The 115,343-nt window shown below is 39.5% G+C and carries 87 protein-coding genes and 1 pseudogene (1 of these 88 only partly in view); 44 read left to right on the forward strand and 44 right to left on the reverse strand.

Annotated features, from left to right (window positions below):
* On the forward strand, positions 1-962 hold the 3' portion of the coding sequence (locus H3299_RS10525) for an FAD-dependent oxidoreductase (RefSeq protein WP_182417619.1). The gene continues 313 nt to the left of window position 1, outside the view; only the last 962 of its 1,275 coding nucleotides appear in the window; the start codon falls outside the window, past its left edge; its stop codon occupies positions 960-962.
* A gap of 126 nt (positions 963-1,088) precedes the next feature.
* Here H3299_RS10525 and H3299_RS10530 read toward each other — a convergent pair whose 3' ends face one another.
* The 7 genes from H3299_RS10530 to H3299_RS10560 all read right to left on the reverse strand — a co-directional run bounded on the left by H3299_RS10530 (position 1,089) and on the right by H3299_RS10560 (position 10,772).
* On the reverse strand, positions 1,089-4,199 hold the full coding sequence (locus H3299_RS10530) for an autotransporter outer membrane beta-barrel domain-containing protein (RefSeq protein ID WP_182417620.1): 3,111 nt from the start codon (positions 4,197-4,199) through the stop codon (positions 1,089-1,091).
* Positions 4,200-4,822: 623 nt separating this feature from the next.
* On the reverse strand, positions 4,823-6,541 hold the full coding sequence (locus tag H3299_RS10535) for a cation acetate symporter (RefSeq protein ID WP_182417621.1): 1,719 nt from the start codon (positions 6,539-6,541) through the stop codon (positions 4,823-4,825).
* Positions 6,538-6,846 (reverse strand): DUF485 domain-containing protein, encoded by a 309-nt coding sequence (locus tag H3299_RS10540; protein WP_182417622.1) that lies wholly within the window; start codon positions 6,844-6,846, stop codon positions 6,538-6,540. Before H3299_RS10540 ends, H3299_RS10535 begins: the two co-directional genes overlap by 4 nt.
* 747 nt (positions 6,847-7,593) lie before the next feature.
* The gene (locus H3299_RS10545) at positions 7,594-8,208 is read right to left on the reverse strand and encodes a cysteine hydrolase family protein (RefSeq protein ID WP_182417623.1); all 615 of its coding nucleotides are present in this window, start codon (positions 8,206-8,208) and stop codon (positions 7,594-7,596) included.
* Positions 8,209-8,314: 106 nt separating this feature from the next.
* Positions 8,315-9,274, reverse strand: a complete 960-nt coding sequence (locus H3299_RS10550) for a GlxA family transcriptional regulator (protein WP_182417624.1) — start codon at positions 9,272-9,274, stop codon at positions 8,315-8,317.
* Positions 9,275-9,454: 180 nt separating this feature from the next.
* Complete coding sequence (locus H3299_RS10555) at positions 9,455-9,856, reverse strand: hypothetical protein (RefSeq protein WP_182417625.1); 402 nt, start codon at positions 9,854-9,856, stop codon at positions 9,455-9,457.
* A 160-nt stretch (positions 9,857-10,016) separates the two neighbouring features.
* Complete coding sequence (locus H3299_RS10560; RefSeq protein WP_182417626.1) at positions 10,017-10,772, reverse strand: 16S rRNA (uracil(1498)-N(3))-methyltransferase; 756 nt, start codon at positions 10,770-10,772, stop codon at positions 10,017-10,019.
* A 249-nt stretch (positions 10,773-11,021) separates the two neighbouring features.
* Here H3299_RS10560 and H3299_RS10565 point away from each other — a divergent pair, with 249 nt between their 5' ends.
* Positions 11,022-11,162, forward strand: a complete 141-nt coding sequence (locus tag H3299_RS10565; protein ID WP_182417627.1) for a hypothetical protein — start codon at positions 11,022-11,024, stop codon at positions 11,160-11,162.
* 176 nt (positions 11,163-11,338) lie between these two features.
* Here H3299_RS10565 and H3299_RS10570 read toward each other — a convergent pair whose 3' ends face one another.
* On the reverse strand, positions 11,339-12,166 hold the full coding sequence (locus tag H3299_RS10570) for an aldo/keto reductase (RefSeq protein ID WP_182417628.1): 828 nt from the start codon (positions 12,164-12,166) through the stop codon (positions 11,339-11,341).
* A 396-nt stretch (positions 12,167-12,562) separates the two neighbouring features.
* Positions 12,563-14,443, reverse strand: a complete 1,881-nt coding sequence (locus H3299_RS10575) for an AsmA family protein (RefSeq protein WP_182417629.1) — start codon at positions 14,441-14,443, stop codon at positions 12,563-12,565.
* Between the two features lie 401 nt (positions 14,444-14,844).
* On the opposite strand from H3299_RS10575, the gene clpB reads away from it, so the two are divergent.
* A complete protein-coding gene (gene clpB, locus H3299_RS10580; protein ID WP_182417630.1) occupies positions 14,845-17,445 on the forward strand; it encodes an ATP-dependent chaperone ClpB in 2,601 nt (866 codons plus the stop codon).
* 64 nt (positions 17,446-17,509) lie between these two features.
* Here clpB and H3299_RS10585 read toward each other — a convergent pair whose 3' ends face one another.
* Positions 17,510-18,343 (reverse strand): hypothetical protein, encoded by an 834-nt coding sequence (locus tag H3299_RS10585; RefSeq protein WP_182417631.1) that lies wholly within the window; start codon positions 18,341-18,343, stop codon positions 17,510-17,512.
* Between the two features lie 603 nt (positions 18,344-18,946).
* Here H3299_RS10585 and H3299_RS10590 point away from each other — a divergent pair.
* Positions 18,947-19,303, forward strand: coding sequence for a hypothetical protein (locus tag H3299_RS10590; RefSeq protein ID WP_182417632.1), 357 nt, complete (start codon positions 18,947-18,949; stop codon positions 19,301-19,303).
* Here H3299_RS10590 and H3299_RS15740 read toward each other — a convergent pair.
* Positions 19,300-19,422: a hypothetical protein gene (locus H3299_RS15740; RefSeq protein ID WP_256434227.1), complete on the reverse strand. Its 123-nt coding sequence runs from the start codon at positions 19,420-19,422 to the stop codon at positions 19,300-19,302. The genes H3299_RS10590 and H3299_RS15740 overlap by 4 nt on opposite strands.
* Positions 19,423-19,689: 267 nt before the next feature.
* Positions 19,690-20,292 carry a rhodanese-like domain-containing protein gene (locus tag H3299_RS10595; protein WP_182417633.1) on the reverse strand — a complete coding sequence of 201 codons (603 nt, stop codon included), beginning with the start codon at positions 20,290-20,292 and terminating at the stop codon, positions 19,690-19,692.
* A 280-nt stretch (positions 20,293-20,572) separates the two neighbouring features.
* Here H3299_RS10595 and H3299_RS10600 point away from each other — a divergent pair, with 280 nt between their 5' ends.
* A complete protein-coding gene (locus H3299_RS10600) occupies positions 20,573-21,181 on the forward strand; it encodes a hypothetical protein (protein WP_182417634.1) in 609 nt (202 codons plus the stop codon).
* Between the two features lie 191 nt (positions 21,182-21,372).
* Positions 21,373-22,593: an argininosuccinate synthase gene (locus H3299_RS10605; protein WP_182417635.1), complete on the forward strand. Its 1,221-nt coding sequence runs from the start codon at positions 21,373-21,375 to the stop codon at positions 22,591-22,593.
* A gap of 167 nt (positions 22,594-22,760) precedes the next feature.
* On the opposite strand, the gene H3299_RS10610 is transcribed toward H3299_RS10605, so the two are convergent.
* The 4 genes from H3299_RS10610 to H3299_RS10625 are packed head-to-tail and all read right to left on the reverse strand — an operon-like array spanning position 22,761 to position 27,869.
* Complete coding sequence (locus H3299_RS10610) at positions 22,761-23,702, reverse strand: phosphatidate cytidylyltransferase (RefSeq protein ID WP_182417636.1); 942 nt, start codon at positions 23,700-23,702, stop codon at positions 22,761-22,763.
* Positions 23,695-24,366 (reverse strand): lysophospholipid acyltransferase family protein, encoded by a 672-nt coding sequence (locus tag H3299_RS10615; RefSeq protein WP_182417637.1) that lies wholly within the window; start codon positions 24,364-24,366, stop codon positions 23,695-23,697. The genes H3299_RS10610 and H3299_RS10615 overlap by 8 nt, the downstream gene beginning before the upstream one ends.
* Entirely contained in the window at positions 24,354-26,069 is a 1,716-nt protein-coding gene (locus H3299_RS10620; protein WP_182417638.1) for a phosphatase PAP2/dual specificity phosphatase family protein, read from the reverse strand. The genes H3299_RS10615 and H3299_RS10620 overlap by 13 nt, the downstream gene beginning before the upstream one ends.
* A 21-nt stretch (positions 26,070-26,090) precedes the next feature.
* Positions 26,091-27,869 carry a bifunctional alpha/beta hydrolase/class I SAM-dependent methyltransferase gene (locus H3299_RS10625; protein WP_182417639.1) on the reverse strand — a complete coding sequence of 593 codons (1,779 nt, stop codon included), beginning with the start codon at positions 27,867-27,869 and terminating at the stop codon, positions 26,091-26,093.
* Between the two features lie 91 nt (positions 27,870-27,960).
* On the opposite strand from H3299_RS10625, the gene H3299_RS10630 reads away from it, so the two are divergent.
* Together H3299_RS10630 and H3299_RS10635 are read left to right on the forward strand one after the other, a co-directional pair.
* Positions 27,961-28,548, forward strand: coding sequence for a CDP-alcohol phosphatidyltransferase family protein (locus tag H3299_RS10630; protein ID WP_182417640.1), 588 nt, complete (start codon positions 27,961-27,963; stop codon positions 28,546-28,548).
* A 351-nt stretch (positions 28,549-28,899) separates the two neighbouring features.
* Complete coding sequence (locus tag H3299_RS10635) at positions 28,900-29,355, forward strand: SH3 domain-containing protein (protein ID WP_182417641.1); 456 nt, start codon at positions 28,900-28,902, stop codon at positions 29,353-29,355.
* 587 nt (positions 29,356-29,942) lie between these two features.
* On the opposite strand, the gene proP is transcribed toward H3299_RS10635, so the two are convergent.
* The 5 genes from proP to H3299_RS10660 all read right to left on the reverse strand — a co-directional run bounded on the left by proP (position 29,943) and on the right by H3299_RS10660 (position 36,306).
* Entirely contained in the window at positions 29,943-31,562 is a 1,620-nt protein-coding gene (proP, locus tag H3299_RS10640; RefSeq protein ID WP_182417642.1) for a glycine betaine/L-proline transporter ProP, read from the reverse strand.
* Between the two features lie 812 nt (positions 31,563-32,374).
* Positions 32,375-32,905, reverse strand: a complete 531-nt coding sequence (locus tag H3299_RS10645; RefSeq protein WP_182417643.1) for a DUF533 domain-containing protein — start codon at positions 32,903-32,905, stop codon at positions 32,375-32,377.
* Positions 32,906-33,194: 289 nt separating this feature from the next.
* Positions 33,195-34,178: an Hsp33 family molecular chaperone gene (locus tag H3299_RS10650; protein WP_182417644.1), complete on the reverse strand. Its 984-nt coding sequence runs from the start codon at positions 34,176-34,178 to the stop codon at positions 33,195-33,197.
* A gap of 1 nt (position 34,179) precedes the next feature.
* On the reverse strand, positions 34,180-35,097 hold the full coding sequence (argF, locus tag H3299_RS10655) for an ornithine carbamoyltransferase (RefSeq protein ID WP_182417645.1): 918 nt from the start codon (positions 35,095-35,097) through the stop codon (positions 34,180-34,182).
* 27 nt (positions 35,098-35,124) lie between these two features.
* Positions 35,125-36,306, reverse strand: coding sequence for an aspartate aminotransferase family protein (locus H3299_RS10660; protein WP_182417646.1), 1,182 nt, complete (start codon positions 36,304-36,306; stop codon positions 35,125-35,127).
* Between the two features lie 973 nt (positions 36,307-37,279).
* On the opposite strand from H3299_RS10660, the gene H3299_RS10665 reads away from it, so the two are divergent.
* The 6 genes from H3299_RS10665 to H3299_RS10690 all read left to right on the forward strand — a co-directional run bounded on the left by H3299_RS10665 (position 37,280) and on the right by H3299_RS10690 (position 42,621).
* A complete protein-coding gene (locus H3299_RS10665; RefSeq protein WP_182417647.1) occupies positions 37,280-37,939 on the forward strand; it encodes a GcrA family cell cycle regulator in 660 nt (219 codons plus the stop codon).
* A 236-nt stretch (positions 37,940-38,175) separates the two neighbouring features.
* Complete coding sequence (locus H3299_RS10670) at positions 38,176-38,904, forward strand: glycosyltransferase family 25 protein (protein WP_182417648.1); 729 nt, start codon at positions 38,176-38,178, stop codon at positions 38,902-38,904.
* On the forward strand, positions 38,905-39,603 hold the full coding sequence (locus H3299_RS10675) for a polysaccharide deacetylase family protein (protein WP_182417649.1): 699 nt from the start codon (positions 38,905-38,907) through the stop codon (positions 39,601-39,603).
* Positions 39,604-39,734: 131 nt separating this feature from the next.
* The gene (gene dapE, locus H3299_RS10680; protein ID WP_182417650.1) at positions 39,735-40,925 is read left to right on the forward strand and encodes a succinyl-diaminopimelate desuccinylase; all 1,191 of its coding nucleotides are present in this window, start codon (positions 39,735-39,737) and stop codon (positions 40,923-40,925) included.
* Positions 40,926-41,001: 76 nt separating this feature from the next.
* Entirely contained in the window at positions 41,002-41,580 is a 579-nt protein-coding gene (locus H3299_RS10685; protein WP_182417651.1) for a hypothetical protein, read from the forward strand.
* Positions 41,581-42,324: 744 nt separating this feature from the next.
* Positions 42,325-42,621 carry a hypothetical protein gene (locus tag H3299_RS10690; RefSeq protein WP_182417652.1) on the forward strand — a complete coding sequence of 99 codons (297 nt, stop codon included), beginning with the start codon at positions 42,325-42,327 and terminating at the stop codon, positions 42,619-42,621.
* A gap of 399 nt (positions 42,622-43,020) precedes the next feature.
* Here H3299_RS10690 and H3299_RS10695 read toward each other — a convergent pair whose 3' ends face one another.
* Positions 43,021-43,404 carry a hypothetical protein gene (locus tag H3299_RS10695; protein ID WP_182417653.1) on the reverse strand — a complete coding sequence of 128 codons (384 nt, stop codon included), beginning with the start codon at positions 43,402-43,404 and terminating at the stop codon, positions 43,021-43,023.
* A 326-nt stretch (positions 43,405-43,730) separates the two neighbouring features.
* On the opposite strand from H3299_RS10695, the gene H3299_RS10700 reads away from it, so the two are divergent.
* The 3 genes from H3299_RS10700 to H3299_RS10710 all read left to right on the forward strand — a co-directional run bounded on the left by H3299_RS10700 (position 43,731) and on the right by H3299_RS10710 (position 46,259).
* Positions 43,731-44,054 (forward strand): hypothetical protein, encoded by a 324-nt coding sequence (locus tag H3299_RS10700; RefSeq protein ID WP_182417654.1) that lies wholly within the window; start codon positions 43,731-43,733, stop codon positions 44,052-44,054.
* Positions 43,994-44,698, forward strand: a complete 705-nt coding sequence (locus H3299_RS10705) for a tetratricopeptide repeat protein (protein WP_182417655.1) — start codon at positions 43,994-43,996, stop codon at positions 44,696-44,698. Before H3299_RS10700 ends, H3299_RS10705 begins: the two co-directional genes overlap by 61 nt.
* Positions 44,699-45,839: 1,141 nt before the next feature.
* Positions 45,840-46,259, forward strand: coding sequence for an SMI1/KNR4 family protein (locus tag H3299_RS10710; RefSeq protein WP_182417656.1), 420 nt, complete (start codon positions 45,840-45,842; stop codon positions 46,257-46,259).
* A 206-nt stretch (positions 46,260-46,465) separates the two neighbouring features.
* On the opposite strand, the pseudogene H3299_RS10715 reads toward H3299_RS10710, so the two are convergent.
* Positions 46,466-48,638, reverse strand: a pseudogene (locus H3299_RS10715) (esterase-like activity of phytase family protein).
* Between the two features lie 473 nt (positions 48,639-49,111).
* On the opposite strand from H3299_RS10715, the gene hemA reads away from it, so the two are divergent.
* Positions 49,112-50,401, forward strand: a complete 1,290-nt coding sequence (hemA, locus tag H3299_RS10720) for a 5-aminolevulinate synthase (RefSeq protein WP_182417657.1) — start codon at positions 49,112-49,114, stop codon at positions 50,399-50,401.
* A 254-nt stretch (positions 50,402-50,655) separates the two neighbouring features.
* On the opposite strand, the gene H3299_RS10725 is transcribed toward hemA, so the two are convergent.
* Complete coding sequence (locus H3299_RS10725) at positions 50,656-51,225, reverse strand: DUF1465 family protein (protein ID WP_182417658.1); 570 nt, start codon at positions 51,223-51,225, stop codon at positions 50,656-50,658.
* A gap of 444 nt (positions 51,226-51,669) precedes the next feature.
* Positions 51,670-52,884: an OpgC family protein gene (locus H3299_RS10730; RefSeq protein WP_182417659.1), complete on the reverse strand. Its 1,215-nt coding sequence runs from the start codon at positions 52,882-52,884 to the stop codon at positions 51,670-51,672.
* A 467-nt stretch (positions 52,885-53,351) separates the two neighbouring features.
* Between H3299_RS10730 and H3299_RS10735 the strand changes: the two genes are divergently transcribed.
* Both H3299_RS10735 and H3299_RS10740 read left to right on the forward strand, forming a co-directional pair.
* Complete coding sequence (locus H3299_RS10735) at positions 53,352-54,011, forward strand: thiamine phosphate synthase (RefSeq protein WP_182417660.1); 660 nt, start codon at positions 53,352-53,354, stop codon at positions 54,009-54,011.
* Positions 54,011-55,117 carry a tetratricopeptide repeat protein gene (locus H3299_RS10740; RefSeq protein ID WP_182417661.1) on the forward strand — a complete coding sequence of 369 codons (1,107 nt, stop codon included), beginning with the start codon at positions 54,011-54,013 and terminating at the stop codon, positions 55,115-55,117. Before H3299_RS10735 ends, H3299_RS10740 begins: the two co-directional genes overlap by 1 nt.
* 129 nt (positions 55,118-55,246) lie before the next feature.
* On the opposite strand, the gene H3299_RS10745 is transcribed toward H3299_RS10740, so the two are convergent.
* On the reverse strand, positions 55,247-55,660 hold the full coding sequence (locus H3299_RS10745) for a cytochrome c oxidase assembly factor Coa1 family protein (RefSeq protein WP_371739486.1): 414 nt from the start codon (positions 55,658-55,660) through the stop codon (positions 55,247-55,249).
* A gap of 868 nt (positions 55,661-56,528) precedes the next feature.
* Here H3299_RS10745 and H3299_RS10750 point away from each other — a divergent pair.
* The 4 genes from H3299_RS10750 to H3299_RS10765 all read left to right on the forward strand — a co-directional run bounded on the left by H3299_RS10750 (position 56,529) and on the right by H3299_RS10765 (position 61,506).
* Complete coding sequence (locus H3299_RS10750) at positions 56,529-56,894, forward strand: hypothetical protein (RefSeq protein WP_182417663.1); 366 nt, start codon at positions 56,529-56,531, stop codon at positions 56,892-56,894.
* Between the two features lie 712 nt (positions 56,895-57,606).
* Positions 57,607-58,170, forward strand: a complete 564-nt coding sequence (efp, locus tag H3299_RS10755; RefSeq protein WP_182417664.1) for an elongation factor P — start codon at positions 57,607-57,609, stop codon at positions 58,168-58,170.
* 373 nt (positions 58,171-58,543) lie between these two features.
* Positions 58,544-59,335 (forward strand): inositol monophosphatase family protein, encoded by a 792-nt coding sequence (locus H3299_RS10760; RefSeq protein ID WP_182417665.1) that lies wholly within the window; start codon positions 58,544-58,546, stop codon positions 59,333-59,335.
* A gap of 200 nt (positions 59,336-59,535) precedes the next feature.
* Positions 59,536-61,506 (forward strand): tetratricopeptide repeat protein, encoded by a 1,971-nt coding sequence (locus tag H3299_RS10765; RefSeq protein ID WP_182417666.1) that lies wholly within the window; start codon positions 59,536-59,538, stop codon positions 61,504-61,506.
* A 122-nt stretch (positions 61,507-61,628) separates the two neighbouring features.
* Here the strand turns inward: H3299_RS10765 and H3299_RS10770 are convergent, their stop codons facing one another.
* Positions 61,629-64,814 (reverse strand): efflux RND transporter permease subunit, encoded by a 3,186-nt coding sequence (locus tag H3299_RS10770; RefSeq protein ID WP_182417667.1) that lies wholly within the window; start codon positions 64,812-64,814, stop codon positions 61,629-61,631.
* Positions 64,811-66,238 (reverse strand): efflux RND transporter periplasmic adaptor subunit, encoded by a 1,428-nt coding sequence (locus H3299_RS10775; RefSeq protein WP_246708064.1) that lies wholly within the window; start codon positions 66,236-66,238, stop codon positions 64,811-64,813. Before H3299_RS10775 ends, H3299_RS10770 begins: the two co-directional genes overlap by 4 nt.
* Positions 66,239-66,664: 426 nt before the next feature.
* Between H3299_RS10775 and H3299_RS10780 the strand changes: the two genes are divergently transcribed.
* From H3299_RS10780 to H3299_RS10795, 4 genes are all read left to right on the forward strand, one after another.
* Positions 66,665-67,279, forward strand: coding sequence for a TetR family transcriptional regulator (locus H3299_RS10780; RefSeq protein WP_182417668.1), 615 nt, complete (start codon positions 66,665-66,667; stop codon positions 67,277-67,279).
* Between the two features lie 532 nt (positions 67,280-67,811).
* Positions 67,812-71,024: an autotransporter outer membrane beta-barrel domain-containing protein gene (locus tag H3299_RS10785; protein WP_182417669.1), complete on the forward strand. Its 3,213-nt coding sequence runs from the start codon at positions 67,812-67,814 to the stop codon at positions 71,022-71,024.
* Between the two features lie 286 nt (positions 71,025-71,310).
* Entirely contained in the window at positions 71,311-73,602 is a 2,292-nt protein-coding gene (locus H3299_RS10790; RefSeq protein ID WP_182417670.1) for an AGE family epimerase/isomerase, read from the forward strand.
* Between the two features lie 61 nt (positions 73,603-73,663).
* Positions 73,664-75,130 carry a nucleobase:cation symporter-2 family protein gene (locus H3299_RS10795; RefSeq protein ID WP_182417671.1) on the forward strand — a complete coding sequence of 489 codons (1,467 nt, stop codon included), beginning with the start codon at positions 73,664-73,666 and terminating at the stop codon, positions 75,128-75,130.
* A 48-nt stretch (positions 75,131-75,178) separates the two neighbouring features.
* Here H3299_RS10795 and H3299_RS10800 read toward each other — a convergent pair whose 3' ends face one another.
* Complete coding sequence (locus H3299_RS10800; protein WP_182417672.1) at positions 75,179-75,451, reverse strand: hypothetical protein; 273 nt, start codon at positions 75,449-75,451, stop codon at positions 75,179-75,181.
* Positions 75,452-75,953: 502 nt separating this feature from the next.
* Here H3299_RS10800 and H3299_RS10805 point away from each other — a divergent pair.
* A complete protein-coding gene (locus H3299_RS10805) occupies positions 75,954-76,415 on the forward strand; it encodes a hypothetical protein (RefSeq protein WP_182417673.1) in 462 nt (153 codons plus the stop codon).
* A 340-nt stretch (positions 76,416-76,755) separates the two neighbouring features.
* The gene (locus H3299_RS10810; RefSeq protein ID WP_182417674.1) at positions 76,756-77,205 is read left to right on the forward strand and encodes a DUF4279 domain-containing protein; all 450 of its coding nucleotides are present in this window, start codon (positions 76,756-76,758) and stop codon (positions 77,203-77,205) included.
* Positions 77,206-77,380: 175 nt separating this feature from the next.
* Here the strand turns inward: H3299_RS10810 and H3299_RS10815 are convergent, their stop codons facing one another.
* Genes H3299_RS10815 through argJ form a run of 3 tightly spaced genes read right to left on the reverse strand, consistent with a single transcriptional unit; the run spans position 77,381 to position 79,862 of the window.
* Complete coding sequence (locus H3299_RS10815) at positions 77,381-77,785, reverse strand: (deoxy)nucleoside triphosphate pyrophosphohydrolase (protein WP_182417675.1); 405 nt, start codon at positions 77,783-77,785, stop codon at positions 77,381-77,383.
* 45 nt (positions 77,786-77,830) lie between these two features.
* The gene (locus H3299_RS10820; RefSeq protein WP_182417676.1) at positions 77,831-78,640 is read right to left on the reverse strand and encodes an N-acetyltransferase; all 810 of its coding nucleotides are present in this window, start codon (positions 78,638-78,640) and stop codon (positions 77,831-77,833) included.
* Positions 78,621-79,862, reverse strand: a complete 1,242-nt coding sequence (gene argJ / locus H3299_RS10825; protein ID WP_182419742.1) for a bifunctional glutamate N-acetyltransferase/amino-acid acetyltransferase ArgJ — start codon at positions 79,860-79,862, stop codon at positions 78,621-78,623. Before argJ ends, H3299_RS10820 begins: the two co-directional genes overlap by 20 nt.
* Positions 79,863-80,460: 598 nt before the next feature.
* Here argJ and H3299_RS10830 point away from each other — a divergent pair.
* Positions 80,461-81,060, forward strand: a complete 600-nt coding sequence (locus H3299_RS10830; RefSeq protein ID WP_182417677.1) for a transglutaminase-like cysteine peptidase — start codon at positions 80,461-80,463, stop codon at positions 81,058-81,060.
* Positions 81,061-81,133: 73 nt separating this feature from the next.
* Positions 81,134-81,523 (forward strand): hypothetical protein, encoded by a 390-nt coding sequence (locus H3299_RS10835; protein ID WP_182417678.1) that lies wholly within the window; start codon positions 81,134-81,136, stop codon positions 81,521-81,523.
* A gap of 102 nt (positions 81,524-81,625) precedes the next feature.
* Here the strand turns inward: H3299_RS10835 and H3299_RS10840 are convergent, their stop codons facing one another.
* Genes H3299_RS10840 through fdnG form a run of 3 tightly spaced genes read right to left on the reverse strand, consistent with a single transcriptional unit; the run spans position 81,626 to position 86,365 of the window.
* Positions 81,626-82,336, reverse strand: coding sequence for a formate dehydrogenase subunit gamma (locus H3299_RS10840; RefSeq protein ID WP_182417679.1), 711 nt, complete (start codon positions 82,334-82,336; stop codon positions 81,626-81,628).
* Positions 82,326-83,270 carry a formate dehydrogenase subunit beta gene (fdxH, locus tag H3299_RS10845; RefSeq protein ID WP_182417680.1) on the reverse strand — a complete coding sequence of 315 codons (945 nt, stop codon included), beginning with the start codon at positions 83,268-83,270 and terminating at the stop codon, positions 82,326-82,328. Before fdxH ends, H3299_RS10840 begins: the two co-directional genes overlap by 11 nt.
* Before the next feature lie 11 nt (positions 83,271-83,281).
* Positions 83,282-86,365 (reverse strand): formate dehydrogenase-N subunit alpha, encoded by a 3,084-nt coding sequence (gene fdnG, locus H3299_RS10850; RefSeq protein ID WP_182417681.1) that lies wholly within the window; start codon positions 86,363-86,365, stop codon positions 83,282-83,284.
* Positions 86,366-86,862: 497 nt separating this feature from the next.
* On the opposite strand from fdnG, the gene H3299_RS10855 reads away from it, so the two are divergent.
* On the forward strand, positions 86,863-87,093 hold the full coding sequence (locus H3299_RS10855) for a DUF2093 domain-containing protein (protein WP_371739845.1): 231 nt from the start codon (positions 86,863-86,865) through the stop codon (positions 87,091-87,093).
* Positions 87,094-87,370: 277 nt separating this feature from the next.
* Here H3299_RS10855 and H3299_RS10860 read toward each other — a convergent pair whose 3' ends face one another.
* Entirely contained in the window at positions 87,371-87,964 is a 594-nt protein-coding gene (locus tag H3299_RS10860) for a Spy/CpxP family protein refolding chaperone (RefSeq protein WP_182417683.1), read from the reverse strand.
* Between the two features lie 512 nt (positions 87,965-88,476).
* On the opposite strand from H3299_RS10860, the gene H3299_RS10865 reads away from it, so the two are divergent.
* The 3 genes from H3299_RS10865 to recR all read left to right on the forward strand — a co-directional run bounded on the left by H3299_RS10865 (position 88,477) and on the right by recR (position 90,874).
* On the forward strand, positions 88,477-88,917 hold the full coding sequence (locus tag H3299_RS10865) for a hypothetical protein (RefSeq protein ID WP_182417684.1): 441 nt from the start codon (positions 88,477-88,479) through the stop codon (positions 88,915-88,917).
* A gap of 348 nt (positions 88,918-89,265) precedes the next feature.
* Positions 89,266-89,886 (forward strand): L,D-transpeptidase, encoded by a 621-nt coding sequence (locus H3299_RS10870; RefSeq protein WP_182417685.1) that lies wholly within the window; start codon positions 89,266-89,268, stop codon positions 89,884-89,886.
* A 382-nt stretch (positions 89,887-90,268) separates the two neighbouring features.
* The gene (recR, locus tag H3299_RS10875) at positions 90,269-90,874 is read left to right on the forward strand and encodes a recombination mediator RecR (RefSeq protein ID WP_182417686.1); all 606 of its coding nucleotides are present in this window, start codon (positions 90,269-90,271) and stop codon (positions 90,872-90,874) included.
* Between the two features lie 89 nt (positions 90,875-90,963).
* Here the strand turns inward: recR and H3299_RS10880 are convergent, their stop codons facing one another.
* Complete coding sequence (locus tag H3299_RS10880; RefSeq protein WP_182417687.1) at positions 90,964-93,033, reverse strand: TonB-dependent receptor domain-containing protein; 2,070 nt, start codon at positions 93,031-93,033, stop codon at positions 90,964-90,966.
* A 665-nt stretch (positions 93,034-93,698) separates the two neighbouring features.
* On the opposite strand from H3299_RS10880, the gene H3299_RS10885 reads away from it, so the two are divergent.
* The gene (locus tag H3299_RS10885; RefSeq protein WP_182417688.1) at positions 93,699-94,532 is read left to right on the forward strand and encodes an aldo/keto reductase; all 834 of its coding nucleotides are present in this window, start codon (positions 93,699-93,701) and stop codon (positions 94,530-94,532) included.
* A gap of 99 nt (positions 94,533-94,631) precedes the next feature.
* On the opposite strand, the gene H3299_RS10890 is transcribed toward H3299_RS10885, so the two are convergent.
* The 4 genes from H3299_RS10890 to ileS form a co-directional block, all read right to left on the reverse strand.
* Complete coding sequence (locus H3299_RS10890) at positions 94,632-96,092, reverse strand: sensor histidine kinase (protein WP_182417689.1); 1,461 nt, start codon at positions 96,090-96,092, stop codon at positions 94,632-94,634.
* A 686-nt stretch (positions 96,093-96,778) separates the two neighbouring features.
* The gene (locus tag H3299_RS10895; RefSeq protein ID WP_182417690.1) at positions 96,779-99,733 is read right to left on the reverse strand and encodes a hypothetical protein; all 2,955 of its coding nucleotides are present in this window, start codon (positions 99,731-99,733) and stop codon (positions 96,779-96,781) included.
* 499 nt (positions 99,734-100,232) lie between these two features.
* The gene (locus H3299_RS10900) at positions 100,233-100,889 is read right to left on the reverse strand and encodes a hypothetical protein (RefSeq protein ID WP_246708065.1); all 657 of its coding nucleotides are present in this window, start codon (positions 100,887-100,889) and stop codon (positions 100,233-100,235) included.
* A gap of 495 nt (positions 100,890-101,384) precedes the next feature.
* On the reverse strand, positions 101,385-104,306 hold the full coding sequence (gene ileS / locus H3299_RS10905; RefSeq protein WP_182417691.1) for an isoleucine--tRNA ligase: 2,922 nt from the start codon (positions 104,304-104,306) through the stop codon (positions 101,385-101,387).
* A gap of 521 nt (positions 104,307-104,827) precedes the next feature.
* Here ileS and H3299_RS10910 point away from each other — a divergent pair.
* Complete coding sequence (locus H3299_RS10910; RefSeq protein WP_182417692.1) at positions 104,828-105,451, forward strand: hypothetical protein; 624 nt, start codon at positions 104,828-104,830, stop codon at positions 105,449-105,451.
* 79 nt (positions 105,452-105,530) lie between these two features.
* Here the strand turns inward: H3299_RS10910 and H3299_RS10915 are convergent, their stop codons facing one another.
* Complete coding sequence (locus H3299_RS10915) at positions 105,531-106,139, reverse strand: YceI family protein (RefSeq protein WP_182417693.1); 609 nt, start codon at positions 106,137-106,139, stop codon at positions 105,531-105,533.
* A gap of 853 nt (positions 106,140-106,992) precedes the next feature.
* Between H3299_RS10915 and accD the strand changes: the two genes are divergently transcribed.
* On the forward strand, positions 106,993-107,898 hold the full coding sequence (accD, locus tag H3299_RS10920; RefSeq protein WP_182417694.1) for an acetyl-CoA carboxylase, carboxyltransferase subunit beta: 906 nt from the start codon (positions 106,993-106,995) through the stop codon (positions 107,896-107,898).
* 105 nt (positions 107,899-108,003) lie between these two features.
* Here the strand turns inward: accD and H3299_RS10925 are convergent, their stop codons facing one another.
* Positions 108,004-108,519 (reverse strand): SH3 domain-containing protein, encoded by a 516-nt coding sequence (locus H3299_RS10925; protein WP_182417695.1) that lies wholly within the window; start codon positions 108,517-108,519, stop codon positions 108,004-108,006.
* A 344-nt stretch (positions 108,520-108,863) separates the two neighbouring features.
* Between H3299_RS10925 and H3299_RS10930 the strand changes: the two genes are divergently transcribed.
* Positions 108,864-109,868 carry a D-glycerate dehydrogenase gene (locus tag H3299_RS10930; RefSeq protein ID WP_182417696.1) on the forward strand — a complete coding sequence of 335 codons (1,005 nt, stop codon included), beginning with the start codon at positions 108,864-108,866 and terminating at the stop codon, positions 109,866-109,868.
* 78 nt (positions 109,869-109,946) lie between these two features.
* Here the strand turns inward: H3299_RS10930 and H3299_RS10935 are convergent, their stop codons facing one another.
* Complete coding sequence (locus H3299_RS10935) at positions 109,947-110,843, reverse strand: LysR family transcriptional regulator (protein WP_182417697.1); 897 nt, start codon at positions 110,841-110,843, stop codon at positions 109,947-109,949.
* 92 nt (positions 110,844-110,935) lie between these two features.
* On the opposite strand from H3299_RS10935, the gene H3299_RS10940 reads away from it, so the two are divergent.
* The 4 genes from H3299_RS10940 to H3299_RS10955 all read left to right on the forward strand — a co-directional run bounded on the left by H3299_RS10940 (position 110,936) and on the right by H3299_RS10955 (position 115,259).
* Positions 110,936-112,003, forward strand: a complete 1,068-nt coding sequence (locus H3299_RS10940) for an NADH:flavin oxidoreductase/NADH oxidase (protein ID WP_182417698.1) — start codon at positions 110,936-110,938, stop codon at positions 112,001-112,003.
* Positions 112,004-112,276: 273 nt separating this feature from the next.
* Entirely contained in the window at positions 112,277-113,563 is a 1,287-nt protein-coding gene (locus H3299_RS10945; RefSeq protein WP_182417699.1) for an RsmB/NOP family class I SAM-dependent RNA methyltransferase, read from the forward strand.
* Positions 113,563-114,195: a 5'-methylthioadenosine/S-adenosylhomocysteine nucleosidase gene (locus tag H3299_RS10950; RefSeq protein WP_182417700.1), complete on the forward strand. Its 633-nt coding sequence runs from the start codon at positions 113,563-113,565 to the stop codon at positions 114,193-114,195. The genes H3299_RS10945 and H3299_RS10950 overlap by 1 nt, the downstream gene beginning before the upstream one ends.
* 50 nt (positions 114,196-114,245) lie before the next feature.
* Positions 114,246-115,259, forward strand: a complete 1,014-nt coding sequence (locus H3299_RS10955; RefSeq protein ID WP_182417701.1) for a small ribosomal subunit Rsm22 family protein — start codon at positions 114,246-114,248, stop codon at positions 115,257-115,259.
* Positions 115,260-115,343 lie beyond the last annotated feature (84 nt).

The following is a 115,343-nucleotide window of genomic DNA, read 5'->3' on the forward strand; positions in this document are numbered from 1 at the left end:
ATGGTAAAGATATCACCATTGCCGATTTTTCCAAACTATCCACCAAATGCAAATTTATAGCTTTCATGCCGCAATGGGAATTTTTAAATTTCCTATGCGACAAAGCCAAACAGTTTGATAATTTTTCGATTATCATGGATTGCCAAAGCCACAAACTTTTATACGAGCATGATAAGGTCGTTGGTGTTGAGGCAACAACCTCGCAAGGCGATATTCGTGTTGAAGCGCCCTTAACCATTGCCGCTGATGGACGCAATTCAATCTTAAGGCAACAATCTGGTCTTGATTTGGAAGAGTTTGGCGTGGCTAGCAATGTTTTATGGATGAAGCTATCGCACCAAAAGGAGGATCCACCCTATACAATGGGTCATGGCGGCCCAAGGCAGGGTTTTATCCTTATTGATCGGGGCGATTATTGGCAATGTGGCTTTGTTATCCCTAAGGGTAGCTTTGAAGAGCTAAAAGCCAAGGGCTTAGAAAACTTTCGCGAGGAAGTTGCACGCTTTTCCCCGCTGCCCGCAAGCCGCATGGATGAAATTACCTCATGGGATAATGTCCATCTTTTATCCATCCGCATTAACCGCCTTAAACAGTGGTGGCAGCCGGGGCTTCTTTTCATTGGTGACGCTGCCCATGCCATGTCACCGATTGGCGGCGTTGGTGTTAATCTTGCTATACAAGATGCCGTTGCCGCAACCAACATATTAAATGCGCCATTGCGGAATAAAAATGTTAGCACAAAGGATTTGGCAAAGGTACAAAAACGCCGTTCATTCCCCACCAAAGCCACGCAAAGATTGCAACTCATGATGCAAAAAAGTAGCCAAAAGCGCAATCTTGATCCAGAAAAGAAAAAAGCACCACCAAGCTTCATGCGCTATATTGCAAAATGGCCACCGCTTGCGCATTTTGCTGGCCGTATCGTTGGCATGGGATTTAGATCAGAGAAAATCAAATTTTAAGCGTGATATAAATAACAAAATCCTTATAAAAAAGGCCGATACAAATTTGTATCGGCCTTTTTTATTTCAGCTAAATATCTACCAACCTAAAAGCGCTCAATTAAGCAGTTTTAATGAGGCAATTTGCTACCATTTTTTTCTAAAACCAATACGGCCACTTACTCCATAACTATCGCCAAAACCGCTGAGGCTAGTCTTGACGAGGGCTTCGCCATAAATTGAATAATTATCATCATTCCAATTATATGAACCACCAGCTCCCACACTGCCCCATAAGCGTTGTTGTTGATTTGAGACATCAACTCCGGAAACATCGACACTGGTGCCGCTTTGTAAAGCATAATAAAGGTTGCCAATGCCGTAAATATGAGTGCGATTTAATGAGCCCTGATCATTTTTCCAACTGGTTTCGTAGTCAACAGCAAAGCCCAAACGCGCCTCTAAACTATCGCCACGCTTTAAACTTACATCTGCATTGAAGATATCGTGAAAACTATCAAAATCAATATTAGAATAAACAAGCTGTGTTTGCGGGGTAATAGACCATTTTTCATCAAGTTTAAAGCGCTTACCTGCCTCGGCTGATAAAGCATAACCAAAGCCATCATTGCTACTTACTAAGTTTCGATTGGCTAAATTGGATTTTAGATCACTGTTATATAGGGTGACCTGTGCTTGGCCATCGACATAGAAACCATCATTGCCATACCAAGTGAGAGTTCCGCCCAAACCATAACCATCAGTGGTGATTTCACCATCGCCATAAAATGATTTGGTCTTGGTTTTACCAGTAGTATAAAATCCATTGATACCACTAATTAGGCTGCCATGGTCATTTGAATACAGTTTTCCATCAATACCGATTTGCGCTTTAAAAATATTTTGATTAAAATCCACTCCTGAGGTTGATTTTTGGGATTCAAAATGGCTGTGATTGCCAACCACACGAGACCAAAGCCCAGTATTTTCGACATTTATTTCAACAGCTGAGCCATCACTAACACCAATCCAAATGCGATTGCCAACACGCTGTTGTAACGTTGGTAAGCTGTTTAAATTAAGCAGTGCTTGCGGATAAGCCTCATAGGTGGGGACGCCAGCTTGAAAAACGGGCGGGGCCGGTAAAATTGGAGGTTCTACAGGTGGCTCTTCCGGTTTTACGGGAGGCTTTACAGGTGGTTGTACTGGTGGCTCTTCCGGTTTCACGGGAGGCTTAACTGGCGGCTCGACAGGAGGTTCAACTGGCTTTAATTGCGAACGCAAGTACCAGTCATTTTGAAGTTCTGTTTCACCATATTCATCTTCTGTTACCGTAGATGATTGAGCACCTTTGAATAAACCATAGGCATAGGCACCAGCACCAACCATGGTTTGTCCTTGCAATGTATAGGCATTGGATGCCGTTGCATCCAATGCAAAAGCATCATCGGTGGTTGTACCGCCATTTATGGCACGAACAATTTTAATGCCCTGTCCAGGCTCGGTATTGCCTCCTGCATTGGTTGCATCAACATTATTCACGCGAACCAGAGTATTGCCATCGACTTGGCCACCATCAATCACAAGGCGGTCAGATAAAGCGCCACTTTCACCAAGAAAAGTATCTATTGATAAAAGTGCATTATTGCGACCAGTATAATTGCCCTTAATTGTTAAACTATCACCAGCAACGCCACTATTTAGATTTAAAACACCAGCATCACTTAGCACATTTCCTTGCAAGGTGAAATTTGCACTACCATCAGATGCACCATATGCAACAATTTGAGCACCACTTGTAAGATTTAACTGGTCAAATGTTGCAGTTGTGGATGGTGAAGCACCATTTTTGGCGGCAAGAATCCATTGTACATTATTAGAAAGATTGAGATCTAGCGTTGCATTTTCACCCTTATTAACAAGGCCGGTCATTTTACCGTCAGCAAAATTAAAAACAGTGGTGCTTGGCTGGGTTACGCTACCACCAGTCATATTTAAAATATAACCTTCATCCGCAGCAGTAAGATTACTGTTTGCACCGCGAACACTTAGCAAATAATCAACATTAGCACCTACTACGTCAATCAAATTAGCTGTTGCAGAACTTGTCGTTGCAACCAAATTGTTGAAACTCGTTTGACTTTGTACACTTGCGATGCCTGTATTTGCGCTAACGGTAATTGCTTGCCCGCCAGCTTTAATTGTGGTTGATGCTGTATCAGCATCCGCATTCAAAGCGCCACCTTGCCAAACAACGGCAATGGCCGAAGAATTAGGTGCATTTAATGTATCAAGAACCATATTGCCGGTGGAAGTAATAAGTCCTTCGCCAGTACCTGCCACAGTTAACTCTTTACCAATGCGTAGCGCATTGGCGCGAGTGGATGTACTCGTAATAGTAATATTACTATTATGAATACGCACTTCAGGGCGGACACCATCCTTTTCCGTACCAGACACATAAATGCCAATAGCATCATTGCCTTGGGCTGTAAGATTAATATTCAAATCATTCTTAACTTCAACATAACCTGCAGCACCGTTACCCGAACTTTGGCCAGCACCTTGAATGACACGAATGCCTGCCAATAATGGATAACGAGTGAAAAGCCAACCACCTTGATCAGATTGCATGGTAATATTTAAATTGTCAAAAACCGCCTTTGATTGCATCCCATTAAAAGCTGCTGGCTCACCCGCATTAACTGTAGAGCCAGCCAATACACCATAATGCTCATAACGGTCACCTACTCCCCAAGTGCCACCACCAGAACCAGAGGGTAAATTAAGCATGGTAAGATTAAGCGTGCCTATGGTTGCCATTCCACCATGGGACACGCCAAGGCCAACCTTTGCAATTCGGTCCCCTGCACCAGTCTGCGGGTTTGCAGTCAGATTTTCAAGGGTTAAATTGATTGTTTTACCCGTTGCATCAAAAACCGATTGAGTTGCAGTAGTGCCACCACCACCATAAACTATGATGCCGGCGCTACCTTTAACAGTGGTAGAAAAATCATTTTCAATAGTCATAGTGTTGCTTGTGCGACCACTATAAACACCAAAACCACCTGCCCAAATACTATCATTTCCAATAGTTGAATTAACCGAACTAATTGAACAGCTGTTTTGATTGGGAGCACCATTTGTGCCAATTGCGAAAGTACCATTGGAGGCTGTTAAACATTCTGCCGCTTGCACATTTGTAGCGAACAAAAAGGCTCCAGTTAATACCGTACTAGCTAATAAAAACTTTTTCATACAAACTCACAGATATTATAATAAATATATTTATTTAATATATAATATAAAATATAAGTGAAATATATATTTAATTACACCCCACGCCTTCAAAACCATTCACCAACAAGATATAATTCACACCATCAACGTAAATAATTGTTTTATTTATATATTTTTTATAATAAATATTTTTAGAAAAAATTAACTATAAAAAAATTACCAATTGTTGCAATTATATCATAATAACATCAAAACATTATATAATGAAATTCTAAAATACATTAATCTCAAGCTTTAAATATGCATCAAGTTATTTTACAGAGAAGCAATTAACGATGCTAATCGGCAAATATTAGAGTAAAATTATTTTTATACTGAAAAAATCATAATAACATGTTCTATATTGAATAAAACGACACTTATATAATATCTGATTTCGATTTTGATAAAATTTTAAGACTATTATACGAATTTAGGAATGACTTTCTGCAAGTTTAATACTTATATTATAACGATAATTTTTAACAATTAGCCCCAGACCAAAAGTGTTTCTTCACTTTTCATCAGGGGCTAAACTTAAAACGCGTTATACTTACAATATATTTAAAACGAGATCACAAAATCCCATTTTGGAAATTCTACTAGTGATCTGATGCTTTCGACGCACCAAAACCCGTTTCGGAGCGAATTTCTTGAGCTCTAAAACCTGCCTTATCAATTTTCGCACGGGCGCTTTTATCAATTATAGAGAAGAACCACACACTAAAGAATGCGATTGGAATAGAAATAATTGCTGGCGACGCAAAAGGAAACAACACAGATTCTTTTGAAAGATGCAGTGTATTGACCCAAACAGCCGGCGAAACAATCGTTAGACCAACAGAAAGAGCAAGACCAATGAAGCCACCAATTACCGCACCGCGCGTTGTACACCCCTTCCACAGGATGGAAAGTAGTAATACTGGAAAGTTAGCAGATGCCGCAATAGCAAAAGCAAGCCCCACCATGAAAGCAACATTTTGCTGCTCAAAAGCAATACCAAGAAGCACTGCAACAATGCCAATGCAAATTGTAGCGATACGTGACACGCGCAATTCTTCATCATTTGTTGCCATACCTTTTCTCGATATCATGTTGAAAATATCATGAGAAATAGCGGTTGCACCAGACAATGTTAGACCTGCAACCACAGCCAAAATAGTAGCAAAAGCAACTGCTGAAATAAAGCCATAGAACATATTGCCGCCAACAGCCTTACCGACCATAACTGCCGCCATGTTGGATGCACCCGCTCCAGAGGTTAACGGCGCGGCAAGTTCGGGATTGGATAACACAAGAGCAATAGCACCAAAGCCAATAATGAAGATAACAATGTAGAAATAGCCACTCCAGACGGTTGCCCATAACACGGATTTACGTGCTTCACGTGCATTTGGCACGGTAAAAAAACGCATCAAAACATGTGGCAAACCGGCAGTACCAAACATAAGCGCCATGCCAAGCGAAATGGCTGAGATTGCATCATAGCCACCAGGCGCCATAATTCTTAAGCCTGCCGCCGCAGCTTCCTCTGGTGTTTTACCATCAGCAAGCGCCATTTGGGTTTTAACGTCAACGGCTGCTTGGAAGAAGCTATTAAAATTGAAATTAAAGTGCAGCAATACCATAAATGCCATAAAGGTGACACCAAACAGCAAAAGGCATGCTTTAATAATTTGCACCCATGTTGTTGCTTTCATACCACCAAATAACACATAGGTGATCATCAGCACACCAACGATAAGCACTGCCCAAATATAATTGATACCAAAAAGCAACTTAATAAGCTGCCCTGCCCCAACCATTTGCGCAATAAGATAAAATGCCACCACAATCAACGTACCACAGGCAGAAAAAATGCGGATAGGCTTGGTGTCAAAGCGAAATCCAGACACATCAGCGAAATTGAAACGACCAAGATTTCGCATGCGCTCGGCGAGAAGGAACATCACAATTGGCCAACCAACGAGAAAGCCAACCGCATAAATAAGCCCATCATAGCCCTGGTTCATCACCATAGCCGAAATACCAAGGAAAGAGGCTGCAGACATATAGTCACCAGCAATAGCAAGCCCGTTTTTAAAGCCTGAAATACCACCACCAGCGGTATAAAAATCGGCTCGCGACTTTGTGCGCATAGCGGCCCATGCGGTAATTCCTAACGTGAACAATACAAAAAGGGCAAACATGCCGATAGCTGTTAGATTTAATGGCTGTTTTGCCATTTCACCACTAATTGCATCTGCAAAAGCATTTGACTGAAAGATAAAAGCAAAAATGGCAGATAAAAACAATAAGTTATAATTTTTAATCGATTTCATTTGCCCACCTCTTTTTCAAGACGACTAATTAGATCATCATAAATCTTATTGGCACGCACGACATAAAATGCGGTTAGTGCAACCATCAATACAATCACACCAATACCTATTGGGATTGCAATGGTTGTTACACCGGCGCCAAGTTTTGTCGCGAGAAATTGGGGGTTAAATGCAATAACGAAAATCCAACCGTAATAAACAATCAGTACAACAAAAGTAAGCGACCAACCAAGAATGTTGCGCTTTTTTTTCAATTCGATGTAATCGGGATTTGCCTCAATGCGGGCTACCATCTGTTCATCCATAATGGGTTCCTCCTTCCCTGTGGACTTAAGATTAGATGTAAAATGACCAAAAAGGCCTTATACATATTGTCAAATGCTACTTAATTGAAATGATTAACAACTATCTAAGCCATCAATTATTTTAATAAGAAGCACCTATCATTTTATGAAAAGCTCAAATTCCTCCAAATTGGAGCTAAACTTTTTAGTTAGATAATAACTAGATGTAAATTAGTCCTCCACGACTACTTGTCTATACTAGCTCACAAATTCTTTTCAAATATATACAGCTCCTCAACTGTTTAACGTTTTTGAAAATAGAATCTTTATAAACTAAAAAAATAATATTCCTCCAAGTTCCATTGGGGGTAATAATCATAAAAATTACCAATCACGTTTTCGTGAACAAAAAATCCATCACTCTAAGACCAACAATAATATATTGTTTTTATGCGCTAAAATTATTTAAAACCTTTTGAAAAGTTCTAAATTATTTAAAATCAGCCTATGACTGACTTTTGTAAAAGCGCCAATAATATACCTCAATATCGTGATAGAAGTGATTTAACCTCTATCAGTTCGCTTACGTTTGTCTAGGATTACAGCGCAACAAATGGTGGCAAACTCACTTCTTTAATGAAATTCATGATCGAAGCGAACCATGGCCGACCAAAATTTTGGTATTACTCAATCAACCATGATTTGCTTTGCTAATGGAAAGGACCTTAAAAATAGGCAAAAGTCGCTAACGATATTGAATAGCTTGCGTCAAGATTTGCATTCCAAGTTTATTATCTGATTGACCGTCATAACATCGCCAAAAGCATCATTCAGTGTAACCAATGATGCTTTATGCAACGTGGTATAATCAATTGTATCCTCATTATTAAAATCAATAGAGCGCGTAGCGCATGCATCTTCAGCCACGACAATATTGTATCCCAAAGGGATAGCCTCGCGCGCAGCAGCACTTACACACATATGGGTCATTAAACCGCAAATGATCAATGTATTTATACCAGCTGCTTTAAGCTGCATATCAATATCGCTTGACGCAAAAACACTTGGCATGTTTTTTTGTACTATCTTATGATGCGGTTTAGGCAAAATATCGCTATGAAATGCAGACATTGCGCTATCTTGCGCAAATGTTGCACTTCCTTGTGGTGCTATATGTTGCACATGGAATACGGCGATTGCATTTTCATCGGCGTATTCGATCAAATTCTTTGCATTTTTTAAGGCCGCCATTCCATTAGGAATTGGCAATGAACCGATAAAATATTCATTTTGAAAATCAATAACAAGTAATGCAGTTTGTTCAAATTGCAGATTTTCAATAATAGCCGCACCAGCTATTGTACGAAGTGTCGGATGTTTCATAATTTTCTCCTGTTTTAAACAAGGACAATTAATGAATAAGAATATAGAACTTCGCTACTATCATAAAAGACAACATATGATGAAATTAAGCCAAGTTACAATCTCATTAAGGTAAATGCTTTTTAAATTGACTACGATAAACTCCCGGTGGAATAGAAAAAACGCGGGAAAAATGTTGGCGAAAAGTAACGGATGACGAAAAACCACATTGCTGTGCAATATCCTCAAGTGAGGTTTTACTTGTTTCTAAGAGGTTTTGCGCCCTATAAAGTCTCTGCATCAAAAGCCAACGATTAAAACTTATGCCGGTTTTTTTATTAAAATGTCGGGTAAAGCTTCTGACGCTCATAAAAGCATGCTCAGCAACGACTTTAAGATTAAGTGGTTGGTCAAGACAGCTAAGGGCCCACTCCAAAGCCTCACTCAATCTATCTCTTTGCGCAATGGTTGCTATGGGGCGGTCAATATATTGCGATTGGTCACCCGAGCGATGTGGCGAGACAACTAATTTTCGCGCTAATCGGTTCGCTATATCGGCACCATGGTCTTGACGAATAATATGCAAGCAACAATCTATGGCTGCCGCTGTTCCTGCTGAGGTTATAATATTATTATGGTCAATGTATAAAGCTTTGGTTTTTAATATAACGTTCGGGTAGCGATTGGTAAAATCATCGGCCCAAGCCCAATGGGTTGACACCTCACGTCCATCTAATAATCCTGCCTCTGCTAATACAAATGTACCAAGACAAAGCCCTATAAGACGTTTTCCATCTTTGAATGCTTTTTGTAAAGCAGTAATAAGACCAGGAGACGGAATTGTAGTTGCATCAATCCAAGCGGGAATGATCACCGTATCAGCCTCTTCAATCATTTCAAAATTATGCTCTACATAAATATCAAAATCAGAGAGTGTACTAAGCCTTCCAGCTTTTTCAGCACAAACCTTTACCTCATAGTTGGTATTTTCAGCCTTGAACAAGTCATCACCAAACACTGTACATGGCACAGAAAGATGAAATGCACTAATACCTTCATAGGCAATTACCGCTATTTTATGGGTCATAATAATTTTTCATGTCGTTATGGCGTAATTAGATTATTTTCTTAACCGAACATATCTAACCTTGGCACTAATATTATTTTCATGCTGTTTAAAAAAAATTGAACCCGATAATTATCAACAATCACACTTACATTGGCCTATGAGCGTTTTTTATTATCGAACTTTTCTAGAGCAAAATTTTCAATTTTTAGATTTAAAGATTAATGGCCACATTTTTTCATCATAAGGTGTAACTTGATATGTAAGATTACTAGCAATAAAATAAACTTCTGTATTCTTAAAGATATCAATTATCTCAATTTCATCGACCTCATCATTAACTGTAATCGTTAAACAATGAAGTCCACCCATTTCTTTATATTTAATTCCATTGGTTAGCCATGAGAAATTGTTGCCATTTACTTGCGACAGCTTGCACTCTTTTATATCGCTTAGAAAAATATCGAGGACGATCCTATTACCAATTTCATCTTTTACAAATGTGGTCAATTTTATATCGCGTAAATCATTGGTAAAATGAACCTCATATAGAACTCCATCATAGCCATAATTAATTTTATCTAAAAAAGCACTCAAACTCACAGCAATTCATGATAGTCTATTTTCATGTTTTTTATCAATCCGTTATAATTGCAATACAGCATCTATTGCCGCAAGATATCAAAATAACAATTTTATGCCTTTATAGTTGTTTATGACTATTCCATAAAAACTTGAGCTTACAAATACATAATTTATGTTATTATAGCCAATCACCAAGCGTAACACCAATTAACGCAAGGGCAACGACAGCTGCTGTATCAGCTCTTAAAATACGTGGTCCAAGGGGGATGGCGTGGGCAAAAGAGCAGCTACGGATTAATTTTCTCTCACTATCACTAAATCCACCTTCAGGACCAATAATAACCCCTAACGGCCCGCGCGATAATTTTTGTAATATTGGCAAGGGATTATCGCCTTCTGCAGCCTCATCACAAAAAATCAAATGTCGTTTTTCATCCCAATTGGCTAAAAGCCGATCTAAACTTATAGGTTCTAAACAAGAGGGTACAGCAAGAATGCCGCATTGCTCGGCAGCTTCGATAATATTGGCTTGCATACGCTCAATATTCAACCGATTGACCTGAGTATGCTGGGTTAAAACTGGCTGAAGGCTGCTTGCGCCCATTTCGACCGCCTTTTGCATCATATAATCAAGGCGCGCATGCTTTAACGGCGCAAAATAATAAGTAAGATCAATTGGCTTTGGCTGCTGTCTTTCAAGTGTTTGCAATTCAAGCACAAGCGCTTTTTTCGAAATATCAATAATTTTGGCTCGCCATTCACCATCACGGCCGTTAAAAACCAAAACCTCATCTCCCAAAACCATCCTTAAAACATGGACAAGATAATGGGTTTGCTCCTTGGCCAAAGCAAGTTTCACACCCGTAGCCGATAAGGAATCATTTAAAAAAGTTTGATCGACAAAAAGCCGTTGCATTTTATAATTTGCGCGCATTTTTTAGTAACTATACCTTGCCGTTTTCAAGGTCAAGCAAGCTTATATCATGTCAACAACAAGGGAAGCGTTGCAGTAAGGACACAGCCGTTTGAAAACCAATATTTCGTTAGCATTTAGGTAAGAATTTTAATGACTAATGATTGTCGCCAGCAAAACTTCACGCTAAAGAAACAACATGTAATGACCAACCGATTTTGACCATTCAAATCTTTAAATCATACCATTTTAAAACAAGGGAATTTCGCTATGACCGTTAGTAAGGCAGCTTTTGTTACAGTCGCAATGCTGTTCACAATGATTATTATTTCAACTGTCATTAGCGCAAATAGCTCAAGCTCAAATGATACAGCCTTTGATGGTTATGGCGTTTCAATTTCAGAACAATAAATGCTAATTTACTTTTTATTATAGCCGATAAAATATATTAAATTCTACATGCTCCATATAGATTAAAATTCAAAATTAAGGCATTGGATATATTGCCCAACACCTTAATTATTAGTAATTTTTCATCATCTTATTCTGCTATAGAATAGAATATATTCATTTTCTATGAGCAAATATTATCCAACAAATGTATCAGGATCTGGTCCAGTGCGACCATCAGCTCCATCAAGACTAACAATTCTTTCATGATCGCCTTTGGTTAAACTAAAATCAAAAATATTGAAATTTTCCGCCATACGCTGCGGTGATATAGATTTTGGTATGATGACATTACCAATTTCAATATGCCAACGTAAAATAACTTGCGCAACAGTGCGGTTATGATTTTTGGCAATGTCAATAAGAATTGGATTATCTAAAAGGCTTCCACGCGCCAAAGGTGCCCAAGCTTCTGTAACAATATTGTTTTTTTCATGAAATATCCGCAAATCATTTTGCTGAAATTCAGGGTGCAATTCTATCTGATTAACCGATGGCACAACACCGGTATCTTGGATTAACCGCTCAAGATCACTAATTCTAAAATTACAAACACCAATGGATTTAACGCGTTTTTCCTTTTTCAATTGAATGAGCGCTTTCCACGTATCAACAAATAGATCTTTTGATGGCATTGGCCAATGGATAAGGTAAAGGTCGATATAATCCATGTTGAGGCGTTGTAAGCTTTCATCAAAGGCTCGCAGCGTAGCATCATAACCCTGTGCATCATTCCAAATTTTGGTCGCAATAAAAACATCGCCACGATTTACACCGCTATTGCCTATGCCGCGCCCAACACCTTCTTCATTATGGTATATTTTTGCTGTATCAATATGACGATAACCGGTATTTATTGCGTTTATTACAGCTTGATCTGTGTCCTTGTCATCAATCTTCCAGACACCGAAGCCTAGCTGCGGGATAGAATTTTTGTCATTTAAACGAATATTGGGTACTGGCATTTTAAATCCCTTTTACAATTTTAAAAATAGATTTTATTTGGATTGCCATAAGTTAATTATAATTTATTATATGGATTTCAACTAAACAGCCATTGTTAATGACTAGGGGCAAGACCTGTTAATTTAAAGCAATAAATTGGATAGGTAGATAAGCTTGAGCCTATATCATTTAAAACACAAACTTAGAGCCGTGTAGTTGGAGATTTTTATGATTTTATTTTAAAACCTGCAAACCAAATTACAAAAATATTAATATAAAAACCAAAAATCAAAATTGTCAAGCAAGTATAAACTTTTAAGATATTATGATGCTTATAGCTTTATTTATTAATTATAATGGACATTTGTATCATGAATTTGTCATTTAATATGAATGTACTATTCGATTACATTAGTCTATTCACTATCCATTACCAGTTTTTTAACTTGCAGTAAGTTCCATGCACCATTAACTTCAAACCGTTGCAAAGGTTTTAAGCTCAACTGAACACATTCAACGTCAATGCAATGTCCATTAACCCGCCTCGGACGATCAACAACGCCAGTAAAATCAACATCACCATTTTGCAATGAAGCATGCCCCGAAAATTCAATCAAATGATTATCAAAAGCCAAACCGGCAATATCCGTGTTGATAGCGCCATTTTCAATGCTTCCCTTGGCAATAAGCCGGAGAAAGCTTAACATCTCCTCATTGCCGTTCCAAAAGGGAAGGCTCGTTTCGCTCATTACCCCATCTAAAAACCGCGAAAAACTAAACCCAACAATTGAACCATTATTGCAATTCATATCAAATACGCCTTTCGCATTTAAAAATGCCTTGGACCAATGGGTAAAATCAGAGGTCGCATTCATAGTTAAATTGATTGGGCATTTTAGTTTTGCTTCCGAGCCAATGGCTAATTGTAATTGTTCCAAACTAACATTAGTGGTTGAAAGACGCGTTTCCAATTGGGTGACGTTGCCAAGTAGACCAATGATAATATTGCTTTGTAGCGTCCCATCAAAAACATTAACATTGCCGATGTCGAAGCTTAACCTACCATTACGCAATTGGGTTGATGCTGCAAAATTGGTTAAGGCAATAGATCCAATTTGCCCCTGAGGTGCTGAAACCCGTAAATCAAGTGAAAAGCGATTAAGAAATGACAAATCCGGAATAATATCACCAACAGACATGAAGGCGGGTACAATCTGGGTAAAATCAAGTGATTGAAATGCCAACGATCCAGAAGTTGACGGCAAATCACCAATAAATACTGTTTCTAAAGCGCCGCGTGCCTTATCATTGCCAAGGGTTAGATTTATATCATTCAATTCAAGTTTTTCAGGCGTTGCATTAAGGTTTGATTCCCAAACAACCGGCGATTGAATAGCAGCACCAAAACTTTTTGCCTGCCCAAGCCAATCCATGGTAACATTTAAGGCAGGTAATCGCGCGGCAACTTTACCACTTAAAGCAAAACGTTGCGCAAATTGGGCATCCCCCGTATAAGTCACACCACCACGATTAGAATTAACCGATATTCGCACCGTGCTCTTACCACTGGCCATTAGCATTAATGCTTGATCAGCACGCAAAGTCACTTCTGTATAAGCGCCATTCCAGCGACCATTGGCTTTAACCGATGCCGCAGAGGTGGAGGTTGGCCATGTAACCGTTGCATTGATTTCTTTAATTTCGCCTCGCGCGTCTTCGCTTGGCTTTTTGTCGGCACTGTGATTATCAATGGGATAGGATAATGTGCCATCTTGGATAAAAATACGGCCAAAAGGCTGGGTAAGCAAACTAGACAAATCAGCATTATTTGGACTTTGCGCAACAATTTCACGCGCTTGGCGAATAGCATTACCAAGACTACCATCGGAGCGAGCCAATGAAGCAAAAAAACCAGCAACAGTTTTGACCGGTTCGTCAACCGCAAAATGCGGACGGATAATACGGGTTTCAGAAAAACTGACCTTGCCTTGCAAAGCATCAAATAATGACAAATCAACTTCTATACATTCTGCCTCCATAAGCGGCCGGCTATCATCACTGGCATCACTTAAGCTAACGCCTTGTAGGGCGGCTTGCAATTTGGGGAAAAATGAAATTTTCGGTGGCTCACGCAATTGAACATTATAGCCCGTCCAAGTACTTAAGTCCTGTGCTAGGCGTATGCGTATTGCGTCCGTTGATATGAGATAAGGGATTGCAATAATTGCCCCAATAACCAGCACCGCCAAAATAGCCACTGTAAAAAACAGATATTTGAATATCCGGCGAATGCTCATGTAAAATGGTCCTGTCACAGCATAAGCGGCATTCACTCAATTGTGCGAATCCGCTGTGCATTTCGTTATAATTTTATTCATCACAATAAAACACACAATAAAACATTTGTAATTAAAGAAGAATAAAAATCCTTAGCTGCGCAAGAATAAATTTAATTTTTAAAACATAAACCCACAATTTAAAAAAGCATTTATTTTACCAAGGAGCTTCCCAAATATTAAAAAAAATTATCTGTTATCTCTTGCTGTCATTTAAAATCATTCCCATATCAGATTAGGAAAACAAGCTTGCCATAATGGGAGCTTTCAATTTCCACCAACCGTAATGCTGCATTGTTAAACCAGAGCCTATTTGAAATCTTCTCAAATATGTTTTCAGGTTGCGGGAAAGGGAAAATAAAATGAATTTAGAAAAATATACAGAACGAGTTCGCGGTTTTATTCAAGCCGCTCAAAATGCTGCACTTTCAGCTGATAATCAGCAGTTTTTGCCAGAGCATCTTCTTAAAGTGTTGATTGATGATAATGAAGGTTTTTGCGCCTCGCTGATTGAAAAGGCTGGCGGCAATCTTTCTGCAATTAAAACAGCACTTGATGCGGCTCTTAGTGCCATACCCAAAATTACTGGCGGCAATGGTCAGCTTTATCTTGCCCAGCCATTGGCAAAAGTTTTCACCACAGCTGAAGAGTTAGCCAATAAGGCTGGTGATAGTTTTGTAACCGTGGAGCGGTTATTGCAAGCTTTGGCTATGGAAAAAACTGCCAAAACCCATGAAATTATTGCCAAAGGTGGCGTAACGCCTAATGCTCTTAATAAGGTAATTAATGATATGAGAAAAGGGCGCACTGCCGATTCTGCCTCTGCTGAAAACCAATATGATGCTTTAAAAAAATACGCTCGTGATCTTACTGAAGATGCGCGTAATGGCAAACTTGACCCTGTTATTGGCCGCGATGAGGAAATTCGCCGTACAATTCAGGTATTGTCACGCCGCACAAAAAATAACCCTGTATTGATTGGTGAGCCGGGCGTTGGTAAAACCGCAGTTGTTGAAGGTTTGGCATTGCGTATCGTCAATGAAGATGTGCCTGAATCTTTGCGTGATAAATCTTTGCTTGCCCTTGATCTTGGTGCGATGATTGCTGGTGCGAAATATCGCGGTGAGTTTGAAGAGCGTTTGAAAGGCGTGTTATCAGAAGTGCAAGCTGCTGCTGGGCAAGTCATTTTATTTATTGATGAAATGCACACCCTTGTTGGCGCAGGTAAGACTGATGGTGCAATGGATGCTTCCAACCTTTTAAAGCCAGCCCTTGCACGCGGTGAATTACACTGCGTTGGTGCAACAACTTTGGAAGAATATCGCAAATATGTGGAAAAGGATGCTGCGCTTGCTCGCCGCTTCCAGCCGATCTTTGTTGATGAGCCAACGGTTGAAGACACGATCTCAATTTTGCGCGGCATTAAGGAAAAATACGAACAACATCATAAGGTGCGTGTATCGGATTCGGCTCTTGTTGCTGCGGCAACCTTGTCAAACCGTTACATAACCGATCGCTTCTTGCCTGATAAAGCAATTGACCTTGTTGACGAGGCAGCATCGCGCTTAAGAATGCAGGTTGATTCCAAGCCAGAAGAACTTGATGAGATTGACCGCCGCGTTATGCAGCTCAAAATCGAACGAGAAGCACTTAAGGTTGAAAAAGACACCGCATCGCGTGATCGTTTAGAGCGGCTTGAAAATGATCTTGTTGAGCTTGAGGAATTATCCAATGAGATCACAGCAAAATGGCAGGCAGAAAAGCAAAAGCTTGGCCATGCAGCCGACCTCAAGCGTCAGCTTGATGAAGCACGCAATGCTTTGGCTATTGCCCAACGCAATGGCGAATTTCAAAAAGCTGGTGAACTCGCTTATGGCAAGATACCAGAACTTGAAAAGCAATTGCATGATGCTGAAAGCCAAGAGGGGCGCACCTCAATGGTTGAAGAAACTGTGACATCAGAACATGTGGCACAGGTGGTTTCGCGTTGGACAGGTATTCCGGTTGATTCTATGTTAGAAGGCGAGCGCGAACGCTTGCTTCGTATGGAAGATGAAATTGGTAAACGTGTTGTTGGTCAAGGTGAGGCCGTGCAAGCTGTATCGCGTGCGGTTCGCCGCGCTCGTGCTGGCTTGCAAGATCCTAATCGACCAATTGGTTCGTTTATTTTCTTGGGGCCAACAGGCGTTGGTAAAACTGAGCTTACCAAAGCGCTTGCTTCATTCCTCTTTCAAGATGAAACAGCAATGGTGCGTCTTGATATGTCGGAATATATGGAAAAGCATTCCGTATCGCGCTTAATTGGTGCGCCTCCCGGCTATGTCGGCTATGAAGAAGGTGGTGCATTGACTGAGGCCGTGCGGCGGCGTCCCTATCAAGTTGTTCTTTTCGATGAAATTGAAAAGGCTCACCCTGACGTATTTAATGTGTTGTTGCAAGTATTGGATGATGGACGGTTAACTGATGGACAAGGGCGTACAGTTGATTTTCGCAATACCTTAATCATCATGACGTCCAATCTTGGGGCAGAATATTTGACCCAGCTTGGCGATGATGAAGAAGCAGAAAAAGCTCGTGAACAGGTAATGAGTGTGGTTCGTGCAGCATTCCGCCCAGAATTTTTGAACCGTGTCGATGAAGTTATTCTTTTCCATCGCTTGCATCGTTCAGAAATGGGGGCAATTGTAAATATTCAGTTGCAACGATTACAGTCCTTGCTTGATGACCGCAAGATCACTTTGGATATTGATGAGGATGCTCGTGAATGGCTTGCTGAAAAAGGTTATGACCCAGTTTATGGTGCGCGCCCACTTAAGCGCGTCATCCAGCGCGAAGTGCAAGATCCATTGTCTGAGCGCATTTTAATGGGCGATGTCTTGGACGGCTCTAATGTTCATATATTGCGCGGCTCAGATAGGCTTAATTTTAAGCCAAGCCCTGTTTTTGCTGAAAAAGCCGAATAAAACAAAAAAACCGCCTCGAAAGAGGCGGTTTTTATTTATTCTTTAAAAATAATCATTCGTTTAATTAATGGGAAATCCATTCAGGAATAAAATATACTGTCCCATTAAAAGGTACTGTGGTTTGCCCTGTGCTAGTAGTAATGGGTACTTCTACGCAATTTTCATTTTCTAGCTTAGCAACTTTATCATTAATATCAGTATTTATTTCAAGGGCACGAAAACCATTGGAATAGCTACCAAGGCTAATTTTACGCTTTAACACCATTTGATAGCTATAGCATTGTTCATTTTGTTTAACATGGGTAACGGTTCTATCCATTACCAATTTGGTCAATTCTGAATCATCAGGGCTTGCAACATTGCCAAGGCCAGCCTTAAATTCATTGTCACGCTCTATCAACAAATAAAGATCGCGTCTTGCTTCTTTAAGGTCTGGCGTTGTTCTTTCAAAATTCATCTGTACGGCGGTTGCACGCTGATCAGGACTTAGCTGATAAAGCGTATCATCGATTGAAATGCTGGATAATTTGGCATCACCTTCAATAATTGCATTTTTTTGAATAAGCTGCTTGGTTACTTTACCGGTTTTAGTGCCAGCTAAGATAAAGGCAATGTCATATTGACAATTTTTTTCGCATTTTTCCTGCCCTTGTGAGGGACGCAGCAAAGTAATATAAGTCATGTCAATATGGTTTGGCGAGGGACGACAAGAGGCAAAGGCCAAAGTGTCAAACTTTAACGCCTTGGCAATATCTTGCACAAATGGCAAATTGCCATCTTGACCATTATTTTGGCAAACCAAGCCATCCGCCTTGGCAAGCCCGATACCACTTAAACCCATAACACTTAGAGATAGCAATGCAGCAAAGGCTGCTTTTTTCATACCATTTTTAATCATTTAAAATGCCATTTATAAAAGAAAGACTCAATCCAACGCCAGTCCAAACCAAGAAATAATACCGATATTATAAAGGGTTGAAAGAAGATAAATGCGTGTATTGGTTTATCCCTACCGTAGACTTTGCACGCATTATAACCGCTAATGATTAACATTCCCATCTTTAATGAAAAATAAGCTGAAAAAGCACTTCACATTTAATTCATAGCATTAACAAGCTGTTTCCAGCATTTAATCGGGTATTTGACAGCTAAACGCTCAAAAGGCAGTTGATTAATACAATAAAACATCGCTAAATCACCATCTCATTGGTTTAAATATTTACAAGACATTCACCTCTAAACATAAGATGAAGTGCAAAACATGCTTTATATTTTTACATTAATTAATATTCTTATATTTGCGCGCCAAGCCTTAACCTGCAGACGAGGTGACGCGATTTATAGCGTTATCGGTTTTATATTAAGCGGCATAATCATTCTTCTTTTTGCATATTTTGCAAAAATGCCTATATGGAATGAGTTTAACCAAAAGATTATCAACTTTAAACTTTATTTTGCTCTTTTTTGTTTTGTATTCGGCTTCATTTGCATTGTCGGCAAAATGGCATCGCTCAACCGAATTAATGACCAACCAATGTGGGCAATAAAACCATTGAATTTTATTCTTGGTATTATACTTGGTTTCAATGTTAGCTTTCTGTTTGCGTTGCATGATAGCGAAATACTACTTATTGAAAATTTGAATAGCATTCCAAATGGTCTTATTATCCATAATATGGTTGTGTTGTTTATCTGTGCGATAATTGCGCTAAGTCTTATTTTAGTTTTAACGTCAAAACCTGTTTATCGTAGCCTAAGGCGTTACCAAGATGTGATTGATCCGGTATTTGGTACTTTATTTGCAGGATTTGGCATCTGGATTGTCTTGGCTGTCGCGCCCTTACGCTTGTATGGTTAGCGTAAAATAATATTATCCGCTTCTCTATCTGACTTGACAGCTTCGCCATATTCAATAGCTTCACCTTTGCAACCAGCATGTTCATAATTTTCCAACTTTCCATAAACTAGCTTAACCATTTGTGTTCTCATATGGTACACTGTTCGTACCGCAAATATTAAATGAATTACTTCAGCACGTAAGAAGTGATTGCGCAAAGAATGATTTTAAAGCCAATTTTATATTTCGGCACTTTGATGCAATCATCTGCATTCAGACCAAAAAAGTTCGCTATTGTTTAAGTTGTTGGAATATTAAGAAGCGGTTTTTGGCGCGCCGCTTCAAAGGTGATTATAGTACAATCAACCGTTAGCTTATTTCAACTTGAGCAAACTACGCTCAAGCCTTTACTCATTGGATGAATTAACTTCCCCTTCAAACACAATACGCGGATCAGTAACTGGCACAAGATCAGCTAATTCATAGACATTGGTATAACCATAGCCATATAGATTTATGTAGGTTTGCAAATTAAGGGCCAACATAATCGGCAAACTTGATCCTATCGCCTGCTGATTTATTGCAACCTTTGATGGGAAAGCGCTTGCCAACAAAAGATTATTTTCCTGCCCACTAAAATTATTGTTGCAGTAAATTAAAATAGTGGTGTTTTTATCCGGAATGATCCTTTGCAAAGCCGCTTGAGAAAAATCTGTAAAATCAAGGTTAGTTGCACCTTTTAAATGGGCAATACCAAATGCTCGCGCGGAACGGGCATCCAGCAAAATAACATTATCTTTACGCGAAAGCTCTAAAAACTCATCAAGATGTAAAAGCCGAGTGCTACGATGAGGTTGAACCTCTTTGGCAAGCACAAGAAAATTATCCAAATCAACTAAGGATGGGGGAAGTTGCTCTACACTTACTGAAAGCTTAGAGGTCGTTTCACCTGCAAAAGCTAGCGAAAAGCCAAACATAAATATAAATAAACTTGCAATTATATTTTTCACATTTACATCCTAATATAAATATTTCTCTTAATCATACGTTGCCGTATGATAATTTAAAAACCACTATGTAACACAGAGGACTATATTTATAAATCATTTTAAAAATGCAGATCTTTTTTCTAATTATAGAATTTTAATCAAAAATTACTTTATCTTACTAATTATAGCGTTTTTATGACCATCACCTAGGCAAAAGCATTGGCTTAAAATAAATATTGCCAAATTTATAATTAATTGGGATATAACAAGATCCACCAATTTTTAAAGACATGGATATTTCATGCATTTTTTCATATTACAATTTTTGGGTAGTTTCGCTATTTTTATGGCTCTTACCCAGCTTGTTATGTGCGTACAGCCGCTATTTTTTATCCGTCAAGCAGTGCTTGGCGGGCGTTATGCAAGCATTATTTCTGTTGCAGGCTTTTTCATAAGCGGCATGATTGCTAGCTGTCTTCTTGGCATGTTCCCTGATATCTATCTTGATTTCATTGAACCTTATCGAACTTATTTCATTCTTGCGCTTTTAGCCTTTTGTTTTTTTTATTGCTTTATCTGTCTAACTGGCCGTTTTACACGATTTGATCAAAATAGATTGCCACTATTTTTTGTTGGTGCATTTCTTGGTATAATTAATTTTGTTTTTTGTACTGCATTTCTTATCATGTTTTCAATTTCATTAGGTCGTATCGGCGTTACGTCTTATATTTTTGAGAATTTTGCCATAAGCATTGGTGGTGTTTTCTTAATTCTTACCTTGGCTTATTATTATCTGATTTTACTCTTAACCCTTGCACCAATCGAAAACAAATTAAGCCAAAAGACGCAATATTTAGACCCATTTTTTGCAGTTGGTTTTGCACTTATAGGGTTTTGGTTGCTTCCTTAGATGTTTACAGTGATATGATCCCATATAATTCTTTTTCAAATTTGATAATATGTAAAAAGACATTGTCTTTAAGTATTAAAATCGGTTAAGATTTAAACAATGATTTTTCGAGTTCTATTGCCTGCACATCAGCAATAGCTTGTTAAAACAAATATATGTTCAACCATTAACAATAAGCCAGGCCTTTTGAAATGAACAAATTCAAAGATGTAAAAAAAGTCGTTCTCGCCTATTCTGGCGGTCTTGATACTTCGATCATCCTAAAATGGTTACAAACCGAATTAGGTGCAGAAGTTGTCACCTTTACCGCTGATCTTGGCCAAGGTGAAGAGCTGGAGCCAGCACGCCGCAAAGCTGAAATGATGGGTATTAAAGAGATCTATATCGAAGATTTGCGCGAAGAATTTGTTCGTGATTTCGTTTTCCCCATGTTCCGTGCCAATGCCGTCTATGAAGGTGTTTATTTGCTTGGCACATCAATTGCCCGCCCGCTTATTTCACAACGTCTCATTGAGATTGCCCGCGATACAGGGGCTGACGCTATTGCCCATGGCGCAACAGGTAAAGGCAATGATCAGGTGCGGTTTGAACTATCGGCCTATGCGCTTAATCCAGACATTAAAATCATTGCTCCTTGGCGCGATTGGGCTTTCAAAAGCCGTACAGATTTGATTGAATTTGCTGAAGCTCATCAAATTCCAGTTACCAAAGACAAGCAAGGCGAAGCGCCATTTTCGGTTGATGCTAATCTTTTGCACTCTTCATCAGAGGGCAAAGTATTGGAAGATCCGGCACAACCAGCACCTGAATATGTGCATATGCGCACCGTTTCACCTGAAGCAGCCCCTGATAAAGCCACAACCATTACTATCGGTTTTGAAAAGGGCGATGCTGTTTCCATTAATGGTACACGTCTTTCCCCTGCTACACTTTTGGCAAAGCTTAATGACTATGGTCGTGAAAATGGCATTGGTAGACTTGATCTTGTCGAAAACCGTTTTGTTGGCATGAAATCACGCGGCATTTATGAAACGCCTGGCGGCACAATTCTTCTTACCGCCCACCGTGCAATTGAATCAATTACTCTTGATCGCGGTGCCGCCCATTTAAAAGATGAGTTAATGCCGCGCTATGCCGAACTTATCTATTATGGTTTCTGGTTCTCACCAGAGCGTAAAATGTTGCAAGCAGCGATTGATCTTAGCCAAGAACATGTTGAAGGTGAAGTAACCTTGAAGCTATATAAAGGCAATGTCATGGTTGAAGGCCGCAGCAGCAATAAGTCACTTTACTCAGACAAATTGGTAACCTTTGAAGACGATCAAGGTGCTTATGACCAAAAAGACGCTGCTGGTTTTATTAAGCTTAATGCTTTGCGTTTGCGCACCCTTGCGGCCCGCAACCAAAAATAAAGCTTAACCGCTTAAAGTTTTATAATAATTCTTAGAGCGCATTTCGATCTGATTGGATCAGATCGGCGCTCTAATCCATTGCTTATAGCGCGTTTTTTGTCCGAAAACCGCTTCACACTTTTCGAAAAACGCTCTAAAAGCAGCCTACAAAATAGGCTGCTTTTATTTTAAGAATAAAAATATCGCGTTAAATGAAAAAATATCGGTGCGGCAAAAACAAGACTATCGGCACGATCCATCATGCCACCATGACCATGAATGATATTGCCCCAATCCTTAACGCCCTTATCACGCTTTATAGCAGAAGCAACAAGCCCGCCTAAAAAGCCCATAAGTGCACATAAGCACGCCATAAGTGCTGCAATAAGCGGTGAAAAAGGCGTTAACCAGAATAATGCTGCACCAAGAATTGAGGTTGTGGCAACACCGCCAATAAAGCCCGCCCATGTCTTGGATGGCGAAACATGAGGTGCGATGGCTTTATTGCCAAATAATTTACCAAAAACATATTGTAACACATCACTGCCTTGGACAGTGATAAGCAAAAACGCAATTAATAATAGTGGACTTTTATCATAATCTATAATCAGTAGCGTCGCTAATGCCGGTACGTAACTAAGACAATAAGTTGAAAGCATCAAACCCCATTGCAGTTCAGAAACCCGTTCCAAATATCGTTTGGTATCGCCTTTTATCGCCATCCAAGCAGCGGCGGCCAAAAAGCAATAAACGGGAATAAAAATAGTAAAAACACCATACCACTCATACCAAAGTAGAAAATATTGCAGCGGTATAACAATCAAAAATACGCCAACCAATAAACGATGATCGCTACGCGAAGTATAGACAATGGTTAAAAACTCGCGAAATGCAGCAAGCGATGCCAATAAAAACAAAATAATGACACCTTTTTTACCAAATGCAAAGGCGATGCCAATAACCAGCACCATAACCCACCAAGCATTGATCCGAGCATTAAGATTAATAAGACCAGAAGAAAGTATACCCTCATGACGTTGTTTATAACGCGCCATTAAAATAAGTGAGATCGTACTAGCAATTGCCAAAACGATGAATAGCAAGACAAACAACCATGTCATTTCAGTCATTAATTTTTACCTCTTGCAGCACATCGACATTATTTACATTTGCCAAAGCCAATAACTCATTTTGCGCGCGATTTAAAAAATCAAGCTTCATTTCACCGTCCTTGATATAAATAGGTGCGCCAAATTGTACACGACATAAGAGTGGAACTGGTATCAGCGCACCTTTTGGCAAAATGCGGGTCATATTGTCAATCCAACACGGCACTAATCGAATAGTGGGATGCGCTTTTGCTAATTGATAAAGACCCGAGCGGAAGGGCAATAGGCTATTGCCCGACATATTGCGGGTACCTTCGGGGAATATTAATAAGGAACACCCCTTATCTAGCGCACCATCCAAGGCATGCAAAGGATTATTATGGCGGTTAATTTTTTGCCGTTCTATCGTCACGACATTTAAAACATATTGCGCAATATAACGCTTAAAAAATCCGCTATTCCAATAATCTGCGGCGGCTACCGCCCGCAAATTAGGACGCAAATGGCGCGGTAATGCCGCCATAACAACAATAAGATCACCATGGCTTGCATGGTTGGCATAATAAATGGTTTGATCGCCATCAGGTTCAGTTACAAAAAAGCCCTTTACACCCGTAATCACTTTCGCAAGCCCAACAAAAACGACCGCTACCATAAGATCAAAGCTATGCTTCACATAAGCCATAGGAAAGCCTTTATTAAACTGCGATAAAACATCAAACCAGCAATGCCAATAAAACCAATGGAAACACTAACCCAAAGGCTTTTTGTCATGAGATAAATATTGTTCATTCGCTGTGTTACATCATTTGATGGCGGTGCAGCACGCAATGCTGCACGTAATAAAACGCGATCTATATTTTGGAGGCCTTCAGCAATTGTTGCAGCATGTCGTTGTTTAAAAAAGAACCAAGCATCAAACACAAGACGCAAAATTAGAAAAAAAGCATAGCCATAAATCATCAGTAAGAGAAAAAATTCCATGCCATACAACTGGTCAAAAACATAAGTATAATTAACCACATAATCATAGAGAGGCCAGATAAATAAAGCGACCAAAATGATATTGAAAAAGCAATAAAAAGCAGCAGCAGCAAAAGAAAAACCGCTATCACGCCGTTCATTTATTTCAAAAACAACCGGGCGATGTTTTTGCAATAATATTTTTGCGCTTGCCATGTCATCGGTGTATTTTTTTTCACATAAATATTTGCCAAGTACAACGGCACTGCGCTGCATACCCAAAGCACAACAAACAAGAACAGGTTCCTGCGGATTGTCGCCAATGGCGGCAACGGCTTTACTTGCTATTTTAATATCTGGCTCAACAAGGTCTAGCATCGGAAAACTATACCAATGTTTTGCCCCCATTGGTTTTTGAAACTCGCCTGTCAGATCAATAATTTTCGAAAATCGTTTCACTTGCTTGAAACTAGGAAAGCGCCCTAAATAAATATTGCCCGCAATTTCATTATATGGAGCAATATTGCGTGTCCATAACCTACTATTTATCAAAGCGCAGAGTCGAAAAGGTGCAAAGATCACTAAGGAAGCAAAACTAACATTGCCGTCTTGGCTCTTTTGAAAGACTTTTACGCCGGCCCCAACATAGCCATAACCTAAAAGCGCAAAACAAACCATTGGCCAAAGTGCCAACAAGCCCCAACCATCGGCAAACAACCAATAAGCAATATTACCACAGATGAGAGAAAGACCAAAATAAATTAACGCAATATTTTTTTGGCGAAGATTATCAATCCGCTTAAAATTGCTAAATGGCAATGCGCCCTTTTCAGGGAAAAGCCAAAGGCAAAAAACACCCAATAAAAATCCCGTTGGTATATCAATAAAATGATGTTGATAGGTTGTAAGCACGGAAATTGCGATAAGGGCGCAAAAAATATGCCATAAAACAAGCCAGATGCCGGTTAAGCGCTTACGCCACAAATCCCAAACAATGGTTAACAGTGCAATATGCAATGAGGGCGCTTGGTTATAAGGCTTATCAAAGGCCGCGAGATGATCAAAAAGCTGACCAAATAGGCCAACCGTTTCAGGCTTTATGAAACTTATTTTTAGCGGAAAGAGAATGAAGCAAGCAACAGCGATAAGCTGCGCGGTTAAATAACGCCCAGCAAGTCGGCTTACACCACCTTTATTTTTTTGAATAAACAGCGATAGACCATAAAAAATATTAAGACACCAATAAGGAATAATCGTCCAAGCTAAAAAGGGAATAGCTTTTTCCCACTGATAATAAATTTCACCGATGCCCAAATAATTATCTGCGATTAAATTGGCAAAGCCATAAGAAATATAAAAAAACGGTGCTAAAAATAACAACCACCAAAAGGCATATTTAAAAACACGTTTTTTAAAATGAATCATATAGCTTTCCCCATCAATGTTTTACCGCCGCTTTGCAATTGAAACGGTAAAGATTCCCCACTTATCGATAAGTTGCGCTTGTTTGTCAAATCCAGCATTTGCAACCAATTGGTCCATTTCCGCTTGGCTGCGCCGGCGCATGACCCAAGCTTGTCCCTCCCCATTTTTTTGGCGGTGCGAGGTTAATGCGCGTGCAATCATTTCAAGCTGCGGATGATAAGGTTGATTGGTATAGATAAGATAACCATCCTTATCCATTGCCTTTGCAAGCCCATGCAAGGATTTTGTAATAAGATCATTATCTGCAAATAATTCATAAAGACCTGATACCACCGCAATATTGGGGCGTGGTTCTATAGAGCTTAAACTTGCCTCGTCAAAAGCATCACCTTTTTCAAAACGGGCAAAGCTTTCAAAATTGCGGTCTTTGATGGCTTTACGCCCTGCTTCAATGTTAATGTCGGAATAATCGCGCAATAAAAGGGACGTCGGCTTAATCGCCAAAGTTTTAAGGCTATCCAACACATAACGTCCATGCCCCGCAGCAATATCAACCATATGGATCGGCTTATCTTCCTTGCTCAAATCACCCATTGCTTGTTGGATAAACTTCTCAATATGGATTTTGCGTTGGCGGATACCACGCCAACCAATAGCATTTAAAAAGGTTTTATCAACCATGCGACCTAATATACCTTTGCCGCGTGGCAAATCTTCATAAACATAATCAAGGGTCGATCCGGAGTCAAAACCAGTTTTTTGACCAATACCAATGCCTTTTGATAATATACCACCAAGAACAAGATTAGCGCGATAGGCAGCATAATAAAGCTCCTTTGGCTCAAATGAGCCAAGTGGCCGCGCTAATTGATCGGCTTCGCGGCGGGTGTGGCCTGTTAAATGACTTTTAGTTAAATCTGCTTTTTCATAGGGCGCGTTAAATCGTTCTTCAATAAAGCGGCGCATGTCAATTAAGGCAATATCCCTATTTTTTTCACCTAATGTATCATGATAAAAACCATCAAGAACATGGCGCTCTTTTATCGAACTGCCCAAATTTTCATAAAAAATATGTTGCGGCTTATGATGCACAACCCAATCAGCACCCGATATAAATAATTGCGTTGGTACGTATATAGCGCCAGCATCACTAACCACGCGATCTGCAACTTCATAAAGCTCTAACAAAATATTGGAAGCAATAGCCCGTGAAATGAGCGGATCTTCATCAAATGATTTGATACGTGTTGGATCATGAGAAAGAAATTTAGCTTTAACATAGGAATTAACAAAAAACTGTCCCTTTATTTTTTGCCATATTTTAATGCCCGTGCGAGCAAAAGGCACATAGAGCTTTACCTTAAAAGCTGGAGACGCCAAAATCATAGCGCGAATATTGGGTGCATAATCATGAACCCAAGCCGATGCAGTAACAGCGCCTACGCTTTGTGCAATAATTGCAACATCCTCAATTGCAATGTTGTCCTTTTTTATAGTGGAGCGAATAAAATCATCCATATCACGGATGATAGTTGCAAAATCAGGAGCAAAGCCGCGCTTACCTGTAGAATTTCCATGCCCACGCGCATCCCAAGCATAAAAATTATAATCAGGTAGTTCTAACTCATCAACCAAATGGGCCATACGCCCGCTATGCTCATGGCCACGATGAAAAAGAAAGATTGCACCTTTTGGTTTTTTATCTTTTACTGCCCAAGCAAGGTAATGTATTGTTTCACCATCAAAAGTTGTAAATTCACATTTTTCTACCGGTCTTTTTAACATATCATTTAAAGCCATGCTTGTTACCTTGCTTTTTATTGTAAATTGCATCATGAACTATCTATCTAAACTATTATCAAACCTTTATAAAAAAATAGGGCAATTTTTTGTGTCAATTTATGCTTTAAAGTCACGTTTTCAAAATTTATTGCGCCCGACCGTCATTTTTTTGGCAAAAAAGGGTATAACCGCAAATCAAGTAACGATAGCCGCATGCGTGCTTTCAGTTATACTTGGCCTTTTTTTAAGCTGGCGCGGCCCCTCACTTTGGTTTTGCTTTTTACCGCTCTGGTTGTTCATTCGTATGGCGTTGAATGCCATTGATGGTATGCTAGCACGCGAGCATAATCAACAAAGCAAACTTGGCGGCTTTTTAAATGAATTATGCGATGTTATTGCAGATAGCGCACTCTATTTGCCCTTTTGTTTTGTTGGCGCATTTGGTCAAATTGTAATGCCACTTATTATCTTTTTAGCCGTTCTATCGGAATATGCCGGAGTTATGGGGCCACTTATCGGTGGTATTCGCCGTTATGATGGACCAATGGGTAAAAGTGACCGCGCTTTTGTTTTTGGTGCATTAGGGCTGTGGGTTGGCTTAGCTGTCAACCTGCCAAGTTGGAGCATATTTATTGCTTGGCTAGTAATCGCACTACTCATTGTTACAATTATAAAGCGCGTCATCAATAATCTATAATGGCGCTATTTTAGTCCAGAAATTTATTTTCATAAAATCTAATATAATCAGTCAAAAAATATTTCTATATTTATAAAAAATCTTGAAACCTTTTTTAAGCTGCGCCGTTATCTAGGTACAAAGGCTGACAAATGGCAAATAAGCCAATCTTTACTAAAAGGCAGCTTCAACAATTAATCGAATAAACCTGAAGAATTTAACAACAGGAAGCCAATAACGCTTCCCGTTAACAGTCTAACCTTGTCAAAATTTGAAGCAAATAAGCGCGAAACGAGTTTTCGCCAATGGAGAAGCTTTGCTTAAAATTATGGGTTTGTGCGGTTCTTCCATAAAAATTAAAGGATTAAGATCATGAACCGTTTTGCAAAATCAATTATCGTTGCTTCAACTCTAGCAATTGCTGCAATCGGTAGCACTTTTACAGCACAAGCAACCACAATTTCAGCCCCTGCCTTATCATTGCATAATGCACCTGCAAATGGTGCCGCAATAACAAGCACAATTGCTAAGGGGACTGAAGTTAATGTTGGTGTTTGCAATTCAGCTTGGTGCTATGTGACTGTTGGAAATCAAAAAGGTTGGGTTGAAACCAATAAGCTTTCAACGCAATTAGCCGCTGCAAATAGCCGTGCGCGCTTAATGGCAGTTAGCGGTGGTGCAGGTGGTAGTGCTGGCGCAACAGGTGGCCGTACCGCATCTGCTGGCTTAAATATTTCAATTACTATTGTTCCTGAAAAGTCAGAAGCAAAGGCCGCGAACCTAAGCCGCATTAATGTTGCTAAAATTGCACCACAGCATTTGTGTTAAGAATTTCACAAATCCCCGTTAGCTAAAATCAAGCTAACCAATTGGCCTATCTGATTTCATGATCGATCAGATAGGTTTTTTTTGCTTCAAGATTGACTAGCCAATAGCTTTTTCGTGCAGCACTCAAAAATAATCAATCCATCAAAATTTGCTCGGAAGTAACCATAAATTCGTAAACGAAACTTAAATAACCAACTAGTCTTTTGCAATGTTCACTTAAAATAAAAGCCATATACCACTAAGAAACATATCTTTGAGGTAAATGGCTCTGTTTTAATCATATGGGTTTAGGGGCAAAACCTATTAATTTAAAGCAACAAGCCCAATAAACAGCAAAATATACAATTTTGATATAAAGAGACGGAAAGCAAAAAATGAGTGGTATACCCATTTGAGCTTTACGACAAAGTAGAGTACGGCTGTTTTTGTGTCCTTTTAAGATACAAGAAAATTTTCGCGATAACTTTGTCGAAGAGCCTTGAAAATACTTATATTTCTCAGCAGCTCTTCTCTTGTTCTCTCAAAAATTTCCTTATACCATTTCATTTAAATTAACGGGTCCTGCCCCTAATTTCATGTAAGAATTATCAGCTTAGTTTTGGATGTTGATCGATCAATTCCTGACGCTTTTCTTCCAATTCTGCGATTTTATCATCAATTGCACTGATGCTCTCTTCAACTTTGTCAAAGTGCTCCTGTTTTTTATCCTCAAGACCAGATATTTTGTCATCAATAGCATTGATATTTTCCTCGGCCTTTTCAAAATGTTCTTGCTTTTTATCTTCAAGACCAGAAATCTTATCCTCAATCGCGTTGACATTTTCTTCAATGCGATCAAAATGCTCGGCCAAAACTTGTTTAGCTTCAGAACGGGACGAGGCGACTGGTATCGCATCCATCAATGGTTGATTAGCTGTTTCATGCACTTTCATGCCAACCACTAAGCCGATTACGGCAACAACCATTAGATAGAATGCAGGCATATAAAGATTGCCTGTTTGCGCAACAAGATAAGCTGCTAAAGGCGGTGTAATGCCAGCAACCATAACGGAAATATTAAACGATATAGCTAGTGTCCTAAACCGTACTTCGGTTGGAAATAATGCTGGCAAAACAGATGCCATGACACCAATAAAACAACAAAGAATAAGCGCGAGAATAGTAAAACCCAATGCGATAAATAATACATTATGATGCTGGATTAGCCAAAAACTTGGCACAGCTAGCATAAGCAATGCTAAAGCACCACCAACGAGAAAAGGCTTACGTCCAATTTTATCGCTTAAGAACCCTACCAATGGCTGAATAAACAACATAAAAGCCATTACAATTATGATAATCAACATGCTATGATCGTAATTATAATGCAAACTTACCTCAAGATAATTGGGCATATAGGTAAGCAACATATAATAAGTAGTATTGGTAACAATCACAATGCCACAGCTCAAAACGATGTTGAGCCAATTATCCATAAAAATCTTTTTGACTGATGTTGCATTATCGCGGTCAGATTCTTCCAAATTTTGGAAAGTTGGGCTTTCATCAAGAGATTTACGTAAATAAAGGCCGATAAAACCCAAAGGTAGAGACAACAGAAACGGAATGCGCCAACCCCAGCTTTCCAAGTTTTCAGTGCCTAGCACTGCCGACAAGAGTGAAACGGTACCAGCTCCAGCCAAAAAGCCAACAATTGAACCAAAATCCAACCAACTTGCTAAAAAACCGCGTTTTTTATCGGGAGAATATTCAGAAACGAACACAACCGCACCTGAATATTCACCGCCAACTGAAAGCCCCTGAATAATCTTTGCAAGTAGCAATAAAAACGGCGCAAATAGACCAATTTTTTCGTAAGATGGTATGATGCCAATACAAAAAGTACTAGCCGACATCATAATAATAGTAAAAGAAAGAATGGATTTGCGGCCAATCTTATCGCCCAAAATACCGAAAATTGCGCCACCCAATGGTCGAAACAAGAAAGGCACAGAAAAGAGCATTAAAGTAAAAATTAGCTGCATGGTGGGCGATGCGTCGGCAAAGAACACCTTACCAATAATAACGGTTAAAAACCCATAAACACTAAAATCAAACCACTCAACTGCATTGCCAAGTCCTGTCGCCGAAATAACCTTTTTCAATTCACTATTACTAACAATAGGAATATCATCAACCTTTAACGGTTGTTGCTCTGCTTGAGACATATCTTACTCTCTAATTTTAATTACATTAAAGTGGAGTTAAAGGGAGACGCAAAAATGCAAAGTATAAGAATATAAATTCTTAAAAATGCCTACAAAATGACAAGTATTGTCAAATAGACAAATTCCCTAAGTTTCACAAATAAGCCATCTTTATAACACATTAATTTCAAAATTTCAAGTTTTTTAATTTTTTTATAAAATTATACGAAAACAGGGCTATAAGTCAGTTTCCAATATTAATTTTAATATAATTATTAAAACTCTAGCAAATTTTTAATCCGCCATATATTTATGCCGTTATAAAAAATAAAACGCCATATATTGCATTTTCAAAGATATTTATTTTCGATTAGTTTAATATTTTCAATTCGTTTGATATTTTCAATTAGTGTGAAAAATGCAAAAGTCTAGGGACATTGCAAATAAATCTAATAATAATGTCAGAATAACATATTTGATAAATATCAATGTTTTTCAATAATAAATTACAATATTATACTTATTCTAATATAATACTAAACTTATTTATATTTACTTTTGCTTCAATAATGCGTGCTTATTTTAACATCTCAATGAGAAAGTTAATTTTAAGTTTTAGCAACTTTACCATTAAATAGATTTTTTAATAACGGATATAAATACATTTATATATTCGCGCGTGCCTTTAATATAAATTCTAGCAAATTTTGTGACTATCAATGCTTCAAAACTAAGCATAAAAGCGCCAACCCAATTCCTTTTAAAAATTGCGAAAAAACACAAAAGTAATGAAAAATTCCACTTACTTTTGTGTTTTACTTGGGGCATGCAAATTAATCTTCGTTGGTTAGTTGTCCGCCGTGATTATTATGCATCAAGGTAATCATATCAAACGCAATTTTCTGTAATTCGGTGTCAGACAAGGAAATTTGCGACCGAAGCTCCAATAGATGGTCTTTTTCGTCTGATGACGATGTTAGCAAACTAGAAAAATAAGCTTTTGTGTAATAGGAGTTAGCTTTTGCTTCATCAATCACCGCATCAAGATTGATAGGGCTTTCTAAATGATCTATCAGCGATTTTTTGTAATAATCACCAAGATCCGAATTATAGATCAAATCTACAATTTCTTCTTTTTGTTCACTGCTTATGTGATGAGAGCTTTTAGCTTCATGAATTTTTGAACGCAACAAAGGAATTATAAAAAAAGCGGAGTCGAAGTTGTAAGTATCTATATCTTTGGCGTAATCGATAAGACCATTATTTGTCTCATTCACGCTAACACCATCTGACGAAGCAATATGTTGCTCCCAAAAATCCTTGCTTTGCTGCGAAGTTATATTTTTGAAAATCGATATACCCATGATCTGTATCCACCCTATTAGCTAAACAGCAATAAATAATTTGCAAAATGCTAAATTAGAACGATCGACACCGATTTGAGTTCCATAAAAAAATTATTTTATTTATTATATTTGTATTAAAAAATAAAAGTTCGATACCGCAATTTACTGTGTACCTTTTCGTAAAATATGAATAAGCAGCATAGAAACTAAAATGGGCGTTGCCTACAGGTAACGCCCATTTTAAAATTCTCAACAAAGTAGTTTTTCAAACCCGTAAATAAAATAAATCTGAAGATTAGCGAAAAAATTAACTCTTCAAAAAATCTGCAGGATCAAAATCATAATGAGTAGAGCAAAACTCACAGGTGACCGATATTTTACCATCTTCGGTGCTATCGGCGATTTCTTCCGCACTCAAAGTACTTAATACATCATAAATCTTCTCGCGTGAACATGAGCAATCATCAATAATAGTTGTTGCTTCAAATACGCGCACCCCTTGTTCATGGAACAAGCGATACAGCAAACGCTCTGAAGGAACATCAGGATCGGTCAATTCATCACTTTCAACCGTATTGACCAAAGCTTCCACTTCTTCCCAATGAGCTTCTTGATGCTTCTTTTGTTCTCCTGCATCTTCCCCCATCTGCAAAGTAGATTGTGGCAAGAACTGCACCAATAAACCACCAGCGCGCAATGACACACGTGCTTTACCATTGCTGTCACGGTCATGCAACTCGGCAACGGCAAGGCGCACTTGCGTTGGAATTTGCTCTGATTGCCTAAAATAATTCACTGCAATTTCTTGCAAATTAGAACCATCGAGCGCAACAATACCTTGATAAAGCTGCATATTTGCACCTTGATCAACAGTTAGAGCCATGGTGCCCTGCCCCAACAGCTCTTCAGGCGAGGTTTTATTTGCGGCAATTGCATCATTTAGCGCATCTTCATCAAAGCGGGCATAGGCTCGCAAATTAGCTGGCGTTGTATAATCGCAGACCAAAAGGTTAACAGGCCCGTTAGAGCTTGTCTGCACAATTAACTTACCTTGAAATTTTAGTGAGCTACCAAGTAAAATAGTAAGCACCATAACTTCGGCCAATAGTTTTGAAACTACTGAAGGGTAGTTATGACGATCAAGAATGGAATTAAGCGAGGCGCCCAGTTGCACAGCCCGACCGCGTGCATCAAGGCGTTCAACCTCAAAAGGCACGACTGCATCATCACCGGCAAAAACATAATCGCCTATTCTTACTTCTTCATCTCTAAATTCTGATTTTTGTGTCAACTTATGACTCCATACACCATTTTATAATGGCTTTTTGTGCGTGCAAACGGTTTTCTGCTTCATCAAAAACAACAGAATGAGGACCGTCAATCACACCATCAACGACTTCTTCACCACGATGGGCTGGCAAACAATGCATAAATAATGCATCAGGTTTGGCAAGCGCCATCAAAGCTTCATTGACTTGATAAGGCATGAAGATTTCATTTTCACGAGCACGAAACTCTTGCCCCATGGAAACCCAAGTATCGGTTACGATGCAATCTGCATCTGTTGCCGCTTTTTGTGCATCTCTTGTCAACTCAATATCGCAGCCGCGCTCCAAGGCCCAATCCACAAATTTTTGCTGTGGTTCGCTTCCCTCTGGCGTTGCTATGCGCAGCTTGAATTTAAGAAGTGTTGCCGCTTCAATCAAGGAGTGAAGAACATTATTACCATCGCCCATCCAAGCAAAGGTCTTCCCTTCAACTGGGCCACGATGTTCTTCAAAGGTCATGATATCAGCCAGAATTTGGCAAGGATGGGTATCATCAGTCAAGCCATTAATAACAGGAACGCCTGCATATTGAGCCATTTCCAGCATACGATCATGTGTCGTTGTGCGGATCATGATGATATCAACAAAACGTGAAATAACTTGCGCTGTATCTGCAATGGTTTCACTATGGCCTAACTGCATTTCAGAACCGGTTAACATCAAAGTCTCACCGCCCAATTGCCGCATGCCAACATCAAAAGAAATTCGGGTACGCGTTGACGGCTTTTCAAAAATCATTGCCAAAACTTTTTCTGCCAAAGGTTTTGTACGGCGGCCTGCCTTTAATTCAGCCTTCATAAATTTGGCATCATCTAAAATAGCGCGTAAACCCTCCCCGGAAAAAGCGGAAAGATCGGTAAAGCTACGAATATTATCAACCATTTTTTATTAATTTCCCTGAATTTTTGCTTATTTTAGATGATTAAGGGCTGCTTCAACCCGTTGTAACGCATCGCGTATTTCTTCAGCCGTAACATTTAGTGGTGGCAAGAAACGTACAATATTACCACCAGCACCAACGGTTAATAATTTTTCTTGGCGTAATGCAGCAATAAGATCCGTATTAGGGATCACGCAATGTAAACCAGTCAATAGGCCTTTACCACGCACATCATCAACAATATGAGGATAGGTATCAATTATGGCAACTAGGCCTTGCTTTAATTCATTAGCCATAAGATTAACATGATCAAGAAAGCCCGGACTCAATATAATATCAAGCACTGCATTGCCGGCCGCCATAGCGAGTGGATTACCACCAAAGGTCGAGCCGTGACTACCTGCTGTCATTCCCTTTGCCGCTTCGCTAGTTGCAAGACAAGCCCCAACCGGAAAACCACCACCAATACCTTTGGCAATTGCCATAATATCAGGTGTAACACCTGTCCACTCATAAGCAAATAATTTGCCCGTTCGACCAATGCCACATTGCACTTCATCAAAAATAAGCATTAAACCGTGTTCATCACATAATGCCCGCAACATCTGCATTGTTTCATTGGGCACAGGACGCACACCACCCTCACCCTGCACCGGCTCAATTAAAATGGCGGCGGTTTCATGATTGATAGCTGCTTTAAGTGCGTCATTATCACCAAATGGCACTTGATCAAAACCCTGCGCCTTTGGCCCAAAACCCTCAAGATATTTTTCTTGCCCACCAGCAGCTAGGGTTGCTAGGGTGCGACCATGAAAAGCCCCTTCAAAAGTAATAATGCGATAACGCTCAGGATTCCCGCTAACGTAATGATAGCGCCGTGCAGTTTTAATCGCACATTCAATCGCTTCAGCACCTGAATTGGCAAAAAATACCTTTTCAGCAAAGCTTGCATCGCAAAGACGCTGTGCTAATTTTTCCTGCAATGGATTTTCAAACAAATTGGAAAGATGCCAAACCTTTTCAATCTGCCGTTTCATAGTTTCAACCAAATGGGGATGATTATGACCAAGGACGTTAACCGCCACACCAGACGTAAAGTCTAAATATCGATCGCCTTCTTGCGTATAGAGCCATGGCCCTTCTCCTCGCTCAAAGCGCAAATTGATACGAGCAAATGTATCATAGAGCGGTGAGGCATCAGGCGTTTTCATATTTTTTAGTCTCCAACTGTTTAAAATTAATTATAATAGCGGTCTTGATCTTGACCTAAAAGAAAACTGACACATGTTAATAGATTGATAAATTGGGCAACCAATATCCATGTAATCAAGCGTTAAAATCACTATTGTGCCCGATAGATAAAATGTCAATCAGGCATTAAAAAAAGGAGGAAAGAAGTTAGAACTTTTTTGATTTTTCCATAAAATATGATCAAGATGCACCTTACAGAACACAAATTTTAGTAAACATCATAGGTTGCGTGCTAAAATATAATTGATAAATTTTCATCTAATCAGTTTTATTTTTGGGAACATATCAAAACTCAGTTAATTATAAAAAGTGCTACAGCCGCAATAATTTCTAATATCGCAATATAAATATGATAATTTTATTGATGCGATACGCCTATCTTTTTATAAATCAACTTCATAATTTTACAGAGATTTTATGCTGTAGCGCTAATTTAAATCCTGTAAATGCAAATTGACGATTGCAAAATAAGGGATGAACCCCTATTTAAAGTTCACTTAGTAAACAAAAAGCACTTTTTCAATTTCAAAAACTAAAAAGCTTTGATAGTGAGGGAGCAAATATTTGTTTTAAGATGTTTTTAAACAGCTAATTTTGGGTAAAGATGCAAATGTATAATCAATTTGTTATGTTTTGCGCATTTGATATGTATCAACATGACAATAATTTGTGGCAAAATTTATCAAACTTGACCAAAACCAAATGAAAGCTGTGAGATATAAACAAGACATCTTGCCTTGAAGTCCTACAATATGTAGCTTAAGATTAATATAACCACATATAGTGGTGCATTTGGATTACTTACATAACATATGGTTAGCACGATAAATCAAACTTGGAGCACTGCCCAATTTGGGGATTTTATTTTGTTTAACATTCAATATGCGGATAAGTTTAATTGAAAATGCACGAAAGAGATAATGGAGTCCTGGTATGAACTGGACAGATGAGCGTGTCGAGCTTTTAACTAAGCTTTGGGCCGAAGGTTTAAGCGCAAGCCAAATTGCTGCGCAACTTGGTGGCGTAAGCCGTAATGCTGTTATTGGTAAGGTACACCGCCTGAAATTGTCGGGCAGAGGTAAAACGACCAAGGCACAACCACGGGCACCTAAGGCTACAACACAAACCAGTGCACCAGCCGTTGAAGAAACAGTAAAGCAAACAGCTTCAAGTTCTGCACCGCGCGTTGCTCGTCCTGTGGCTGAAAAGTCAACGCCGCGAGTTGAACCAATCGCAAGCGATGCACGCCCTCGCAAAATGGAAGCTGCATCAACCATGCGTGCAGCGCCACAAGCTGAGCGCGAACCACGTCCGCAAACGACGTTTTCAACAAGTAGCGTCAAGGTCGATTTTGCTGCTAATGCTGCCGCCGATTTTGATGCGTCATTAACTGACAGCAAAGTTGTGCCCATGAAGCGCAATTTAACGCTTTTGCAATTGACTGAAAGCACATGTAAATGGCCAATTGGCGATCCGCTTAATGAAGACTTCCATTTTTGTGGTGCAGATTCTGGTGAATCTAGTCCTTATTGCAGCTTCCATTCTAAAATTGCTTTTCAACCAATTTCGGACCGCCGCCGCGTTCGCGCCTAGCGTCAGACCATAGTAATTTAGAATATAAAGAAATAATTTAAATGAAAGCGAAGGGTTGCAATGCACCTTTCGCTTTTTGCTTTTGTTCTTTTACCTAAGATTTAAAACAACACTTTATTGCCAATAAACTAAATTAAAAGCGGTTTGACAGTTTATCCTTGTAGCAATTATGATAAACGCCATATTTAAGGGAATAGAGTCAAATAGGATTGAAAAACAATGGTGGTGAATAAATCATGTCAAAAATAAAGGCTTTCATCATTCATTTAGAACGCGCCAAAGATCGTCAAGCCCAGGTTGAAGCATTAATCGCTTCTTTGCCTTTTACCGGTGAAATCACTGCTGCAATTGACGCCAATGCACTTAATCAAAGCGTGATTGATAGTCATTACAAGGCCAAAATCCATCAACCCTTTTATCCATTTACTTTATCACGCACTGAAATTGCATGTTTTTTATCGCATCGTAAAGCATGGCAAGAAATTGTTGACCAAGATATAAACGGCGCTTTTATTTTTGAAGATGACGTCACTTTAACCAAGGACTTTGAATTAAGCTTTGCAACCGCTTTACCTTTTATGAATGAGGATACTTATATCCGCTTTCCCTTTCGTGAACGCGAAACCGGCAAAATACTTGCACAAAATCAAAATCACCGTTTGATTGAACCCTGCCCTGTTGGGCTTGGTCAGGTTGCGCAATATATCGGCCGCAATTGCGCTCAAAAACTTTTAGACGCAACAATGCAATTTGATCGCCCCGTTGATACAACTGTCCAAATGTTTTGGCTAACAAATGTTAGGCCATTATCAATTTTGCCAGGCGGCGTTAGCGAAATTTCTGCCTCGCTTGGTGGGTCAACAGTGCAAAAGAAACCACGGTTTCTAGATAAATTACGCCGTGAAATCTTGCGCCCTCTTTACCGCAAGCGCATAGCACGCCTATCTCGGCAAAGGAGTTTATAGATGGCCGTTCCTATTTTATTATATCATCATATAGATGAGCCTCCACCATCAGGTACACCATCGCGCAGCAATTATGTTAGCCCAAAAAACTTTGCGAAACAAATGGCTTGGCTTAATCGTCTTGGCATCAAAGGGCTATCGCTTAAGGATGCAATGCCTTATATCCTTGAGCAGAAAAAAGGCCGCATCGCCGTAATTACTTTTGATGATGGTTTTCTTTCAGTTTTTGAAAACGCTATGCCTATTCTTAATCAACATGGCTTTACTGCTACCAACTATTTTGTTGCAGATGAGATCGCCGGCCAAAATAATTGGGATAATCCAAAAGCCAAACGCGCAGCATGCATGGATATTGGTCAGGTAAAGCAATGGTTAAGCCATGGTCATGAAGTTGGCAGCCACACCTTAACCCATCCTCATTTGAGCCAATTATCAAGTGACATGGCTTTTACTGAAATTAATCAATCAAAACAAAAGCTAGAAACAGCCTTGAATATTAATCTGTCAAGCTTCGCCTATCCTTATGGCGATGAAAATGACGAGATTCGCCACATTGTGGAGCAAGCCGGCTATAGCAATGCCGTTACCACACGGCGCGGACGCGCAAAAAGCCAAGATAATGCTTTTGAATTACCTCGCCACAGCGTGCGGCGTAATGATAGCGCTTTTCATTTCTTACTAAAATGCTTAATCCGTTAATTAAATTTTGCAAAAAAGTTAAGAATATCGCCAGTAGAATTATCTAGCCGCAAGGCTAAAAATAATATAGCCCTATTTAAAGTTTTTTAAGCCCCAAACTTACACGCTAACTATTTTACAGAAGGCACGTCATGAATCTTGAAAACCCAGTAGATATTTTGCAAAAGCTAATTCAATGCCCATCTATTACCCCAAATGAGGGCGGTGCTTTATCTCTTTTACAAAATATCGGTGAAGATCTTGGTTTTAAAGTAGAGCGACCAATTTTTAAGGCGGAAAATACACCTGATATTGAAAATCTTTATGCCCGCTTTGGAACAGGCGGACGACATTTAATGTTTGCAGGACACACCGATGTTGTGCCAACGGGTGATGAACAATCATGGAGCCACGCACCTTTTGCTGCCGACATTGCTAATGACCTTCTTTATGGCCGTGGCGCGGTAGATATGAAAGGTGGCATTGCTTGTTTTCTTGCGGCTTTCGCACGGTTTTTAAACAAACAACCACTGGACAAGCCTTTCGATAATAGTGTCTCCTTGGTGATTACGGGTGATGAAGAAGGGCCTGCAATTAATGGCACAGTAAAACTGTTAGAATGGGCCAAAATAAAAGGAGAAACTTGGGATAGCGCGCTTGTAGGTGAACCAACAAACCCAAATTTTCTTGGTGAAATGATTAAAAATGGCCGGCGCGGTTCACTGTCTGGGGTGGTTAGCATTAATGGTCAGCAAGGCCATGTTGCCTATCCCCACCTTGCCAATAATCCACTACCTTATCTGTTACAACTTGCCCATAGCCTAATTGCAACCCCACTAGATCAAGGCACTGCGCAATTTCAGCCAAGCAATTTAGAACTAACCACTATCGATACTGGTAATAATGCAACCAATATCATACCCGGTAAGGCAAGCTTCCGCTTTAATATACGTTACAATGATCGTTGGAATGTAGATAGCTTACAGGCAGAAATAATTAAGCGTCTAGAAAAAGCTGCAAGCCAATTTGAAAACGAAGAAAAACAAAACACTATAGCTTATAGTGTTAACTGGCTTGCTAATCCCGCCGATGTCTTTGTAACCCATGATGAAACACTAATCCATTCTTTGAACAAGGCCATTAAGGAAGTCACTGGAAGTGAAGCCAAACTTTCCACGTCTGGTGGCACATCAGATGCCCGCTTCATTAAAAATTATTGTCCAGTCGTTGAATTTGGTTTGGTTGGACAAACAATGCATAAAATTGATGAATGTGTAAGCATCCATGACCTTGAAAAGCTAACCCAAATTTATGAAAAATTTTTAGATGCATTTTTCGCATAGTGATGAGTAACGACGGCATGCTTTAGCATTCCTAAAAAATACATCATTGCTTAAAACCAAAGGATAGCCAATAAAAATGCTTGATATTGAAACTCTTAAAAAGCGCTTAATCAGCATTTTTAAAATTGGTATCGGCCAATATGAAAGACTTGACGAGCTTGACCTGACATCAGGCGGATTTTGGTTATCCTTCAAAGCTATTCTAGTTGCAATTCCTATTTTAATTATAGATGCAGCTATGAGCGCTCATTTTGACAAAAAGGGGCATGGTCTTGCTGAGTTTATTTTTGGTCAAAGTCTGATTTTGTTAACGTCTTGGTTTTTGCCACTGCTCGTTATTTTTGCTTTAGCTAACATGTTAAACTTTAAAAGCAAGCTTATTATATTCACTATTGCGTATAATTGGTTACAGGCATTTATTAATCTTTGTTCACTGCCTGTCTCAATTCTGCTTTTACTTATTCCTGAGGGGGCAGATATTCTGCTATTCCCTATCCTTTTCTTATTGATTTTTTTAATTTATATCAGCTTTCGTGTTTTCGATGCCGTATTACAAGAAAGCTTTGGCTTTACCATTGGCTTGTTTTTACTTTATTTTCTCACATCGGTTCTTGCTGAAATGATGATTATCCAATTATTCGGCTGGAATTCTTGAATTTTAATATCTGTCTCATCAATATAGTCTAAAATTAGGGTAGAACCACAATGGGATTTTTTTGAAATTTCGCAATGGTTTTTCAAGTTTGCAACATATTTCACCAGAATAAGGATAATATTTGCGACAATGCCAAATGGGGCCCTAAAACTAAAGAAAAAAGGTCGAATAATTTTAAAAAAAATTCTTATTTTAGGGCTTCCAATTATTTTTAGTGTATTATTGCTTTATATATTTTTTTGGCTTTTAAAAAATATTTGCCAGTGACAACAAAAAATATTTTAGGAAAAGATCTTATTTATTTTACCGATAAAGCAGGAACGTTTTCTTCACCAGGTTATATTGGTCCTAAAATATGGTGTACGAAAGACTTAAGAGATATATCAATGGACACCATATTGTTGTGAGAGGGATTACGATCTTTAAAACCGGATTGGAAGGCAGGAGGAAAGAATATTATACCCATTCATTTTGGCGTTATTGATAATAAAAATAATGTTTACGTGTGGAGTTTTAAAAAATTTTCTTATGATAAAATCAGCTTTTCCAATAGCGTTGATTCTCTTCATTACAATGAAGTAGTGAATGATGTAAAAAGCTGCAAAGGCGATAGCAACGCCTTGTCTATCATGAATTTAGATAGAGATATTTTATGCAAAACTAACCCTTGGCATGTAACCTTGACACAAATCTCATCTATGCGAATAATGCTCAATGGTTCCTTTATAAAGGATATATAATTACATGAGCGAAGAGATCGCAGAGTTAAAATCTTATATAGTTCACAAAAAGCTTGAACATATATTTTCATTAGAAAAGCCCATCATGTCTGACACTTACGGACTTTTCCCCAAAAAGGAATTTAAAAATTTTTGGACGGATCCAACTAAAATATGGGTAATAGAGTACATTGATACTCGAGGACCTAAAATTTTCGGGAAATATATGGATTTAAAAGAAGCTATTGCTGCATATAAAAACTTAATTGATAGCAACGAAACTTATATTAATAATGGACCCAAAATAAAATATAGTGATTAAGACCATATCGCAAATATTATTCATAATCTGTATTAACGTGAAAATATGAAAACATGAGACTATGTGATCGTATTTTGCGGAGCCATAGATATTGGCAAGATTAAAGCACAAATGATTTCACCACGTGAGAAGTGGTTAGGCAAAGAATGATTTTAAAGCCAATTTTTATATTTCGGCACTTTGATACAATCATCATTCGGGCTACAAACAAGTTTGCTATTGTTTAAGCTATAGGATTAAAAAGCTGTTATTGGAGCGTTGCATCAAGGTTGTCCATGGTACAATCAACCGTTGTTTTATAATGCCATGTTTTAGGTCTACACCATTTTTATAAATCATACGCGTTAAAACACGTAGAATAATAATAGCTCAAACTAGAGATAACATTTGCAAGCAAAATTAATTTTCATCTTCGAAATCTAAATAATCATCATGTTCATCATAATAATTAAGTGCATCAACACAATTTTGTATTGTAGGGTTTTTCAATTGCATAAAAACACTACTTAAAATATCGAGGAATAATTGGCCATAATATAGTAATTCTAATTGATTTTTAACGGCAAAATCAGGATAATGCTCTACATCATCATCAGCTTCTTCATCAAAATATGTTTCATCATCAATATAACATATGGTATCAGGTTTAAGTGGGTCATCTGTATTAGCACTATAAAGATTCATAGTTTGACCTATATCAAAAACATCGTCATCTGAAACGCCACGCTCAATAAAATACTCAATAATTTCAGATAAATGAAGTTTTATTCTTTTCTGTATCATTTTAAACAATCCCCTATTGCACCATTTAATTTCCCATTACGTCCAATTTGTCCACCGTTCAATAAGTCACGTCCCCACCTTTATTGTAATGGTAAAGTTTGTGATTTGCGACAACACCTAAATATATTTAGTTTTAAATTTGCAACAAAGTCAAAATAGCTAATGACAATACAGCTATATATATCATAATAGGCACAATGAATACTTCAAACAAAGTGTTAACGCTAGATTTAAACCGTTAAATTGTAAATGGTTTTTGCCGGTTTTAAACCTTGCTATGAGTTGACGCAAAATAGATCAAATACTCCATCATGAGGGGCAACATAATGGTGCTATCTTATAAAAAGTGGATTTCTAATACTGTTTTAATTATTTTTCCATTAATATTAACCATATTCGCGAGCCAGTCATTTGCCACACAAAGGACTGAATCCCAATTAGATCAAACGCCAAAAAATGAAAAAATAACAAGTAAAGAACGTGATTTAGCTCGTGGGGAAGTTCTTTATAAGCAAGCTAAAGAATTATTACATTACCCAATAAGTGGCAGAGAGCCATTAGCTGATAAAAAATTCAAGCACGCCATTTATTGGAGGAGTCTTATAGGCTTGGTTATAAAAAAGCAGCTGGGGCACTTGGTTTTTCGTTAATTTATGCCCCAGAATTAGTATATGATCGTACTTATCCAAATCCTGATTTTGATTATATTTTTAAATTATTTGAAGAGGGGCGCGCTCTTAAAGATGTGGAAACCATAAGAGGATTAGCCTTTATGTATCGCGAGGGGCGCAGTGTTCCTCGTGATGATAAAAAAATGATTGAGCTTTATGAAGAAGCTGCTGCCCTTGGCGATAATCAAGCACAATATTTACTTGGTGCTTTTTATTCCGGGCAAAGCATACTTTTTTATTATCTTATCCAACCTGATCGTGTTCCTTTTAAAGATGTTGATAAAGAAAAAGGACTAAATTGGCTTAAAAAAGCAGCTAATAATGGTAATTTATATGCTTGGGAAATGTTAGCTAAATATTACGATCGCGAAGAACACAACCCCAAATTACAAGAGTATTATTTACGTGAAGGTGCAAAACACGGAAACAAAAATTTATTAATTGAGTTATCATCAATGTATAGAAACTCAAAATTTTTTCCGATTGCAGATTTAAGCGATGCAGATAGAAAACGCCTAGATGCTTGCGTAATTAATCTATATCGTGATTTAAAGCCTTTAGATGACAAACCTATAACTGATTTTGACAAAATATGTCCGCGCAAGATTCAACCCATCGAATAAAATTGTATGAAATTTGATATGGCGAGCCAAATGAACATTTTTAATGCTTCCATTCCTACACCCGTTGATTTAAATATTTAATGAAGAAGCGGATGATAATGTAGAACATTATCTTGATTTTGTTGATAAAAATCATTTAGAATTTTGTTATGATGGTCAATAATTTCTTGATGTGTTAAGCAGTGTTTTTATGCAATTGCAAATACCGTTTCCAGTTAAAACCATTGTCATTATACTCGTCTTAACGCGTATAATGACAATGGTTTTAAACCTTAAACACAGCAATCTAAAACAACTGTTGATTGTACTCAGACCAACCGTTGGATATTGAAATATGCGCCAGTAATGGAAAAACGTTCGCGAAATTTTAAAAAGCCCGATTGCGGTTCTGCCCCATTTTCTAAATTCGCATTGATGAGACCTATATCGAGGTTAAAGGGCACGGGTTAGATTTGCGGAAATATCTCTATCTTAGCTCATGATAAACACGATGTTTCCAATGATTTTTTGACGAAAGCATCGAGGGATAAAGGTGCTGCCATTCGCTTTTTCCGAAAAGCTTTTAAAGATGATAGGCTCTTTGCAGGTTAACCCCTTGGCAAAATTTGAAACAGATAAAGCAAAAGCTTTTCCCCCAAGGATTTTTGTGCCTTGCAGTCATTAACTGAAGATAATTTGCTTTCTAAAAAGCACCCCCATTACGCTACCAAGGTACTATCATCTTGGCAGTGAAAGCGATCATTCTCGGCTTAAAAGAGCAATGTCACGGAATGGTGGATTTCAATCACTAAGGACGGCTAATCCGAACAATAAGTGGTTTCGAGCCAGCTTCAAGATTAAAAAGGATTTTGGTCAAAAGGTACATGGACTACACTAGAGCAAAACCAAATGCATCACGATATATTTGGAATTAGACAAGTTAAAAATACCTAAAAACTAGGCGTTCAAGCGCGAAAATGCGTCAAATTCAAACTTTGCGACAAGGCCTATTTTTGAAATAAGCCAGACTTTATATCAAAATAATACTAGAATAACACATGTAAATCCAAATACAATTCCATCGGGAATAAATCGTTCACGATTTGAATATTGGAAAAAAATAGACTAGAAGAATAGAGCAAAAGCTTTTTGAGGTAAAAATATGTCATATGATTTAGAAAAAGAATTAGATAAATTAAACAAAAAGAAAATTAAAACACCGATTGTACCGCCTATACCAGATGATGATTTAATTAAGCAGTATGAAATGGAAATAGATATAAAATTTCCATCCGACTATAAGAAATTTATTAAAAAAGTTGGCTATGCCATATACAATGGTCTTGATAATATACTTTTAAGTCCCGACCTTAATAATCCTCGTGCATTAATCTCAGTAATTAATGATGCACGTGAATCTGGACTTCCTCACGATTGGTTACCTATTGTTGATAGCAATGCAGATTACTATTGTATTCGTCCTGATGGAAAGGTGACATTTTGGTCAAATAATGGAACTACTGATGAAGTTTGGAACGACTTAGCCACATGGATTCATGAAGTATGGATTGAAGGTAATTAACGTTTTTGAGAAGAACTTATTTTGATAATCAATGACTGATTTTGTTGGGTTTGATTTCATCAAAAGCATTTTTAAAATAACTATGTTTTTTCATGAATTTTATAGGTTTTGAAATTAAAACAAAATTATAGAACAATAATTATTCATAATAGGGCTGCCGTTAGAAATTTCAAAGGCAGCCTCTATATTTTAATGCCTAATATTCTTTAATTTGGCTTAAAGCTAAAGAACAATGTTTCACCTGATGCGTCTTTTAATCCATCATTATCCGTTACAGCAAAAGCATTACCATCAACATCAAAAGCGACCCCCTCAATCTTATCAAGAATATAACCGTTATTTAACTGGGCTAGGTCATTTAAGAAATCATAGCTTAATTTTTTGCTTAAAACTGGCGGCGTTTCACCAAGCGGAACTGTTTTTAATGATGCAATATCAGTTTTATAAAGTCTTTTGATCTTAGCATTTTCACCTATTTGATTATCACGCTCCAATATATAAAGCTGCCCTGATTGAATGGCGAGTTCTGAAACTCCAACCCAACCTTTTTCCACCTTTTCAAGTGGATAATGAGCGACCTGCCATGTTTTTTGCGATGGCGAATAGGCTAAAATCTTACTCATATTTTCGGGGTCATCTTTCCATGGCCGCTGGATAGCAAGCCAAATCCTCCGCCTTTCCCCCTCGCCCTCTACAGCGATACCTTCAAAACCATAACGGGTTGCATGCTCGACTAATTCCTTTGGTAGAGTTACTTTTTCTAAAATTTCACCCTTTGCGTTAACATGTAATAACGCATTATCAATTTCTTTTTCAGGATTACCTTCAGAAGCAAGATAAAAGCCCCCCTCACCATCCAGCGCAATCGCTTCCAAATCGAGTTTTGCCGCAGGTTTGTTATTTTCGTTAACAATAACCGCGTCAATAATTGTTGCAGGCTTAGTGGTTGCGTCTATGGTATAAATTGTCGGAGCGGCATTATAAAAAGAGTCACTTACCGCATATAAAAGGCCGGGTTTTTCGCTTGAAGCCGCAAGCCCTGACAAAGCACCCCAACCGATAATATTTTTACCCTTGTCTTTGGAAACAAGCGTTGGATAATTAGCTTTTTCTTGTTGAAGTTCATAAATCATCACATGAGCGCGCGGCCCACCATCTTCACCAAGATCAGCCTCATTTGCAGTTACCAATAATTTACGAGACGGTATTGCAACTGCCGATTCTGGCGCAATGCCCGATGGCAAAACTTGTACAAACTCAGGTTCGGCACCTGTATCTTTATAGACACCAACTGCATTGCCACGCTCTGCCAAAACAAATATATAATTAACATCGCCAAAGCGGGCAACTTCTAAGCCTTCTGGCTCCACTCCTTTTTTATCAGCGCGACTTTCTGGAAAATGCCCTGCACGGGCTAAAATATGTTCATAGGACGAACCACTTTCAAACAAAAGCTTGCCACTTTTATCAAAAACAGTAAAACCGTGAACCGCCCTTATAGTCGCCCTCATTGGCGATAATGATACGTTCATCGTCCAGCCATTTTACCGCATCTGGTTCACGTAAAATTCCTGTCGCATTTTGAGAATAATCAAGACGACCATCTTTTTTCATATCAACATTCTCAAGATCTGCACTACCAGCCGAGAAATGCGAAAGAATTTTTCCACTTACGCCATCAACAATCACAATATGATTATTTTCCTGCAAGGTTACTGCCACTTCATTTTTGCTATTAAAGCTAACAAATTCAGGCTCCGGATCCTCTGGAGCAATGGTGGCAAGGCCGGTTAAGTCAATTCTTTTTAAACCAGAACAATCAACCACGCCATTTTTAATGCTACCAAGAATTAGAAAACCCGCAGGCAATTGCGGCAAAGCTCCATCATTTAAATCTTCGTCACGTTCATTTTCAATAGCAATAGCCAGTAGAGTTTTATCATGATTAATCGCGATTGAATCTGGTTGCCCACCAAGATCACATTTCGCCTCTATCGACTTTTTTTCGAAATCAATTGTCGATAATTCGCCTGACGGATCTTTAAAAGATTTTGAAGTATTGATTGCCGCAAGCACATTTTTACCGGCAAAAACAACAGATGTCGGCTCACCATCGGTTTTAACCAATCCTAAGGGCTGCGGCTTGTGGGGATCGGCTATATCGATAAACCCAATCGCACCTGATGGGCTATCCGAATAGACCAATACATTACCGTCTTCACTTGCCGATATAATCTCAGCTGAAGTCTTGGTGGCTTTATCAGCCTGATTATGATGAACCGGAAAACTTGCAATGCGATTAAACACTTCTTCACTTTGGGCATAGCTTGTAGCCAAAAGCAAGGCAATGGCAGTAAATGATAAACGAAAACAAAACATGACTAACCCTTGATAACGTGGCTTTAGGAAATAAAACAATTGAAAAATCATTATTATTTCTATCAACAATTTTACTTATTTTATGCATCAACCATTGATGTTACATGCGCATGACAATGTCGCGAAGTTTTATTCCATAGAACTCGTTGTTGATAAAAGCACTTATTGTAAGCGCCGACTGTAATTGCTTATCTAGCAACCCAACAGGATAGATTTTGCCAAAATATCGCTAAAATTTAATCATTTTAACGTCACGCTTTGTGTTTACCCTTGACTTTATTAGAATAACTCCAATAAAATTGGGTATAAGGACATATGCGACAAAAAAACACCTGTTTTATTGCTGCTATTGATGCCAAAGCACTAACACAATAAGCAATGTATGTTTGCTTTTATTAATCTATAATGACAACGCTATCATTGACGACCAAATTGTAGAAGATTTTCTCGCCGATTGCCGGGAGCTTTAAAAGATGGACTATAATAAGTTTTTCCAAGACTCAATTGACCAATTACATCAGGAAAAACGCTATCGTGTGTTTGCCGATATTGAAAGAATTGTTGGCGCATTTCCACGTGCACTTTGGCGCAATGGCGGCCAAAAGCGCGAAATTACAATTTGGTGTTCTAATGATTATCTAGGTATGGGGCAACACCCTAAAGTCATTGAAGCTATGTGTGCAACCGCCAGTAATACTGGCGCCGGCGCAGGTGGCACACGCAATATTTCTGGCAATAACCACCCTTTGGTAGAACTTGAAAACGAACTTGCCGACCTTCACAATAAAGAAGCGGGTCTTGTCTTTACCTCAGGCTTTGTATCCAATGAAGCCGCTATTTCTACTATAGGGCGCCTTCTTCCCGATTGCCTTATCCTTTCTGACGAGCTTAACCATGCCTCAATGATTGAAGGGGTGCGTCGCTCAGGTGCAGAGAAAAAGATTTTTCGCCATAATGATTTAGAACATTTGGAAAGCTTGTTAAAAGCTGCAGGCAATGAACGTGCGAAACTTATTGCCTTTGAGTCGGTTTACTCCATGGATGGAGACATTGCACCAATTGAAGCAATTGCTGATCTTGCAGACAAATATAATGCGATGACCTATATTGATGAAGTTCATGCTGTTGGCATGTATGGCAAGCGCGGCGGCGGTATTACTGACCGAGACAATCTGTGCGACCGCATAGATATTATTGAAGGCACCTTAGCAAAAGCCTTTGGTGCGCTAGGTGGTTACATTACTGGTAATAAAGCAATTATTGATGCCGTTCGTTCTTATGCTCCAGGCTTTATTTTCACGACAGCTCTACCACCAGCTATTGCGGCAGCAGCAACGGCGGCTATTCGTCATTTAAAAACATCACAGGTTGAGCGCGACATGCAACAACGCCAAGCGCAGCAAGCTAAGGATGTTTTGGGCGAAGCTGGCTTTCCTGTTATGCCATCAGAAACCCACATAGTGCCAATTTTGGTTGGCAATCCTGATCTTTGCAAAAAGGCAACTGACCGCTTGTTAGAAAAGCACAATATTTATATTCAGCCAATCAATTACCCAACAGTACCCCGCGGCACTGAGCGTTTACGCATTACGCCAACACCTTATCATAGCGATGCATTGATTGAGGACCTAAAGGAAGCTTTAATTGAGACTTGGACTGCGCTGGGCATTCCATTTAAGGCGGTAGATGCACCACAAAATAGTGACGAGCAAACAAAAAATGCCCGTATTATTCCGCTCGCTTTATCACAAGCTGGCGGTTAAAATATTTAAAATTCTTTTATCCATAAATGCCTAGATATAAAATCTAGGCATTTTAATAGATTGGAAAAAGCATATTTTAAATACCACAAGCATTAAAGTTAGCATTCAAAACACTGAGCTGTTGGTTTTACAACACCAAGCAATGCAGAATTCATTCAAAAATTGCTTGTCTATAAATCATTAAAAATCTTAAATAATTTGGATCAACTCATCCAAATTATTTAAGACAACAATTATCTACGGATAATTTTTATTTAGTTTTTAACACCAAAAGCCTGCTCAAGACGGATCAACTGCGATTTTATCACATCAGCGCTTTCATTTTTCTGCTCAAAAATATCATCTTCATTGTTGAGATGACGCACACGTTCAAGCAATTGTATGGACTCAGTTACTAAATCACGAAATTTTTCTGGTAATTCGTTCCATGCTTCATGATCAAAATTCGGATATTCTAAATTTAGTTTGATTTTTTTCTTTTCTTTGGCAACGTAATCTGGCTTCATATCGCGATCACGCAAAGCACGCTCTAGCAATAGCCATGAAGCAACCTGCATCAAACGTGAACCTAAATGGATAGCTTCCGTTGAATATAGAGCAGCAGCATCATCTGGCAAACAACACATAGCCGCGCGACCATCTTCATTAATATAATGACCGACTTCTTCAATTAATTGCATGCCACGCTGATAAAGTGCTTTGAATGTTGTATTAAAAGCCTCATGCTCCATTAATACAACCATGTTGCCTGATCTATCTGCGCGGTTTGACGGATGCGATCCCACCTGTTGACTATCCTTAGGCCATGCGGCTACCATATTCATATTAAAGACCTTTATTGAAGCAAAAAAGTCAAGCATATTTAAGGCAAATTGCTTTTAAAACAATTGCATCAACTATTCTTGGTTGAAAACAGGGTGATATCACTATCGGCATTTAAAAAAACACCACATGCAGAACTATCAATCAACTGAGTAATACAAAAGTATTTGCATTATTGATGATATTCAAAACAACCCAATTATTGCATATTCAACGCAAGCTGCCCGAAATTGGTTCCTTCATTTTTGAATTTTATTTATAAAATAACACGTAAATCAAATAGTAAATATAATTTAGCCACCAACAAAGCCCGAAACTCTGGATGGCAAAACAATCTTTCTAGCGATTCCATGCATCAATTATCGCCTTTTATAATAGCATTTCACCTTGAAAGGCATATTAGAAAACAATTGCACACAATTAAGCAAAATGAAGGTTAATAAAGATTAACTGGCTTTAAGGACATTGGCGATAGGTTGTGGTAGTGAAATTTCGCCATCGGTTGTTGTTGCACCAACTGGTACAACTTCCACCTGCTTTTGTTTTGCTGCAAGCTTAATCATTGCAAGCCATTCAAAATAATAAGCAATAGTAAATTGCACAACAATACCTGTTGCAATGAGCAAACTATCAAAAACCAAACCGCCTGGATTAACTTGCTTCAACACCTGTGCTGCCATAGCCAAAATAGTACCAGTAACAAATACGGCAAGACTATATTTACCCAAAATGGCTAATGGATTAGTTGGCAAACAGCGGAAAAAGTTAGAAATGCGTGGGAAAATTGCAATAACATAGGCAAGCGCTAAAACATGTAAAAGACGTGGTAAAGATTCATATGTCTTATCAAAACCAGTTAAACGGTGCGGTAATCCCATTGTTGGGTCAATCCACCAAAGGCTAGCCTTTACCCAAAAAAATGAAAGAAGCAAATAACCAATTGCAGATAAGACAAGCATAGGGTGAGCTGGTAATTTGCCGCCATTTTTGATATGCATAGTTACAACAACGCCAATAACAAACAAAAATTGCCAAGAGAGCGGATTTAAAAACCAAACACCGGCATTAGGATAATTAATTGGTGCAACACCATAAAGCGCAGAAAACAAGTAAAGGCTACCAGAAACCACTAAAAGTAAAGCAAGGCTTTTACGTGCTAAAAACAGCATCAAAGGTGCGGCGAGCATCAACAGCAGATAAAGCGACAAAATATTATTATATCCTAATTGATGACCAAGCGTTACAATGCCAAAAATTGCTTTTGCAGGCTCTTTCATCAAAGGTGCAATATTGATTTGGGTTAACAAATTGGGATGATGCATAAATAAGGCTGCACCACAAAAAATTGCAATAGTGACAAGCGTGGTTAAAATATGTGCCGAATAAAGTGTAAAACTACGTTTCCACATTTTCAAAGTCAGCAACAAGCGATTACCAGGTACAAATTTTTTACCATAAGCAAGACCAACCGCAATACCAGACATTAAAACAAAAGCCTCTGCCGAATCAGAAAAGCCAAAATTCTTATGGGTAAATATTTCGTAAATATTGCCAGGAACATGGTTGATAAAAATGGTCAAAAGCGCCAAAGCCCGCAATACATCAATACGAGTATCGCGTTTTACAGCTGTTTTTTGAGAAAAATTAGGCGCCTTATTCAAATCAATCACTCCATACAACACATGCAATTTGTGCTCGTGTTATAATTAGAACTATGGATTGACAAAATGTAGTCCTAAAATGTGCTTTACCCATCAATTTTCATTATCATTTGAAATCTTAGTTAAAATGCACCGTTTAAACTCGCCAAAAACTTGAAGACGGATTGTAGATCACTTGCCCTTATTAAACTTCGCGAAATGGAATAAACTTAGTAAAATGCAATTGTCTTATATATTTAAATGGCAATTCGTTCGGTTAAAACCACTACATCGGTTAAAACAACAATTTGCTTTATAATCTTGGAAAAGGAATGCTTTTAAGCGAGTTGGAACTCTAAATATGAAGCTAAATCACGCATTATCATTAAATTCTTATTATCAATAACTATCTCTTGCATATGTTTTATTTGCAAGATTAAAATAAACGACTATAAAGGCAATATTTAACATCGGCAGGAGAATAAAATATGTCCGTCAACAAGTCACATGAACGCTGCCGCATTGTTTTAGCCCTTTCAACGACACGCAATATATCACCACAACAAATGACTGATATTTTAAAGGCTGGCGATGTTGCCTCGCTTATTCTTTATAGCGAAGACGAAAATGAAACTGCGTTTCAAAAACATGCTGAAGCTTTGGTTCCAATCATACAAAATGCTGGCGTTGCGGCAATTATCGCCGGTGATAGCCGTATTGCTGGGCGTGTCAAAGCAGATGGTCTACATATTGAAACCAGTATAGAAGATCTAAAAGATGCAATTGATAAGCATCAATCATCAATGATGGTTGGCTTTGCTAATTTGCGTGACCGCCATAGCGCCATGCAAATTGGCGAATTAGAGCCCGATTATATGATGTTTGGCAAGCTTGGCGCTGATAAAAAGCCTGAAGCCCATTCACGTAACATCAATCTTGGTGAATGGTGGGCATCAATGATGGAAGTGCCTGCGCTTATTCAAGCGGGTAATAGCTTGGCAAGTATTGAAACAATTGCTAAAACAGGAACAGAATTTATTGTTTTAGAAGAGGCTATCTTTGGAACAAGTGATATGGTGGAAAATATTATTGCAGCCAATAAGCTGCTTGATGAACATGCACCAAAATTAGGGGATAATGACGAGTGATGCGGGTATTCGGCTTTCTGTTAGTATCAACAGCTTTCCTTTTAAGCGGAACAGCATTTGGTTTTGCACAAAATACGCCCAATGTAATGGTGATGGAAACAGTTCCAGCTAGCGCCAATGATATTCATGGCCCTATTCATAGTGGCACACCAACAGGGCAGTCACGCCAACCAGCATCCAATACCCTATCAAGCAATCCATCAACAAATGAAAATCAAAGATCCGAAAATCAGGTAATCACTGATGCCCCCTTGCACATTCTTAAAGCTGGTGACTATGATGCAGCCTATAGCGCCTATGATGTAGGGCAATATAAGAAAGCTTTAGAGGAAGCCAAAAAACGCGCTGAAATAGGCGACCCTGCTGCAATGACACTTATTGGCATGCTATATTTGGAAGGCAAAGTGGTTGAAAGGGATTCAGATATAGCTGCGGATTGGTTTAAACGCGCCGCTGACTTGGGCGACCCCCATGCCGCCCTATATTATGGCGTTAACTTATTTAACGACTCAAAAGATGAAGCTCAAAAAGAAATTGGCGCGCAATATATTGAAAAATCTGCAAAGGCTGGCGTGCCTCGTGCTAGCTACTATTATGCACAAATCTTGATGAGTTTAGCTCCCGAAAAAGATAAGCTTGATATTGGCCTTATCTGGTTTTTAAAAGGCGCAGTTGCCAAAGATGCGTATAGCCTTTACTCCGCAGCAGAGATTCTTGCCGTGGGAACTGAAACAGTTAAGCCCGATGAATATGCCGCCCGTGCATTGCTTGAAAGTGCCGCTAACTTAGGAAGTGTCTCAGCCCAATTGGAACTTGCAAAATGGAAGATTGACGGACGCGGTGGACCAGTTGACCAAAAGGGCGCATTTATATTGGTTAAGTTGGTTGCGGTTAATAATGTACCTGTAGCCCAAGTGCACCTTGCTCGTTTTTATTTTAACGGTGTTGGCACTGAAAAAAATCCGGTGATGGGTGCAAGTTGGTATCTCCTAGCTCAGCAAGGAAACCAAGGTGCTACCGACCTTGACGCAATCATGAAAAAGCTTTCACCGCAACAATTAAATGAGGCAAAAGCTCGTATTGATACGCTTTTATTCAACCCGTAAGGGTTTTTAAATAATTATTTCAAACTATCATCTGCGACAGTCTAGTTATTAGAGGACTATGATGGCTTAAAGCATTTCAGCAAATTGATAAATTTTCTAAATATCGACCCTTAGCATCGAAAGTCATCATTATTGCAGCTCAATGAGCGAATTATCGCTATCAGAGCGAAATACCATGGTTGAGTAACTCCAGATATCAAACTTTTTCTCACCCTTAACATATATCGTACCAGTCCCTTTAGAACCTTTAATCGAAATGGCAATATCAGCGCTGCCATTTGAATTGTGAACGGTAATAGAGCCCGTAAAATAGCCGGCAGGCTCCATTGGTTCACCAATTAAATTAATAACTGTAATATTTTTTTGGGCTGCTGCCACACCTGCTTGATACGCATCGGCAGATTGCATAAAGCTCATAATGGTGAAAAAGAACCCAATAACAATAAATAAGGTGCTACCGAAAATTATTATTGGTAACAACCATTTTAACTTGAACTGCAAAGAACTGTTCATTGTTTGTATATTAATATTTTCCGCCACCATCTTGCTCTTTCAAACTTCTATTTAAAATATATAAATAATGTCAAAGTAGCCTATTGTATATTATCTAGGGTCAGGACCTATACATTTATCGTGATATACATATTTCGTCGCTCAGCAATGCCACTATATACAATAATCAAGGAAGATTTTAGGGCAATCCATTTCCGCCTCATCAATTTTATGCAAAAGGAAATTGCTCGCCTACAGATGGTAATTGAATTTTTAAATTTGGCGATGGTAAATTATTCCCAATAAGGCTTTTGCTGCAGATAAACCGCAAGAGATCATTTCAATTAATATTTTTTTCATGGAAAAAATTATTATATTGTATCTATCAAAAATGATATTAAGTTACTAGAAGTAAACGGACTACCAGTTTTTAGACAATATGGAAATTATATTTACTTTCCACTTACAATCTTAAATAAAAGTATTAATAGCATTATAAGTTATACAATTGCAATATTTAATCTGAGCAATGCAGAGCAAGATCACGCTTTTTCAAATATTTATATATTAAATTTTAACAAATTAAAAAAAATCAATCTTAGAAATAAAGAGGAAATTTATAAAGAAGTACTACAATATGAAAATATAAATTTAGCTGTTGAAGAAAAATTTTCTCCTAAACACATATATGGAATGGATTTAAATAGCACATGTAATTTTTATTTTAGAAATACAATTTGCTATAATGGAAAAAATATTTATACAGAATTGGAATAAGTTATGAAAAAGCTTAGTTTTAACTTTATAATAGTTTTTCTAATATTTTTATTGCCCAATTTAGCACATTCATATTGTATTAATAGATTGGAAATGCAAAAAATTGATAAAACCATTTCCCTATTAACAATAATTGAAATTGATGAAAAAGAAAAAAAAAGTTTGTGAAAACTTAGAAATAAAAGATAAATATTTATTTTTCCAATATGGCTATATGGTATTAATACCAATATTAAATGAAAATAAAGATAAACTATATTTTTCTAAATTTAGCATAGAAAGCAATGATATTAATCAAAATATATTTTTATCAGTTATCGATTCGAAATATTCGACCTCTTTTAATGATAAAGAATTTAAAGATATTAGCGGTAAATATTTTTATCTTTTATCAAAAATATCAGATATATCGATAAGTTACTTTTATGATAGATTTGATTTCGATTTACAAATTTGTAGTTTCGATGTTGTAAACGGAATATGCGCTCATGCAAATATAGATGATTGAAAAGTAAATGATAGCAGCGCGTGTTCAAAAAGGCAGTATAGGTTCAAGTCATCGCTGCCATTACCCACCAACCAATGTTGAAGGCGGTATTCTATCCATATTAGTAAATGCCCGCCTAACAAAGACAATTGGACATTTGCCGCATTACAATTGCGAAAGCCTGACATATTGCAAATAGTCACTTCCTTTTTACATTGATGATTTATACCACAACAAACTCTATCCCCCCTGACCGAAGTACATCATCAATCCCCCAAATAACCAATATGCAATCGATATAACCACGCAAACCATAAAAACACTAAAAACATAAAAACAGTTTTAAAAAAGCATATAGCAAAAGGGTGTGTACTATTTTGACAAAGACAAAAAAAAACTGATTTTACAAAACTTAACCTTAAAAATGTGGCATTTTCCTTGCTTTCATTACAATTTTATGGTTTTGGAAGATGGAATATAAATGCTATGTCGATAGTGAAACGATATTTATAAAGTTCGCTCGCTGTCTTTGATATGGTTTTTAAAACACAGGATTTATTGGTGCTACCAAACAGTAATAATTCATGAAAATGAGACTGATAGGTAAGCTTGCATTAATCAGAAGCAAGCTTATGCCAATATGAGTGGAATTTTTTATAATATGTGTTATTTAGCCTCTTAACACATGAATATAGCAAAAATTATAAGACATTTGATATAAGTGGATAGATAAATGAAAATTAACGGCAATGAAATTCGCCCAGGCAATGTGATCGAGCATGATGGCAGCCTTTGGGTTGCAGTAAAATGCAATGCAGTAAAGCCTGGCAAGGGTGGCGCATTTAATCAGGTTGAACTTAAAAACCTTCTTAATGGCACTAAGCTTAATGAACGTTTTCGCTCGGCTGAGACTGTTGAAAAAGTGCGCCTTGAGCAAAAAGATTTCACATTTCTTTATGAACAAGGCGAAGCTTTGATTTTCATGGATTCTGAAAGCTATGAACAGCTTGAATTGCAAAAGGATTTTGTTGGCGATCGCGCTGCATTTTTGCAAGATGGCATGACTGTTACTGTTGAACTTTATGAAGACAGACCAATTGGTATCTCCTTGCCTGATCAAGTAACATTGACAATTTCTGAAGCTGACCCTGTTGTTAAGGGCCAAACCGCTGCTTCTTCCTATAAGCCGGCAATCCTTGAAAATGGTATTCGCGTATTGGTACCGCCTTTCATTGCATCAGGTGAGCGCATTATCGTTGATACCAACGAAATTACTTATCTTCGCCGCGCTGACTAATGTTTTACTTGGGTGGCATTTTAAAATGCCACCCATGCATTTACACGTTTTACACGAATAAAATTCACCATAGATAAAATGGTATGCGCCGAATAAATGGCAGCAAACGAAATGTTTTTTACTGTTTAGATTGTATCTGAGCAAATTAAACAGGATCTTTTTGGTTTTGGAATGACCAATATTATTGTTCATAGGCACCATCATTACACTTGCGTCAAAATACATATTTGATCGGTGAGCGCTTTAATGCTTGATAAAACGATAATAAAATCATTCCCATTGTTTTGTCTTGGCAAGCAGCCAAGATTTTCATAAAGTTGACGATATTATAGATCACCCTTAGGTGACACAGCTAAAGTGATAGGAAAAGATAATGGCCCTTTCGGCTATAATGCATGTGATGGTACAAGCGACAGTTAAAGCTGGCCGCTCACTGGTTCGTGATTTTGGTGAAGTGCAAAATTTGCAAGTCTCCCTTAAAGGCCCTGGTGATTATGTCAGCCAAGCCGATAAAAAAGCAGAAAGTATTCTTTACAATGAATTAAGTCGTGCCCGTCCCGACTATGGTTTTTTAATGGAAGAAAGCGGCGAAGTTATCGGCAATGATGCCCAGCATCGCTTTATTATTGATCCACTTGATGGCACTACCAATTTTCTACATGGTATTCCACTCTTTGCAATTTCAGTAGCATTAGAACGCCAAGGACAAATTGTTGCAGGTGTTATTTTCAACCCCGTATTAGATGAGCTGTACACCACGGAACGCGGTGGTGGTGCGTTTTTAAATGATCGTCGTTTGCGTGTTGCAGCACGCCGCAAACTTGAAGATGCAGTTATCGGCACAGGTATTCCACATTTAGGTCGCGGTCATCATGGTAATTATCTTGTTGAATTGCGCAACGTCATGGGTGAAGTTGCCGGTATTCGCCGCATGGGTGCAGCATCATTAGATCTTGCCGCAGTTGCTGCAGGTCGTCTTGACGCTTTTTGGGAAGATGGTTTGCAACCTTGGGATATGGCAGCTGGCATGCTTATGGTACGTGAAGCTGGTGGCTATGTTTCCGACAAAGATGGCGGTCAAAATATGTTTGACACAAAAAATATTGTCGTTGGTAATGAACTAATGCATGGCGCTTTGATGAAAGTGCTTAAACGCCCAATCTAATAGTCAGCGAAATATTTTGATGTTAATTTAAGGCTATTATTATTAATAGCCTTTTTTATTGATCTTTTTAGCGGTTAGGTAAAAAGAGTTTTCTCGTCTTTATTTTAAACTAAACGCGCTTTAACCATTGCTATTTTCTTCATATTTTTCATAAACTATGCAATATTTAGCTTAGATCTTAATGGTGGGAAAGCAATTTTATGAAACGATTTATCAAAGCAGTATCTGCCTATAATGCCAAGGATTTTAGCAAGGCAGAAGAATTGCTTGACCAATTCTTAAGTAAAAAACCAAACGACATTGAAGGACTTTATCTTAGAGCTTCCTGCTATCTTAAACGTCAAGCCCACGAACAAGCCGAAGCAGATCTTATAAAGCTTTTGCAAATAAAAAAAGATGTGCGCGCTTATGACTTATTGATACGTCTTTTTTGGGAAGTGAAAAGACAAGAAGAGGCTTTAACTTTTGCCAAAGATTTTGTTAAAGCTTTCAATCAAAATGCCAATGCCCATTATTATTTAGGCATGGTTGAGCAAGGGCTAGAACGCTATGAGAATGCGCGCATGCATTATGAAGATGCTTTGCAGCGTGATAATAATCATTTGGCAAGCCTCGTCAATTCTGCTTTTTTGGCGGTAAAAAAACAAGATTATGCAAATGCGGAAAGTCAATTATTAAAGGCAAAGACACTTGCCCCCAACTTACCGCAAATTTATGCAGGCCTTGCCGAAATAGCCGAAAAAACTGGCCGCTATAATGAAGCTGCACAAAATTTTAATGCTGCAAAAGATTGGGGCGGTTTGCAACGGGTCATGCGCCGTGGTGCAATTTGGAATGACTTAGGTAAGGTTGATGCAATTTACCGCCAATTAAGTGAAAATAATGAGCTTAATGGTGGCAATGTTGGTGATGCATTATCCATATTAAATATGCCAATCCTTACACCGCTAAACTTGCGTAAAGCTGCCCATGCCTATGCGCTTAGCCGTTATGGTTCTATTTTTAGCCGCCCTGCTCTCATTAGTCCAATAAGCCAAAATGCACCTTTAAAAAAGCGATTAAAAATTGGCTATCTCTCATCGGATTTTTATGACCATGCTACGATGCGGCTGATGATTGGCGTCATGGAAGCACATAATAAATCAGACTTTGATTTTCATATCCTTGCCTATAATGAACCAAAGCAAGATGATTATACAGCGCGCCTAGCCCAATTGGGCTGGCCGCAACATAATTTATATGACAAAAGCGATTGTGCCGCCGCGCAATGGATTGCTGACAATGGGTTTGATATTATTGTGGACCTTAAAGGTTATACGGGCGAACACCGCCTTGGTATCACCGCTTATCATCCTGCTCCAATCATTGTAAGTTGGCTTGGCTTTCCTGGCACTTTGGGACATGAGCGCCTTGCTGATTATATTATTGGTGATGCTATTGTTACCCCAATTGCCGATGCAAACGGCTTTAGCGAAAAATTGGCATTAATGCCTCATTGCTACCAACCCAATGACCGCACGCGTCCTTTTACGACCAATGTAACAAGAGCCGACATGGGATTGCCCGATAATGCACTTGTGCTTTGCAATTTTAATCAAATTATCAAATTCAACCCAGAAACGATTGATTTATGGCAAAAGATCCTTGCCAATATTGATAATGCTCATTTATGGCTGATTAAACCCAAAGAACAAGACGTTTACGATAATTTACTAAAAGAGTTTGTAAAACGCAATATTGATATTAGCCGTATCACCTTTGCTAGCCCCTTAAGCACTGATCTGCATCTTCAGCGTCTTGGTCTTGCTGATATCGCCATTGATACATTTCCCTATACGTCCCATACCACAGCAAGCGATGCCTTATGGGCTGGGGTTCCAATAATCACCAAACGTGGTGCAAGTTTTGCCTCACGTGTGGCAAGTAGCTTGCTAACCACCCATGGCTTTAGCGATCTTATTTGCGATTGTGATGATGACTATTTGACTAAAATTATCGCCTTGGCAAAAAGCCCTGAGCAACGGCAAAAATTACGCCAAACACTTGCGGAAAAACGGATGACTTCACCGCTGTTTGACACCCAGCTTTTTGCAGCCAACCTTGAAAAGCTTTATGGAAAAATGTGGGTAAACCATTCCCTAAACCAAAACTGCGCTATTACCTGCGATTAATTAAACCGCCATCAATCTCATAGTGCTTTATATTCAAGTTATTTAGCTAATTTTAAAAGTAAAACATCTGTAGGCATAAAAAAGCCCCGCAAAATGCGGGGCTTTTTATTTTTGTAGAGCTATTAATGACTTACTGGTTGTGGTGCATCACCACCATTATTGGTTCCATTGTCAGCATTACGAGAAGCTTTGCCCCTGCCACCAATCAAACGATAGAACATTGGGATAAAGAAGGTTGCAACACATGTTGCCGCCAACATACCACCAATAACACCAGTACCAATTGCATGGCGGCTTGCAGACCCTGCACCTGTCGAAGTTGCCAATGGCAACACGCCAAGAATGAAAGCAAGAGACGTCATAACAATTGGACGGAAGCGCATTTTTGCCGCCGATAATGCTGCATCCACCGCTGACTTACCATTTTCACGCTCAAGCACCGCAAACTCTACAATCAAAATAGCGTTCTTGGCGGCAAGGCCAATAAGCGTGACAAGCCCAATTTGGAAGTACACATCATTGGCAAGCCCACGTACCAAAGTAAGTAGCAGCGCTCCTGCAACGGCAAAAGGTACCGCCGTGATAACAGCAAGTGGCAAACTCCATTTTTCAAACTGGGCAGCAAGAATAAGAAATACCATTATGATACCGTAAATAAGCGCGGTACTTCCCTGCCCTGAATTTGTTACTTCCTGATAAGAAGTCCCTGTCCAGGCGAACTGATAACCTTGCGGTAATACTTCTGCAGCAACTTCTCTCATCGCATTAATTACATCACCTGTCGTATAGCCTGGAGCTGCTGAACCCATTACTTTAGTTGCATAATAGGCATTATACCGCTCTAACTGATCAGGACCAACAACGCGAGTTGCTGTAATTAAGGCATCAAGTGGTACCATTTTCCCAGTATTTGACCTGACGAAAACTTGCTTTAAGTCCTCAGGTGTACGTCGAAATTCAGCTTCAGATTGCAATTTAACCTGATAATTGCGACCATAAAGCGTAAAATCATTGATATAGACGTTACCAAAGGTTGATGAAAGCGCATCATAAATAGTGCTAATCGGCACATCCATTGTTAAAGCTTCATCACGTTTGACCTCTAAATCATATTGAGGCACATTTGGATCAAAAGTCGTACGAACTGTTTGAGGATCTAACTCCGGACGCATCCGTGCGGCTTGCACAACCTTTTGCGTCACGTCATTAAGTTTTTTCAACGTTTCTTCAATTGTTTGCGCTGTACCGGTACTACGATCTTGAATATAAAGCTCAAAACCACTGGAGATTGAAAGCCCCATAATTGGTGGTGGATTGACTGGGTAAACAGAACCACCTTGAATTCCAAATGTTGCCCCCATAATTGGACCTGGCATTTGACGAGGATCCTGCGTTGGATCACTACCACGAACACTCCAATCTTTCAGTGTTAGGAACATAGCCCCAGCACTGGTTTTAAGACCACTTGATGGCAAATCAAAACCGGCAATAGAAACAATTGAATCAACCGCCTTATTTTGACTTAATATCGCCTCGGCCTGCGTCATAACTTTCGAGGTGCGGTCAAGCGACGCGCCTGATGGAAGCGTCACGAATACCATTAAGACGCCCTGATCTTCAGCTGGAACAAGTGAGCTTGGAACTTTTTCAAATAGGTAGAAAACAGATCCGCAAACAAAAATGAAGATCGCAATACCAATTGCGACATAACGAATGAAAAATTTGACGCCATGCATATAAAGATCAGTAATTGCATCAAATAATTTATTAAACGCTCTGAAAGGTGCAATCGGCTCCTTATGGGTTGGCTTTAAAAGCAAGCTGCACAAAGCTGGTGTCAGTGTCAGAGCAACAAGCCCTGAAATTACCACTGAAATTGCAACCGTAATCGCAAATTGCTGATACATGATACCAGCAAGACCACCCATAAAGGACACTGGAATAAACACAGCACAAAGCACCAGAACAATAGCGATAATAGGCGAAGTCACCTCAGCCATAGATTTAACCGCTGCATCATGGGGCGATAGCTTTTCCTCACTCATCAAGCGTTCAACGTTTTCAAGCACAACAATAGCATCATCGACGACGATACCGATAGCCAGCACTAAACCAAAAAGCGTTAGCATATTGATCGAGAAGCCAAGAACATACATACCCGCAAATGTACCAATGATTGATATTGGCACCGCGATGAGCGGAATAAGAGTTGCTCGCCAATTTTGTAGGAAAATGAAAACAACAACAATAACCAACAAAATCGCTTCGATGAAAGTATGAATAACTTCTTCGACTGAAACAACAATGAATTTAGTAGTATCATAAGGAACGTCAAAAGTTATGCCGGCAGGAAAATTCTTTGAAAGTTCCTCCATCGTCGACTTAACGCTTTCCATGGTGGCTAACGCATTAGCACCTGGTTGCAAATAAATCATAATCGGCACCATCGGGGTACCATTAAGCTTGGTATCAACGACATATTGTTGTGTGCCAAGCTCAATGCGTGCAACATCCCTTAAACGTAAGGCCGAACCATTTTCATCAGAGTTTAAAATGATGTTGCCAAACTCTTCTACCGAAATCAAACGGCCTTGGGTCGTCGCAGAATAGGTGTAAGCCCCCGATTGACTATCTGGGCTATCACCGAAACGGCCAACAGCATATTGCGCATTTTGTTGTTGAACTGCTGTTATAACATCTGATGGAATAAGCTTATATTGCGCCAATTTATCAGGACGCAACCAAATACGCATGGAATAATCGATGCTACCGAGAACTTGCGCATCGCCAACACCTGAAATACGTTTAATATCATCCACTACATTAAGCAATGCATAATTGCCAACATAAGTACGATCATAGGATGCTGTATCTGACTGCATAGACACAATACCAAGAGTGGACGATGAACGTTTCACCACCGAAACACCCAAACGCTGAACTTCTTGTGGTAGTGTCGTCAACGCACGTTGCACGCGGTTATTCACATTAATCGTTGCTTGGTCTGCATCAGTTCCTTGCTTAAAAGTCACGGTGATTTGCAATGTACCTTGCGCATTAGACACCGTGTTCATGTAAATCATGTCTTCAACGCCATTGATTTGCTGTTCAAGAGGAACAGCAACAGTCTGCGCAAGCGTTTGCGCACTGGCTCCTGGATATTGCGCCGAAATTGTAACCTGAGGCGGCAACAAATCTGGATATTGTTCCACGGGCAAATTAGGAATAGATAAAATACCAGCAAGAACAATTACAATTGATAAAACGGCAGATAGAACTGGCCTATTGATGAAAAAACCATAATTCATTGTTTTTCACCCGTTTTAGGGGTTTTATCATCATTAGGAGCTTGGGTTTTTGCAGATGGGTCTTTTGTTGGTTGCCCTTGCTCTGTTTGCCCTTGCACTGGCTGAGGCAATGCCTTTCCATCAAGGGTTGTTAAATTGCCGATTGCATCACTACCCGGTTTTTTCCGAGCCATGGCGCTTTGAACCCCAACAATACCATCGCTAATAACACGTTCGCCACCAATAAGGCCAATAGTTTCCTCTATTTTTTGTGGTGTAACCGTTTGTGTTTCACCAGCCTTAACTTGCTTATCTGCTTTGGTTTGGCTTTCTTCCTTTTGCCCCGCTGCAGCAGCTGGAGCTGCTTGAGCTGCCGGTGCATCAACCATTACCTTGGTTGCAGGCTCTAACAACCAATTACGTCCCTCAACCTCGCGCGCAACTTTAACAACGCGTTTTTGCAATTTCATATTTTCGTCAATAATATAAACATACTGATTGGTTGCATCTTGCAATAGCGAGGCTTCAGGAATGACGATGGCATTATCCTGTTTAAGTCCAAGTACAGTAACGCGTACAAATTGTCCTGCAACCAACTGCCGATTATCATTGTTAAAGACCGCACGTACACCCAATGTACCTGTAGTCGCATCTAGAGTTGGCGAGGTAAAATCAATTGTTCCAAGCTCTGGATATTCACTGCCATCACCAAAGGTAATTCTTACCTGTAATTTATCAATTTTTTCGCCGCGGGCATTCATGTCAGCCATTAATTTTTGAATGGCCTTGGCTTCACTATCTGTATAGGAAAAATTAACATAAATTGGATTACTTTGAGTAATGCTCGTTAGCAAGCCATTGGCACTAATAAGACTACCTTCAGGGACTTGTTCCCTAGAGGTAACACCACTTATAGGCGCTGTAACCTTCGTATATTGCAGGTTTAGTTCTGCTGTTTTTAGCATCGCTTGCGCCTGCTGCAAACTTGCGGCATTGGCATCGCGCGTTGCAAAAGCTTGATCACGCTGCGCCGTACTATAAACACGTTGTTTTAATAATTCTTCCGCACGTTTTGCATCGCGCAGTGATTGATCATAAGTCGCCTGAGCCTGTGCGACCGCTGCCTTTTGACGAGCAACTTCGGCATCATATGTATCAGGGTCTATTTCAAATAAAACATCGCCCTCTTTTACCTCATTGCCTTCAATAAAGTTGCGGCGCAATAAAATGCCACCAACACGCGCTCTCACTTCAGTTTCGCGATAGGCAGCCACACGACCAGCATATTCATAGGTGATAGGAACTTCACGCTTATCAATGGTCACAGCGGAAACATTAGGAGGGGGCATTTGTTGTTGGGCTTTTTGTTCCTGACCGCATGCCACTAAACTCAAACCGGTAGCACTGATTGCAATGCCCATCGTTAATTTCTTTAAAAAATTCATGTCTGATCAGACCTCTATATCATGATATGCCTAAAATATACCGACACCAATGTTTGTAAATAGGTGAAATCGAAGGTAAATTGAATATTTTGTTAAATTTACCTTGTTACACCCTACAATCAAGCGTTAAAATACTAATAATATGGCCTATACATGCTTCAAGTAAATAATTGAACTTATATTGTAATTATCCCATTGCCTAGGTAAAAGTCGATAGTTATTATCTCCTACTAATGGTCACAAAAAAATGATCTTAGAAACACAAAAGCTGTAAAAACGCTGATTCTTGATGCTACTACAAAACCGCCCCTTTATTATCGTATAAAAACATCTGATGCTTAGCACAATAATGCTTCACCAACAAATCGTAATTGCCTAAACAATATAAGCAAGCATTTGATATTTATTGATTAACTTGGAACATATATGCGACGTACAAAAGCTGAGGCGGCAGCAACCCGCGATTCTATCATTACTGCAGCGCAATTTCTTTTCCTTGAACAAGGTGTTTCACAAACCACCCTTGCACACATAGCAAAACGTGCCAACGTTACACGCGGTGCTATTTATTTCCATTTTGCCGATAAAGCAGAAATATTTCGTGCCATGATTCAAAAAGTCCGCTTCCCGCAAGAAAGCCTCATTGAAGAAGCACAGCAAAGTGATTCTATTAATCCTCTTAACATTCTTGAAAAATCAGCAGAACGTGCATTCAAAATTTTTAGCGAGGATGAGCAACAGCAACGGATTGTCACTATTATTACCCAACGCTGCGAATATGTTGGCGCTTTTTCTGAAATGGTGGAGCGTCTGCGCCAAGCGCAAAATAGCATGCTAGACCTTTTTATTCGCTTGCTCCATGTCGCTAAAGACCGCAACATGCTCAACACAAATTGCACGCCTGAAGATGGGGCGCGTGTACTCGTAGCTGTTATCGGCGGTATTATTAATGAATGGCTACATTCTGGCAAAACTTTTGATTTGCAAAAAATTGGCAATCAAATTGTATGCATTCAAATAAAGGCATTACGCAGCACTTAGAAAAACAAAATGTTATTCGTCTTATTATTACTATTAAGAACAATACTTAATCGGAAATATGCAAATTCAAAATACATTTTTCATATACACTTTTCCAACAATTAATTTAAAAAATAAGAAACAAAATTTTATTTAAATATTACTTATCAAAACGATCAATTTGAAATTAGTCTAGCCAATCAATTATAAATAATTTATAATATTAACAATCATAAACAATATTTTATAAGATTATTATTAAATAAAATTTATACAAAAAGTTTTTTCTTTTATAGTAAAAATAAAACAATGTTTTAATCTGATGCAATTTTGCAACAAAATAAAATAAATATAAAATCGGTTTTTTGTTTAGACTTATTTAAAGCAAATAAACATGCCATTTTATGGCATAAAAATACGATTTAAATAAAAAATAAGATGTCATCTATTTAAAACTAGATGTAGTTAGCATTGCATTTTCTTTTCTAATCGAATAGAAACGCCGCATTTACCTTTTTAACTTAATCATTAAAAGTCTTTTGCGGGGGCGAAAATGAAAATACTCAAAAAATATCAAAAATTTAAATACTTGCTTTTACCAGTAACATTATTATCCATGATGCCAACAGCTGCTTGGGCATCATGTACTGACAATTCTTGGACACCTGGAAGCAATGCAGTTGGCGCTTCGGCTCGGGACGGCGATACATGCTATGCCAATCAAACTTCTTATATGGGGCGTTGGCCTGTATATGCGATTGGCGAAGGAAGTGTTTTGAATTTCACTCAAGAAACGGTCACCGTCCAAGGCTATCCCTATAATGCTCACCATATTATTGCTATGGGCGGCAGTCAGATAAATTTTAACAACTTGAATTTAAAACTTGATACATATGTTGGCACAGCTAATGGCGGCGTGCGTGGTATCTATGCAGGTAAATATACTGCTACGAATGATATACCAGCTAATGTTACAATTAATGGCGATTTCACCGCACGTTTAGAAACAACAGATAGTATTCACGCTGCGGTTGAAACCGATAATGCTTATAGCGTTATAATAAAGGGTAAAACTGATATTGTTTTAAATAAAAACGTCGAAAACGCCATTGTGGCCAGAAATAATTCAACGATTTATTTTGGCGGTGATACAAAAATTCATTCGTTAAACAATAATCTTACTGCAGAAACTAGCAGCAATATTACAATTGATGGTGCGGTTGATTTTCTAACAACCCAATTCCGTTCAAATGTTTATGCTCGTTCGGGCGGGCAAATTTTTTTAAATGGCGGCGGTAATATTATATCTCAAGTAAATGGTGGTAATGCACTAAATGCAAATGGCGCAAATTCGCTTATTTCAGCTCAAAACGTCAGCATCACCACCAGTGGCGACAATAACGAAGGACTTTACACAATAAATAACGCAACCATTATTTTCAAAAATGGTACTATACAAACTGAAGGTGAATACGCTTACGCTGCTCATGCGGGTGCTGGCAGCCATATCATTTTTGAGGGTGGCTCAGTGACAACAAACGGCAAATATGCCGACGGCTTTAGAGCAACAGATGACAATTCACTTATTACTATTAACTCAGCTAACATTCGAACCAACGGTTTAAATGCCATCGGTGCATTTGCTGAATTAGGTTCTAAAATTACATTAACAAACAGCACTATTACAACAACGGGTGATGAAAGCCGTGGTTTGGCAGCTGAAGATGATGGGTCAATTCTCCAAGCTTCATCCGTCTCCATTCAAACTTCTGGATCAAAAGCATTCGGCATTGGTGCATCTCGCGGCGGAAGTTCAACCATAATTAATAGTACCATCACTGTTAATGGGGAAAATGCATACGGGCTAGCCGCATATGAAAATGGTACGCTTAATGTCGAAAACACTGCAATTACAACATCTGGCAAGGACAGTGCTGCTATATATGCAGGGCATTGGGACAATGGCACAGAAGAAAATATTGCAAAGGATAATAATATTTCTGTGTCAGGTAGCTCTATCATTGCTGAAAATGGCGATGTCATTCGCGCGGAAGGCGTAAGCTTAAATCTTAACTTTAAAGATATCACTACAGTTGAGGCAAAAGCGGGTAATTTGCTGCATGCGATGGATGATGATATAGCTCGCCATAGCCGCATCAACTTCAATGCACAAAATTCAGATATGATCGGTAACATCATTGTTGATGACCAAAATATTGCAAACATTGCTTTAGTTTCTAGTCGCTTAACCGGTCAGGCTATTAATGCAACCAATGTCTCTCTAGATGCCAATAGTCTTTGGAATGTAACCGCAAGCTCCACCATCACTCAAGAGCTTGCGAACAATGGTACTATAGCCTTCCAAGTACCGACAGCTAATAATTTTAAAAATCTTCAAACACAAAGCTATTCGACCAATAATGGAACAATTCACTTTAATACCGCTCTAGGTGATGATTCATCACAAACAGACCGACTAATTGTGGAAAATAATACGACGGGTACTGGCAATATTAGTGTAACCAACATTGGTGGTACTGGCGCACAAACGCTTGAAGGTATTAAGCTCATTGAGGTCAATGGCCAATCAAATGCAATGTTTACAATGATCAATGGTGATACAACATATAATGGTCAACAAGCGATGGTCGCTGGTGCTTATATCTACAGCCTCTATCAGGGAGGTGCAAGCACACCAGATGATGGAAACTGGTATTTACGTAGTGTAACTCAACAAACAAAACGCATATACCAACCTGGTGTTCCTATTTATGAAGCCTATCCGCAAACTTTATTAGCGTTAAATGCTCTGCCCACCTTACAACAACGTGTGGGAAATCGTTCATGGCTTCAATCTAATGCTACTGTTGACTTAGATTCAATAATTAATAGTTCTTTTGCGTCGGATACAACTGGATTTTGGATAAAAATGGAAGGAGGATATAATAAGGTGGATCCAAAGCACTCCACCACCGATACAAAATTCGATCAAAATACCTTCCGAATGCAAGCTGGCATCGATGCGCCAATGATTGAAACCCCTAACAACACATTGATTGCTGGTATCAATGTACAATATACACGTGGCAAGACCAATAGCGATTGGCATTGGAGCGATCTTAAAAACTATGGTGACGGAACAGTTACTACCGATGGCTATGGCTTTGGTGGTACTTTAACTTGGTATAATGACACTGGTTTTTATATTGACAGCCAAACACAATTGACCTGGTTTAATAGTGACCTGCAATCTAAACTCCACAATAAAAATCTTGTGAGTGGCAACCGAGGATTTGGTTATGCACTATCTGCCGAAGCTGGTAAAAAAATTGCCATTGGAAACAGCCTAAATCTGACACCTCAAGCACAATTGATGTATTCAAATATCGATTTTAAGAGCTTTAACGACCGCTATAATACCAGAGTAAATCTCAATTCAGCTGATAGCTTACAAACACGTATAGGCCTTGCTTTAGAACGCGAAAGATCTGTTAGAGGTAATAAAGGCCTTATGAACCGCAGCCTCATTTATGGAATTGCTAATATTTACTATGAATTTTTAGATGGATCAGAGGTTAATGTGAGTGATGCAAAATTTGTGTCGCAATTAGACAAATGGTCTGCTGGCATTGGCTTTGGGGGATCTTATAACTTTGCCGATGATAAATATTCGATATATGGCGAAGCCTCTGCCAATACATCTCTTGAAAATATTGGCAATAGTTATTCTTTAAAGGGCAATCTTGGTTTTAGAAGTAAATTTTAAAATAACAATGCCTCCGTTTCATAATACGAGCATATCGAAATCTTTTATAGGGAATTTAGATATGCTCGTAATTTTAATAAGTTTTCTCCTAGCAAAACCTGTTACAATTTCTTATAAAAATGATATAGATTCTCCCATAAATTATAATTTGGATAGCTTGGCGCTTTTCAATTTGTAAAAAACTGTATCAGCCTATAAAGACATCCAATAACCACTTAGTTATTTATTGGCTAAATATGCAAGGTAAATTCACCAAATTGACCTTGCGGTATTGCAGGAGAATGCCATGACGGGAAAAATTATCAGCTTTATTATGAGTGGCGGCATTGGCTCTCGTCTTTGGCCTCTGTCGCGTGAAGATTTCCCCAAGCAGTTTCATGATTTTTCCGGCCATGGCTCTATGCTATCGCAAACGGTAAGCCGTCTTAATCATCACGGCGATACACCGATTTATCTTATTGGATCTGAAGCCCATGCAAGCCGACTTGGTCAAGATATTGCAGGCCTCCCCTTAAATGGTGGCCGCCCAATATTTGAACCAATTGGTCGTAATACTGCCGCAGCCGTCGCGCTTGCTAGCCAAATTGCGCTTAATGAGCAAGGCGAAGATGCGCTTGTTCTTGTTGTGCCAAGTGATCATGAAATATCCACGAATGATGATTTTTGGACGACAATTAATGAAGGCAAACTTGCCGCGAAAAATGGCAAAATAGTTGTTTTTGGTATTGCGCCCGACAAGCCGGAAACTGGTTATGGTTACATTGAAACAGCCAAAGATAATAATAAAGCTCTGGGTAATCATGTATTTGATGTTGAGCGCTTTGTTGAAAAACCCGACCTTGAAACCGCACAAAACTATGTTGCATCGGGTAATTTCCTTTGGAATTCTGGTATTTTTCTATTTAGTGCCAAAACCATGCAAGAAAGTTTTTTAAAACTATCTGCTGATATATGGCATAAGACCGCAAAAGCCTTAAACGCCGCCAAAACCGACATTTCTGGTACTTGGCTTCCTTTTGATGATTATGCAGAAATCCCCTCAACCTCGGTGGATTATGCAATTATGGAACATGCGCAAAATATTGCCCTTGTTCGCGCCAAATTTCACTGGAATGATTTAGGTTCATGGCAATCCTTGCTCGACGCGCAAGGCGAAAATAATAATCGTGATGAATTTGGTAATGTCATCATTGGCGATGTTGTAGCGATTGATTGTGAGCGCTCATATTTACGTTCGCAAGGGGGGCTTTTATCAGCGGTTGGTTTGCGCAACATGGCAGTAGTTGCCACCAGTGATGCAACCTTTGTTGCGCCCGTTAGCCAAAGCCAAAATGTACGCGAAGTTGTGGCTGCTTTAGAAAAATCCGGCCGTTTAGAAGCCAAATTTACTCCCGCGCCGGATCGCATGCCGATTGCTGGTAGTTATAATGCAAGGGTAGAGCATTGGCTATTTGACGAAACCTTGCCACTTTGGTCAACGCGCGGCGTTGATGATAAGGGCGGGTTTTATGAAGCATTGGGGCTTGATGGCCTGCCGATTATTGGCGAGCGGCGGATGCGTACCATGGCACGGCAAATTTATGCCTTTGCTATAGCCGGTGAAATGGGTTGGGATGGGCCAGCGCAGCAGCTTATCGACCATGGGCTTGATTTTATTTTTAAGCATGGACAAACGGCAAATGGCGGTTGGGCTTCCAGTTTTAATGCCAGTGGCAACATCTTAAATCCCGTGGAAGATCTTTATGACCAAGCTTTTGTTTTGTTGGCGCTTGCCCATGCCCACAAGGCCGGCCATAAAAAAGCTTTGCCTGCTGCCATTAATAGTTTTGCATTTTTAGATGACCATTTAAGCGATAAAGGCGGCAAAGGCTTTTTTGAAACACCCAATGGCGAGCGACAATGGCGGCGCTCTAACCCCCATATGCATTTATTAGAGACATTTCTCGCATGGTATGATGTGACTGGAAACATCGACTATTTACAAAGAGCATCGCGTATTGTGGATTTATTTAAAAGCCATTTCTTTGATCGAGATAGCTGGACATTAGGCGAATTTTTTGATGATGAATGGCGTATAGCAACCGGCGAACCTGGCGACATTTGTGAGCCCGGCCACCATTTTGAATGGGCTTCATTGCTTATTAGCTACCAAAATCTTTGCGCCAAGGCCAAAAAATCTTGCGAGAACCTAGTGCCTTTCGCACGCAAACTTTACGCTTTTGGCATTGCCAATGGTTTAAATCGTGCAACTGGCCTTGCCTATAATTCTGTTTCACGCTCTGGCTTACCGATTGATCGCAATTCGCGCAGTTGGCCACAAACCGAAGTAATTAAAGCTGCTATTGCCCTTGATGGCAATCAGGGACCCGACTTAAAGCCAGAAATTGAAGCGCGGGTCGGGCGGTTATTCCGTTGGCATATAGATGCTGCGCCCAAAGGTCTTTGGATTGACATGATTGACGAAGATGGCCGCGGCCGCTCCAATCAGGTGCCTGCCTCCATATTTTATCACCTGGTTTGCGCCCTCACCCAATATCGCTCGTTTGCCCAGCAAATTAATCCAAAACACAATAATTAAATCAACACTGCCTTTAAATGAGTTTACCCTCTAAATTTCGCGTCAATTAAATAGGCCCATCATGACATCGCCCCAAGAAGCACCAATAACGCAACCCAACAATAGTGAACTTATTTATGGCATGGATGCTCGTCCAAAGCCGCATATTGCGTTTTTTGCGGCTTTTCAACATTTACTGGCGATTATTGTGCCGATTATTACACCGGGTTTTTTAATCTGTAACGCTGTTGGGCTTAATGATCGTGATACATCAATGATCCTGTCGATGTCACTGGTGATTTCTGGGATTGCTACCTTTGTGCAATGTCGCAAATTTGGCCCACTTGGCGCCGGCCTTTTAATTGTACAAGGAACAAGCTTCAACTTTGTTGGCCCACTTATTGCCGGCGGCGTTTTTATGGTAGAAAAAGGCGTTCCAGCTGAGCAAGTTATGGCAACCATTTTTGGTGTGGTTATAGCAGGTTCTTTCATTGAAATGGGCGTTTCGCGCATTTTACCCTTTGTGCGGCGCATGGTAACACCATTGGTGACGGGCATTGTTGTTTTAATTATCGGCCTTTCCCTCATTAAGGAAGGTTTGATAAGCATGGGTGGCGGTTATGCAGCCATGAAAAACGGTACTTTTGCCAGCCCTGATAATCTCATACTTTCATTAACCGTGTTTATTCTTATTATCATTTTTAATCGTATGAATTACATCTGGCTTCGCTCTAGTGCGATTATGCTCGCTTTGGTGGTTGGTTATATTCTAGCAGCACTCATGCGTGATTTAAATCTTGTCCCCTTAGCACAAGCCCCAATTTTTGAAATACCGCGCCCTATGCATTTTGGTATTTCATTTTCTTGGTCGCTATTTATTCCAATGATTGTTATCTATCTTGTTACATCGCTTGAAGCGGTTGGCGACATTACTGCAACCAGTAAAATCTCCAAAGAACCAGTTGAGGGTCCTAAATGGATGGAACGCATTAAGGGCGGCGTTTTAGTCAATGGCGCCAATTCGTTGCTTGCTGGCTTTTTCAACACTTTCCCAAGCTCCGTCTTTGCGCAAAATAACGGCATCATTCAATTAACTGGTGTTGCTAGCCGCTATGTTGGCCTTTGGATTGCTGCAATTTTGGTGATTCTTGGTCTATTCCCAATCTTTTCGGCTGTTATCCAGTCCTTGCCAGAAGCAGCCCTTGGCGGTGCAACTTTAATCATGTTTGGCTCGGTTGCCGCCTCAGGCATCAATATCCTATCAAGCATTAATCTTGATCGCCGTGCTTTACTGATTATTGCTGTATCTTTGGCATTAGGCCTTGGCATTGCACAAGTACCACAATTTATAGAAGCTTTCCCAATATCAGTAAATTTAATGATTTCCCATTTATTTTCATGGGTTGGCATTGAAACTGTACCAAGCTTTATTAGCGCTGTACCTGTTGTTATTGCCGATCTTATGCGCTCACCACTTGCCATGGGCGGCGTTACAGCAATTTTGCTTAATCTATTTATTCCAGAGAGCGAAGAAACAAAAGCGGCTTAAAAGCCGCTTTTAAACAGTTTTTCTTTTGATGCCTTTAAGCAATAAAGTTTATTGATTTGGCAAAATTGCTTTTACTGTAGATGAATCATTATTGGGTTTGATTGATCCAGTAATAGTTCGATCTGGTAAATTTGGGTAAAGATTACCAGACCACTGGTGATCTGCACGCTGCATTAAAAGAGGCACCAAAATAAGCCCTAACATTACAGCAGCCATGCCAAATAACAGAACAACGCGTAAAAAACCAACACCAGCTTTCATGGAATATTCGCCAGCCATGGAGCCAATATTTTCAAATTCTACGTTCTTTGCATGACGCATGATTAACTCCAAACTCGCTATTTAAGAAGTCTTACTTTTCTTAAAAGCTCTGCAGCTACGGAACAATTAAGGCGGAAACGCCAAATTTGCTCTAATATGACACCCAAATTATTTTGTATGACATTTACAACAAAATAATCGCATATTGGCATTATGCATCGATTCACCGCAAAAAGCCTGTCAAAAGCGAAAACATTCTTTATTAAAACGTGAGCGCCATGCATACAAAAAGAGCCAGTTTAAAATAAAATCGTTTAAAAACAGTATTATAACAATAAAAATACTGAATATTCATCATTTTTCAAGCAAAATAAAATATATTTATTGGTTAAAAAAGTGTTATAAAAAACTAATCCTGCTAATATCAACATCACTCTCCCAATAACCGCTCCAGAACAAGCGCTGGCTTAATTTTTTCATATTTTTCCTTTAATTTAAATTAGTTACCATATAGCAGAAAGCAAAAAATATAGTCTTTGTTCAAACTTCTAGAAGGATAAATATGTCTGATAATATACCCTATGTAGAAAAAATGATTAACGTCGGTGATATTGAAATTGGTGTTAAAGCAGAGCCGTTTAAGGTTTTAGATATCAATCAATATGATGATGGCAACCTTGAAATTGTATCAAGAATGTTTCTGTCTTTAAAATCAAAAAATAAGCCAGTTGTAGGTAGATTTTCAGAGGTTTTCTATCGAACATACGTAAAAATTTATGATGAAAATGGAAATGATATATCGAACATGCCTAGAAGAGCTTATTTTCCTTCTGATCATTTTAAAGAAGAAATTTTACAACCCAATGGGAAAAGAGAACTCGTTTTTTTAGCATATGCTAAGTACTTGAATACTAATAGCTCGAAATTTATTAATGTTGAAGTTATATTTTCCAATCAATTTAATACTTGGACACACCCATTTAATTTAAAAGTTCGCGTACCAGTAAATAAAAACTTCAATTAACATCAAGGCTTTTATAGATAATGATTTCTCCTTCTAGTATAAATCGTTCAATATCTCTATATATTAAAAAAGCATAGATACGAATTCAAAACCTGAATGGAAAATATTACATCAGCATTGCCCAATATTTAGATTATTTTTGAAAATATTTTTTTGCGTAAGAAAATGACTACTGGTTAAACTTTACTAGCCCGAACTTAATATTACTAAATAAAAGATATTAATATGTTTCTTTCACGAAGAAAAAATATGATATTTATATTTCTTAAGTTACCGCTAATGATATTAATAAATAAAATAAGAATGGGTATTATAGTTGTTGAATATACGAAATAGTTATATGTCAAACCAATTTGATGATGATTATGCGACATGTAAAAAATGTTATGTTTCTTTGTTAATATATCCTAATGATTATTCAATATTAGACATAACCCAAGGAATGAATATTCAACCAAAACAATCATTCCAAAAGGGCGATATTCGGATAACATCGAGGGGCATAAAAAAAACACATCAAAACTCTTTATGGCTATTGAGCAGTGAAGATTTTGTGAATTCTCTAGACATAAGAAGGCATTTAGGTTGGTTATTGAATGAGCTGAAACCATCAAAAAATTATTTACTACATTTGCAAAAAGATGAAAAAATTCAGATGTATGTTAAAGGCATCTGGTGGTCGAAATTTGGAGATGGCGGTCCAATGATTTGGCCGGAACATATGGCGCTTTTGGCGGAAATGAATTTAGAGTTAGGCTTTGAAATATCTTTTTTTGGTGAAGACAAATGATGACACAGCCCATCACTCTAATAGGTCACATATCTATTTTGCGCTAAGGTTAATCTTGATCCGCACCTTTATATTGGTAAATCCGTGACTGACACGGAATAGTGTCTTGTAAAGGCAAATGGTCTACCCATCGCAACGAACCAAATTCATGCGTCGCCCAGCTCTCTCCAAATAGTTATCCCAAAAGGTCACGTAAAACTGGAATAAGGGGCAGATCTGCAGGAGGCATAGGATAATCTTGTAACTTATCCGCCCGCACCCATTTTAACGCTTGCCCCTCGCGTCCGCTCGCAATCCCCTCAAAACGCCGACAAATATAGAGTGGCATCAATAAATGAAAATCATCATAAGTGTGGCTCGCAAAACTTAATGGCGCTAAGCAATCAATCTTAGTGGTAATGCCAAGTTCTTCATGAAGCTCGCGGATGAGAGCTGCTTCTGGCTCCTCGCCCTGTTCAACCTTTCCGCCTGGAAATTCCCAAAGCCCTGCAAGGTTTTTACCTTCTGGTCGCTGTGCCAATAAAATACGATTATCGGCATCAATAAGTGCGCAAGCAACAACCAATAATAATTTTTTCATATAATTTCCAATATCACGGTGATGTGGGATTTCACGTTTAAATTTTTAATCGACTATATAGTAATCATAAGCATAGATTTTTTTAAAACCAAAGCTTTTATAAAGATGCAAAGCTGTTGCATTTGTGCTTTCAATTTGTAGCCAAACAAAGCGAATAGCGTCAAAAAGCCGTAAATATTCCAAAACAGCATTAAAACTTTGCCTTCCCAAACCTTGCCCACGCATATTTGGTGCAAGTGCAAAATCAAACATTCCGATCATGCCATTGTCTTCCACCAAAAATATATTGGCAAAAATTTGGCCATTTATTTTAAAAATCAGCGGATATGACTTTGCTTCACAGCGCTGCACCAATTGATTTAGCGGCTTAACTTCGCTTGGCTTTGCTTGATGATGGGCAATCGAAATCTCAGCATAAAGCTGTGGGTCAACAATTTCTATCGACATATCGCCAATTGTAACACTTTCAGCAAATAGGTTAAGATCAGCAATTGGGCAATTGTCAAAGGTTGCAAGCACATCCCTGCCCTTTAAATCCAACACATAAACCCCAACACTCGCCAAAGCTTTCCACTGGTGGCGCTCGACATAATTTAAAATCTTTGGCGCACTTAATGGAATAAGCCGCATGGCCAAAGGCTTTTCTAAATGGCTTCCACAATGGGCAAGCACTCGCTGCTCAATATCATGATCATCAGCCATATTAAGCGGCGTCACATTATTTAAGCGTTTAAATGGGCTGTCTGGTGTTTTGCGCACCAGCCAACCACCGTCATAATAAGACGTTTCAGCAACCCAACTACGATAATAACTATCTTCAAGCTGTTGGATAAGATTAGCTACGGTAGTCGCCATTGATTGCCACATATTCCTTAGTTAAATCACAAGTCCAAACCGTTGCCTCACCATTGCCAAGGCCGATATCAACGCCAATCAATACTTCACTATTTTTCATATAATTTGATGTCGCCTCTTCACTATAATCGGGGTCACGTTCACCATCAACCGCAACGCGAATGTCACCGAACCAAATTGCTAACCGGTCACGATCTGCTTCTTCCCCTGCCTTACCAACGGCCATAACCACCCGCCCCCAATTGGCGTCTTCACCAGCAACAGCAGTTTTGACCAATGGCGAATTTGCAATCGACATAGCAATTTTTTTGGCAGCTTTATTATCGGTGGCTCCACGCACACTAATTTTTATAAGCTTTCTTGCCCCTTCTCCATCGCTTGCGACTTGCACAGCAAGGTCTTGCAACACATCATTAAGAGCTGCTTTAAACACCGCAAAACGCGGATCAGCTTCATCGCTTATTGGCTTGACGCCTTGTTCCAAAGCCGTACCGGTTGCAAATAGCAGCAAAGTATCAGATGTTGATGTATCGCTATCAACGGTAATTGAATTAAAGCTGATTTCAGTACCAGTGCTCAACGCCTTTTGTAATAATGTGCTTTCAATTGGCGCATTAGTCACGACGAAAGACAACATGGTTGCCATATCAGGCGCAATCATGCCTGCGCCTTTTGCCATACCATTAATGGTGAGCTTAACGCCATCAATCTCAAAGCTACGCGTTGCCACTTTGGGAAATGTGTCAGTCGTCATAATCGCACGCGCCGCATCAAGCCAATAATCTTCGCGCATTGTTTCAACCATGCCATCCAAAACATTGGTAATGCGGCTTGCATCCAATGGTTCGCCAATAACACCCGTAGAAGCAAGATAAATTTCATCCTCACGGCATGATAAAATAGATGCTGCTGCTTCTGCCGTTTTTGTAGTGGTGACCTTGCCCTTTTTACCCGTAAATGCATTAGCATTACCGGAGTTAACCACAACAGCTTTTGCTTTACCATGGGCAAGCGACGCGCGGCAATGATCGACAGTTGCCGAAGGGCAGCGCGAACGCGTAAACACACCTGCAACATCAGCAGGTTGATCAAAAACGAGAAATAATAAATCAGTACGGTTTTTATATTTAATGCCAGCCTGTGCTGTTGCCATGCGCACGCCTTTTAGGCTTGGCATATCAGGATAGGATTGTGGCGCAAGAGGCGAAATAGCTGTCATAATATAGCTTTCCTTTTAAAGACTTAAAACCGTAAAACAAAAATGATAGGCGAAATAGCAAAGCAAGTGTAGAGCATTTTATACGAAAGTGAAGAAATTTTTAAACCAAAAATCACTGCACAAACACTTTTATCTAAGGCCTTTTTCTATAAATTCATCAGTGAGAATCACCTTGAAAGCTAATCTATACCACTCTCTTACTACTTTATATGAACCGTCGTTTTGCGTTAACTAATAGACCGTTGAAAAATACGAAATATGCATATCTACTAATGTTTATACCAAACCCAACCAACTTGTTAAAATTTAAGGTGTGGATGATGCTTATACTCTGTTCAACAACTCTTGATTAAAGCTGTAACAATTATTGCAAAACTCATCAAGTAATTGATTTACAATAATTTTATTTATTAACCATTTTTTAATAATTATGCAATTGTGGCTTTTGTGCCATTGACAGCCCCCCCTTAAGCAGTGTTAACCTTTTGTTAATAATTCGCCAAAGACATGCCATAAAGACTAAAATCCATTGTTACAAAGTGGTTTTACCCCCAAATGGTTTTGTTAAAGTGATTTAAATTTTAAAACAGGTTAAGTTGTAATGCGTAAAATCTGCCAAATTGCTCTGCTTGCCACTAGCTTTTGCCTAACATCAGGTAGCCTTGCGCTTGCCAGTAGTCCATTCATGAAAACTGGTTTCATTACATCTCAACCAATTGGCCATTATGAATTTTGCCAAAGATTGCCGAAAGAGTGCAATCAAAAAGACCGCAATCCTGTTGCCATCAAACTAACCCAAGAAATTTGGGATAATATTTTGTTTGTGAATTATGATGTCAATACGCGTATCCGTCCAGCGACAGACATGGAACTTTACGGCAAGGAAGAATATTGGGCTTATCCTGTTGATGCAGGTGATTGTGAAGATTATGTGCTGTTAAAGCGCCGCGAGCTAAACCAACGCGGTATTCCCCTATCAAGCCTACTTATCACCGTTGTACGTAAACCTGATGGCGAAGGCCATTCAGTTCTCACTATTCGGACTGACCGTGGTGATTTTATTTTAGACAATTTGCGCGATAAGGTCTTGAATTGGAAAGATACTGAATATCTTTATCTTAAACGCCAATCAACCCAAAATACCGGTCAGTGGGTATCAATCGAACAACCAGAAGATTTGCTTGTTGGTGCGGTTAAATAGGGATAATTTGCAATCATTGCCGCATTAAATTTTGCCCAAAACATCTTATAAATGGCAGATAAAGAGCTTGCTGATGAATGATAATATTATTATTCAAAAATTGCGTAAACCTGTTGATGATCTAACGCAAGAATTATCACAGTTTGATGGCGATTTATGGAAAAAATCATCCCTTTCCTTGCATTATGATTTTAGTGAAATCGTCATTCATATTTTGATGCAAAAGGATGAAGATTTAGAGCAATGCTACCAAAAGGTTCGTGAACTATATCTTAACAAAGACCCAATTCTCTATTCCTTTGAAATAGATGCTTATTTCTTGGCCAAAGCGAATGATAATTGCTACCATCAATTTTCATTCATGTCATTTACCAATTTTTTAGCCGGTGAAACATTAGATGGGCCCTTAGACCCTGATATTTATGATGTTAGAGTGATCGACTATATTTCTAGCATGTTTTAATACAGCTATTCTATCAAAACATATAGCTTAATTTTGGAAAACCCGCGCTATAAAGGATTAAAGCACTTTAGCTTTAAGAGAGCCAAAGTGCTTTAAATTATCTTATTTCTTTGTCGTGTTATTTTGCTCTTCAGGTTCTTTAATAAGATCCTTATTGGCAATAATAGCACGGTACCATTTACGGTGGTGTTGCCAAGCAAAACCGCCAGTTACTTTGCCCTTTATCATCGCGCCCAATGACCCGCGAATCCAGTAAACCGCATACATGTGGAAAATCCAGATTGCGATAATAATAACCGCCATGAGCGAGTGAGCAAGCAAGGCATAGCGTTGCAACTCAATGCTGAAATATTGCGCAAAATAAGCTTGCCATACCATAAAGCCCGAAACGATAAGAATAATCAACCCCATCGACATTGCCCAGAAAATACATTTCTGGCCAAAATTATATTTGCCAATTTCAGGTAAGTTTTCTTCATGATTGCCAAGCACATCATGGACCTGCATAGCCCATTTTAAATCGGAATTTTCCCAAATGTTTAAACGCCAAAAACGGAAAAATAGGCCAGCGAAACTCAAAACCATCACAACGCCAATAAAGGGGTGAATGGCGCGTATAACCTGACCACCGCCAAAAAGATGGGCAATAAAAAACAAAGGTGGCCAATACATAGCAAGGCCAGTTAAAGCAAGTAAAATCATTGAACCAGCAGCGATCCAATGATTAATCCGCGCGCCAACGGTATAGCGGTTGACAATAACCGGTTCGCCATCGGTGACGATATCGCCTTTTTCGTAATATTTAAGCTTCATCTTCGGCCTCCTTCAAGGCTTCTTTAGCCTCGATCTCTTCCTTTTTCTTAACGCGGCTTGCACCAAACATCATAGCATGGGCAGCAGTGGCAACAATAGCACCGGTAATCGCGCTAATACCGACATATTTGGAAATGCCTTTCCATGTTTTAACAATCGGCGAGATTTTTGGTTCATCGGGCAAGTTAGCATAAATATGGGGTTGATCATTGTGATGTAAAATATACATCACATGAGTACCACCAACGCCTTGCGGATCATAAAGACCAGCATTGTCATAGCCACGAGACTTTAAATCCTTAATTCGATCTTGCGCATGGGCTTTCATATCGTCCTTGCTACCAAACATAATAGCTTCAGTTGGACAAGATTTGGCACAAGCGGGCGCTTGACCAACTGCCAAACGATCAGAGCAAAGAGTGCATTTATAAGCCTTATGGTCAACTTTTGAAATGCGCGGAATATTAAATGGACAGCCTTTAACGCAATAGCCGCAGCCAATGCACTTATCATGGACAAAATCAACGACACCATTTGAATATTGTACAATTGCCCCGGGAGATGGGCAAGCCGCAAGACAACCAGGCTCTGAGCAATGCATGCAGCCGTCCTTGCGGATAAGCCACTCAAACTGATCAGTTTCTGGATTAATCCATTCGGAAAAACGCATCAAAGTGAAAGCATCAGGCGAAAGATCATGAGGATTTTGGTACGACCCGACATTTTCTTCAATTGGCGGCGTTAACTCATTCCATTCTGTACAGGCTGATTGGCAGGCTTTGCAGCCAATGCAGCGTGACACGTCAATGAGCTTTGCAATTTCTTCAAGCTTTCGGCTAGGCTCCGGCAAATTAGATGCCGAAGCCTTGATGTAATCATCAGGACCAAATTTAGGTTTTATCTGTCCCTCGCTGGGAGGATTAATATTGACCATTTTCTTCCTCCTTAACTTACATCAACTGGCGCGCGTGATGGCTCGATATTGACAAGGAATGCCTTAAACTCCGGTGTATTGGAATTGGCATCGCCAACAAATGGTGTCAGCGAATTTGGACCAAAGCCCTTTTTCGCCGCGCCAACAAAGCCCCAATGCAATGGAATACCAATGACATGCACTTTTTGACCATCACAATCGAGTGGACGGATACGCTTGGTTACCAAGGCTTTAGCAAAGACACTGCCGCGCTTATTCCAAACACGCACCCAACCGCCGCGCTCAATTTTCTTTTCTTCCGCCAATTCTTCCGAAATTTCGACAAAGAATTGCGGCTGCAAAGCAGCATTAACCGGATTATTCTTAGTCCAATAATGGAAATGCTCGGTCAAGCGATAAGATGTCGCCGCATAAGGGAATTCAGAACGATCTCCCAATTGAGCTAAATCTTTCTCAAAGATACGCGCCACCGGATTGCCGCGAATATGCGGAGCAATCAAATTGGTCATTGGTGATTCAAATGGCTCATAATGAACAGGGAATGGTCCATCACGCAAACCTGCCAATGAGAATAACCGCGCACTACCTTCGGCATTCATAATGAAGGGGCCGACACTGCGTGGATCAGAGGTTGGTGTAGTATCTGGAACGTCAAAACCGCCCCATTTTTCACCATCCCACTCAATAATCTTACGATCCTTATCCCAAGGCTTACCATCAAGATCGGCAGAAGCGCGATTATAGATAATACGCCGATTGGCTGGCCATGCAAAAGTCCATTTTTGATAAAGACCGGCATTGTCATAGTCGGTATTATCGCGCCGTGCCATGATATTGCCGTCCTCGGTATAAGAACCGGCATAAATCCAGCAACCACTTGCGGTTGTACCATCATTCCGCAATGCGGCGAAACCACCAATCTGCTTGCCTTTTTCAAGGATTTTCTTGGTTGGATCCTTGTCATCATAAACGTCTTCAAGGACATAACCATTCATTTCCTTGGCAAGTTCATGAGGCGATGGATCTTCTGGATCTTCATAAGGCCAATGAAGATTGACGATAGGATCTGGGAACACACCGCCTTCTTCTTGGTAAAGCTTTTTCAAGCGCAAGCCAATTTGTGCCATAATCCAAGTATCAAACTTTGCTTCACCAGGAGGATTTTGCCCTGCCCAATGCCATTGCAACCAACGACCAGAATTCACCACTGCGCCTTCATCTTCGGCAAAGCAGCTAGTTGGGAATTGGAATACTTCAGTTTGAATATCTTTGGGATCATAATTGTTAAAATCACCATGATTTTCCCAAAAACGTGCTGTTTCCGTTTCTAACGGATCCATCACCACCAAATATTTCAACTTAGACAACGCACGCTGTACCTTAGCGCGATTAGGGAAGGATAAAACCGCGTTAAAGCCTTGACAGAAATAGCCCGTCATCTGGCCGTTATCCATCATTTCAAAAGCTTTTAGAATGTCATAATTGGCAATATCTAGCTTTGGCAGATAGTCATAGGCCCAATCATTTTCTTTTGTTGCAGCTTTGCCCCACATTGACTTTTGGAAGGAAACAAAGAATTTGTCATAATTCTTCCAATAGCTTACCTGATTTGGTCGCAAAGGCTTAAATTGGCGGGTTGAAAGATAGGTCTTTAAATCAACCTCTTTTTCATTAGGTATATTCATATAGCCCGGCAATAGATTGGACATCAAGCCAACATCGGTAAGACCTTGAATATTTGAGTGACCACGCAAGGCATTCATGCCGCCGCCGCGTACACCAATATTACCAAGGATAAGCTGAAGCATCGCCATGGTACGAATATTTTGCGAGCCTTTAGAATGCTGTGTCCAACCAAGCGCATACATGGAGGTCATGTTTTTGGTTGGGCTTGAACATTCGGCAATCATTTCGCAAATTTTACGATATTTGTCTATAGGTGTACCACAAATGCGGTTTACCAATTCAGGCGTATATTGTGCGACATGTTTGCGCAAAAGCTGCCAGACACAGCGCGGATGCTGCAATGTCTCGTCAATTTTTGCAAAGCCATCATCGCCCATTTCATAGGCCCAACTAGATGTATCATAACTGCGGCTTTCTTCATCATAACCGCTAAACAGACCATCCTTGTACTCAAACGTATCCTTAATAATAAAGGCAGCATTGGTATAATGGCGCACATATTCCCACTGCACTTTATCGTTTTCCATGCAGTAGCGGATAACACCAAGCAAGAATGCAATGTCACTGCCCTGACGGATAGGCGCATAATAATCTGCCACCGATGCCGAACGGGTAAAACGCGGATCAACAACAATGAGTTTCGCACCCCGATGCTCTTTAGCATGAGTTACCCATTTGAAGCCGCAAGGATGCGCTTCAGCAGCGTTGCCGCCCATAATAATGGCAAGATCAGTTGCACGGATATCTGTCCATGCATTCGTCATTGCACCACGACCAAATGTTGGGCCCAGACTGGACACCGTTGGGCCGTGTCAAACGCGTGCCTGATTATCAAAAACCAGCATGCCTGACGAGCGCACTACCTTATAGGTAAGAAAAGCCGTTTCATTGGTTGTTGCAGAAGCTGCAAGAAAACCAGTTGAAATCCAACGATTAACCGTTTGACCTTTTTCATTTTTCTCGACAAAATTTTTATCGCGATCATCTTTCATATAGCGGGCAATTTTATCCAGAGCCTCGCCCCAGCTAATATCCTCAAAATGATCTGAACCGGGCTTACGAACTTTTGGTTTGGTTAAACGCGTTGGCGCATTAACCGTATTGAAAAGCGCCGCACCCTTTGGACATAAAGTACCACGATTGGTTGGATGATCAACATCGCCTTCAATATGAACGATTTTAGCATCACCCTTTTCCATAGTACCCTTAGCATAAAGGATAATACCACAGGCGACAGAACAATAGGTACAGGTATTGCGGGTTTGCTGAGTGGCGGCTAGGCGGTAAGGACGAATGGCACTATGCACAGCAGCTTCTGCCTCATCAAAACCTAGCGCGCCAAGCGCTGTTACAGCAACCCCCGCGCCTGCACCCTTTAAAAAGGCGCGCCGCGAGATCTCAAAATTCATGGCGGGTATCCTCCATCTCTATCAACATATTGGTGAATTATTGTTTTTTTAGCTTCACCAACCTGCTGTTAAAACATTGCTTTATTTTGCGGCGCTCAGCTTTGCATCCTTGAACCTTAGTTCTCTAACCATAGATTCCAGCAAGGCAAGTACCTATTTAAAGGCGCATGCATAGAATTATTCTAACACAATGTCAAAGAATTAGAACGGTTAAAAGTCAATTCTAGGTGAGAATATCAATTTACACTGATTTTCTTGTGTAACAGCCTCTAATGAGATGAAGAATGTTTCAATTTGAAGCAGTTATCGCTTTAATGAAAATCACAGCCTTTAGAACCAATAAGTGATTATTGAACATTTTTTACAGGCTTTTAAAAGCACTGGTTGCATTTAAAACATTGGTCACCAGAAAACTATTTGCAAAACGAACAAATTATTCTATTGATAATACAAAATGATGGCATAAAAACTGCGCCTAAAAGGATTTTAACATGGATATGAACAATTTACGCGGCAATGAAGCTAAGCTTCAATATAAGGGTGGCGATTACGTTATTGAAATTCCAGGAACCTATGTTTTATGCGCTGTCAGCCGCGAGAAAATTCCTCTTGACGACTTAAGCTATTGGAATGTTGAACGGCAAGAAGCCTATGCAAGCTGTCAGATTTCCTATGAGCGTGAATTGGAATGTAATCCGCATTTGCGTGATGTGCTCACCAATACTTAAGGCGACAATTTGGGCGGCGACTGCTAACCCCTTGGATTATCCATTTAAACTTGCGTATTAAAGCATGGCTTTTATTTCTTGGCATATTTTAAAGCAAGACGTTTTCATCTTTGGTTAAAATTGCTTTCAGCACAGCCAAGCAATCAAATTAAGATTTATGCCTGCCTACTATAAAAAGCCACGCAGCTGCTTTTTTAACAGATGCGTGGTAAAGTATTAGGAGTTTTCAGGGTAGTAATTTAGTCAATTTTAAACAGCACAATGCTGTTAATTTTCATTATGGGCGCGGTTTATGCTGACCTTCTGGATGGGAAGGCTTACCATGATCTGGCTTTGCATGTGCCTTATGCTCGCCATCAGGCTTAACATGAGAAGGCTTCTTGTCACCAACATGCTCTGCTCGCATTTCACGAGCTAAATTATTTAAGCGCGCTAATTGTTCAGGTGTAAGTTTTTCACGAAGCTCTTCGGCGGCTTTTTTAAATGCCTTAGCCTTTTCAGCTTGTTCAATCATGCGATCGGCCATACGCTCACCTAGAATAAGCTCTTTGGGTCCGTCAGCAGTTTCACCATCGCGAGGCGCCTTATCCGCGTGTGGCGGCTCCGGCATTAAACCAACAAGTGCGGCAGTATAAGCACGCCAGCTATCCAACTGGTCAGATTTAATACCAATTGCTGTTTCAATTGCGGAAAGACGTTCAGCCATACGCAAAGCATGACGTTCTTCTCCTGCATGTCCACGCGGGCCGCTACCTACTGGCGCTTGCTCTGCATGAGGAGCTGTAGGCTTTGGAGCATCTGGCGCTGCGAATGCCAAACCTGGCAAAGCAAGAGCACCAACCATCATCGTAGAAAATAACATTTTTTTCATTTTTTACTCCATCACAATAATATTAATAATAATATAAAACCTAGTGTCCCAACCGGTGGCCCACCAACATTTGTTGAAGCTATTCTTCAATTTAATCATGTCTAAAATTAGCTTTAATTAAGTCAAAAATGTGTTTTGCCGTAAAATTAAGATTAATTATTTGCAATAAATCCATTAAATAAGATTAAAATTTTGTAATATTTTAATATTTTTTGAAAAAAACAGCTATAAATTTATAAAAATCATTAATATAAACTTTTTTAATATTATAATTTATTAAAAATAATTAATTTATGCCTATTTATAAATTTTTTTTATATAAATAAATTACATATAGTATTTAATTATTATCAAAATAGACATAACCCTATAGATGTCACGTAAACAGCTCATAGAAAATACCAACTCTATGACACACAAGAACTCTACTTGATCTTGTTCTTTAGGGCTATTATTATTCCATTTTACTTAAAGTCCTGACCCTAATTTCTAACGGTGCCAATATGGGATTTATGAACTATTCAATAATACTGCAACTTGATGAATCACGCTCGAAGCTTTTAACTTATATTGGAGATCTTGAAAATTATGGGTGGTCTTTGCAAGATACCAATGGTTATGCATGTTATAAGGATGAAAATGAAGACTGGCAGCAAGAAAAATATGACGCATCATTAAAAACCAAAATTGCATCATTCATCACCGACAAGAACTGCAATGATATAGCGTTTGAACTCTATTATAAAGATGCCAATGTCTGCGTAAGTTGCTACAAAGAGGATCACATCGCGTTTTTCTGTTTTCGCGATCGTATAGAGCGGCAATCAGATCGACACAAATCTATGCCAATTTGGGATGCAGCTTGGTATTTTGACCATCTCATCATGCCTATTTATGCGGCTCATCAATTATCCTATATTGGATATCAAATCTTGCAAAACGCTGATTATTAATAAGCTTGAAATTGCTCGCAAGCGACATACAATATTAATGGGCAAGGCCAACCTTATGTCATCGCTTTGACAATTTTTTTAAAATTTAAATGCCATTTAATATGATCTCACCCTTAAATTATTTATAAATATATTTATTTGCTTAAAAATAAACAAAGTATATCAAGGTTAATTCTATATTAATCATTATATCACCAAATTAGCTTAAATATTTAATCATATCAAATCATTATTCTGCATGCTCTTACTAATACAGCCAACAGAGTTCAATCACGGATAGTCTTGGCATAAATTTTGGGAGGCTGCATAATACATAAAGCATGATTTAAGTTAACATGGGATAATATAATGAAACTGAAACGAGTATTCAGCGGCTTAGCATTATTAGGAGCAGTGGCTACATCAGCTTGTGTAACCAGTGAAGGCCCCACTAGCTTTACATCAACCTATCCACTTGTTCGCGATGCGGGCTATACGATTCCAGCCATTGATCAAAGCAAAATAAAGCCAGAATTTCGCCGCCAAGTGGTTAGTTACCCAACCACAGAAAAAACCGGCACTTTGATCGTTGATACTAAGAGTAAATTTTTATTCCGCGTTATGCCAAATGGCAAAGCCATGCGTTATGGTATCGGCGTTGGACGTGATGGTTTTCGCTGGTCTGGCACTGCTTATATTGGGCAAAAAAAGGAATGGCCAACCTGGACACCACCTGCATCAATGGTACGCCGACAGCCGCAACTAAGACAATATGCTGGCGGTATGAAGCCGGGGCTTAATAATCCACTTGGGGCGCGGGCACTTTATTTATATAAAAATGGGCGCGACACTATTTACCGCTTACATGGCACACCAGAATGGTGGACAATTGGTAGCAATATATCATCAGGTTGTATTCGCTTAAACAATCAGGATGTGATCGACCTTTACAGCCACACTCCAACTGGCACCAAGGTTATTGTACAATAGGCAAATTTTGGTCTTTTATGATAATTTTTTATGATAAAAGACCAAATATTATAACCTTACCAAAGGCTAGCCAATACAAATTATCAACCACTTAGCAAATTTCTGTCTTTGATGCGATGCTTAACAACACTTGATAAAATTAATGCTGCCAATAGCTATAACTGCTTTTCCACCCTCATTATGCTAAATTTATAGCGAACTTATTTTTAAAAAGCCTAAAAACAAGTCTTTATAGATCTTTACGATTTCATGAAAATTAAACACCCCGATTTATCTTTGCAAAACACGCGATGGATAATTTTAAGTTAATTTTAGCCAAGCGTTCTTGATATGCTTCGCTCCATCCTCTATTTGAGTTACACCTGATGGAGAATAAATATCTATGTCGAAAACAATAGCTGGCCCTGAAATTGAGCGCCTTATCCAATTATTGGCGCGGGTGCCTGGGCTTGGGCCTCGTTCTGCGCGGCGAGCTGCATTGCAATTGGTTAAAAAGAAAGAAGCATTGTTAGCACCGCTTGCAAAAGCTATGCAAGATGCTGCCGATAATGTTAAGGTTTGTTCAGTTTGCGGTAATATTGATACAATAGATCCCTGCTCTATTTGCTGTGACCCAAAACGCGATGACGCTATTTTAATTGTTGTTGAAGATGTATCAGACCTTTGGGCACTGGAGCGAGCTGGTACCATGGCAGTAAAATATCACGTCCTTGGCGGCAGATTATCGCCCCTTGATGGTATTGGTCCCGATCAACTCAATATAAAATCATTGGTGAGCCGCGTTGCACAAGGTAATATAAAGGAAGTTATTTTAGCAGTAAATGCCACAGTAGAAGGCCAAACCACGGCCCATTATATCACAGACCTAATTGAAGAGTTCAACGTCAAGGTAACACGCCTTGCCCACGGTGTCCCAGTGGGTGGTGAGCTAGACTATCTTGATGATGGCACTCTTGCTGCCGCTCTTAAAGCTCGCACTAGCCTATAATACGATTTTCATCACAAAGGCTTTATCATAAAATTTTTAAGCACTTTATGAGGCGAGCCGATAGCAAATACCGGCTCGCTTTAATATTTTTAAAATTTAGCGGTTAAAGATACAAAATAGCTTCTGCCATTTTCAGCATAATTTGATTCAGCTTTTGGCTGGTTATCAAAAATATTGTTAATGCCTGCTCTTACCGTAAAGTTCTTGGTTGGATCATATTTTACCGAGAAATTGGTAATATTGTAAGCGGAAACATTTTGCGCTGATAAAGTTTCTGCAATAGTATAATCAACCTGCTTGCCATAAAAATCCATCGATGCGGTCATAGCAAGATTTTCTAGGGCTTGCCATGTTAACTCCGTATGGATTGAATATTCTGGATCTGCTGAAAGCGGCTGACCCGTTTCAAGGTTTTTTGACTCAATAAGATAGGTTGCCGTATTATTCCATGTCCAGTTAGGATGGAAATAAAGAGTGAAATTACCTTCAAGACCTTGCGTTCTTGCTCTATCGACATTGACCTGTTGCACATATTTCGTGCCATTAGGCATGATAAGAGTTGCGACGCGAGCTGAGGTAATCTTATCATCAATCTCATTATAGAAATAGGTAAGCCCGGCATCAAACATGGAATGCATGTAATAGCCGCCGACTTCGAAACTATTGCTTGTTTCAGGCTTCAAATTTGGGTTACCAACCATTTCGCATGGGCCGCCCACAGCACCGCAGCCGCGACCGCGTGATGTTTGCACCCAATGAGGGTTGAGCTGACGTAGATTTGGCGCTTTAAACGCCTGCGCCCAACCTGCCTTCAATGTTAAAGCGTCATTAACATTATAGTTGAAATAGACGCGTGGGCTGGTATGGGTACCAAATTTTTCATGGCGATCAACACGTAAGCCAAGGGTCATTTTCAATACATCAGTTAAATGAACCTGATCTTCAGCAAAAATAGCAGCCGTCCACATTGTTGTTTCTGGTGAGCCTTTTGTACCAAGCCACGTATTTAACTTGCCGGTGTTTTCATCATCGACCATTTTTTCGTGACGATAATCGCCACCAATAGTCAAATCCTGCTTAAAGCCCATCAGAGTAAGCGGCATAGAAAGCTTACCGTCAAGAGTTGCGGTAGTCACGGAAATAGCGGTTGAACCAGTGACTGCACCGGCACGGTTTGTAGTATTATGAAGATTTTTGGCTTCTTCAATTTGTCCCGTAACTGTTGATGTTCCAAAGCCCCAATCACCAATGTGACGAATAGAACCGTGAACACGACGAATTTCAGTTTCGCTATTATCTACTTCGTTAGGTTCAAGCCAAGGCTTGTATTTCTGCCTTGCTCCGCCACCTTCAAATTCAAAACGATGATCCTTATTTGGTGTCCAAGTGAAGCGACCATTAAGATCATAATCATCAACACCGCGTGGCACTTGTAGGCCATCATGGTCGTTAGGATTTGCTGGCTTTTGACGACCAATGCTACCAAACCCCATGAAGTCCAACTGACCGGGAACGATTGCACCACCAATAAAGCCCTTTGCTTTACGAGTTGTACCTGTGCCGCTGCTTGCTGGCGCAATATATTCGGTTGTTAATGAGCCAGTCCATTTACCTTCTGGACGTTTGGTGATGATATTGACAACACCGCCCAAGGCATCCGAACCATAAAGGGTTGACATTGGTCCGCGAACAACTTCAATGCGATCAATTGCATCAATTGGCACCCAATCAAGATCACCATTATAGTGACGCATCGTGGTAAGACCAGCGTTAACACGCTTTCCATCAATTAAAATAAGCGTATAGCCAGACCCCATGCCGCGCATACTAATGCCGCGTGTACCATCGCTACCAAAACCGACATTAACGCCCGGTACAGTACGCAAAATCTCAGTAATATCAGGCACTGCACGTTGTTGTAACTGCTCTTGCCCAACAACGGAAACACTGGCAGGCGCATCAACCAAATTTGTAGCAACAGATGTACCAGTAACAACAACCGTATCTAATAGCACAGTATTGCCGTTGCGACTTTGCCCTTCTTCTTCAGTGCTATCTGTTTGCTCGGCTGAAGTTTGAGCAAAAGATTGCGGTACTAACGATAACAGGCTTACCCCTACAATAAGCGCTCCTATCGTTGCTGATAGTTTCGTTTTCATTCCACTCTCCAAATATGATAATCGATGTCATATTAAAAGACTGATGAAATTAATTTTTTTTAATGTCAACAACTGGCAAGGCATAAAATACAGTTATTTAAGCGTCTTTAGACATATTATAAAAACGACAATGAAATATGGTTAAAATTTTATAAATTGAGCTAATATATTTGCAGCTTCAGCCCCCAAATTGTCCTGCATTTTTTCCAATATATAGTCAATCGAATCACAAATTAGGCTGAAAATCGACTATATTTTATATATTGCTATCATTACAGCGCTCTAATTTTCAACCACTGCATATTATGTCATTTTAGTTTTTTCCCGCTTAATAATTAGTCAAAAAACAGTATTTTTAAGACATTTTAGCAATTTAACATGTAAAGACTACAATTTTTAAAAATAGCTTATCAAGTTAAATAAAACCGCCATTTTTAATGCAAAACCATCCCCCTTTGATTGACCAACGCCAACACATAAGCTTTTAGGGCAAAAGACCTAGCTTTTAAGTAAAACATAATTTTATGTCTGCTTATAAATAATATATTCATATTTTTAAATATATTTAACAAATAGCCCCCCTAGAAATAGTTGGGAGAGCGGCAATATAAGACGGCTAAAGGTCTTGTGCTAATTTATGCACTAGTTTGTAATTCGAGGTTTTAATGAAAACTGCAACACTACCTAACGGTATTTCTATACCGGCTCTTGGCCAAGGAACATGGGGCATGGGGCAAGGCCGTCTGCCAGCGGGCGAAGAAGCCGATGCTCTACGTCATGGTATTCAAAGGGGCATGACCCTTATCGATACTGCCGAAATGTATGGTGATGGCGGTGCAGAGCAAGTGGTAGGCGAAGCCATGCAAGGGTTTCGTGATGATGTATTTCTTGTCGACAAGGTATTACCATCGAATGCTTGCCGCCTACGCATACAGCATGCATGTGAGCGTAGTTTACGCAACCTCGATACGGATTATATAGACCTATATCTGTTACATTGGCGAGGGGCTTTTGCACTAGAAGAGGTCGTTGAGAGTTTTGAAGCCTTGAAAGAACAAGGTAAGATAAAACATTGGGGCGTGAGTAACTTTGATATTGCGGATATGGAAGAACTCCAAAAGATAGCGCCATCAAACTCCATTGTTACGGATCAAGTGCTTTACAATCTTTTACGACGTGGGATAGAGTTTGATCTTATGCCTTGGTGTAAAAGTCAAGCCATTCCAATCATGGCTTATTCCCCAATTGAGCAAGCGCGTATTTTAAAATATCCACAATTACATCAAATAGCCCAAAAATATCGGGCAACGCCTGCAGCGATTGCACTTGCCTTTGTGTTACGCATTGAAAATATCATTGCTATTCCCAAAGCGTCAGATCCAATCCACATAGATGAGAACCTCATGGCATTAACTATTCATTTGACTGAAGAGGATTTGTTACTATTAGATAAAGTTTTTTCAGCACCTACGTCCAAAACACGCTTAGAAATGCTGTAGAAACTTTTAGAATGCCAGCGTTAAATAAAATAGCTTCATTACTTTAAAATGTGCGGTCACAAAATTTTAAAGCCGCACATGCTAAAAAATTTAAATAGCCTATCTCAAGCGAAAATTTCCACGGGATACTAGTTTCAAGTTTTCAAGTTCAAGAATAATCCTTGCTCCGCCATCTGGTTTATTTTCAAATATTGGTTTTGCATCAAATTGCATGCTCAATTTGGAAATGATAAGGTGACCTAAGCCTTTACCACTAAGACTTTTATTTTTAGCCATGTCATCTGGGAAGCCTTTGCCATTATCCTCAACAATGAGCTTCAATGTGCCGTCGTCATGTCCTTTTAGTGTAACAGCAATAATTCCCGGTTCTTGAGGTATAAACGCATGCTTGACTGCATTGGTTACAAGCTCACCTGCAATAATTGCCAAAGTTGTCGCATCACGGGCGCTAATACGAAGACTTTCGATATTGGTCTTAATCGTAATCCTTGCTCGCTTCGGTTGCGGTAAAGACAGCTCAATATCATTTATAACAGTTTCAAAAAAATCTTTAGTATCAGCTGTATCCATGTCTTCCGACAGGCGCAACCGCCTATGAGCTGTAGCAATAGTCTGTATGTGATCGCGCGCGACTATAAGGGCTGATTTCACCTCATCATTATTTGATTGATTGATCTGAATGGATAATAAGGACGAAACCGTTGCTAAAGAATTGCCAATACGGTGACTTGCATCTTGCAATAAAAATTCAACACGCTGGCGCTCTTTTTCAGCATATTGTGTTGCAGTTTCCAACTCATTGGTGCGCTCCTTTACACGCTGCTCCAATAAAGCATTTTTTAATCCCAAACGATTTTGATAATTTTTTAGTTGCTCCACGTCACGATTTAACTGCTGATTTACAAAATAAGCTAAAACAAAGGTGGTTATAATTGCGGTTAAAGCGATATAGTTAAGAATTGAGCGTAAAAGCCTAAGTCGATCATAATTGGAAATTAGTAAATGTTCTTCTTGCTCAATGAAATTGACAATAAGCTTGGTAATAGGACCTGTTGTTAATCTTTCCTCTACACGTGGCTTTAAGGCAGCATCAACCTTATTAGGTAGCAGGCGAGTGATAGACATCAATTGTTTTAAATATTCCCGCCTTAACAGAACATTTATAGCAACGTCTTGGTACCATGCCTGCCACACTGCATTGCCTCGGGTAATGCTATTAAGTTGGCCAAGATTAAGGTCAATCTCCTCAGTACTATGCGTGAATTTTGTATCGTATTCAGGATTTCTTGTTAGGTAATAAGCACGCTCGGCTTCTGTTTGCGCAATAAGATTAAGTAAAAGATGATCGCATAAATGTCTAAGCTCTGTGGTCGATGATACGGCTAAAAGATGGCGATCAATCGCTTTAGACAATGGAAAAACGGCTGCAGCTGCCGCAATGACTAGAAATAATGTCAACGCAATGGCTTTTTGCCTTAGGCTATTCGTGGCCGTAGTACTTGGTGCAACCTTTATATCTGGATTGATTGGGGGTAAATTTGATAATGAACTATTGGACATACAATTTCCCCAAATGTAATTATAATAATAATGGTATTATATTTTATAATATTAGTATTTTATTATAAGTAATTCTTTCCTCACTTATATGTAGCGAATATAAAATATTAAAAGGGGTATCTTTTATTTTTTTCATACAATCTATATTGTAAAGTTGAATGATTTTTATCGAATTTTGTATTTTGAAAATATCAAGATCTTCTCGCAGTCACTAAGACGCCTATTAATTTTAGCAAATAATATAAGAATCTTTCGTAATAACGAGAAGAAGAGAAGCAGAGAATGTCAATTTTTAAAGACTCATCGACACATTTATCGGGAAACTTATTTCATGCAAAATACACAAATATAGCTGTAATCAACGCGTCCCGAACTCAACCGAGTATATACCAACTCTTCGTTTCCACTCTTGTATATTTTTGCAGTCCATTGGGCTTTGTTCTTAAATAAAATTCTGCAGCTAGCGTTTCACTTATTGCATTTTAATTGATAACTCTGCTTCGTATCGTGCCATAAAATTGCTGAGACTAATGATTTCGTTATATTTTCAAGGGCAAACAGCTCCTAGAAAAGCACCAATTATATAAAAACAAACAAATAGGCGCTTTATGCATTAAAGCATAAAGCGCCTATTTTGTAGTTTGAGGAATTCAATTAATATACTATCAAATTATTGTTCTGGCATTTTACTGTTCAGGTGGTGCAGATGGAACTGGAACAGAGCTCGGCGTAGGAACATTTGCTGGGGTACTTGGTACCGGCACATTATTTGGCATAGGTGTTGGAACAGGAACTTGATTAACCGCGGGCTGCTCAATTTGTGCTGGTTGCCGTACCGATGGAACGGAAATTGGAGCTGAACCATTTGCTATGTTTCCATTTTGAGCCCACTGACCTTTGGCAATCCAATCATCAATAACCTGTTTAAAGATATTGTCACCAAAATCACCTTTATCAATGACAAACTCACCTACACGACCATTTTCATAAATAACTGGCATGGCAATCCAGCGAAACTGACGCATCACGTCAAGATTAAGATTGCGGTTGCTACCGCTTGCATTTGAAGATACTGCAATAATAAAGAAATTTTGATCAACCTTGACTGGTAACATGCCAGATAATTCCTGCCCAGTTGAATTTTCTGCAGCTTTAAATAAAACTCTTCCAATATCTGCAACAGATCCACCATCAAAATTTTCAGGAACAATGAAAATCATATCGATCAAAAAATCTGCTCTAATTGAAGGATCATCATTGCGGCGAATTGTAATTCTTGCTGACAAGTCCTTTTCAGGAATGATAATATCGCCACGAATTGCAAGCTCATCAGGACCGTTGTCCTTACCCTTATTACGAATAAGCTTCCAATCAACCATACCGGGACTAGCAGTGGCAGGCAAAATTGAAGTTGAACGTTCATAAAACTTTGCCACTGAACTACGTTGAGCAATTGATGTTGCTTGGCTTAATGATGTACCTTCACTGCCTGTGTCAGCGCCTGATTGTGAAAGTCCGGCGGTAACTTCGCGTCCGTCAGGCAATAATCTTGTTGTAATTTTGTCCGGCTCAGAAGCAGTAGGATCGCTTTGTGTCGCCTGATCGGCGGGCTTTGGTGGATGGACAAGAGGGACTTCTCCATTTGAGTCACTCTCCCCTTCCACAGGCGCTATGGTATCAGGTGTTGTTATTCCTGCCTGTGCATTACCATCGACATTTTCGCTTACCGCAGGCTTTGGCTCTACGACTGCACTATTTTTTTGCCCTTCTAAATAAAAATAAACACCAGCTGCCAAAGCTGCAATTATAATGGCAAAAACAAATATAATGATGACAATATGGCTGCGTGTGCGATTTTGCTCACGTCTTGAAGATTGACTGAAGATATCAGAAACAAGGTCAAAATTATCATCCATCTTGCTTATTGATGCATCGCCCTTTTCCAGTGAACGATCATTTGAGGTTAGTAGATCATCATTTAATGATGATGCCACCTTTACCTCTTTAGCTTGGCTGCTAACATCAGCTTTTGTAGCTGAACCGCGCACCAAAGGTGGCATCGGCATGATATCATCAGTTTGACCGCGTGCCACATCTTTGCGAGCACCAGCAATATCACGCTCCGCAGCGATATCAAGATTACCATCGAAAGCTCGATAAGCAGATGGATCAAAATTACTGTTTTCAGTTTTGCGTGGCGAGATGGTTTTAGCACCTTCAATACTCAAACGAGCATCGACTTCAAGTACGGCCTTTTCTTTTGCATCAAGATGTTGTTCACTCGCTTGCCTTGCCAATTCCTCATCGCGCGCTTTTGACTTAGCTTCGATTATTGCAGCTTCTTGGGCTGCCGCATGATCCAATGCTGCCAAACGTGCGCCTTCATCTTCGCTAGCGCTTACCTCAGCTGCTATCTTTGCTTCTTCCTCAAACTTAGCTTTTTCTTCCGCTTCAAGTCGCGCTTTTTGTGCAATTTCTACCTCTTCTTGTGCAAGACGAAGTTGCTCAGCCTCATATTTTGCGCGTTCTTCTGCTTGTTTTAAAGCTTGCTCTTCAGCAATTCGGCGTTCTTCTTCGCGCTTACGCTCATTTTCTTCAAATTGTGCTCGTTCTTCTGCTTGTTTTAAAGCCTGCTCTTCAGCAATTCGGCGTTCTTCTTCGCGCTTACGCTCATTTTCTTCAAATTTTGCGCGTTCTTCCGCCTGCCTTAAAACTTGTTCTTCAGCAATTCGGCGCTCTTCTTCGCGTTTACGCTCATTTTCTTCAAATTTTGCACGTTCTTCCGCCTGCCTTAAAACTTGTTCTTCAGCAATTCGGCGTTCTTCTTCGCGCTTACGCTCATTTTCTTCAAATTTTGCGCGATCCTCAGCTTGCTTTAAGGCTTGCTCTGCAGCAATTCTGCGCTCTTCTTCACGTTGACGCTCATTTTCTTCAAAGCGTGCGCGATCCTCAGCTAGCTTTAAAGCTTGCTCTGCAGCAATACGACGTTCTTCTTCACGTTCACGCTCAATTAGCTCTAATCGTGCTTGCTCGGTTGCTACTGTTTCATCTTTGAAAGTTTCAGTAGCTTCTACGCTATTTTCATTGCTTAAGCGATGTTGATCGGCAATCGGCAATATGAATGTATCAGATAGTGGCTCCACATGAGCAGGTTCGTTAACGCCATCAAGACTATGCTCCTCGGACTTAAAGACCTCAGAACTTTGAGACACCATATCAACGTTTGCATTAACGCTATCATGTGCAGGCAATATGCTTGGCTCAGTCGTTAACTCCTGATCGTTTGTGTCTGTTTCATTAGCTGAATGATCAACGACAACTTCAGAACTATATTGTTGAGTTTTAAGCGTGCCAAGCGGTTGGCTTTCGACTACGGTTTCCTCTTGATATTTGTCTTCATCAAAAGAAAAATCCAAAAGCTCATCAAGCCCTTCTTGTGCAAGATAATAAGCCTCAACTTCATCAATTGCACGCTGCAATATTGCACGCTGCTCATCGACAACCTCTTGCGCAAGCGGACTTTCAGAAAGTTTACGCTCAACTGCGGCCTTTGCACGTTCATATATACGCTGCCGCAACTGCGGCGTCATATTACTTTGTGCGTCTATGGTTTTTTTTAAAAGTCCTACAAAGTCTGCCATAAAGCGATAAATCTCTTACATTTAGTACTTGTTTTCATATATATAAGCTTCTAATGCATTTATGGAAGAGTGTGAAGCCGTTTTGTATAAGAATCCGATTAAGGGTTAATAAAACCACATTTTAGCTTAAAAATAACCGCCTATTAGCCATGCATATCATTGGCGCAATATACTAAATTAGTTAAACAGCTTAATTAGGCGAAATTAAATATTATAAACTAGTGTAAATTAAGGTGAGTCGCACTCTACAGCGGCAGCTAATATTTTTTAGTTTTTAATAACACCGGCAATTGTTGATTGTATTTAAAACTTTTAACGTCAAACTCTAAGGCTTAACTGATTTTAAACAAGCTTCTACCCATTTTATTTAATATTTAAAAATATCAAACGCATTTGCTACGACCACAAGCATATTTTATTTTAATTAATTTGGTATATAACAAAAAAGCCAACTTGAACTAACAAGCTGGCTTTGAATTCAATCATTATATACTTTAGTTTAAAATGGCCAAATGCTGCTTTTCTTACCTGATTTAGCCTTACGTTCACGCTCTTTTTGCGCTTCGTCCGGACCTTGCTCATTAACTGGTGCGGTGGCAGCAGGTTGGCGATAAGCAATAGGCGGCTCACTCAAATATTTACGCTCTGTTGCGGTGCCGCCGCTAGCTTCCTTTTTACGACGCAAATATTCTTCGCGTTGCTTTTTCGCGACAGCCTGAGTAGGCATTCTATCAGCACGATCAGCAGCAGCATCAATACCAGATGATAAATAACGCTCGGCATTACCAGGAGAACTGGTGATTGGCGATACATAATCAGGATTATTTTGATTAGCTGTCGCCTCAGCACGCAAACGATTGCGTCTTTGTTCAGGTGATTCTGGCCAATCTGGCGAACCTGCACTTGCAACACTTTGCTGAGGGGTTGGCAAATTGTTTTTTGTTGCCTCATTAGGGCGCACAAGTTCAGGTCGTGGCTTTACTTCAATGCCGGAATTTTTATTTGTCCTAAATGAGAAAAGGTTTGAAAAATCATCAACCATTTGTTGGCCGGATGATTTATCCGTACCATAGGTTGGGCCGCTGACACAGCCAGACACACTAATGCTCAATACTAGAGTTCCAGTAATGATAATACCTGTTTTTAGTTTGCTCACCTTAGTCATCATCCTTTTTAGGATCAATCATCTTGGGCCAGTTTTACAACCAATAAAGACGACTATTCATTTTTCAACCAAATAGTTCGCTTCAAACGATCTATTTCTTCAATTATTATATGGCGATAATATAATACCACATAATGCCGATAACGTAACCTATCAAAATTACGGTAATTTTAGCTATGCTAGCAATTATTTACCGATTAAACTACCATTAAATTTTTCAGAAATCTGTAATCAATGGTATTTTAAATTGCTGACAAATAATGCCTACAATCAATAAATCACAAGCAGGTGTCGCAAATTTAGACAAAAAATGCAAGATTTTAATATGCTTGCATCCTTAGTCCACTTGAATCCCACTATATATCCTTGCATCATGACACATAATCATAAATCAAGAGCATATGATTAAATTTCGCTTAATGCATAATTCAGGCAGCAGCAAGGCAAAAATACGTTGAAAGCGGTTAAACTTTCAACGTACTTAATTTAGTTAGTCAAAAGACCTAATTCTTTTAACTCCCGCAATGCCAATGCATCGCGCCCTGAGACATCTGGATATTCTGGATCACTACCAACATCCTGCGTATAGCGCCATGAACGCGCGCATTTAACGCCCGTTGCTTTTTGTGGCAACACGGCAACATTGGCAACTTCATCCATACTAAATGCGTCGCTAGGTGCTGGTGCATTGGTGATCATAATATCACTAGTGATAGCAATTTCGGCCATATCAAGGCCCTCAACTGCTTTCAACAATTCAACATCATTGATATAAACAATTGGTGCAGCTTCAAGCGAAGAACCAATGCGCTTATCAGCACGTTCAAGTTCTAAGGCACCAGTAATCGCTTTACGCACATGGCGCACTTTACGCCAACGCTCAGAAACTTCATCATTGCGCCACTCTGCCGGTGTTTGTCTAAATTGCTCAATATGCACAGTTTTTGCATTTGGATAATGGGCAAGCCAAGCTTCTTCACAAGTAAATGGCAACATAGGAGCAAGCCAAGTAACAATACGTTCAAAAATATGGCGCACGGTTTGCAAGGCGGCCTTACGGCGAATGGATGATGGAGCATCGCAATAAAGCGAATCTTTGCGGATATCAAAATAAAATGCCGATAGATCAACAATACAAAAATCAAGCAAAGCACGACTGATGCGTTTAAAATCAAAAGCATTATATTCTGTGCGCACCACTTCGTCTAATTCATAAAGGCGATGAAGCATCAGTTTTTCAAGTTCTGGCAAATCCGCATAGGCAACATCTTCGCCGCTATCATGGGCAAGAGTACCAAGCATCCACCGCATAACATTGCGCAATTTACGATAAGAATCAACACTGGTTTGGAAAGTATTCTTCCCAAGGCGTTGATCTTCCCAATAATCGGTATTCATCACCCAAAGACGCAAAATATCAGCGCCAGATTGTTTGATGATTTCCTGCGGTGCAATAACATTGCCAACCGCTTTTGACATTTTTCGGCCCTTTTCATCCAAGGTAAAACCATGGGTTAGAACGGCATTATAAGGCGCGCGGCCGCGTGTTGCACAACTTTCTAACATTGATGAGTGGAACCAACCGCGATGCTGATCTGAACCTTCAAGATAAAGATCCGCAGGCCATTTAAGGTCAGGACGGTCTTCCAAGGTGAATGTATGAGTGGAACCAGAATCAAACCACACATCTAAAATGTCACTTACCATCTGCCAAGGTTCACCTGCACGGCTACCAAGGAAACGCTCACGCGCACCTTCTTTAAACCAAGCGTCTGCACCTTCCACTTCAAAGGCTTCTAGAATGCGTGAATTCACCGCTTCATCAAGTAAGATCTCGCCGTCTTCATTGGCGAAAATAGCAATTGGTACGCCCCATGTACGTTGGCGCGATAACACCCAATCAGGGCGATCTTTCATCATCGCATGCAAGCGATTTTGCCCAGCTTGCGGCACAAAACGTGTTTCCTCAACCGCTTTTAAGGCACGGCTACGCAATGTTGTGCCATCGCCAAGATCTTTGTCCATATAGACAAACCATTGCGGTGTATTGCGATAAATAACCGGCTTTTTGGACCGCCAACTATGGGGATAATCATGAGTGATACGGCCACGTGCGAAAAGATGATTGCGGGCAATCAACTCATCCATCACAGATTTATTGGCGTCCCCCATTTTACCATTATCATCGATAACACGGGCCGCGCCACCTTCACGATCAGCGCCAAAGCCCGGTGCGTCACTGGTATAAAAACCACCATCATCAACAGGGAAAGGAATACTTGGATCAATGCCAAGACTTTGCAATTTACGGGTTGATGAAAGCCAGATGTCAAAATCTTCACGGCCATGGCTTGGCGCCGTATGCACAAAGCCAGTACCTGCATCGTCTGTGACATGATCGCCATCAAGAAGCGGTACAGTAAATTCATAGCCGCCGCCAAAACCTTGCAATGGGTGGAATAGGAGAGTTGCGTCAAGTTCATCACTATTGACATCGCGCAACTTTTTAAAGCTAAGCTTTGCTTTTTCTGCGCAAGCTTGTGCAAGATTATTAGCAAAAATGACTTTTTCACCAACTCGCGGCCCAAAATCATTTTCAGCCGCTACAATCTCATAAAGTCCATAGGCAATTTTTGACGAAAAAGAAACAGCGCGGTTACCTGGAATTGTCCAAGGTGTCGTTGTCCAAATAACAACAAATGCGTCTTTAAGATCTTCTGCCTGTGTATCTTTGACTGGAAATTTAACCCAGATAGCATCAGAAACATGGCTATGGTATTCAACTTCAGCTTCAGCCAAAGTTGTGCGTTCAACCACTGACCACATAACTGGCTTTGAGCCGCGATAAAGCTGGCCACTCATAGCAAATTTCATCAATTCGCCGGCAATACGTGCTTCGGCGTGGAAAGCCATAGTCGTATAAGGCTGTTCAAAATCACCGATAACACCAAGGCGCTTAAATTCTTCTGATTGAAGCCCAATCCACTGGGCTGCAAATTCGCGGCATTCTTGACGAAATTCATTGACTGGAACATCGTCTTTATTTTTACCGGCATTGCGGTATTTTTCTTCAATTTTCCATTCAATTGGCAAGCCATGGCAATCCCAACCGGGGACATAATTGGCATTAAAACCACGCATTTGAAAAGAACGGGTAATAACATCTTTCAAAATTTTATTGAGCGCATGGCCGATATGAATATTGCCATTGGCATAAGGAGGGCCATCATGCAAAACATATAGGGGACGGTCCTTTGCTTCTTCGCGCAACACTTTGTAAAGATTCATTTCTTGCCATTTCGCCAAAATCTCTGGCTCACGCTGCGGCAAGCTTGCGCGCATGGGAAAATCTGTTTTTGGCAAAAATAACGTGGTGGAATAATCAATTGTCTGGTTAGTATCAGTCATTGAAAAATCTTTCTGATTGTCTTTTTGACAATATAATTGGAAATAAGCTTATTATATTGAAATGATCAATATAGGCAAATTGGAATTGGCAACAAAGCGCAATAGCGCTGACTTTAATTAATGGTTACCCACCATTAAACGGCATAAAATCCCGGACCTTTCCATGACCTAATTGGTCAGATAAAAGGCCGGGCGACTAATTCGCCCCTCAATTCGTCTGCTACATATTATAAATATATTTTTGCCATAATGTTTCATAAATGCCTTTTACAACGGACTTTATCGAAATAAAACAAAAATTATCTAAAATTATAGAAAAAAGCCATTTCCTTACAGGCGATAGAGAAATGCAAATGACTTTTATATCGTAACGGTATTTAATTTTTACAAAAATCAACTAAAGAGATATTGCAATATAAAGTCATTATTTTATGATTTTGAGATTAGGAAATATCCATTAAACTAATAGTATAGCACATTATTTTACGCCCATATGGTTATTTAAAACAAGGCTGGACTTCATGAAGAAAATTTTGACCAGTGCTTTTGCACTCTTATCTTTAAGCGTATTGAGTAGCGCAAACGCCCAAACAACTCCTCAATCGGCAGTTGAAGCATTAATGCAATGCGACAGCAATTTTTTTAAGGAAATCAAAAATATACCTAGCCTTAAAGGGATAACAAGCCAACTGAATACAACCAATATTGAAGCGAAGGGAAGTTTATCCATACCTTTAAATTATACATCCCCTGAAGGTATAAAAATCAATAAATTCACGATTGATTATTCTGACTTTGATTCGCTTAAGAAACTTGGAATTTCTGGACCACAAGGCAAATTTTATTATTGGGGATTTGAAACAAAACAATCATTAAAACAGATTATCTCTTTACTCTCTAAAAATAATCAATTGATTCAAGATAGAGGTATTTATATTTATAATCCGATGATAAAAACTGGAAAGAATGGCAAATGGCAGCCAAATAGAGCTGCATTGCATGGAACCATGCCAAAACCAAAAGTTGCTGAAAAAGTGCTTATTATCGAACAAAGTAAAAAAACAAATGTTGTCAGTATTTCTTGCACTTTACAGGGCAATGTCAGCAAACAAGATCTTATTGCAGCCGGACTGCATAAAAAATAAGTTAAAAACAGAATTTTAAGATGCTTATAAAAATCCGCCCTATGCGCCAAAATGGCAAAGCATAGGGCGGATTAAACTATTATTGCTGATGGAATTCGGTTTCAATAACCAAATTTACATCATCGCTAACCATTGGCACCATGGCGCTTAAACCAAATTCAGAGCGCTTGATAACGCCTTTAGCTGAAAAACCGAGAGCTGCCTTTTTTGTCATTGGATGTGGAGTAAGAGCTGTATTAAAAGTAACATCCAAAGTTACAGGCTTGGTTACACCATGGAATGTCAAGTCACCAGTTACTTTACCAGTTTTTTCGCCAGTTACTTCAATCGCAGTTGATTTGAAAGTAATGGTTTTATATTGAGCAACATCAAAGAACTTTTCGCCAGCCAATTCTTCATTAAACTTATTTGGTTCTGATTGGTGATTTGTATCAACCGAAGCTGGATCAACAGTAACTTCAAGAGTTGACTTTGAAACATCTGATGGATCGAGAACAAGGTTACCCTCAATCTTGTCAAAGCGAGCAATATAATTTGAAAGACCAAAGTGCGAAACACTCCAAAGCAAATTAGTGTGGTTTGGATCCAAAGAATAATTGCCTTGTGGAGCCTCAATTGAAGCAGCATGTGCAAAGCTGCTGCTTACAGCAAGAAGAGCAACAGTAGCAAGGGTCTTGATAAGGCGCATGAAAGATTCCTTTTGGTTTATGATAACTTGTCCTTAAAGTATCTCAATAGAACCATTTGTGAAGTGGATAAATCGTAACGACTTGTTTCCATTTCTTTGACAGTGAAGACATATATTTGCGTTGCCAATATTCTGCATAGAAGTATGACCTATAGAATTATTAAACTAGGCGCCAATTATTACCCCGGAAAACACCTACAGCTAATTGCACAAAAATTGAGCAATTATTATTTTCAATCGAAAATAAATCTAATTCCGCGTTTTATTTAATCAATTTTTGCTGAGTAATTACGCATAATGCCTAAAATCTATAAGCCATGCAAAAATGCATATCTGCCTTGCTATAGTGTTAGTTGTATTGTGATGAAAAAAAGAGCAATATTCAGAGGTCTCAAGAATTTGTCTCCTCCCATTGCATTTTCTTGAGTGTTCCCCTCTGAAGGTTTTGCCCTAGATGGCACCTTCATAACTTGCCGGACTTTTGTCCGGCTTTTTTTTTGGTTTTTTATCTTATACTTGTTTTGCATTGAATTATTTTTTACTGATGTAAAATCAATGAGCCCTACTTTGAATACTCATTGTCGATTACTGCCAATATCAAAACCCAACCCATCTAGACTTTTCAAAACATCAAAATTTTTCAACATATAATCTAAGAAGAGAAAAACTAGTATTTTTTGCTTATTGATCAAGATTGTCGTCAAGGCTTTTCATTTTTGCCATTTTGTGTATTTATAAGAAATATTAATATTGCCATTAAGGCATAGAAAATGCCAAAAATCAGCTGATAAGAATTTATTGATCATTTTAGATTAAGTTGCGCAAAAATGATCTGGAAGGAAAGCCTAAAGAGATGAACTGGATTACAAATTTTGTTAGGCCCAAAATTAATTCAATGTTGGGTCGACGTGATATGCCTGAAAACCTATGGATCAAAGATCCTATCAGCGGTGAAATGGTATTCCATAAGGATCTGGTTGAAAACCAATATGTGATTCCCGCTTCTGGTCATCATATGCGTATTCCGGTCAAGGATCGCTTAAAGCATTTTATGGATGATGGCGTTTATGAAACTTTGGAAAACCCCAAGGTTGTGACCGACCCGTTAAAATTTCGCGATGAAAAGCGTTATATTGACCGCCTTAAGGATTATCGTTCCCGCACGGGCATGGATGATGCTATCGTTAATGCACGCGGCACTATTGAAGGTTTGCCAATCATTGCAACCGTTCAGGATTTTTCCTTTATGGGCGGATCTTTAGGTATGGGAGCTGGCGAAGCAATTGTAAAAGCTTTTGAAACAGCCATCGCCGAACATCGCCCACTTGTTCTATTTACGGCATCGGGCGGCGCACGTATGCAAGAAGGTATTTTATCCTTAATGCAGATGCCACGCACCACCGTTGCGATAGAGCGTATGAAAGAAGCAAAACTCCCCTATATTGTGGTATTAACTAACCCAACAACTGGCGGCGTTTCTGCCTCTTATGCAATGCTTGGCGATATCCATATAGCTGAACCAGGTGCAACAATTGGCTTTGCTGGTGCCCGCGTTATTCAGCAAACAATCCGTGAAACTTTGCCTGAAGGCTTCCAAAGCGCTGAATATCTTAAAGACCACGGCATGGTTGATATGGTGGTTTCCCGCCTTGACTTAAAAGAAACCATTGCCCGTCTTTTGCGCTTGATGATGAAAATGCCTGCACCGCAGCCAGTCGAATCAATTATTGATGAAGCTGTCAACCAACCTGCAGCATAATTGCTTAATTTATCCCCCTATCAATATTAATAGGGGGATAGAGAAAAATATATAAGGCACTTTTATTTAAAAATTTTAGTTTTTATCAAAAGCACTTTTATTCCTTTATTTTTTGATTTCTTCACCAGGATACACCCCCCAAAGGTCCATTTGCTTTAAATAGCCACGGTAACCATGGATTTCCATCTCGCACCACATGCCATCGCAAGCACGTACATTGCCTATAACGCCTGATTGCACTTCTGCGACCAAGGCGCCTTCGTTATCAGGTGTTTTTCGCATAACAAATAATTGGTCATCCTTAACCCAAGGCGCAGTCATGGCCGTACGCCTTCCATCAAGCTGCCCACCATTTACCCAGCCTGTTTCACCATTTGCATCACGAATACGGCGCCATTGATCATACTCAGCTATGATTTCAACAGGCAACCCTTTTTTCTTGTAAACCCAGGCAATTTTATATTTATTTGAGTCGGGACCAACACGAACATTGATTTTGTCAAATTTCAAACTAACAAAGCGCGGAATTGGTAATTGGCTATTTTTGCCAAGATTTGTCGGCGCAACTTGCGCGGTTTCGTTTACCACCCCATTATCTTGGCTTTCAGAATCTTGGGCCATAGCCAATCCGCCCCCAGCCAATAGGGTCGCAAATATCAAAAGCGATGTTCTCAAAATAGCAGAAAATTGCACAACCAACCTCATTGTCATTCCAATTAAATTTTTATTGCATTTAAACTGGCAAATGCTAAACATTTGAATAGAATATGCAGTCAGCATATCTCATTATCTGCATAGCTATATGCCAAGCTGGTTAATGAGCAGTCAATAGAATGCAAAATATATGATCTTTGTTTATTGTTAGTTTTTATTAACAGGCATCTTTAAAATATACGGACGTTCTTTTCAACTTAACAGGTTGATTAAATTGTAGAATTTTTTACTTTAAACATTTGGGATACGGAATGACCGATCAAAAAAAGCCACTTGTTGTTTTAACTCGTAAATTACCTGATCCGATTGAGACGCGAATGGGAGAGCTTTTTGACGTCCGTCTTGCGCCAGACCAAGCAATGACTAAAAGCCAATTGATTGAAGCAATAAAAATTGCGGAAATTTTGGTTCCAACGATTCATGATCGCATTGACGCTGAATTAATTGCAAAAGCAGGACCACAATTAAAACTTATCGCAAGTTTTGGTAATGGCACTGATCATATTGACGTTGCTGCAGCCACTAGCCGTGGTATTATTGTTACCAATACCCCCAATGTTTTAACGGAAGACACCGCAGATATGACTATGGCACTTATTCTTTCAGTGCCACGGCGTTTGGTTGAGGGTGCTAATGTTTTAAACAGTAAATCTGGAAATTTTTGGCCCGGTTGGTCACCAAATTGGATGCTAGGCCGGCGAATTTGGGGTAAAAAGCTCGGTATAATCGGCATGGGGCGCATTGGTACAGCCGTTGCAAGACGCGCACGCGCCTTTGGGCTTTCCATTCATTATCATAATCGCCGTCGCGCCAATAACGCTATTGAAGATGCTTTAGGTGCAACCTATTGGGAAAATCTCGACGAGATGCTCAAAAATATGGATATTGTATCCATCAATTGTCCATCAACACCTGCAACATTCCATTTACTTTCAGCCGAGCGACTTAAAGCAATGCAAAAAAGTGCTTATATTGTTAATACCGCGCGTGGTGAGTTAATTGATGAAGAAGCACTTATCACCGCAATTGAAAATGATCACTTAGCTGGTGCTGGTCTTGATGTATTTGAAAATGAGCCCACCATTAATCCACGCTTGCTTGAGCTTGCCAAAGGTGGTCGGGTGGTTTTACTACCCCATATGGGTTCAGCAACTATTGAAAGCCGGATTGATATGGGCGAAAAAGTCATTATCAATATCCGCGCATTTGTCGATCATCATCGCCCACCAGACCGCATTCTCCCAACCCGCGCTTAACGCCAATTTCAATCAAAACAGGCGATTTGGATATTTGAAAAGCCAGAAAATCACATTCACTAAAAAACGCATTAGCTATTACGAAAATGACTGTAGCATTAATTGGCGCAGCCATTTTTGTATCTGATCGTGATGATTACGTTCATGCCATGCCATAATTTTTGTATAGCCGCTAATCTCCAAAGGTGGCGGTAGCAATGCTAAATTGGTAAAGCTTTTAGCCAGTCGTTCGGGTGCAACGGTTATAAAATCACTTTTTTGCAAAATACTAGGTAACATTAAAAAGCTGGTTACCGATAATGACACTCGGCGCTTACGACCAATTTTTGCCAATGCTTCATCGCTAACACCATAAAATTGCCCACCATCATTCGACACCAAAACATGTTCAAGTGAACAAAACTCATCAAGCGTCAAATTTTGTTTTTGCGCCATAGGGTGATCTTTACGCATCAAACAAACATAACGCTCATGATAAATAATACGACTACGTAATAATGGTGGCGAATTTTTTGGGTCGGTTAAAATAAGATCTAGTTCACCGCGCGCCAACATCGATTGCACATCAACATGGTGGTAAGAAATAAAAGAAAGATTTACCCGTGGTGCAATTTTTTTTAATGCAAGAATAAAGGGAAGCCCAATCACCTGCATATCATTATCATTGGCGGCAATTTTGAAGGTTACATCTAAAAATGCTGGATCAAAAACCACCGGTTGAACGAGCTTATCAATATCAGACAAAATTTGCTTTACAGGCGCTGCCAAGCTTAAGGCGCGGTCGGTCGGCACGATGCCATGCGAACTTCTCACAAATAATGGGTCATTAAATTTGTCACGCAATCGATTTAACATGCTGCTCACCGCAGGTTGCGTCAGCGATAATTTATTGGCTGCTTTTGTAACATTACACTCTTCTAAAAGTGCATTTAAAGCTTTTAATAAATTAAGATCAAGCGTCTTGATATTATCCATATTTATACTAATTATACAAATCATTTATTTTACTGATAACAGCAGCTGGGATAGGCTTCAAGCAGATTTATTTTAAGTTAGGATTAATTCAAATGGCAAAATTGCGTTATCTCAATACAGCATATAATATTAAAAACCTTGAATTAAAAAACCGCGTCGTTATGCCGCCCATGTGTCAATATCAAGCACAGGATGGAATGCCTAATGAATGGCATCATATTCATTATGCATCGCGCGCTGTTGGCGGTGTTGGACTCATCATTGTTGAAATGACCAATGTTGCCGCCAATGGGCGTATTTCACCTAATTGCCTAGGCTTATGGAATGATGAACAAAGAGATGCATTTAAACCCATTGTTGATGCTGCCCATCAACAAGGCGCAAAAATAGCCATCCAAATTGCCCATGCAGGACGCAAAGCGCTTGGCACAACCAATGTCGTTTCATCATCAGCCATGATATATGATGGAAGTGCTGACGCAGGGGATGGCAAATGGTCTTATCAAATGCCCCACGCATTGAGTATTGATGAAATTGATGAAATAGTGGTAGCATTTCGCAATAGCGTTAAACGCGCTGTTGAAGCTGGCTTTGATGCCATTGAATTGCATGGCGCCCATGGCTATCTCATTCATCAATTCTATTCGCCTAAAATGAATCTTCGCGATGATGAATATGGCAAAGACAAAATGCTATTTGGTGAGCGGGTTATTAAAGCTGCAAAAGAGGTCATGCCGGCTGAAATGCCCCTTTTCGTGCGAATATCAGCACAAGAATATGGCGAAAATGGATTTGATGTTGATTATGGATGCCAAGTTGCCAAACGTTTTGTTGCAGCCGGCGCAGATGTTCTTCATGTGAGCGGTGGCGGAGACGGCAAATTAGACCCCAACCATACACCAACTTTTCATGCTGGTTATCAGGTATATCTTGCAGATGCGGTTAAACAAGCAACGGCCGTTCCGGTTATTGCGGTTGGCATGTTAGATGATCCGCAGGTTGCTGATTTTGTGTTAGGTAGCAATGCAGCTGATCTTATTGCGGTCGGCAGAGGCTTATTACGCGATCCCTATTGGCTATTAAACGCCCAATATAATCAAAAAGGTGCAGATTTTAGCCCTGTAGATTTTGTGCCAAAATCCTATAATCGCGCTTTTTAATATATTTTTTGAAACCTACGCCTCCATGAATGCCATGAATACTTGACTGTATTGTAACAAAAAGCACTTATGGAGGTATTATTTACTCAACCCTTTACACAGCAAAAAGGATATCCATAACCAATTTCTCAGCCCTTGCCCTTATTCCATTTTTTCATTATAGCAAGCATGAATAAAAATTATAAACTGCAATGCTTTATAAATGCGTAGTTTGTAAGTCGTAAAGCAGTGATGCGAGTAACATCACATCATTGATAAAGGTAGGAATAAAAAATGCGATTGGGCGGCCGTCTTCAAGCAGCGATTGAAGTTTTAAAAGATATTGAGACACGCAAACGTCCTGCAGCTGACGCATTAAAAGATTGGGGACTTTCCCACCGCTTTGCAGGATCTGGCGATAGGGCTGCAATAGGTAATATCGTTTATGATGCTTTGCGTCGCCGTCTATCCATTGCTTATCGCATGGGCGATAATAGTATTGAAAAATTAGCCTTTGGCGCTTTAATGAGCGAAGGCGGCATGAATTTTGCAACCCTTGATGCAGCATTGCATGATGACCGTTTTGCGCCAGAACAATTGGATGGAAACACACGCAACCATTGGCAAAATGCTAATATTGCTGATGCAGCCGATTATATACAAGCTGATATTCCACAATGGTCTATAACTTATTTCCAAGACCTATTTGGCGTTAATTGGATTAAAGAAGCCGCTGCCCTTGGCGAGCGCCCACCACTTGATTTGCGCGTTAATAGTTTAAAATCTAATCGCGAACGCGTGTTGAAAGAGCTAGCAGAAACACATGCTCAGCCAGTTGACTGGTATGATGAAGCAATTCGCATTGCCCCCATTGAAGGACTAGGCCGCCACCCAAATGTGCAAGCTGAACCGGCTTTCCAAAAAGGTTGGTTTGAAGTGCAAGACCTTGGCTCGCAAATTGCAGCTCACTTGGTTGATGCTAACGGCCATGAACAAATTCTTGATTATTGCGCTGGCGCTGGTGGTAAAACCATGGCCCTTGCCGCCCAAATGGATAATCGTGGCCAAATTCACGCATATGACGCGGAAAAAAGCCGTCTTGCGCCAATTTTTGACCGCTTGCGCCGTGCCGGCGTGCGCAATAGCCAAGCGCATGCTAATCTAAAAGAATTAACCCCATTAAAAGGCCAAATGGATTGTGTATTGGTTGATGCACCATGCACAGGTACTGGCACATGGCGCCGTCGACCAGACGCGAAATGGCGCCTTACTGAAACACAGCTAGAACGCCGCGTTGAAGAGCAACGCCAAGTGCTTGATAATGCCCTTGAGTTTGTCAAAGATAATGGCCGCCTTGTTTATATTACTTGCTCACTTTTTGCGCCTGAAAATGATGAGCAAATAACCAGTCTTTTGGCACGTGAACCCAATTTGCAAAAAATCGATATGCAAGACCTATGGCAAAAGCGCATGTCTGCCAAAAGCCCAGCGCCACATTTTTCAAAGCATGGTATTGTTTTGTCACCTAAAAGCACGCAGACAGATGGGTTTTATATCAGCGTCCTTGAAAAGAAAGCATAATGGCAATAAAGGCAATCTTAACTGAAAAAACGGGTAAAAAATTTCTGTTTCTCATGGCAGCTCAAGCTGAATATGGGGAAAAGCTAAAACAGATTTTTACCCCGCTTTTTATTGGTGTTGGGCCAGTTGAAGCGGCCGTAAATACCGCCATTGCATTATCAAACTTAAGCGCACAAAATTGCCTACCCGATTATGTCATTTCTCTTGGCTCTGCCGGCGCACAAAATTTGCATCAAACAGGCGTTTATCAAGTAGCGTCGGTTTCTTGGCGCGATATTGATGCGAGCGCATTTGGCGTTGAAAAAGGCTTAACGCCATTTTTAGACCTGCCAAAAGAAATAGAATTGCCATGCTTTTTAAACAACCTGCCAAAAGCTCGGCTATCAACCGGCAGTAATGTTGTTTCAGGCAGTGCCTATAATGAGATTGATGCAGATATGGTTGACATGGAAACCTATGCAGTATTGCGGGCATGCCAACAATTTAATCTGCCGCTTATTGGTTTGCGCGGTATTTCTGATGGCAAACATGAAATCAACCATATTGACGATTGGCAGCTATATCTCCATATAATTGATGAAAAGCTAGCCAATTGCGTCGATGAATTATTGAATGTGCTTGCAAAAACTTAAGCTATTTCATTTTAAAACCATTTCATTTTTAAAATTGAGTTTGAACCCAAATGGAACTACCTGCAGACTTGCGGCAAGCTGGTGAAGAGCTTTTAGCCAATGTTTCAATCAACGAGTTGAGCAATGCCTCAAAACGATTGAGCCAGCGTTATCGTACTGAAACACGCGATGGCCGCATGCATCTTGATAGTTCCATGGCGGCAAAAGCCTATATTGCTGCACGGCTACCGGCAACCTTTGCCGCCGCCTATAAGGCGCTTGATGAAGCTTATGCTGTGCTTGGAGATTTTGCCCCTAAAACTATGCTTGACGCGGGCTCTGGACCCGGAACAGTATTTTTTGCGGCACGCGAAGTTTTTGAAACCCTTGAAAATATAAGCCTTTTTGAGCAAAGTGGCGACATTCAAAAAATTGGCGAGCAATTATGCCAAAAAACCAGCCATATTAATCAAACGGTTACATGGTGCCATGAGGATTTAAGCAAACAAGCAGCTCTTGACGCTCTGCCAATTGCTGACCTTGTCACCTTGGGTTTTGTTCTTGATGAATTGCACGATGACCAGCAAGATAGGTTGATAAGCAGCCTTTGGCAAAAATGTGCAGGTGCATTGGTGATTATTGAGCCCGGCACGCCGGCAGGTTGGAAACGCATTTTACGCCAGCGGCAAAACCTTGAAAAGCTTGGTGCCTTTATTGCTGCCCCTTGCGCACATTTAGCCCCCTGCCCTTTAACGCAATTAAATGCAAAAATTGACAGCAAAACCCAAGAGGATTGGTGTCATTTTTCGGTGCGCCTCGCACGCTCAAAACTTCATCGCCTTACCAAGCAAGCAGAAGTCCCTTATGAGGATGAAAAATTTTGCTATCTTGTTGCGTCGCGTTTTGCACCACAACAGATTGAAGCGCGTATTTTAAGCCATCCACAAAAAAGCAGTGGCCGCTTTGCTTTTAAGCTTTGCACTGATAAAGGCAATGTTGAAATACGCCAAATTACGCGCCGTGACGGTGATTTATTTAAACAGGCGCGCCGCCTTGAATGGGGCGATGCCTTAAAGAGCGGTTGATTACATTCAACAATATCAGCTGCGGATTTAATCTTAAAAAACACAATAATTTTTGTGAGACCATCAATAATTATTAATTTATAT

The sequence above is a fragment of the Bartonella sp. HY038 genome, from assembly GCF_014117425.1.
Classification (GTDB): domain Bacteria; phylum Pseudomonadota; class Alphaproteobacteria; order Rhizobiales; family Rhizobiaceae; genus HY038.

Excerpts from the sequence above, each read along its gene's own strand:
- H3299_RS10810 (WP_182417674.1), top strand. The coding sequence starts at position 76,756 with ATGTCAAACCAATTTGATGATGATTATGCGACATGTAAAAAATGTTAT.
- H3299_RS10930 (WP_182417696.1), top strand. The coding sequence starts at position 108,864 with ATGACCGATCAAAAAAAGCCACTTGTTGTTTTAACTCGTAAATTACCT.
- H3299_RS10645 (WP_182417643.1), bottom strand. The coding sequence starts at position 32,905 with ATGGGTATATCGATTTTCAAAAATATAACTTCGCAGCAAAGCAAGGAT.
- H3299_RS10530 (WP_182417620.1), bottom strand. The coding sequence starts at position 4,199 with ATGAAAAAGTTTTTATTAGCTAGTACGGTATTAACTGGAGCCTTTTTG.
- H3299_RS10590 (WP_182417632.1), top strand. The coding sequence starts at position 18,947 with ATGGCATCGCTCAACCGAATTAATGACCAACCAATGTGGGCAATAAAA.
- hemA (WP_182417657.1), top strand. The coding sequence starts at position 49,112 with ATGGACTATAATAAGTTTTTCCAAGACTCAATTGACCAATTACATCAG.
- H3299_RS10840 (WP_182417679.1), bottom strand. The coding sequence starts at position 82,336 with ATGAAGCTTAAATATTACGAAAAAGGCGATATCGTCACCGATGGCGAA.
- H3299_RS10625 (WP_182417639.1), bottom strand. The coding sequence starts at position 27,869 with ATGGCTTTAAATGATATGTTAAAAAGACCGGTAGAAAAATGTGAATTT.
- H3299_RS10765 (WP_182417666.1), top strand. The coding sequence starts at position 59,536 with ATGAAACGATTTATCAAAGCAGTATCTGCCTATAATGCCAAGGATTTT.
- H3299_RS10770 (WP_182417667.1), bottom strand. The coding sequence starts at position 64,814 with ATGAATTATGGTTTTTTCATCAATAGGCCAGTTCTATCTGCCGTTTTA.
- H3299_RS10815 (WP_182417675.1), bottom strand. The coding sequence starts at position 77,785 with ATGAAAAAATTATTATTGGTTGTTGCTTGCGCACTTATTGATGCCGAT.
- H3299_RS10570 (WP_182417628.1), bottom strand. The coding sequence starts at position 12,166 with ATGCCAGTACCCAATATTCGTTTAAATGACAAAAATTCTATCCCGCAG.
- H3299_RS10615 (WP_182417637.1), bottom strand. The coding sequence starts at position 24,366 with ATGGCTTATGTGAAGCATAGCTTTGATCTTATGGTAGCGGTCGTTTTT.
- fdxH (WP_182417680.1), bottom strand. The coding sequence starts at position 83,270 with ATGGTCAATATTAATCCTCCCAGCGAGGGACAGATAAAACCTAAATTT.
- H3299_RS10835 (WP_182417678.1), top strand. The coding sequence starts at position 81,134 with ATGAATGATAATATTATTATTCAAAAATTGCGTAAACCTGTTGATGAT.
- recR (WP_182417686.1), top strand. The coding sequence starts at position 90,269 with ATGTCGAAAACAATAGCTGGCCCTGAAATTGAGCGCCTTATCCAATTA.
- H3299_RS10735 (WP_182417660.1), top strand. The coding sequence starts at position 53,352 with ATGTCCGTCAACAAGTCACATGAACGCTGCCGCATTGTTTTAGCCCTT.
- H3299_RS10935 (WP_182417697.1), bottom strand. The coding sequence starts at position 110,843 with ATGGATAATATCAAGACGCTTGATCTTAATTTATTAAAAGCTTTAAAT.
- H3299_RS10940 (WP_182417698.1), top strand. The coding sequence starts at position 110,936 with ATGGCAAAATTGCGTTATCTCAATACAGCATATAATATTAAAAACCTT.
- H3299_RS10740 (WP_182417661.1), top strand. The coding sequence starts at position 54,011 with ATGCGGGTATTCGGCTTTCTGTTAGTATCAACAGCTTTCCTTTTAAGC.
- H3299_RS10795 (WP_182417671.1), top strand. The coding sequence starts at position 73,664 with ATGACATCGCCCCAAGAAGCACCAATAACGCAACCCAACAATAGTGAA.
- H3299_RS15740 (WP_256434227.1), bottom strand. The coding sequence starts at position 19,422 with ATGGTTAAGCTAGTTTATGGAAAGTTGGAAAATTATGAACATGCTGGT.
- H3299_RS10695 (WP_182417653.1), bottom strand. The coding sequence starts at position 43,404 with ATGATACAGAAAAGAATAAAACTTCATTTATCTGAAATTATTGAGTAT.
- efp (WP_182417664.1), top strand. The coding sequence starts at position 57,607 with ATGAAAATTAACGGCAATGAAATTCGCCCAGGCAATGTGATCGAGCAT.
- H3299_RS10780 (WP_182417668.1), top strand. The coding sequence starts at position 66,665 with ATGCGACGTACAAAAGCTGAGGCGGCAGCAACCCGCGATTCTATCATT.
- H3299_RS10560 (WP_182417626.1), bottom strand. The coding sequence starts at position 10,772 with ATGCGCGCAAATTATAAAATGCAACGGCTTTTTGTCGATCAAACTTTT.
- H3299_RS10725 (WP_182417658.1), bottom strand. The coding sequence starts at position 51,225 with ATGAATATGGTAGCCGCATGGCCTAAGGATAGTCAACAGGTGGGATCG.
- H3299_RS10585 (WP_182417631.1), bottom strand. The coding sequence starts at position 18,343 with ATGATTAAAAATGGTATGAAAAAAGCAGCCTTTGCTGCATTGCTATCT.
- clpB (WP_182417630.1), top strand. The coding sequence starts at position 14,845 with ATGAATTTAGAAAAATATACAGAACGAGTTCGCGGTTTTATTCAAGCC.
- H3299_RS10865 (WP_182417684.1), top strand. The coding sequence starts at position 88,477 with ATGAACTATTCAATAATACTGCAACTTGATGAATCACGCTCGAAGCTT.
- H3299_RS10565 (WP_182417627.1), top strand. The coding sequence starts at position 11,022 with ATGACCGTTAGTAAGGCAGCTTTTGTTACAGTCGCAATGCTGTTCACA.
- accD (WP_182417694.1), top strand. The coding sequence starts at position 106,993 with ATGAACTGGATTACAAATTTTGTTAGGCCCAAAATTAATTCAATGTTG.
- H3299_RS10660 (WP_182417646.1), bottom strand. The coding sequence starts at position 36,306 with ATGAAAACGCCTGATGCCTCACCGCTCTATGATACATTTGCTCGTATC.
- H3299_RS10635 (WP_182417641.1), top strand. The coding sequence starts at position 28,900 with ATGAACCGTTTTGCAAAATCAATTATCGTTGCTTCAACTCTAGCAATT.
- H3299_RS10775 (WP_246708064.1), bottom strand. The coding sequence starts at position 66,238 with ATGAATTTTTTAAAGAAATTAACGATGGGCATTGCAATCAGTGCTACC.
- H3299_RS10820 (WP_182417676.1), bottom strand. The coding sequence starts at position 78,640 with ATGGCGACTACCGTAGCTAATCTTATCCAACAGCTTGAAGATAGTTAT.
- H3299_RS10750 (WP_182417663.1), top strand. The coding sequence starts at position 56,529 with ATGAAAAAGAAAAAAAAAGTTTGTGAAAACTTAGAAATAAAAGATAAA.
- H3299_RS10685 (WP_182417651.1), top strand. The coding sequence starts at position 41,002 with ATGCTTGATATTGAAACTCTTAAAAAGCGCTTAATCAGCATTTTTAAA.
- H3299_RS10860 (WP_182417683.1), bottom strand. The coding sequence starts at position 87,964 with ATGAAAAAAATGTTATTTTCTACGATGATGGTTGGTGCTCTTGCTTTG.
- H3299_RS10545 (WP_182417623.1), bottom strand. The coding sequence starts at position 8,208 with ATGAAACATCCGACACTTCGTACAATAGCTGGTGCGGCTATTATTGAA.
- H3299_RS10690 (WP_182417652.1), top strand. The coding sequence starts at position 42,325 with ATGAGCGAAGAGATCGCAGAGTTAAAATCTTATATAGTTCACAAAAAG.
- H3299_RS10805 (WP_182417673.1), top strand. The coding sequence starts at position 75,954 with ATGTCTGATAATATACCCTATGTAGAAAAAATGATTAACGTCGGTGAT.
- H3299_RS10575 (WP_182417629.1), bottom strand. The coding sequence starts at position 14,443 with ATGAGCATTCGCCGGATATTCAAATATCTGTTTTTTACAGTGGCTATT.
- H3299_RS10910 (WP_182417692.1), top strand. The coding sequence starts at position 104,828 with ATGAAGAAAATTTTGACCAGTGCTTTTGCACTCTTATCTTTAAGCGTA.
- H3299_RS10895 (WP_182417690.1), bottom strand. The coding sequence starts at position 99,733 with ATGGCAGACTTTGTAGGACTTTTAAAAAAAACCATAGACGCACAAAGT.
- argF (WP_182417645.1), bottom strand. The coding sequence starts at position 35,097 with ATGGTTGATAATATTCGTAGCTTTACCGATCTTTCCGCTTTTTCCGGG.
- H3299_RS10665 (WP_182417647.1), top strand. The coding sequence starts at position 37,280 with ATGAACTGGACAGATGAGCGTGTCGAGCTTTTAACTAAGCTTTGGGCC.
- H3299_RS10605 (WP_182417635.1), top strand. The coding sequence starts at position 21,373 with ATGAACAAATTCAAAGATGTAAAAAAAGTCGTTCTCGCCTATTCTGGC.
- H3299_RS10925 (WP_182417695.1), bottom strand. The coding sequence starts at position 108,519 with ATGGCCCAAGATTCTGAAAGCCAAGATAATGGGGTGGTAAACGAAACC.
- H3299_RS10670 (WP_182417648.1), top strand. The coding sequence starts at position 38,176 with ATGTCAAAAATAAAGGCTTTCATCATTCATTTAGAACGCGCCAAAGAT.
- H3299_RS10535 (WP_182417621.1), bottom strand. The coding sequence starts at position 6,541 with ATGAAATCGATTAAAAATTATAACTTATTGTTTTTATCTGCCATTTTT.
- H3299_RS10890 (WP_182417689.1), bottom strand. The coding sequence starts at position 96,092 with ATGTCCAATAGTTCATTATCAAATTTACCCCCAATCAATCCAGATATA.
- H3299_RS10950 (WP_182417700.1), top strand. The coding sequence starts at position 113,563 with ATGGCAATAAAGGCAATCTTAACTGAAAAAACGGGTAAAAAATTTCTG.
- H3299_RS10710 (WP_182417656.1), top strand. The coding sequence starts at position 45,840 with ATGTCATATGATTTAGAAAAAGAATTAGATAAATTAAACAAAAAGAAA.
- H3299_RS10610 (WP_182417636.1), bottom strand. The coding sequence starts at position 23,702 with ATGACTGAAATGACATGGTTGTTTGTCTTGCTATTCATCGTTTTGGCA.
- H3299_RS10600 (WP_182417634.1), top strand. The coding sequence starts at position 20,573 with ATGCATTTTTTCATATTACAATTTTTGGGTAGTTTCGCTATTTTTATG.
- H3299_RS10790 (WP_182417670.1), top strand. The coding sequence starts at position 71,311 with ATGACGGGAAAAATTATCAGCTTTATTATGAGTGGCGGCATTGGCTCT.
- H3299_RS10870 (WP_182417685.1), top strand. The coding sequence starts at position 89,266 with ATGAAACTGAAACGAGTATTCAGCGGCTTAGCATTATTAGGAGCAGTG.
- H3299_RS10945 (WP_182417699.1), top strand. The coding sequence starts at position 112,277 with ATGCGATTGGGCGGCCGTCTTCAAGCAGCGATTGAAGTTTTAAAAGAT.
- H3299_RS10785 (WP_182417669.1), top strand. The coding sequence starts at position 67,812 with ATGAAAATACTCAAAAAATATCAAAAATTTAAATACTTGCTTTTACCA.
- H3299_RS10550 (WP_182417624.1), bottom strand. The coding sequence starts at position 9,274 with ATGACCCATAAAATAGCGGTAATTGCCTATGAAGGTATTAGTGCATTT.
- H3299_RS10760 (WP_182417665.1), top strand. The coding sequence starts at position 58,544 with ATGGCCCTTTCGGCTATAATGCATGTGATGGTACAAGCGACAGTTAAA.
- H3299_RS10880 (WP_182417687.1), bottom strand. The coding sequence starts at position 93,033 with ATGAAAACGAAACTATCAGCAACGATAGGAGCGCTTATTGTAGGGGTA.
- H3299_RS10675 (WP_182417649.1), top strand. The coding sequence starts at position 38,905 with ATGGCCGTTCCTATTTTATTATATCATCATATAGATGAGCCTCCACCA.
- H3299_RS10915 (WP_182417693.1), bottom strand. The coding sequence starts at position 106,139 with ATGCGCCTTATCAAGACCCTTGCTACTGTTGCTCTTCTTGCTGTAAGC.
- ileS (WP_182417691.1), bottom strand. The coding sequence starts at position 104,306 with ATGACTGATACTAACCAGACAATTGATTATTCCACCACGTTATTTTTG.
- H3299_RS10955 (WP_182417701.1), top strand. The coding sequence starts at position 114,246 with ATGGAACTACCTGCAGACTTGCGGCAAGCTGGTGAAGAGCTTTTAGCC.
- H3299_RS10620 (WP_182417638.1), bottom strand. The coding sequence starts at position 26,069 with ATGATTCATTTTAAAAAACGTGTTTTTAAATATGCCTTTTGGTGGTTG.
- H3299_RS10700 (WP_182417654.1), top strand. The coding sequence starts at position 43,731 with ATGGTGCTATCTTATAAAAAGTGGATTTCTAATACTGTTTTAATTATT.
- H3299_RS10800 (WP_182417672.1), bottom strand. The coding sequence starts at position 75,451 with ATGCGTCATGCAAAGAACGTAGAATTTGAAAATATTGGCTCCATGGCT.
- H3299_RS10745 (WP_371739486.1), bottom strand. The coding sequence starts at position 55,660 with ATGGTGGCGGAAAATATTAATATACAAACAATGAACAGTTCTTTGCAG.
- proP (WP_182417642.1), bottom strand. The coding sequence starts at position 31,562 with ATGTCTCAAGCAGAGCAACAACCGTTAAAGGTTGATGATATTCCTATT.
- H3299_RS10830 (WP_182417677.1), top strand. The coding sequence starts at position 80,461 with ATGCGTAAAATCTGCCAAATTGCTCTGCTTGCCACTAGCTTTTGCCTA.
- H3299_RS10540 (WP_182417622.1), bottom strand. The coding sequence starts at position 6,846 with ATGGATGAACAGATGGTAGCCCGCATTGAGGCAAATCCCGATTACATC.
- H3299_RS10885 (WP_182417688.1), top strand. The coding sequence starts at position 93,699 with ATGAAAACTGCAACACTACCTAACGGTATTTCTATACCGGCTCTTGGC.
- H3299_RS10855 (WP_371739845.1), top strand. The coding sequence starts at position 86,863 with ATGAACAATTTACGCGGCAATGAAGCTAAGCTTCAATATAAGGGTGGC.
- dapE (WP_182417650.1), top strand. The coding sequence starts at position 39,735 with ATGAATCTTGAAAACCCAGTAGATATTTTGCAAAAGCTAATTCAATGC.